The organism is Amycolatopsis sp. NPDC026612, assembly GCF_040638285.1.
Lineage (GTDB): Bacteria > Actinomycetota > Actinomycetes > Mycobacteriales > Pseudonocardiaceae > Amycolatopsis.
The window spans coordinates 221,470-335,087 of record NZ_JBEZYB010000002.1 but is presented as its reverse complement, the minus strand read 5'-3'; the positions used below and the strand labels follow the sequence as shown (position 1 = coordinate 335,087).

General features: G+C 70.4%; 101 protein-coding genes (2 of these 101 only partly in view). 45 read left to right on the top strand and 56 right to left on the bottom strand.

The window, feature by feature from the left end:
* The 3 genes in view from AB0F15_RS03905 to AB0F15_RS03895 are tightly spaced (each overlapping or abutting the next) and all read left to right on the top strand, a layout consistent with a single transcriptional unit that may run on beyond the window.
* A protein-coding gene (locus tag AB0F15_RS03905; protein ID WP_360264713.1) for an ABC transporter permease subunit crosses the window boundary here: on the top strand, nt 1-584 show its 3' portion. 85 nt of this gene lie to the left of the window's left edge; the window shows 584 of its 669 coding nt (coding positions 86-669); the start codon falls outside the window, past its left edge; the stop codon is at nt 582-584.
* On the top strand, nt 581-1,264 hold the full coding sequence (locus AB0F15_RS03900) for an ABC transporter permease subunit (RefSeq protein WP_360264710.1): 684 nt from the start codon (nt 581-583) through the stop codon (nt 1,262-1,264). The genes AB0F15_RS03905 and AB0F15_RS03900 overlap by 4 nt, the downstream gene beginning before the upstream one ends.
* Nucleotides 1,261-2,133, top strand: coding sequence for an ABC transporter substrate-binding protein (locus tag AB0F15_RS03895; RefSeq protein ID WP_360264707.1), 873 nt, complete (start codon nt 1,261-1,263; stop codon nt 2,131-2,133). Before AB0F15_RS03900 ends, AB0F15_RS03895 begins: the two co-directional genes overlap by 4 nt.
* On the opposite strand, the gene AB0F15_RS03890 is transcribed toward AB0F15_RS03895, so the two are convergent.
* The 8 genes from AB0F15_RS03890 to AB0F15_RS03855 all read right to left on the bottom strand — a co-directional run bounded on the left by AB0F15_RS03890 (nt 2,130) and on the right by AB0F15_RS03855 (nt 15,017).
* Nucleotides 2,130-2,735, bottom strand: coding sequence for a LysE family translocator (locus AB0F15_RS03890; protein ID WP_360264704.1), 606 nt, complete (start codon nt 2,733-2,735; stop codon nt 2,130-2,132). The two genes, AB0F15_RS03895 and AB0F15_RS03890, sit on opposite strands and share 4 nt — an antisense overlap.
* 93 nt (nt 2,736-2,828) lie before the next feature.
* Nucleotides 2,829-3,809, bottom strand: a complete 981-nt coding sequence (locus AB0F15_RS03885) for an LLM class flavin-dependent oxidoreductase (protein ID WP_360264701.1) — start codon at nt 3,807-3,809, stop codon at nt 2,829-2,831.
* Nucleotides 3,810-3,823: 14 nt separating this feature from the next.
* A complete protein-coding gene (locus tag AB0F15_RS03880; RefSeq protein WP_360264698.1) occupies nt 3,824-4,342 on the bottom strand; it encodes an N-acetyltransferase in 519 nt (172 codons plus the stop codon).
* A 153-nt stretch (nt 4,343-4,495) separates the two neighbouring features.
* Complete coding sequence (locus AB0F15_RS03875; RefSeq protein WP_360264695.1) at nt 4,496-8,227, bottom strand: multifunctional oxoglutarate decarboxylase/oxoglutarate dehydrogenase thiamine pyrophosphate-binding subunit/dihydrolipoyllysine-residue succinyltransferase subunit; 3,732 nt, start codon at nt 8,225-8,227, stop codon at nt 4,496-4,498.
* Between the two features lie 198 nt (nt 8,228-8,425).
* Nucleotides 8,426-9,031: a DUF4291 domain-containing protein gene (locus AB0F15_RS03870; RefSeq protein WP_360264692.1), complete on the bottom strand. Its 606-nt coding sequence runs from the start codon at nt 9,029-9,031 to the stop codon at nt 8,426-8,428.
* 182 nt (nt 9,032-9,213) lie between these two features.
* Nucleotides 9,214-12,972, bottom strand: coding sequence for an ABC transporter ATP-binding protein (locus AB0F15_RS03865; protein ID WP_360264689.1), 3,759 nt, complete (start codon nt 12,970-12,972; stop codon nt 9,214-9,216).
* 96 nt (nt 12,973-13,068) lie between these two features.
* Complete coding sequence (locus AB0F15_RS03860) at nt 13,069-13,956, bottom strand: ABC transporter permease subunit (protein ID WP_360264686.1); 888 nt, start codon at nt 13,954-13,956, stop codon at nt 13,069-13,071.
* Nucleotides 13,956-15,017 carry an ABC transporter ATP-binding protein gene (locus AB0F15_RS03855; RefSeq protein ID WP_360264683.1) on the bottom strand — a complete coding sequence of 354 codons (1,062 nt, stop codon included), beginning with the start codon at nt 15,015-15,017 and terminating at the stop codon, nt 13,956-13,958. Before AB0F15_RS03855 ends, AB0F15_RS03860 begins: the two co-directional genes overlap by 1 nt.
* 531 nt (nt 15,018-15,548) lie before the next feature.
* Between AB0F15_RS03855 and AB0F15_RS03850 the strand changes: the two genes are divergently transcribed.
* From AB0F15_RS03850 to AB0F15_RS03840, 3 genes are read left to right on the top strand one after another with little or no spacing between them, the layout of a single operon-like run.
* Nucleotides 15,549-16,226: a response regulator transcription factor gene (locus tag AB0F15_RS03850; RefSeq protein ID WP_360264681.1), complete on the top strand. Its 678-nt coding sequence runs from the start codon at nt 15,549-15,551 to the stop codon at nt 16,224-16,226.
* A complete protein-coding gene (locus AB0F15_RS03845; RefSeq protein WP_360264678.1) occupies nt 16,219-17,577 on the top strand; it encodes an ATP-binding protein in 1,359 nt (452 codons plus the stop codon). The genes AB0F15_RS03850 and AB0F15_RS03845 overlap by 8 nt, the downstream gene beginning before the upstream one ends.
* A 45-nt stretch (nt 17,578-17,622) precedes the next feature.
* Entirely contained in the window at nt 17,623-18,738 is a 1,116-nt protein-coding gene (locus AB0F15_RS03840; RefSeq protein WP_360264675.1) for an acyltransferase, read from the top strand.
* Between the two features lie 2 nt (nt 18,739-18,740).
* On the opposite strand, the gene ald is transcribed toward AB0F15_RS03840, so the two are convergent.
* On the bottom strand, nt 18,741-19,856 hold the full coding sequence (gene ald / locus AB0F15_RS03835; RefSeq protein WP_360264672.1) for an alanine dehydrogenase: 1,116 nt from the start codon (nt 19,854-19,856) through the stop codon (nt 18,741-18,743).
* 172 nt (nt 19,857-20,028) lie between these two features.
* Here ald and AB0F15_RS03830 point away from each other — a divergent pair, with 172 nt between their 5' ends.
* Nucleotides 20,029-20,964, top strand: a complete 936-nt coding sequence (locus tag AB0F15_RS03830; protein WP_360264669.1) for a zinc-binding dehydrogenase — start codon at nt 20,029-20,031, stop codon at nt 20,962-20,964.
* 61 nt (nt 20,965-21,025) lie between these two features.
* Here the strand turns inward: AB0F15_RS03830 and AB0F15_RS03825 are convergent, their stop codons facing one another.
* The 3 genes from AB0F15_RS03825 to rdmE all read right to left on the bottom strand — a co-directional run bounded on the left by AB0F15_RS03825 (nt 21,026) and on the right by rdmE (nt 25,299).
* Nucleotides 21,026-21,943 carry a zinc metalloprotease gene (locus AB0F15_RS03825; RefSeq protein ID WP_360264666.1) on the bottom strand — a complete coding sequence of 306 codons (918 nt, stop codon included), beginning with the start codon at nt 21,941-21,943 and terminating at the stop codon, nt 21,026-21,028.
* A gap of 164 nt (nt 21,944-22,107) precedes the next feature.
* Complete coding sequence (locus tag AB0F15_RS03820) at nt 22,108-23,664, bottom strand: helix-turn-helix domain-containing protein (protein ID WP_360264663.1); 1,557 nt, start codon at nt 23,662-23,664, stop codon at nt 22,108-22,110.
* A gap of 42 nt (nt 23,665-23,706) precedes the next feature.
* Nucleotides 23,707-25,299: an aklavinone 12-hydroxylase RdmE gene (gene rdmE, locus AB0F15_RS03815; RefSeq protein WP_360264660.1), complete on the bottom strand. Its 1,593-nt coding sequence runs from the start codon at nt 25,297-25,299 to the stop codon at nt 23,707-23,709.
* Between the two features lie 163 nt (nt 25,300-25,462).
* On the opposite strand from rdmE, the gene AB0F15_RS03810 reads away from it, so the two are divergent.
* Both AB0F15_RS03810 and AB0F15_RS03805 read left to right on the top strand, forming a co-directional pair.
* Complete coding sequence (locus AB0F15_RS03810; RefSeq protein ID WP_360264658.1) at nt 25,463-26,767, top strand: bifunctional o-acetylhomoserine/o-acetylserine sulfhydrylase; 1,305 nt, start codon at nt 25,463-25,465, stop codon at nt 26,765-26,767.
* The gene (locus tag AB0F15_RS03805; RefSeq protein ID WP_360264654.1) at nt 26,764-27,882 is read left to right on the top strand and encodes a homoserine O-acetyltransferase; all 1,119 of its coding nucleotides are present in this window, start codon (nt 26,764-26,766) and stop codon (nt 27,880-27,882) included. The genes AB0F15_RS03810 and AB0F15_RS03805 overlap by 4 nt, the downstream gene beginning before the upstream one ends.
* Nucleotides 27,883-27,952: 70 nt before the next feature.
* Here AB0F15_RS03805 and AB0F15_RS03800 read toward each other — a convergent pair whose 3' ends face one another.
* Together AB0F15_RS03800 and AB0F15_RS03795 are read right to left on the bottom strand one after the other, a co-directional pair.
* Nucleotides 27,953-28,459 carry a hypothetical protein gene (locus AB0F15_RS03800; protein WP_360264651.1) on the bottom strand — a complete coding sequence of 169 codons (507 nt, stop codon included), beginning with the start codon at nt 28,457-28,459 and terminating at the stop codon, nt 27,953-27,955.
* A 46-nt stretch (nt 28,460-28,505) separates the two neighbouring features.
* The gene (locus AB0F15_RS03795; protein ID WP_360264648.1) at nt 28,506-29,096 is read right to left on the bottom strand and encodes a TetR/AcrR family transcriptional regulator; all 591 of its coding nucleotides are present in this window, start codon (nt 29,094-29,096) and stop codon (nt 28,506-28,508) included.
* A 312-nt stretch (nt 29,097-29,408) separates the two neighbouring features.
* On the opposite strand from AB0F15_RS03795, the gene AB0F15_RS03790 reads away from it, so the two are divergent.
* The 4 genes from AB0F15_RS03790 to AB0F15_RS03775 all read left to right on the top strand — a co-directional run bounded on the left by AB0F15_RS03790 (nt 29,409) and on the right by AB0F15_RS03775 (nt 35,066).
* Nucleotides 29,409-30,179 carry an SGNH/GDSL hydrolase family protein gene (locus AB0F15_RS03790; protein WP_360264645.1) on the top strand — a complete coding sequence of 257 codons (771 nt, stop codon included), beginning with the start codon at nt 29,409-29,411 and terminating at the stop codon, nt 30,177-30,179.
* Between the two features lie 131 nt (nt 30,180-30,310).
* Entirely contained in the window at nt 30,311-31,924 is a 1,614-nt protein-coding gene (locus AB0F15_RS03785) for a carboxyl transferase domain-containing protein (RefSeq protein WP_360264642.1), read from the top strand.
* Nucleotides 31,925-31,929: 5 nt separating this feature from the next.
* Complete coding sequence (locus AB0F15_RS03780) at nt 31,930-33,915, top strand: biotin carboxylase N-terminal domain-containing protein (RefSeq protein ID WP_360264640.1); 1,986 nt, start codon at nt 31,930-31,932, stop codon at nt 33,913-33,915.
* Complete coding sequence (locus tag AB0F15_RS03775; protein ID WP_360264637.1) at nt 33,912-35,066, top strand: acyl-CoA dehydrogenase family protein; 1,155 nt, start codon at nt 33,912-33,914, stop codon at nt 35,064-35,066. Before AB0F15_RS03780 ends, AB0F15_RS03775 begins: the two co-directional genes overlap by 4 nt.
* Here the strand turns inward: AB0F15_RS03775 and AB0F15_RS03770 are convergent, their stop codons facing one another.
* Genes AB0F15_RS03770 through AB0F15_RS03760 form a run of 3 tightly spaced genes read right to left on the bottom strand, consistent with a single transcriptional unit; the run spans nt 35,067 to nt 37,236 of the window.
* Nucleotides 35,067-36,350 carry a hypothetical protein gene (locus tag AB0F15_RS03770; protein ID WP_360264635.1) on the bottom strand — a complete coding sequence of 428 codons (1,284 nt, stop codon included), beginning with the start codon at nt 36,348-36,350 and terminating at the stop codon, nt 35,067-35,069.
* The gene (locus AB0F15_RS03765; protein WP_360264632.1) at nt 36,347-36,682 is read right to left on the bottom strand and encodes a hypothetical protein; all 336 of its coding nucleotides are present in this window, start codon (nt 36,680-36,682) and stop codon (nt 36,347-36,349) included. The genes AB0F15_RS03770 and AB0F15_RS03765 overlap by 4 nt, the downstream gene beginning before the upstream one ends.
* A gap of 14 nt (nt 36,683-36,696) precedes the next feature.
* Complete coding sequence (locus AB0F15_RS03760; protein WP_360264629.1) at nt 36,697-37,236, bottom strand: YbaB/EbfC family nucleoid-associated protein; 540 nt, start codon at nt 37,234-37,236, stop codon at nt 36,697-36,699.
* A gap of 137 nt (nt 37,237-37,373) precedes the next feature.
* Between AB0F15_RS03760 and map the strand changes: the two genes are divergently transcribed.
* The 4 genes from map (at nt 37,374) to AB0F15_RS03740 (ending at nt 40,748) form a co-directional block, all read left to right on the top strand.
* Nucleotides 37,374-38,138 (top strand): type I methionyl aminopeptidase, encoded by a 765-nt coding sequence (gene map, locus AB0F15_RS03755; protein WP_360264627.1) that lies wholly within the window; start codon nt 37,374-37,376, stop codon nt 38,136-38,138.
* Nucleotides 38,139-38,147: 9 nt separating this feature from the next.
* Nucleotides 38,148-38,660 (top strand): GNAT family N-acetyltransferase, encoded by a 513-nt coding sequence (locus AB0F15_RS03750; protein ID WP_360264624.1) that lies wholly within the window; start codon nt 38,148-38,150, stop codon nt 38,658-38,660.
* 59 nt (nt 38,661-38,719) lie between these two features.
* On the top strand, nt 38,720-39,565 hold the full coding sequence (locus AB0F15_RS03745; protein WP_360264621.1) for an SDR family oxidoreductase: 846 nt from the start codon (nt 38,720-38,722) through the stop codon (nt 39,563-39,565).
* Between the two features lie 127 nt (nt 39,566-39,692).
* Nucleotides 39,693-40,748, top strand: a complete 1,056-nt coding sequence (locus tag AB0F15_RS03740; RefSeq protein WP_360264618.1) for an alpha/beta fold hydrolase — start codon at nt 39,693-39,695, stop codon at nt 40,746-40,748.
* Between the two features lie 13 nt (nt 40,749-40,761).
* Here the strand turns inward: AB0F15_RS03740 and AB0F15_RS03735 are convergent, their stop codons facing one another.
* The 4 genes from AB0F15_RS03735 to AB0F15_RS03720 form a co-directional block, all read right to left on the bottom strand.
* On the bottom strand, nt 40,762-41,199 hold the full coding sequence (locus AB0F15_RS03735) for a peptidase inhibitor family I36 protein (protein WP_360264615.1): 438 nt from the start codon (nt 41,197-41,199) through the stop codon (nt 40,762-40,764).
* A 268-nt stretch (nt 41,200-41,467) separates the two neighbouring features.
* Nucleotides 41,468-42,673 (bottom strand): acyl-CoA dehydrogenase family protein, encoded by a 1,206-nt coding sequence (locus tag AB0F15_RS03730; RefSeq protein ID WP_360264612.1) that lies wholly within the window; start codon nt 42,671-42,673, stop codon nt 41,468-41,470.
* A gap of 18 nt (nt 42,674-42,691) precedes the next feature.
* Nucleotides 42,692-43,987: an acyl-CoA dehydrogenase family protein gene (locus tag AB0F15_RS03725; RefSeq protein ID WP_360264773.1), complete on the bottom strand. Its 1,296-nt coding sequence runs from the start codon at nt 43,985-43,987 to the stop codon at nt 42,692-42,694.
* A 96-nt stretch (nt 43,988-44,083) separates the two neighbouring features.
* On the bottom strand, nt 44,084-44,884 hold the full coding sequence (locus AB0F15_RS03720; protein ID WP_360264610.1) for an SDR family NAD(P)-dependent oxidoreductase: 801 nt from the start codon (nt 44,882-44,884) through the stop codon (nt 44,084-44,086).
* A 100-nt stretch (nt 44,885-44,984) separates the two neighbouring features.
* Here AB0F15_RS03720 and AB0F15_RS03715 point away from each other — a divergent pair, with 100 nt between their 5' ends.
* The gene (locus tag AB0F15_RS03715; RefSeq protein ID WP_360264607.1) at nt 44,985-45,809 is read left to right on the top strand and encodes a helix-turn-helix transcriptional regulator; all 825 of its coding nucleotides are present in this window, start codon (nt 44,985-44,987) and stop codon (nt 45,807-45,809) included.
* Here AB0F15_RS03715 and AB0F15_RS03710 read toward each other — a convergent pair.
* Complete coding sequence (locus AB0F15_RS03710) at nt 45,804-47,009, bottom strand: low temperature requirement protein A (RefSeq protein ID WP_360264604.1); 1,206 nt, start codon at nt 47,007-47,009, stop codon at nt 45,804-45,806. The two genes, AB0F15_RS03715 and AB0F15_RS03710, sit on opposite strands and share 6 nt — an antisense overlap.
* 118 nt (nt 47,010-47,127) lie before the next feature.
* On the opposite strand from AB0F15_RS03710, the gene AB0F15_RS03705 reads away from it, so the two are divergent.
* The 4 genes from AB0F15_RS03705 to fxsT (AB0F15_RS03690) all read left to right on the top strand — a co-directional run bounded on the left by AB0F15_RS03705 (nt 47,128) and on the right by fxsT (AB0F15_RS03690) (nt 55,223).
* On the top strand, nt 47,128-48,039 hold the full coding sequence (locus AB0F15_RS03705) for a hypothetical protein (RefSeq protein WP_360264601.1): 912 nt from the start codon (nt 47,128-47,130) through the stop codon (nt 48,037-48,039).
* 114 nt (nt 48,040-48,153) lie between these two features.
* Nucleotides 48,154-49,644 (top strand): hypothetical protein, encoded by a 1,491-nt coding sequence (locus AB0F15_RS03700; RefSeq protein ID WP_360264599.1) that lies wholly within the window; start codon nt 48,154-48,156, stop codon nt 49,642-49,644.
* Complete coding sequence (locus AB0F15_RS03695; protein WP_360264596.1) at nt 49,628-50,719, top strand: AAA family ATPase; 1,092 nt, start codon at nt 49,628-49,630, stop codon at nt 50,717-50,719. Before AB0F15_RS03700 ends, AB0F15_RS03695 begins: the two co-directional genes overlap by 17 nt.
* Before the next feature lies 1 nt (nt 50,720).
* A complete protein-coding gene (gene fxsT, locus AB0F15_RS03690; RefSeq protein WP_360264593.1) occupies nt 50,721-55,223 on the top strand; it encodes an FxSxx-COOH system tetratricopeptide repeat protein in 4,503 nt (1,500 codons plus the stop codon).
* 24 nt (nt 55,224-55,247) lie between these two features.
* On the opposite strand, the gene AB0F15_RS03685 is transcribed toward fxsT (AB0F15_RS03690), so the two are convergent.
* The 3 genes from AB0F15_RS03685 to AB0F15_RS03675 all read right to left on the bottom strand — a co-directional run bounded on the left by AB0F15_RS03685 (nt 55,248) and on the right by AB0F15_RS03675 (nt 57,668).
* Entirely contained in the window at nt 55,248-57,086 is a 1,839-nt protein-coding gene (locus tag AB0F15_RS03685; protein WP_360264590.1) for an HEXXH motif domain-containing protein, read from the bottom strand.
* Between the two features lie 2 nt (nt 57,087-57,088).
* On the bottom strand, nt 57,089-57,286 hold the full coding sequence (locus tag AB0F15_RS03680; RefSeq protein WP_360264587.1) for a hypothetical protein: 198 nt from the start codon (nt 57,284-57,286) through the stop codon (nt 57,089-57,091).
* 151 nt (nt 57,287-57,437) lie between these two features.
* Entirely contained in the window at nt 57,438-57,668 is a 231-nt protein-coding gene (locus tag AB0F15_RS03675) for a hypothetical protein (protein ID WP_360264584.1), read from the bottom strand.
* A 78-nt stretch (nt 57,669-57,746) separates the two neighbouring features.
* Between AB0F15_RS03675 and AB0F15_RS03670 the strand changes: the two genes are divergently transcribed.
* Genes AB0F15_RS03670 through fxsT (AB0F15_RS03660) form a run of 3 tightly spaced genes read left to right on the top strand, consistent with a single transcriptional unit; the run spans nt 57,747 to nt 64,573 of the window.
* The gene (locus AB0F15_RS03670; RefSeq protein WP_360264581.1) at nt 57,747-59,276 is read left to right on the top strand and encodes a hypothetical protein; all 1,530 of its coding nucleotides are present in this window, start codon (nt 57,747-57,749) and stop codon (nt 59,274-59,276) included.
* The gene (locus AB0F15_RS03665) at nt 59,254-60,312 is read left to right on the top strand and encodes an AAA family ATPase (RefSeq protein WP_360264578.1); all 1,059 of its coding nucleotides are present in this window, start codon (nt 59,254-59,256) and stop codon (nt 60,310-60,312) included. Before AB0F15_RS03670 ends, AB0F15_RS03665 begins: the two co-directional genes overlap by 23 nt.
* Before the next feature lies 1 nt (nt 60,313).
* Nucleotides 60,314-64,573 carry an FxSxx-COOH system tetratricopeptide repeat protein gene (gene fxsT, locus AB0F15_RS03660; RefSeq protein ID WP_360264575.1) on the top strand — a complete coding sequence of 1,420 codons (4,260 nt, stop codon included), beginning with the start codon at nt 60,314-60,316 and terminating at the stop codon, nt 64,571-64,573.
* 5 nt (nt 64,574-64,578) lie between these two features.
* Here the strand turns inward: fxsT (AB0F15_RS03660) and AB0F15_RS03655 are convergent, their stop codons facing one another.
* The 3 genes from AB0F15_RS03655 to AB0F15_RS03645 form a co-directional block, all read right to left on the bottom strand.
* Nucleotides 64,579-66,357, bottom strand: coding sequence for an HEXXH motif domain-containing protein (locus tag AB0F15_RS03655; RefSeq protein WP_360264770.1), 1,779 nt, complete (start codon nt 66,355-66,357; stop codon nt 64,579-64,581).
* A 31-nt stretch (nt 66,358-66,388) separates the two neighbouring features.
* Complete coding sequence (locus AB0F15_RS03650; protein WP_360264572.1) at nt 66,389-66,727, bottom strand: hypothetical protein; 339 nt, start codon at nt 66,725-66,727, stop codon at nt 66,389-66,391.
* A 93-nt stretch (nt 66,728-66,820) separates the two neighbouring features.
* Nucleotides 66,821-68,002 (bottom strand): TetR/AcrR family transcriptional regulator, encoded by a 1,182-nt coding sequence (locus tag AB0F15_RS03645; protein ID WP_360264569.1) that lies wholly within the window; start codon nt 68,000-68,002, stop codon nt 66,821-66,823.
* Between the two features lie 149 nt (nt 68,003-68,151).
* Here AB0F15_RS03645 and AB0F15_RS03640 point away from each other — a divergent pair, with 149 nt between their 5' ends.
* Both AB0F15_RS03640 and AB0F15_RS03635 read left to right on the top strand, forming a co-directional pair.
* On the top strand, nt 68,152-69,363 hold the full coding sequence (locus tag AB0F15_RS03640) for an acetyl-CoA C-acetyltransferase (RefSeq protein ID WP_360264566.1): 1,212 nt from the start codon (nt 68,152-68,154) through the stop codon (nt 69,361-69,363).
* Between the two features lie 8 nt (nt 69,364-69,371).
* Complete coding sequence (locus AB0F15_RS03635; RefSeq protein ID WP_360264563.1) at nt 69,372-71,543, top strand: 3-hydroxyacyl-CoA dehydrogenase NAD-binding domain-containing protein; 2,172 nt, start codon at nt 69,372-69,374, stop codon at nt 71,541-71,543.
* Between the two features lie 60 nt (nt 71,544-71,603).
* On the opposite strand, the gene AB0F15_RS03630 is transcribed toward AB0F15_RS03635, so the two are convergent.
* The 3 genes from AB0F15_RS03630 to AB0F15_RS03620 all read right to left on the bottom strand — a co-directional run bounded on the left by AB0F15_RS03630 (nt 71,604) and on the right by AB0F15_RS03620 (nt 75,507).
* Nucleotides 71,604-73,652 (bottom strand): MMPL family transporter, encoded by a 2,049-nt coding sequence (locus AB0F15_RS03630; RefSeq protein ID WP_360264560.1) that lies wholly within the window; start codon nt 73,650-73,652, stop codon nt 71,604-71,606.
* A 114-nt stretch (nt 73,653-73,766) separates the two neighbouring features.
* The gene (locus tag AB0F15_RS03625; protein WP_360264557.1) at nt 73,767-74,432 is read right to left on the bottom strand and encodes a response regulator transcription factor; all 666 of its coding nucleotides are present in this window, start codon (nt 74,430-74,432) and stop codon (nt 73,767-73,769) included.
* A gap of 7 nt (nt 74,433-74,439) precedes the next feature.
* A complete protein-coding gene (locus tag AB0F15_RS03620) occupies nt 74,440-75,507 on the bottom strand; it encodes a sensor histidine kinase (protein WP_360264555.1) in 1,068 nt (355 codons plus the stop codon).
* Between the two features lie 87 nt (nt 75,508-75,594).
* Here AB0F15_RS03620 and AB0F15_RS03615 point away from each other — a divergent pair, with 87 nt between their 5' ends.
* Together AB0F15_RS03615 and AB0F15_RS03610 are read left to right on the top strand one after the other, a co-directional pair.
* Entirely contained in the window at nt 75,595-76,086 is a 492-nt protein-coding gene (locus AB0F15_RS03615; protein WP_360264552.1) for a DUF3761 domain-containing protein, read from the top strand.
* Nucleotides 76,087-76,172: 86 nt separating this feature from the next.
* Nucleotides 76,173-77,585, top strand: coding sequence for an MFS transporter (locus AB0F15_RS03610; protein ID WP_360264549.1), 1,413 nt, complete (start codon nt 76,173-76,175; stop codon nt 77,583-77,585).
* On the opposite strand, the gene AB0F15_RS03605 is transcribed toward AB0F15_RS03610, so the two are convergent.
* The 6 genes from AB0F15_RS03605 to AB0F15_RS03580 all read right to left on the bottom strand — a co-directional run bounded on the left by AB0F15_RS03605 (nt 77,582) and on the right by AB0F15_RS03580 (nt 83,197).
* Nucleotides 77,582-78,388, bottom strand: coding sequence for an SAM-dependent methyltransferase (locus AB0F15_RS03605; RefSeq protein ID WP_360264546.1), 807 nt, complete (start codon nt 78,386-78,388; stop codon nt 77,582-77,584). The genes AB0F15_RS03610 and AB0F15_RS03605 overlap by 4 nt on opposite strands.
* Before the next feature lie 69 nt (nt 78,389-78,457).
* The gene (locus tag AB0F15_RS03600) at nt 78,458-79,261 is read right to left on the bottom strand and encodes an SAM-dependent methyltransferase (protein WP_360264543.1); all 804 of its coding nucleotides are present in this window, start codon (nt 79,259-79,261) and stop codon (nt 78,458-78,460) included.
* 20 nt (nt 79,262-79,281) lie between these two features.
* Nucleotides 79,282-80,844: an acetolactate synthase large subunit gene (locus tag AB0F15_RS03595; RefSeq protein ID WP_360264540.1), complete on the bottom strand. Its 1,563-nt coding sequence runs from the start codon at nt 80,842-80,844 to the stop codon at nt 79,282-79,284.
* Nucleotides 80,841-82,226, bottom strand: coding sequence for an FAD-binding oxidoreductase (locus tag AB0F15_RS03590; RefSeq protein ID WP_360264537.1), 1,386 nt, complete (start codon nt 82,224-82,226; stop codon nt 80,841-80,843). Before AB0F15_RS03590 ends, AB0F15_RS03595 begins: the two co-directional genes overlap by 4 nt.
* Nucleotides 82,227-82,334: 108 nt before the next feature.
* The gene (locus tag AB0F15_RS03585; RefSeq protein WP_360264768.1) at nt 82,335-82,820 is read right to left on the bottom strand and encodes a roadblock/LC7 domain-containing protein; all 486 of its coding nucleotides are present in this window, start codon (nt 82,818-82,820) and stop codon (nt 82,335-82,337) included.
* Between the two features lie 5 nt (nt 82,821-82,825).
* Complete coding sequence (locus AB0F15_RS03580) at nt 82,826-83,197, bottom strand: hypothetical protein (RefSeq protein ID WP_360264535.1); 372 nt, start codon at nt 83,195-83,197, stop codon at nt 82,826-82,828.
* A 213-nt stretch (nt 83,198-83,410) separates the two neighbouring features.
* Here AB0F15_RS03580 and AB0F15_RS03575 point away from each other — a divergent pair, with 213 nt between their 5' ends.
* Nucleotides 83,411-84,232, top strand: coding sequence for an aldo/keto reductase (locus AB0F15_RS03575; protein ID WP_360264532.1), 822 nt, complete (start codon nt 83,411-83,413; stop codon nt 84,230-84,232).
* 42 nt (nt 84,233-84,274) lie between these two features.
* Here the strand turns inward: AB0F15_RS03575 and AB0F15_RS03570 are convergent, their stop codons facing one another.
* Both AB0F15_RS03570 and AB0F15_RS03565 read right to left on the bottom strand, forming a co-directional pair.
* Entirely contained in the window at nt 84,275-84,772 is a 498-nt protein-coding gene (locus AB0F15_RS03570; protein WP_360264529.1) for a DUF3830 family protein, read from the bottom strand.
* A 2-nt stretch (nt 84,773-84,774) separates the two neighbouring features.
* Entirely contained in the window at nt 84,775-86,031 is a 1,257-nt protein-coding gene (locus AB0F15_RS03565; protein WP_360264526.1) for an aminotransferase class III-fold pyridoxal phosphate-dependent enzyme, read from the bottom strand.
* A 90-nt stretch (nt 86,032-86,121) separates the two neighbouring features.
* Between AB0F15_RS03565 and AB0F15_RS03560 the strand changes: the two genes are divergently transcribed.
* Genes AB0F15_RS03560 through AB0F15_RS03550 form a run of 3 tightly spaced genes read left to right on the top strand, consistent with a single transcriptional unit; the run spans nt 86,122 to nt 89,165 of the window.
* On the top strand, nt 86,122-87,585 hold the full coding sequence (locus tag AB0F15_RS03560; protein ID WP_360264523.1) for an NAD-dependent succinate-semialdehyde dehydrogenase: 1,464 nt from the start codon (nt 86,122-86,124) through the stop codon (nt 87,583-87,585).
* Nucleotides 87,582-88,640: a tartrate dehydrogenase gene (locus tag AB0F15_RS03555; RefSeq protein ID WP_360264520.1), complete on the top strand. Its 1,059-nt coding sequence runs from the start codon at nt 87,582-87,584 to the stop codon at nt 88,638-88,640. The genes AB0F15_RS03560 and AB0F15_RS03555 overlap by 4 nt, the downstream gene beginning before the upstream one ends.
* A 60-nt stretch (nt 88,641-88,700) precedes the next feature.
* A complete protein-coding gene (locus AB0F15_RS03550) occupies nt 88,701-89,165 on the top strand; it encodes a DUF4262 domain-containing protein (protein ID WP_360264517.1) in 465 nt (154 codons plus the stop codon).
* A gap of 82 nt (nt 89,166-89,247) precedes the next feature.
* Here the strand turns inward: AB0F15_RS03550 and AB0F15_RS03545 are convergent, their stop codons facing one another.
* Genes AB0F15_RS03545 through AB0F15_RS03535 form a run of 3 tightly spaced genes read right to left on the bottom strand, consistent with a single transcriptional unit; the run spans nt 89,248 to nt 91,514 of the window.
* Nucleotides 89,248-89,967: a GntR family transcriptional regulator gene (locus AB0F15_RS03545; RefSeq protein ID WP_360264514.1), complete on the bottom strand. Its 720-nt coding sequence runs from the start codon at nt 89,965-89,967 to the stop codon at nt 89,248-89,250.
* Entirely contained in the window at nt 89,967-90,713 is a 747-nt protein-coding gene (locus AB0F15_RS03540) for a maleate cis-trans isomerase (protein ID WP_360264510.1), read from the bottom strand. Before AB0F15_RS03540 ends, AB0F15_RS03545 begins: the two co-directional genes overlap by 1 nt.
* A 60-nt stretch (nt 90,714-90,773) precedes the next feature.
* On the bottom strand, nt 90,774-91,514 hold the full coding sequence (locus tag AB0F15_RS03535) for an Asp/Glu/hydantoin racemase (RefSeq protein WP_360264508.1): 741 nt from the start codon (nt 91,512-91,514) through the stop codon (nt 90,774-90,776).
* Between the two features lie 104 nt (nt 91,515-91,618).
* Here AB0F15_RS03535 and AB0F15_RS03530 point away from each other — a divergent pair, with 104 nt between their 5' ends.
* From AB0F15_RS03530 to AB0F15_RS03520, 3 genes are read left to right on the top strand one after another with little or no spacing between them, the layout of a single operon-like run.
* Nucleotides 91,619-92,617: a D-2-hydroxyacid dehydrogenase gene (locus AB0F15_RS03530; RefSeq protein ID WP_360264505.1), complete on the top strand. Its 999-nt coding sequence runs from the start codon at nt 91,619-91,621 to the stop codon at nt 92,615-92,617.
* Nucleotides 92,614-93,996, top strand: a complete 1,383-nt coding sequence (locus tag AB0F15_RS03525; RefSeq protein WP_360264502.1) for an amidase — start codon at nt 92,614-92,616, stop codon at nt 93,994-93,996. Before AB0F15_RS03530 ends, AB0F15_RS03525 begins: the two co-directional genes overlap by 4 nt.
* A 58-nt stretch (nt 93,997-94,054) precedes the next feature.
* The gene (locus AB0F15_RS03520) at nt 94,055-94,312 is read left to right on the top strand and encodes a hypothetical protein (RefSeq protein WP_360264499.1); all 258 of its coding nucleotides are present in this window, start codon (nt 94,055-94,057) and stop codon (nt 94,310-94,312) included.
* 316 nt (nt 94,313-94,628) lie between these two features.
* Here the strand turns inward: AB0F15_RS03520 and AB0F15_RS03515 are convergent, their stop codons facing one another.
* The 7 genes from AB0F15_RS03515 to AB0F15_RS03485 form a co-directional block, all read right to left on the bottom strand.
* A complete protein-coding gene (locus tag AB0F15_RS03515) occupies nt 94,629-95,861 on the bottom strand; it encodes an MFS transporter (RefSeq protein WP_360264496.1) in 1,233 nt (410 codons plus the stop codon).
* Between the two features lie 126 nt (nt 95,862-95,987).
* The gene (gene pqqB / locus AB0F15_RS03510; protein WP_360264493.1) at nt 95,988-96,815 is read right to left on the bottom strand and encodes a pyrroloquinoline quinone biosynthesis protein PqqB; all 828 of its coding nucleotides are present in this window, start codon (nt 96,813-96,815) and stop codon (nt 95,988-95,990) included.
* Nucleotides 96,812-97,876 (bottom strand): pyrroloquinoline quinone biosynthesis protein PqqE, encoded by a 1,065-nt coding sequence (pqqE, locus tag AB0F15_RS03505; RefSeq protein WP_360264490.1) that lies wholly within the window; start codon nt 97,874-97,876, stop codon nt 96,812-96,814. The genes pqqB and pqqE overlap by 4 nt, the downstream gene beginning before the upstream one ends.
* Nucleotides 97,867-98,133, bottom strand: a complete 267-nt coding sequence (gene pqqD, locus AB0F15_RS03500; RefSeq protein ID WP_360264487.1) for a pyrroloquinoline quinone biosynthesis peptide chaperone PqqD — start codon at nt 98,131-98,133, stop codon at nt 97,867-97,869. Before pqqD ends, pqqE begins: the two co-directional genes overlap by 10 nt.
* Entirely contained in the window at nt 98,130-98,819 is a 690-nt protein-coding gene (gene pqqC / locus AB0F15_RS03495) for a pyrroloquinoline-quinone synthase PqqC (protein ID WP_360264484.1), read from the bottom strand. The genes pqqD and pqqC overlap by 4 nt, the downstream gene beginning before the upstream one ends.
* Nucleotides 98,820-98,822: 3 nt before the next feature.
* The gene (gene pqqA, locus AB0F15_RS03490) at nt 98,823-98,909 is read right to left on the bottom strand and encodes a pyrroloquinoline quinone precursor peptide PqqA (RefSeq protein WP_043776987.1); all 87 of its coding nucleotides are present in this window, start codon (nt 98,907-98,909) and stop codon (nt 98,823-98,825) included.
* Between the two features lie 117 nt (nt 98,910-99,026).
* Nucleotides 99,027-100,391 carry a wax ester/triacylglycerol synthase family O-acyltransferase gene (locus AB0F15_RS03485; protein ID WP_360264481.1) on the bottom strand — a complete coding sequence of 455 codons (1,365 nt, stop codon included), beginning with the start codon at nt 100,389-100,391 and terminating at the stop codon, nt 99,027-99,029.
* A 204-nt stretch (nt 100,392-100,595) separates the two neighbouring features.
* Between AB0F15_RS03485 and AB0F15_RS03480 the strand changes: the two genes are divergently transcribed.
* The 4 genes from AB0F15_RS03480 (at nt 100,596) to AB0F15_RS03465 (ending at nt 103,875) form a co-directional block, all read left to right on the top strand.
* On the top strand, nt 100,596-100,721 hold the full coding sequence (locus AB0F15_RS03480) for a hypothetical protein (RefSeq protein WP_360264478.1): 126 nt from the start codon (nt 100,596-100,598) through the stop codon (nt 100,719-100,721).
* A complete protein-coding gene (locus AB0F15_RS03475; RefSeq protein ID WP_360264475.1) occupies nt 100,712-102,334 on the top strand; it encodes a thiamine pyrophosphate-binding protein in 1,623 nt (540 codons plus the stop codon). The genes AB0F15_RS03480 and AB0F15_RS03475 overlap by 10 nt, the downstream gene beginning before the upstream one ends.
* Before the next feature lie 73 nt (nt 102,335-102,407).
* On the top strand, nt 102,408-103,193 hold the full coding sequence (locus tag AB0F15_RS03470; protein WP_360264472.1) for an SDR family oxidoreductase: 786 nt from the start codon (nt 102,408-102,410) through the stop codon (nt 103,191-103,193).
* A gap of 4 nt (nt 103,194-103,197) precedes the next feature.
* On the top strand, nt 103,198-103,875 hold the full coding sequence (locus AB0F15_RS03465; RefSeq protein WP_360264469.1) for a GntR family transcriptional regulator: 678 nt from the start codon (nt 103,198-103,200) through the stop codon (nt 103,873-103,875).
* Here AB0F15_RS03465 and AB0F15_RS03460 read toward each other — a convergent pair.
* Nucleotides 103,830-104,063, bottom strand: a complete 234-nt coding sequence (locus AB0F15_RS03460) for a hypothetical protein (protein WP_360264466.1) — start codon at nt 104,061-104,063, stop codon at nt 103,830-103,832. The two genes, AB0F15_RS03465 and AB0F15_RS03460, sit on opposite strands and share 46 nt — an antisense overlap.
* A 119-nt stretch (nt 104,064-104,182) precedes the next feature.
* Between AB0F15_RS03460 and AB0F15_RS03455 the strand changes: the two genes are divergently transcribed.
* The 3 genes from AB0F15_RS03455 to AB0F15_RS03445 all read left to right on the top strand — a co-directional run bounded on the left by AB0F15_RS03455 (nt 104,183) and on the right by AB0F15_RS03445 (nt 107,763).
* Nucleotides 104,183-105,169, top strand: coding sequence for a helix-turn-helix domain-containing protein (locus AB0F15_RS03455; RefSeq protein WP_360264463.1), 987 nt, complete (start codon nt 104,183-104,185; stop codon nt 105,167-105,169).
* Nucleotides 105,170-105,204: 35 nt separating this feature from the next.
* The gene (locus AB0F15_RS03450; protein WP_360264460.1) at nt 105,205-106,422 is read left to right on the top strand and encodes a CoA transferase; all 1,218 of its coding nucleotides are present in this window, start codon (nt 105,205-105,207) and stop codon (nt 106,420-106,422) included.
* A 72-nt stretch (nt 106,423-106,494) separates the two neighbouring features.
* On the top strand, nt 106,495-107,763 hold the full coding sequence (locus AB0F15_RS03445) for an aminotransferase class III-fold pyridoxal phosphate-dependent enzyme (RefSeq protein WP_360264457.1): 1,269 nt from the start codon (nt 106,495-106,497) through the stop codon (nt 107,761-107,763).
* 233 nt (nt 107,764-107,996) lie between these two features.
* On the opposite strand, the gene AB0F15_RS03440 is transcribed toward AB0F15_RS03445, so the two are convergent.
* The 6 genes from AB0F15_RS03440 to AB0F15_RS03415 all read right to left on the bottom strand — a co-directional run bounded on the left by AB0F15_RS03440 (nt 107,997) and on the right by AB0F15_RS03415 (nt 112,407).
* Nucleotides 107,997-108,413 carry a VOC family protein gene (locus AB0F15_RS03440; protein WP_360264765.1) on the bottom strand — a complete coding sequence of 139 codons (417 nt, stop codon included), beginning with the start codon at nt 108,411-108,413 and terminating at the stop codon, nt 107,997-107,999.
* Nucleotides 108,413-108,610 (bottom strand): hypothetical protein, encoded by a 198-nt coding sequence (locus AB0F15_RS03435; RefSeq protein ID WP_004561810.1) that lies wholly within the window; start codon nt 108,608-108,610, stop codon nt 108,413-108,415. The genes AB0F15_RS03440 and AB0F15_RS03435 overlap by 1 nt, the downstream gene beginning before the upstream one ends.
* Nucleotides 108,611-108,742: 132 nt before the next feature.
* On the bottom strand, nt 108,743-109,246 hold the full coding sequence (locus AB0F15_RS03430) for a GNAT family N-acetyltransferase (protein WP_360264454.1): 504 nt from the start codon (nt 109,244-109,246) through the stop codon (nt 108,743-108,745).
* A gap of 31 nt (nt 109,247-109,277) precedes the next feature.
* Nucleotides 109,278-110,063, bottom strand: a complete 786-nt coding sequence (locus tag AB0F15_RS03425; RefSeq protein ID WP_360264451.1) for an IclR family transcriptional regulator — start codon at nt 110,061-110,063, stop codon at nt 109,278-109,280.
* Between the two features lie 281 nt (nt 110,064-110,344).
* Entirely contained in the window at nt 110,345-111,901 is a 1,557-nt protein-coding gene (locus AB0F15_RS03420; RefSeq protein WP_360264448.1) for a PH domain-containing protein, read from the bottom strand.
* Entirely contained in the window at nt 111,898-112,407 is a 510-nt protein-coding gene (locus AB0F15_RS03415) for a PH domain-containing protein (protein ID WP_360264445.1), read from the bottom strand. The genes AB0F15_RS03420 and AB0F15_RS03415 overlap by 4 nt, the downstream gene beginning before the upstream one ends.
* Nucleotides 112,408-112,580: 173 nt before the next feature.
* On the opposite strand from AB0F15_RS03415, the gene AB0F15_RS03410 reads away from it, so the two are divergent.
* Nucleotides 112,581-113,498 carry a PAC2 family protein gene (locus AB0F15_RS03410; protein WP_360264442.1) on the top strand — a complete coding sequence of 306 codons (918 nt, stop codon included), beginning with the start codon at nt 112,581-112,583 and terminating at the stop codon, nt 113,496-113,498.
* On the top strand, nt 113,498-113,618 hold the beginning of the coding sequence (locus tag AB0F15_RS03405; protein ID WP_360264439.1) for a class I SAM-dependent methyltransferase. The gene runs 611 nt beyond the window's last position; 121 of the gene's 732 nt are visible here — the first part of the coding sequence; it begins with the start codon at nt 113,498-113,500; its stop codon lies beyond the right edge, outside the window. The genes AB0F15_RS03410 and AB0F15_RS03405 overlap by 1 nt, the downstream gene beginning before the upstream one ends.

The window sequence follows — 113,618 nt, the reverse complement described above, 5'->3', positions numbered from 1 at the left end:
ACCTCGCGCTGCTCCCGCTGGTCATCGGGATCGTCCTGGCGATCGCGGCGGGCTGGCTCGGCCACCGCTGGCGGCCCGCGCGACGGGTGCTGACGGTGCTGGCCAACCTGCTCTACACGATCCCGTCGCTCGCGCTGTTCGTCGTCATCCCCGGCCTGATCGGGTCGAAGATCCTCGACAGCGTCAACGTCGTCGTCGCGCTGACCGTCTACACCACGGCGCTGCTGGTCCGCCCGGTGCTCGACGCACTCGACGCGGTGCCGGGGCCGGTGGTCGCCGCCGCGACCGCCGTCGGGTACAAGCCGGTGCGCCGGTTCTTCGCCGTCGAGCTGCCGTTGTCCGTGCCGGTGCTGGCGGCCGGCGTGCGGGTCGCGGCGGTCAGCAACATCAGCCTGGTCAGCGTGGGCGCGCTGATCGGCACCGGCGGCCTCGGCGTGCTGTTCACCGACGGGTTCCAGCGCGAGTACTTCTCGCCGATCGTGGTCGGCATCGTGCTGACGCTGCTGCTCGCGCTCGTCGTCGACCTGGTCCTGGTGGGTTCGCGAAACCTGCTGACGCCGTGGGAACGGGTGAGTGCCGCGTGATCACCGATCTCGTCCACTGGTTCGGCGACCCGGCCCACTGGTCCGGGCCCGACGGCATCCCGCAGCGGCTGCTGGAACACCTCGGCTACACGGCGTTTTCGCTGGTGATCGCCCTGGTGATCGCCGTGCCGCTGGGTCTGTTCGTCGGCCACACCGGCCGCGGTGGCGTCGCGCTGGTGAGTGCAGGCAACGCCATCCGCGCGCTGCCGACGCTGGGGCTCGTCACGTTCCTGTTCCTGCTCTTCACCGAAAGCGTCACCTCGACGATCATCGGGCTCGTCGTGCTGGCCGTGCCGCCGATCCTGGCCGGCACGTACGCCGGGCTGCAGGCGACCGACCACGGCGTGGTCGACGCCGCCGAGGGGATCGGGATGACCGGCTGGCAGCGGTTGTGGCAGGTCGAGGTGCCGATCTCGCTGCCGCTCGTGCTCGGCGGCATCCGCAACGCCGTGCTGCAGCTCGTGGCGACCGCCGCGGTGGCCGCGTACGTCGGCCTCGGTGGCCTCGGCCGGTTCCTGCTCGACGGACTGGCCATTTTGGACTATTCCGAGGTCATCGCGGGCGCACTGCTGACGACGTTGCTGGCCGTCGTCCTGGACCTGCTCTTCGCGGCGCTGAACCGGGCCCTGGTGCCCCGGGGCGTCCGGCTCGCCGCGGCCGGGAAGAAGGGGGCGGCGTGAAGCGGCTGGTCGTTCTTGTGGTTCTGGTGCTGGCCGCCGGCTGCGGCAACCCGCTGGCCGGCGGCGGCGAAGGTGGCGCTTCGGGCGACATCATCATCGGGGCGTCCGACGTCGGCGAAAGCCTGCTCCTGGCCCAGATCTACGCCGGGGCGCTGCGGGCCGCGGGTGCGACGAACGTGACCGTGCGGCCGCCGGTCGGCAGCCGCGAGGTCGTCGTGAAGGCGCTGCAGGACAAGTCGCTGTCGGTCGTGCCGGACTACAGCGGGAACCTGTTGCGCTACTTCGACAAGAACACCACCGCGACGACGTCCCAGGACGTCTACGCGCAGCTTCGGCAGAAGGTCCCGCCGGGGTTCGAGGTGCTGGACCAGGCGCCGGCGGAGGACAAGGACCTGCTCGTCGTCGGCCCGCAGCTGGCGGCCACAGGCGTGAAGACGTTCTCGGACCTGGGGCAGCGCTGCCGCGAGCTGGTGTTCGGCGGGCCGGGCCAGTGGAGCAGCCGCTGGAAGGACAAGATCAAGTCGTTGTACGGCTGCGAGTTCAAGGAAATCCGGACGACCGACACGGGCGGGCCGGTGACGGTGGCGGCGCTGAAATCCGGTGACGTGCAGGTGGCGGACCTGTTCAGCACGTCGTCGACGATCGCCGCCAACGGGTTCGTGCCCCTGGTCGACGACAAGAACATGTTCCCGGCGCAGAACATCGTGCCGCTGGTGGCGCGGGGAACGCTGTCGCCTCCGGAAGCCGCGGCGCTGAACCGGGTGTCGGCGGCGCTGACGACCGAGCAGCTCACGCGGCTCAACGTCGAGTTCACCGAGGAGAAGCGCAACCCGCTGGACATCGCGGAAGACTTCCTCGCCCGGGCTTAGTGGTCGACGGCCAGCTTGACGCCGAGGCCGATGAAGATGCCCCCGGTGGCGACCTCGATCCGGCGCTGGTTCTTCTTCCGCCGGACCCACCCGCCGACGCGGCCGGCGAGCACGCCGACGGTGCCGTCGACGAGGAACTCGAACACGATCATGATCGCCCCGAGGACGGCGAACTGCAGCCAGACGTGGTCTTTCGCCGGGTCGATGAACTGCGGGAGGAACGCGATGGTGAAGGTGACCATCTTCGGGTTGAGCAGGTTGGTCAGCAGGCCGCTCAGGTAGGCGCGGTCGCTCTTTCGTTCGACCAGTGGCTTGCGGTTCCGGATGGCCTGCGCCCCGAGGTACACGAGGTAAGCGGCGCCGGCGATCCTCACGACGGTGAAGGCGACGGGCACGGCGGCGAAGAGCGCGGCCAGCCCGGCCGCCGCCACCGCGACGTGGATCGCCTCGCTCGTGGCGACCCCGGCGGTGGCGAGCAGGCCGGCCTTCGGGCCGCCGCGCATGCCGCAGCCGAGGATGAAGAGCAAGTCCGGCCCGGGCATGACCATCGCGATCGCGGTGGTGGCGAGGAAGGCCAGGAGGAGGTGCTGGTCGACCGGCATGGTTCGATCCTGACACGCCGGCCGCCCCGCACGAACTCCTTTTCCGCCCCCCGGGGGGGCCTCGAACAGGAACTCCTCTTCCGGGCCGGGGCCTCAGCCGCGCACGGCCGCCGCGACGCGGGCCGCGTCCTCGATGGCCTGCTCCGGCGGCTCCTCCGGCAGCGGCAGCAGCACCACCGAGCCGCTTCCCGCCTCGTGGAGAGCCCGGACCGCCGCCGCGCACTGGTCCAGGTCACCGCAGATGGCCAGCCGGTCGATCCACTCCGGCCGCAGGCTCGCTGCCAGCTCGTCCACCGTCGACGTCGAATCCAGCAGGGCCAGCAGCTCCCCGGCGAACGGCAGGCCCTCCACCTGCACCCGCGATCCGGGGGTCAGGGACTCCGCGACCGTCCGGCGCGCCCGCTCGCGGTCGCCGAGGGCCAGCCAGTTGTACGTCACCACCGCGTGGTGGGCCGGCGCGCCTTCCGCCGCGCGGCCCGGGGCGATGCCCGCCAGCGCCGTCCGGACGTACTCCGGCGGGGCCGGCTCGGCGAGGATCGTGCCGTCCGCCGCCGCGCCCGCCACCGCGAGGGACTTCGGGCGCCGGACGCCCGCCACCAGTGGGGGCGGCGACGACGGCGGGAACACCAGCTCGACGTCGTCCAGGTGGACGTGCCGGCCGTCCATCGAGACCCGCTCGCCCGCCAGCAGCCGCCGGACCGCCACCAGCGTCTCCTCCAGCGCCGCCAGCGGGGACGCCGGGTACGCCCCGATCTGCCGCATCCACGACGCGACGCCGTGCCCGAACCCGGCGATCAGCCGGTCCGGGTGCAGCTCGGCCAGCGCCGCGACCTCCATCGCCGCGATCGCCGGGTTGCGCGCCACCGCCGGCAGCACCCCGATGCCCACCTTGATCGTCGACGTCACCGCCAGCGCCGTCGCGACCGTGGCGACGCCGGCCGCCCAGAAGCAGTCCTCGACCAGCCACACCTCGTCGAGACCCGCGTCTTCGGCCTGGCGCGCGAGGTCGCGCAGCTTGGCCGGCGGCTGCTCCCGGTTGATCCGGACACCGACCGACGTCGTGGGTGCGTACATGCGCAGCCTCCTGTTCAGATCCGCGAGAACGCGGGCGCGTACTCGAACGCGCCCACCTGGGTGGGTGCGTAGGCGGCCAGCGTCCGGGCCTGGAAGTGCTTGCCCCACTTCGGGTCCGGTGAAGTGATCGACAGGGTCGCCGCTTCGGCGAACGCGAACCGGGAGTAGTAGGCGGGCCTGCCGACCAGGACGACCAGGCCGTAGCCGAGGGCGTCCGCCGCACCGAGGACGGCGTGCACCAACGCCGAGCCGACGCCGCCGGCCTGGTGCGCGGGCAGCACGCCGAGCGGGCCGAGCCCGACCGCGGCCGCGGTGTCGTCGCCGAGGCGGGCGCGGCTGCAGCACACGTGCCCGACGACGGCACCCTCGCGGACGGCGACCAGGGAGAGGGCGGTGATCAGGTCGCCTTCGGCACGGAGTTCGTCCACGAGCGGAGCCTCGACCGGGGTGACGCCCGCTTCGCGCCGGAACGCTTCGCTGTGGACGGCGTGGATCGCGGCCTGGTCGCCAGGTGTCTCGCGGCGGATCAGCATGATCGCCACCTTGCCGTGAACCGGCGGGGGAGGGCAATCGGGTTTGGGCTGCGCCCCCCGGTTTCCACGCTACCGGAGGGCACCGACAGTTCCGGGCCTGCGACGACGAAGGCCCCCGCACCGGAAGTGCGAGGGCCTTCGTCGGTCAAGCGATCAGTCGAACGCCTTCGAGATCAGCGCCTTCTGCTCGACCTCGTGCACCTTCGACGAGCCGGCCGACGGGGCCGCCATCGGGCGCCGCGAGACGACCTGCAGGCCCGAGAGCACCTCCGGGAACTTCCGGGGCAGGTTCAGGCCGAAGAACGGCCACCCACCCTGGTTCTCCGGCTCCTCCTGGACCCACGCGACCTGCGTCGCGTTCGTGTACCGCTCCAGCGCCGCCAGCAGCTTCTTCTTCGGCAGCGGGTAGTACTGCTCGATCCGCACGATCGCGACGTCGTCGACCTCGCGCTTCGTCCGCTCCGCCACGAGCTCCCAGTACAGCTTCCCGGAGGTCAGCAGCACCTTGCGGATCTTCGCCGGGTCCGGGGTGACGTCGTCGATGACGGACATGAAGCGGCTTTCGCCGATGAAGTCCTCGACACCCGACGTCGCGGCCTTGTTGCGCAGCATCGACTTCGGCGTGAAGACGACCAGCGGCCGCTGGATGCCGTCGAGGGCGTGGCGGCGCAGCAGGTGGAAGTAGTTCGCCGGGGTGGACGGCACCGCCACCGTCATCGAGCCCTCCGCGCACAGCGAGAGGAACCGCTCGATGCGGCCGGAGGTGTGGTCCGGGCCCTGGCCCTCGTGGCCGTGCGGCAGCAGCAGCACGACGTCCGAGCGCTGGCCCCACTTGGCCTCGCCCGAGGAGATGTACTCGTCGATGACGGTCTGCGCGCCGTTGACGAAGTCACCGAACTGCGCTTCCCACATCACCAGTGACTCGGGGTTGGCCACCGAGTAGCCGTACTCGAAGCCGACGGCCGCGTACTCCGACAGCGCGGAGTCGTAGATCATCACGCGGCCCTGGCCGTCGGCCAGGTTCTGCAGCGGCGAGTACTCCTGGCCGGTCTTGCGGTCGATGAACACCGAGTGCCGCTGGGTGAACGTGCCGCGGCGCGAGTCCTGGCCGGACAGCCGGACCAGACGGCCCTCCATCGCCAGCGACCCGAACGCCAGCAGCTCGCCGAAGGCCCAGTCGATGTCGCCTTCGCGGGACATCTTGTGGCGGCGCTCCATCACCGGCTTGACGCGCGGGTGCGGCGTGAAGCCCTCGGGGACCTCGACGAACGCGTCGCCGATGTGCTCGATGACCTGGCGGTCGACCGACGTCTTCACCTTGGCGGGGACCTGCTGCTCCTCCTCGACGGAGGGGCTGGCCTTCGCCGGGTGCTTCTCCAGCTCCCGGACCTCGTTGAAGACGTGCTCCAGCTGGCTCGAGAAGTCGCGCAACGCGGCCTCGGCCTCTTCGACGGAGATGTCCCCGCGGCCGATCAGCGACTCGGTGTAGGTCTTCCGCACCGAACGCTTGGTGTCGATGATGTCGTACATCGCCGGCTGCGTCATCGAAGGGTCGTCGCCCTCGTTGTGGCCGCGGCGGCGGTAGCAGATCAGGTCGATGACGACGTCCTTGTGGAACGCCTGCCGGTACTCGACGGCCAGCTTGGCCACCCAGTGCGCGGCCTCCGGGTCGTCGCCGTTGACGTGGAAGATCGGCGAGCCGATCATCTTCGCGACGTCGGTGGCGTACTGGCTGGAGCGCGAGTGCTCCGGCGCGGTGGTGAAGCCGACCTGGTTGTTGACGATGACGTGCACGGTGCCGCCGGTGCGGTACCCGCGCAGCAGCGACAGGTTCAGCGTCTCGGCGACGACGCCCTGGCCCGCGAAGGCCGCGTCGCCGTGCATCAGAACGGGCAGCACGGTGTAGCCCTCGCCGCCCTTGTCGAGGATGTCCTGCTTCGCGCGGACGATGCCCTCGAGCACCGGGTCCACGGTCTCCAGGTGCGACGGGTTCGCGGTCAGCGACACCTTCGTCTCGCCGTCGCCGAACATGCGGAAGTACTTGCCCTCGGCGCCGAGGTGGTACTTCACGTCACCGGAGCCGTGCGCCTGGCCCGGGTCGAGGTTGCCCTCGAACTCCTGGAAGATCTGGCTGATCGGCTTGCCGACGATGTTGGCCAGCACGTTCAGCCTGCCGCGGTGCGGCATGCCGATGACGACCTCGTCGAGCTCGTGCTCGGCGGCCTTGTCCAGCAGTGTGTCGAGCAGCGGGATCGCCGTCTCGCCGCCTTCGAGGCTGAACCGCTTCTGGCCGACGTACTTGGTCTGCAGGAACGTCTCGAACGCCTCGGCGGCGTTCAGCTTCGAGAGCACGTACTTCTGGACCGCGGGGTCCGGCTTCTCGTGCGGGATCTCGACGCGCTCCTGGATCCAGCGGCGCTCCTCGGGGTCGAGGATGTGGGTGTACTCGATGCCGACCGTGCGGCAGTACGAGTTGCGCAGCACGCCCAGGATGTCGCGCAGCTTCATCCGCTCCTGGCCGGCGAAGCCACCGACCGGGAACTCGCGGTCGAGGTCCCAGAGGGTGAGTCCGTGGGACAGGACGTCCAGGTCCGCGTGGCTGCGCTGGCGGTAGTTCAGCGGGTCGGTGTCGGCCATCAGGTGGCCGCGCATCCGGAACGCGTCGATCAGCTCGATCACGCGGGCGGTCTTGTCGACCGGGCCGTCCGGGATGTCGGCGACCCAGCGGATCGGCTCGTACGGCAGGCGCAGGCTGGTGAAGACGTCGTCGTAGAAGCCGTCCTCGCCGAGCAGCAGCTGGTGGATGCGCTTGAGGAACTCGCCCGACTCCGCGCCCTGGATGATGCGGTGGTCGTAGGTCGAGGTCAGCGTCATGATCTTGCTGATGCCGAGGTCGACCAGGGTCTTCTCGCTGGTGCCCTCGAAGGCGGCCGGGTACTGCATGGCGCCGACGCCGATGATGGCGCCCTGCCCGGCCTGCAGGCGCGGCACCGAGTGGTTGGTGCCGATGCCGCCCGGGTTGGTCAGCGAGATCGTGGTGCCGGAGAAGTCGTCGGCCGTGAGCTTGTTGTTGCGGGCCTTCTTGACGATCTCCTCGTAGGCCTGCCAGAACTGCAGGAACGACATGTCCTCGACGGACTTGACCGAGGCCACGACGAGGTTGCGCGACCCGTCCTTGCCCTTCATGTCGATCGCGAGCCCGAAATTGACGTGCTCCGGCGTGATCGCGAACGGCTTCCCGTCGATCTGCTGGTAGTGCCGGTTCATGTTCGGGAAGTCCTTCAGCGCCCGCACCATGGCGTAGCCGATGAGGTGCGTGAAGGAGATCTTGCCGCCGCGCGTGCGCTTGAGGTGGTTGTTGATGACGATGCGGTTGTCCGCCATCAGCTTCGCCGGGACCGCGCGCACGCTGGTCGCGGTGGGGACGCTCAGCGAGGCGTCCATGTTCTTGGCGATGGCCGCCGCGGCCCCGCGGAGCTGCTTCGACTCCGGCTCTTCCTTGGCCTGCGGCTTGGCGTCGGCCTTCGGCTCGGCCTTCGCGGCCGGCTTCGGCGCCACCTGCTTAGGAGCTGCCTGCTTCGGGGCCGCCTTGGCGGGGGCCGGCTGGGTCGCCGGCGCCGTCGACGACTGCTTGGCAGCCGACTCCGCGTTCTGGACTGCCTTGGCCGAGGGCCGGCTCGCCTGACCGTTGGTGGCGGGCTTGGCTTCGGCCTGCTGCCGGGCGGTGTCCGCCTTGGCCTGGGCGCTCTGCGTCGGCTTGAAGTCCGCGAAGAAGTCGTGCCATGCGGCATCGACTGAAGAAGGGTCGGCGAGGAACTGGTCGTACATCTCTTCGACCAGCCACTCGTTGGGGCCGAACTGTGACGCAGGGCTGCTGCTGGACACGGCTGGGACTCGCCTCTATCCGTCTCGATCTCGATCTTGAATCCGCTGATGCGCCTACCAGGCTAACCCCCTCGGTGACCGCGATGTGATGGAACCAGGCTGTGTGAGGCGTGGCGCACTAGGGGATCGGTCACTGACTCGATCAAGATGTGCTAAGGGAACCTTAAGCCCTGGACCCGGTACAGCGTTTCCGGCGCCTCAGCCCGTCGCGTCGATGGCCTCGGCGAGGTCCGCGGGAAGGTCGTACGGCGGCTCGTGGGGGACCAGTTTGACGGCCTTGTGCAGCTGGTCCGTCGCCAGCAGCCCGGCGATGTCCCGCATCACCGGCGTGACGTCGGTGATCGCGGTGATCCACTCGTCGACGTAGTGGTCGACGGCCTCGCCGCTCAGCCCGATCTGGATGGCGCGGAAGTTCAGCGCGGTGTGGTCGAGATCTCGCTCGGGGTCCCACTGGATGCGGACCGGGCTGGTCTTGAGCTGCTGCTTCCAGGCCGCTTCGTCCTGGTCACGGCGGGGTTTGCTGAGCGCGGCGTTGGCGAGGGCCCACTCGAAGCCGCCGCGCGTGATGTCGATGGCCAGGACCCGCTCCTGGCCCGGCTTGCTCCCGTAGCCGCAGCGGTAGGCCATCCACCGGAACGACGGCTTGATCCACGTCATCCGGTCCCGCTTGAAGGGCTCGACGAACGTCTGCCGCTCGAGCGCGGCGTCGGCGATGGCGGGCGGGTAGGCCTGGTAGACCCGGACGGTGGTCCCGGTCTGCGCCGCGCGGATCTGCCGGTCGGGGACCCGCTTCTCTTCGAACATGCCCGTCATGCTCCCAGCGCCGCGGCCGCCCGGCCACGGGCTTTCGTGCGCAAGGAGGCATCTCGCGTGACTGGGGCCGGAACCCGCGTGACTGGGGCCGGAACCCGCGTGACTGGGGCCGGAACCCGCGTGACTGGGGCCGGAACTCGCGAGTTACGGGCCCGATCACGCGAGTTGCGGGTTCAGCCGAGGGACCAGAGGCGGGCGTAGTGGCCGTCGGCCGCCAGGAGCTCTTCGTGGGTTCCGGTTTCCGCGATCCGGCCGTGGTCCAGGACCACGATGCGGTCCGCGCGGGCCGCCGTGGCGAGGCGGTGGGCGACCACGAACGTCGTGCGGCGGTGGGCCACGTGCTCCGTCGCGCGGAGGACCGCTGCCTCCGTGGACGGGTCCAGGGCCGCCGTCGCCTCGTCGAGCAGCAGCACGTCCGGGTCGACCAGCTCCGCCCGGGCCAGCGCCACCAGCTGCCGCTGGCCCGCCGACAGCGAGCGGCCGCGTTCGCCCACCGGCTGCAGGAAGCCCGACGGCAGGGCGGCGACGCCGTCGAGCGCGCCGACCGCGCGGACCGCCGCCTCGACCTCCGCGTCGGAAGCCGCCGGGCGCCCGTACCGGACGTTGTCGGCGACCGTGCCCGAGAACAGGTGCGCCTCCTGCGGCACCACCCCCATCCGGCGCCGCATCCCGGCCAGGTCGTACTCGCGGACGTCGGTGCCGTCGATCCGGACCTCCCCGCCGGTGACGTCGTAGAAGCGCGCCACCAGCTTCACCGCTGTCGACTTCCCGGCGCCGGTCGCGCCGACGAGCGCGATCGTCTCGCCCGCCGCGACGTCCAGCGAGAACTGCTCCAGCGCCTTGTTCTCGGTGCCGGCGTAGGCGAAGTCGACCTCCTTGAACGACACTTCGCCGCGCAGCCGCGGCGGCATCGCCACCGGGTGCTCGGCCGCCGGCACCGAAGTCGGCGTCCGCAGCAGGTCGCCGATCCGGTTCAGGCCGACGCTCGCCTGCTGGTAGCCGTCGAACACCGCCGACAGCTGCTGGATCGGCGAGAAGAACTGCTGCAGGTACAGCAGGAACGCGAGCAGCACGCCGGCCGACAGCGTGCCCGCCGAGACGCGGTTCGCGCCCGCCACCAGCACCGTCGTCGTCGCCAGGTCCGACATCAGCGCCACCAGCGGGAAGTACGTCGCCACGTACCGCTGGGCCCGCAGCCGCGAGCGCCGGTAGTCGTCGCTGCGCGAAGCGAACGCCTCCGCGGAGCGGTCTTCGCGCGTGTACGCCTGCGCGACCCGCAACCCGCTGACGTTCTCCTGCATGTCCGCGTTCACGACGCTGACCCGCTCGCGGGCCTCGTTGTACGCCTTCGACGCCGACCGCCGGAAGATCACCGTGGCCACCGCCAGCACCGGCATCATCGCCAGCGCGTACAGCGCCAGCCCGGCGTCGGTGACCAGCAGCGCGGCGGTGATCCCGGCCAGCGTCAGCGCGCTGACCACCGCGGTGGCGAGCCCGGTCTGCAGGAACGTCGACAGCGCGTCGACGTCCGTCGTCATCCGGGTCATGATCTTCCCGGACAGTTCCCGCTCGTAGTAGTCGAGCCCGAGCCGCTGCAGGTGCGCGTAGCTGCGGACGCGCAGCGCGTACAGGACTGTTTCGCCGACCCGCGAAGTCAGCCGCGTCTGCGCGAACACCACCAGCCAGTCGGCCGCGATCACCAGGGCGCCGATCCCGGCGGCGAGCCAGATCATCCACTCGACGCCCGCGCGGACACCGTGGTCGACGCCGAACTGGTACAGCCCCGGCAGCGCGATCGACGCCAGCGCGTCCGCCGCCACCAGCCCGATCACCAGGGTCAGCGGCCGGCGGACCGGGCGCAGCAGCCCGGCCAGCCGGAACTTCGGGTCGGGCGCGGTGACGTCCACGCCGGGCAGCAGCGGCTCGTCCACCGCGGGCGGGAGCTTGCGCACGCCCTCGATCAGCTCCGGCGTCGGCGGCACGTCCAGACCGCCGCCGCCGCCGACGCCTCCGCCGACGAACCCGCTGCTGTTCGGGTTGCCGCTGCGCATCCGCGCGGCTTCGGCCAGCGCGTCGACTTCGTCGCGGCTCTCGTCCCGCGGCCACAGCGCCGGGGTGACCCCGCCCGGGCCGCGGTCGAGACCCTCGCAGCGGTGTTTCTCTTCGACGTCGTCGCCCGGGCCCGCCACCAGCTCGCGGAACAGCGGGCAGCGCGCCATCAGCTCGGCCTCGGTGCCGACGTCGACGACCCGGCCTTCGTCCAGCACCGCGATCCGGTCGGCCAGGGCCAGGGTGGACCGCCGGTGCGCGATCAGCAGGGTGGTCCGGCCCGCGGTGACCGACCGCAGGGTGTCGTGGATCGCCGCCTCGGTGACGGTGTCGATGGCCGAGGTCGCGTCGTCGAGGAGCAGGATCCGCGGGTCGGTGATCAGGGCCCTGGCCAGCCCGAGCCGCTGCCGCTGCCCGCCCGATAGCGTCAGCCCGCGCTCGCCGACCAGCGTGTCGTAGCCCTCCGGCAGCGCGCGGATGAAGCCGTCGGCCTCCGCGGCTCTGGCCGCCGCGACGATCTCTTCCTCGCTCGCGTCCGGCCGGCCGTAGGCGATGTTGTCCCGGATCGACGAGGAGAACAGGAACGCCTCTTCGAACACCACGCCGATCGCCTGCCGCAGCTGCCGCAGCGGGACGTCCCGGATGTCGAGGCCGCCGACCCGCACCGCACCCGCGTGCACGTCGTAGAACCGGGGCAGCAGCAGCGAGATCGTGGACTTCCCGGAGCCCGCGGTGCCGACCAGCGCGAGGGTTTCGCCGGGGTTCGCGGTGACCGAAAGGCCGTCCAGCACCGGTTCGCTGCGGGTGTAGCCGAACCGGACGCCGTCCAGCTCGATGCCGAGCGGCCCGGCAGGCAGCGGCCGTGCGTCCGGGGCATCGGCGACCTCCGGCTGCGCGTCGATCAGCTCGTACACGCGCTCGGCGCCGGCGCGGGTCAGCTGGGCCTGCACGACCAGGCCGGACAGCATCCGGGCCGGCCCGATCAGCGTCGCGAGGTAGGTCGCAAAGGCGAGGAACGTGCCGAGGGTGATGGACCCGTTCAGCGCGAGGACACCACCGATGCCGAGCACGGCGACCTGGCCGGCGGCGGGCAGGGCGGCGGTGGTCGCCGTCGGGACCGCCGACAGCTTCGCCGCGCGAAGCCGCTCCCCGAACAACTTGCGCGCGGTTCCTTCCAGCTTCGAGACTTCCCGCGTCTCCTGGCCGAAGCCCTTGACCACCCGGACGCCGGTGACGGTCTCCTCCACCTGCTGCGCGACGTCCGCGGCGCGCTGCTGCGCCGACCACGTCGCCGGGAACAGGCGCTTGCGGCTGCGCGCCACGATGATGCCGACCGCGGGCGTGACGACCAGCGCGATCAGCGTCAGCACCGGGGACAGCCACAGCATCGCGACGAACGACAGCAGCGCGAAGACCACCGAGCCGAACGACAGCGGGACCTGCATCAGGATGCCGGTCACCAGCTGCAGGTCGGAGATCGCCCGCGAGGCCACCTGGCCGGTGCGCAGGGCGTCCTGCTTGCCGCCGTCCAGCCGCGAAACGGCGTTGAAGACGCGCTGCCGCAGATCGTGCTGGACGTCGAGGGCGAGCTTCCCGCCGAGGTAGCGGCGCGCGAACGCGGTGCCGAACGCGACCAGCTGCAGCGCCACCAGGAAAACGGCGATCCCCGGCAGCCCGCCCGTCTGCCCGGCCACCGCGTCGTCCACCGCCGTGCGCACCAGCAGGGGGGTCACGGCCTGCACGCCGACGCCGAACGCGGCGGCCAGCAGCGACAGCACGACGAGCACGCGGTGCTCCCACGCCGCGGCGGACAGCCGGCGGATCCAGCCGGGAGTCTCGGTGGGTGGGAGCTCTTGACGGGAGCGGGGCGGAGCGACGGTCACGTTGTGACAGTAAGCGCCACCACCGACAAAATATTTCCTCGAACACCAAGAAGGCCACCTCGAGCTGCTCGAGGTGGCCTTCGCGGACTGCCGGGACTACGTGATGTCGCGCTTCTGGTTGCCCGCCCAGCCGAGACCGAAGAAGACCATCGTCCACGCGAGGAAGATCAGCGCCGAAGCCCACCACGAGAGCACGCCGGGTGCGCCCGCCGTCAGCTGCAGCACCAGCTGCGAACCGGAATCCACGCTGCTCGGCAGGTCGAGCGAGTTGAACCCGAAGGCGTCCGCCGCGATGCCGCCGACGATCCCGTTCGCGGTGCCGTTCGGCAGGATCCCGCCGAGGATGCGGACGTCGCCCCAGCCCCAGAACGCGATCACCAGAACGTTCTCCAGGATCAGGAACCACACCATCAGCAGCACGACGGCCAGCGGAACGCTGCGCAGCACCGCGCCGAACCCGATGCCGAACAACGTCACCAGGACCGCGGCCAGCACCGTCCCGCCGAGCGCGGCCAGCCACTGGCCCGCCGACGGCCAGCGGCCCGCGTCGACCGACGCCATGACCGCGAGCGCCGAGACGCCGAAGCTGACCACGCCGTAGATGGCGCCCCACGCGGCGTACGTCAGCATCTTCGCCGTCAGCGCCGAAATCCGGTTCGGCGCGGTCAGGAAGGTTGTCGTGATCGTCTTGCTGCGGTACTCGCCGGCCAGCGCGAAGACACCGAACAACGCCGGCACGAGCTGCGCGATGTTGACGCCGTGCGCCAGCGCCAGCAGGCCCACCGGGATCTTGTCCGGGTCGAGGCCGATCATGTCACTGACCTGCCGGGCGTCCTTCGACCCCAGGAAGTCCGCGAAGTCGTTCGTGAGGCTGCCCCACGCGAAGGTCAGCCAGAACGCCACCAGGGCCAGCGGGATCAGCAGCACCCACCACGTGTTCAGCGAGAGCGTCTTGCGGAACTCCGCCTTGATCAGGTTGCCCATCACTGCTGCGGTCCTCCCCAGTACTGCTGCTGCTGTTGCTGCTGCGGGCCCGACGGCGGGCCCTGCGGGTAGTACTGCTGCTGCGGCGGGTAACCGGGCGGTGGGCCCTGCTGGTACGGCGGCTGCGGCGGCGGGTAGCCCGGCGCGCCCCCGGTGTACTGACCCTGCGTCAGCTGGAAGAACATCCGCTCCAGATCGGCGTGCTCCTCCTGCATCCCGTAGACCGCGATCCCGGCCTTCGCGGCCAGGTCACCGATCTGCTGGACGCTCGACCCGGCGACCGCGACCCGGCCGTCCGGCGTCGGCGACACCTGCTGGATCCCGTTCTCCTGCAACGCCTTCACCAGCGCCGCCGGATCCGCGGGCTGCACCAGCACCCGCGACTGCTGACCCTTGCGCAGCTGATCCAGCGGACCGTAGTACCGCGTGACGCCCTGGCTGATGATCACGACCTGATCGATCAGCTGCTCGACCTCGTTCAGCAGGTGGCTCGACACCAACACCGTCCGCCGCTGCTCCCGCGCGTAGGCGCGCAGGAAGTTGCGCAGCCAAAGGATCCCTTCGGGATCCAGGCCGTTCGTCGGCTCGTCGAGCACCAGCACCTGCGGGTCGCCCAGCAACGCCGTCGCCAGCGCCAGCCGCTGCCGCATGCCGAGCGAGAACCCGCCCGCCTTCCGGTCCGCGGCACTGCCCAGGCCCACCAGGCCCAGCACCTCGTCCGCGCGCTGGTCCGGCACGCCGATCGCCGCCGCGTACACCCGGAGGTGGTTGCGCGCCGTCCGGCCCGGGTGGAACCCCTCGTTCTCCAGGACCGAGCCCACCACCCGCGCCGGATTCCCCAGCTGCGAGTGCGGCCGCCCGTTGATCATCGCCGTCCCCGACGTGGGTGTCACCAACCCGAGCACCATGCGCAACGTCGTCGTCTTACCGGCGCCGTTCGGGCCGAGAAAGCCCGTCACCGACCCCGGTTCGACCGTGAAACTGAGGTTCTGCACGGCGTTCACCGCGCCGAACTGCTTGCTCAGGTTCTGCACCACAATCCGGCCACTGCCGTCGTGCATACCGTCCCCTAACGTTCCCCGCTGATGCGGCGTCATCCTGCCCTACCGGCGAGGCTCGCGCGCAAGGAACGCCCGAGAGCGACCTTCGTCACTTTCCGCTACCGCCGGTACCGCTCCCGGCGCCCTGACCAGAGGATTCATGAGCGCCGGTCAGATCAACCCGGTAAAGAATTCGTGTGACTTGCCGACCCGGTGCAGCGAACTCCGCCCCAGCCCTCTAAGCTAAGAGGCGGCGGCCCGCTCCCAGTGACCCCCAGGCTGGTTGAGCGGGTCGCCCTCGAATTCGCTTCGCTTCTTCTCACCTCGTATTACCCGGGGGCCGAGCCCCCGGACCCCCCACGGTGCCTCCTGCGCAGCTTCCAGCGGTGACGTGGTCGGTTTGTGCTTCTAGCGCTGGGTGAGGTGGGTTCCGCTTCCAGCGTTGGCGTGGTCGGTTTGTGCTTCTAGCGCTGGGTGAGGTGGGTTCCGCTTCCGGTGTTGGCGTGGTCGGTTCGGTGCGGCGTTGACTTGGGGTTGTGGGATCGTTGCGCGATGCGGATCTTGCTCGTTGAAGATGAACGGCGGCTGGCCGAGGCGCTGCGGGCCGGCCTTGTTGCCGAAGGCTATGCCGTTGATGTGGCCCACAACGGGCGGGATGCCGTCTGGCTCGCCGGGGAACACCCCTACTCCGCCATCGTTCTCGACATCATGTTGCCGGGCCTCAACGGCTACCGCGTCTGCCGGCGGCTGCGGGAGCAGGGGAACAGCACGCCCATCCTGATGCTCACCGCCAAGGATGGCGAGGACGACGAGATCGAGGCGCTCGACACCGGGGCCGACGACTTCCTGCCCAAGCCCTTTTCCTACGGTGTCCTGCTTTCGCGGCTGCGCGCGCTCATCCGGCGTGGTGGAGCCACCCGGGCGGGGGTCATCAAACTGGGGGACCTCGAGCTCGACCAGGCCGGCCGCACCTGCCGGCGCGGCACGGCCGACATCACGCTCACCGGCAAGGAATTCGCCCTGCTCGCCTACCTCATGCAACGGCCGGGGCAGGTCGTCACCAAAGCCGAACTGCTCGACAACCTCTGGGACTTCGCCGCCGGTGCGACCGCCAACCTGGTCGAGGTGCACGTCAGCGCGCTTCGGCGCAAGATCGACGTCCCGTTCGGTGCCGAGACCATCCGGACGGTCCGCGGAGCCGGTTACCACGTGGTGACGGCGGGTGCCTAGCTTCTGGCGCTCCACCCGCTTCCGCGTCGCGGTCACGGCCTTCGCGGCGTCCGCCGTGGCGCTCGGGGCGGTGTCGGTCTGGTTCGTCCTCCAAGCTCAGAGCCGCCTCGAGAACGCCGCCGCCCAGCTCGCCGACGCCCACGCCGACGCCATCGTCCAGCTGCTGAACACCGGCGCCCGGCCCGCCGACCTGACGCTGCTCGTGCGCGATTCGATCTACGAGGTCACCGACAAATCGGGCCACCGGCTCGTGTCCTGCCCGGTGCTGCGCGGAACGACCCTGGCCGCCTACGACACCGAGGTCACCCTGCGGCCGTACGAGATCGACCGGGCCGCCTTCGCGTCCGTCGGCTGCGCGCCCGAGCTGCGCGGACTCGACGACGACCTCACCGTGCACGTCGTCCACGACACCAGCGGCGACAGCAAGTACGACGTCTTCGCGGGCGCGCAGATCGACCCCGAAGGGCAGGCGGCGGCCGACTCCGTCCGCACCGTGCTCACGTTCGGTGTCCCGCTGGTCGCGCTGCTCATCGGCGTGATCGCGTGGCTCGCCGTCCGCCGGTCACTGCGCCCGGTCGAGGCCATTCGCGGCGAGGTCGCCGAGATCGGTGCCCACGACCTGAGCCGCCGGGTCCCGGCCCCGCGCACCGGCGACGAGATCGCGCGCCTCGCCGGAACCATGAACACCATGCTCGCGCGGCTCGACGAGGCCGTCACGCGGCAAAGCCGGTTCACCTCGGACGCGTCGCACGAGCTGCGCACCCCGCTCGCGTCGCTGCGGACCCAGCTCGAAGTGCTCCTGGCCCACCCCGACCGGCTCGACTGGCGCCGGTCCTGTGAGAACGCGCTGCTCGACGTCACCCGGCTGCAGGACCTCGTCGCCGACCTCGTGCTGCTCGGCAAGCTCGACCACGCCGGCGCCGGCCGGCCGGCCCCCGTCGCACTGTCCGAAGTGGTCGCCGCCGTCGTGGCCGGCCGGAGCGGGATCGACGTCGAGGTCACCGGGACGCCCGCGGTGCGGGGTCACCGGTCGCGGCTCGAACGGCTCGTCCGCAACCTCGTCGACAACGCGCAGCGGCACGCCGCCTCCCGCGTCGCCGTCACGGTGTCCGCAATGGACGGACAGGCGGTGCTGACGGTCGAAGACGACGGGCCGGGCATCCCCGACGCGGACCGGGAGCGGGTCTTCGACCGGTTCGTCCGGCTGGACGATGCCCGCGACCGCGACGAGGGCGGTTCGGGGCTGGGCCTGGCGATCGTCGCCGACATCGCCCGTGCCCACGGCGGCACGGCCGTGGTCGAGGGCGGGAGCCGGTTCGTCGTCCGGATCCCCGAGCTGAAGCCGTCTTAAGCCCGCTTCAGGCTCGGTTCAGCGGGCAAGATCGACGCTGCGGGCATGCAGATCTCCTGGCGGCCGCTCGACCACGCCGAATACCGCGCCTCCTCGTGGTTCCCCGGCCTGACCGGCCTGCGCGCGCTCGCCGCGCTGGCCGTCGTGTTCTTCCACTACGGCGGGCCGGCCGCCGACCCGCTGCAGGGCTGGATCGCCGTCCAGCTGTTCTTCGTGCTCTCCGGCTTCCTCATCACGACGCTGGCGCTGCGCGAAGAGGACCGCACCGGCCGGGTTTCGCTGCGCGGCTTCTCCGTCCGGCGCGCCTTCCGGATCATGCCGGTGTACTTCCTGCTGCTCGGCCTGACTTCGCTGGCCGTCACGCTCGCGGGGACGTACCAGAGCAGCAGGCTCGCCGACGCGATGCCGTTCTACCTGGTCTTCGGCAACGAACTCGTCGACTACAACACGCCGTACCCGACCTCCTGGTCGCTGGGGGTGGAGGAGAAGTTCTACCTCGTCTGGCCCGCGCTGCTCGTGCTGACGTCGTTCGCGAAGACCGGGAAGACCGCGCTGCGCCTGGTGATCGCCGGGAGCGTGGTGGCCGGTGTCCTGTTCGGAGCGTTGCCGCTCGCGCCTTCGCAGCAGTGGGCGAGTCTCAGCGTGCACTACTGCTCGCTGGTCGTCGGCTGCCTGCTCGCGCTGGCGCTGCACCACCCGCGCGGGTTCGCCGTGTTCCGGCCGCTGACCAGCCCGGCCGCGGCGGTCCTGGTGGCGCTCGGGTTCGGCGTGCTGCAGCTGTCGGTCAAACCGCTCGGGCAGCAGCTCGGCGGGCACTGGCAGTTCGTCGTCCCGGTCTACGCGGCGGGCTCGGCGCTGCTGCTCGTCGCGGTGGTGTCGGCGGGCCCGGTCCGGCGGCTGCTCTCGAGCCGCCCGCTGACGTACCTCGGTGACCGGTCGTACGCGCTCTACCTCGCCCAGACCGGCGCCGCGGGCGTGACGGGCCTGGTGTTCCCGACGGGGCTCGGCAAGGCCGTCGCGACGGCCGCCGTCGCGCTGCTCTTCGCGTGCGCGCTGCGGCGGTGGGTCGAGCTGCCCTCGATCGCCTTCGGGCGGCGTTTCCTCGAAAAGGGGGAGCGGGCTCCTGCCGCGGTGCGACAGGAACCCGCTCGGGGGAAATGAGGTCAGGCGAGGACGGTGTCCAGCGGCGTGTGCGGCAGGTCGTGGGCCACCGCGACCGGGCCGTTCGTCAGGGCGCCCGCGTGCGTGTTGAGGCCCTTCGCCAGTGCGGCGTCGGCCTGCAGCGCGGCCTTCCAGCCGTGCTCGGCGAGCTGGACCGCGTAGGGCAGCGTGACGTTCGTGAGGCCGTAGGTCGACGTCCGGGGCACCGCGCCCGGCATGTTCGCGACGCAGTAGAAGAGCGACTCGTGCACGGTGTAGGTCGGGTCGTCGTGCGTGGTGGGGCGCGAGTCGGCGAAGCAGCCGCCCTGGTCGATCGCGATGTCGACGAGCACGCTGCCCGGCTTCATCCGGGAGACGAGCTCGTTCGAGACCAGCTTCGGCGCCTTCGCGCCCGGGACGAGCACCGCGCCGATGACCAGGTCGGCCTGCAGCACGGACTCCTCGACCGACAGCCGGTTCGACGTCACCGTGCGGATGCGGCCGCCGAAGTCGTGGTCGATCTGGCGCAGGCGGTCGACGTTGGTGTCCAGGATCTCGACGTCCGAGCCGAGGCCCAGCGCGACGCGGGCGGCGTTGAGGCCCGCGACACCGCCGCCGATGACGACGACCCGCGCCGGGTGCACGCCGGGGATGCCGCCGGGCAGGACACCGCGCCCGCCGCTCGGCTTCATCAGGGAGAACGCGCCGACCTGCGGGGCCAGCCGGCCGGCGACCTCGGACATCGGGGCGAGCAGGGGGAGGGCGCCGGAGGCCGTCTGCACGGTCTCGTAGGCGATCGCGGTGGTGCCGGCGGCCAGCAGCGCGTCGGTTAGCGGGCGGTCGGCGGCGATGTGCAGGTAGGTGAACAGCACCTGGTCGGCGCGCAGCCGGGGGTACTCCTCGGCGATCGGCTCCTTGACCTTGAGGACGAGCTCGCCCTCGGCCCAGGTCTCCTCGGCGGTGGCGAGGACCTTCGCCCCGGCGGCGACGTACTCGTCGTCGGTGATGGACGAGCCGACGCCGGCGCCGGTCTCGACGAAGACGTCGTGCCCGCGGCCGACCAGCTCGTGCACCCCGGCCGGGGTCAGCGCGACCCGGTATTCGTGCTTCTTGATCTCACGGGGAACGGCGATACGCACGGTCGGCCTCCTGGGTCGGTCCGCGTCCGGGATCGGGGCGGTGTTGCCACTCACGGTGAACCACCCGGACGGCGGTGTCATCGTGCTAAGCGAACAGTTTCCGAGCATATTCGTAGTGCCGAGCGGACAGGGTCCTTGACTTCGACTTCACTTGAAGTTGCACCGTCGGAGGATGCGTGCGGTGTGGTTGAGAGAGTTCGGCGGGCCGGAAGTCCTGGTCCCGGGAGAAGCGCCCGACCCGGTCGCCGGACCGGGGCAGGTGCTGGTGGAGGTGGTGTTCGCGAACGTCACGTTCGTGGAGACGCAGATCCGGGCGGGCGCTCGCGGGCCGTTCCGGGCTTCGCTGCCGGTGATCCCGGGCAACGGCGTCGGCGGCGTGATCAGCGCGGTCGGTGCGGGGGTGGACCCGGGCCTGGCGGGACAGCGGGTGGTCACGTCGACCGGCGGGTCCGGCGGCTACGCCGAGCGCGTCGCGGTCGACGCGGCGGCGGTGTTCGCGGTGCCGTCCGAGCTCCCGCTCGACGCGGCGGTGGCGGTGCTCGCGGACGGCCGGACGGCCACCGGCCTGGTGCGGGCCACCGGGGTGCGTCCGGGCGACCGGGTCCTGGTGGAGGCGGCGGCGGGCGGGGTCGGCGGCCTGCTGGTGCAGCTGGCGAAGGCGGCGGGCGCGTCGGTGGCCGGTGCGGTGGGCGGCCCGGCGAAGGTGGCCCACGTGCCGGGGGCCGACCTGGTGGTCGACTACCTGCAGCCGGATTGGCCGTCGGCGGTGGGCGAGGTGGACGTCGTCTTCGACGGCGTGGGCGGGGCGATCGGCACGGCGGCGTTCGGGCTGGTGCGCCCGGGCGGCCGGATGGCGGTGTACGGGCTGGCCGGCGGGTCGTGGGCGGAAGTGTCCGAAGAGGACGCCGCGGCCCGTGGAGTTTCGCTGGTGCGGTCGATCGGGGGGCCGGAGGAGCTGCGGGCGTTCACGGAGTCGGCGCTGGCGGAGGCGGCGGCGGGCCGCCTGGTGCCGGTGATCGGGCAGCGCTTCCCGCTGGCGAAGGCGGCCGACGCCCACGCGGCGATCGAATCGCGCGCCACGGTGGGGAAGACGCTGCTGGTCGCCTGAAACGCGGCAAGGCCACCTCGAGCCGAGGTGGCCTTGCCGGGTTTCGCCGCGGGAGCGGACGTCAGGCGCGGTACGCCGTCCAGGAGCTCTGCATCCGCGAGGCCTGGCCCGCGGTGAACTCGTACATGCAGCTGTCGTAGCTGTAGTCCATGAAGTTGTGGACCGGGTCCTTGCCCGTCGAGGTGCAGGTGTCCTTGTTCGCCGGGCAACCGGACGTCGCCGTCGATTCGGCCGGGGTGTCCGACACGTAGTCGCCCGAACCGGAGCAGCCGCCCTGGAACGTGTGGTACAGCCCCATCCAGTGGCCGACCTCGTGGGTGGCCGTGTCGCCCTCGTTGTAGTTCGCCGCCGACCGGCCGGGCAGCGACTCGTCGAGGATGACGACGCCGTCCAGCTTCGGCTGCGAGCTGTAGTTCGACGGGAACGTCGCCCAGCCGAGCAGGTCGTCGCCGAGGCTGGCGGTGTAGATGTTCAGCGCGTTCTTGCTGCCCTTGCGCAGCGAGTTCTTCATGTTACGCTCGGCCGAGGTGCCGTCGGTGATGCCGTTGTACCAGGTGGAGTTGTTGGTGTAGTCGGTGCTCACGAGCGAGAAGCTGAAGCCGCTCGACGCGTAGGCGCTGTTCAGGACCGAGATCTGCTTGCTGATCGTCGACGCGGGGAGGTTGCCGGTCGAGCCGCTGGTGATCACGTGGAAGTAGACCGGGATCGACACGGCCGCCGCTTCCGCCGCACGCGCGGTGCGCTTGCCGGCGAGCTTGCTCTGCATGTCCGCTTCGATGCGGGCCGCCTCCGCCGGGGACACCGAGTCGGCGTGGCCGTCCTTGCTGCGGTCCGCGGCGTGGGCGGGGGTGAAGCAGTCGCCGCTCGGCGCCGCGACGGCGCTCCCGGCAGTGGTGCCCGGGGCGACGAGGGCGACCAGGGAGAGTGCGGACACCGCACCCAGCTTGACGGCGTGGGCGAACCGCTCCGAACTGCTCATGGAGAACTCCTCTTGCAACGACCCGGCTACCGCGGGTGGTGAAGAGAAAATGCGGCATACGATCTTCGGAATCCACCATCTTTCGGCTGGAAAAGACATTCCGAACGATCGGCGCGATCCATGCGGAGTAACGCATAAGCCCGAGGCTGGGCCGAATGGCCCAATCAGCTCCAGCGCACGGCGACCAGCTGGGTGAGCAGCGCCAGCCGGACGTCGGGGTCGTCGAGGTCCAGCGGCACCAGTTCGAGGAGCTTCCGCATCCGGTACCGCAGGGTGTTCGGGTGGATCCGCAGCTCCCGCGCCGCCGCCCGCGGGTCGCCGGGGTGCCGCAGCCACTCGTAGAGCGTCTCGACGTAGCCGGCCTTGCCCGTTTCGTCGTGCGCGCGCAGGGTGCTCAGCGGACCGAGGTCGGCGACCTTCGCCGCGGCCGCCGCCGTCGCGCCGCGGTGCAGCGTCAACGCCGTCCAGGCTTCGTCGAAGGCGATCACGCGCTCGTCGAGGATTTCGGCGCGCAGCAGGCCGAGTGCTTCGTCGGCCTGGGCACGCGACATCGAGAGGTCGCCGATCTCGCCGGGTGAGCCCGCCGCCGCTCGCGGGGCTCCACCGCGCCGGGACGCCGGTTGCGCCGCCAGCGCCTGCCGCAGCTCGGCCCAGCCGCCCGGGCCCGGCCGGTCCGGCACCACGGCGTAGAGCAGCCCGGCGAGCTCGGTCGCCACCGGACGGCTGCCGATGCCCTGGGAGATCCGTTCGAGCATGGCCAGCCGCAGGCCCTCGGCGTCGCGCCCGTCGCCGCCGGTGACCTCGATGACGACCACGCGGTGCGGCTCGTCGGACAGGTCCAGCTCGGCCATCGCCTTGCGCGCGTTCGCCCGGCCTTCGAGCACCGCGCGCAGCAACTCGGCCGACGCGCGGCGCTGCGCGTCGGTGTGCGCGCGCCGCCGCAGCAGGTGCAGCGCGACGACCGGGGCGGCGTCGGCGAACGCGGCCGCGCGCTCGTCGGACACCGGCCCGGCGACCACCGCCCACATCGACCCGAGCAGCTCGCCGCCCATCCGGATCGGCACGATCAGCCGCGGCAGCGTGCCGTCGCGCTGGGCCGGGACGAAGATCGTCTGCCGTCCACGGGACAGCTCGCGGAACACCCCGCGCGACCGGAACCGGGCGAGGACGTCGTCGGGGATGCGGCGGCCCATGATCGTGGCGACGCGTGCGGGGTCGGTCAGGTCCTGGCGGGCGGAGTAGGCGAGCACGCGCGAGTTGGTGTCCTCGATGGTCACCGGCGCGTCGACGACGCTCGCGACGGCGTCGGCGAGCCGGAACAGGTCGCCGGAACCGGGGTCGAGGTCGTCCGACTCGTCGGCGAAGGCGTCGAGGACGGTCCGCAGCAGCCAGACGAGCTGCGCCCACGACGTCGCCGCGTGCACCTGGATCAGCGCGATCCCGCTGGCTTTCGCGGCCCGTTTCACCGCCGGTTTCGCGGCCAGCGGCGGCTTGAGCAGCACGGCGGCGGCGCCCTGCCCGGCGCTCTGCTTCACCAGCTCGGCGGCGTCTTCGGGGCCGGTCGTGGCGACGCCGAGCACGAGGTCACCGGCGGACAGGGTGAGGGCACCGCCGGGTTCGGCGATGACGACGTCGGCGACCGCGGGGGAGTCTTCGGGCACCTGGAGCGCGTGGAGCAGCGTCGGCCCCACCCGGTCGACCACGCTGCGCACCGAAACCACGGGATCATTCTCGCCGAGGGACCGCTTCTCCGCCCGGGCGGCTCACCGGGGTGCGCCGGCCCGCGATCGGCGCGGACGGGACAGGACCGCGGTCAGGACCCGCCCCAGCTCGCCCGCCGGGTCTTCGGCCGGCTCCGGGGAGCGCCACGCGACGATGCCGTCCGGACGCACCAGCGCAGCGCCACCCGCCGACAGGCCGTACCGGGAGGCGAACGCGTCGCCGTCGATGGCGTGGCAGTCGAGGCGCACGCCCAGTTCGGCCGCGATGTCCGCCGCGGCAGGCTGCCACCGCGTGCGGTCGCCGGCGCACAGCAGCACCCAGGAGTGGCCCAGCAAGTCCACTGTGGACGCCATGATCGGCGCCCGGAAGCCGGGCCGCCCGGTCGGGGAGTGGACGTCCTCGACGCGCTCGCCGTCGTCCGGCTCCTCCGAGCGGACCGCCGTCGAGCGGTAGCGGAAGCCGAGGAGGATCGCGAGCTGGTCCTCGGCCTTCGTCAGCCCGGAGACGTCGAGATCGGGGTGCATGCGCTGCTTCATGTTGTGCAGCGACGTGTCGATGACCATCCGCGCGATCGGCTTCCGCTCGGCTTCGTAGGTGTCGAGCAGCGCCGGACCCGCTTCCCCGCGCAGCACCGCGGCGAGCTTCCACGCGAGGTCCGCGGCGTCGCCGACCGCCGTGTTGCCGCCCATCCCGCCGGTCGGCGGCGTCACCTTCGCCGCGTCGCCGATCAGGAAGACCCGCCCGGCGCGGAACCGGTCGGCGAGCCGCGCGGCGATCTCCCACGAACCGGTCCAGACGATCTCCGGTTCCAGCTCCGGCAGGTCGGTGGCGGCGCGGATCATCGCGACGAGCCGGTCGTGGGTGAAGTCGGCCGGGCTTTCGCCGCGGTCCGGGAAGTAGTCCGGCGCGAAGACGTACCGGTTCGGCCGGTCGGTGTTGACGAACCCGGCGGTGAAGTCCGGGTGCTGCAGGTAGAACAGGTCGGACCCGCCGGCCTGGACGCGGTCGCCGAGATCGGCGTCGAACACCACGCCGAGGCAGTGGCTCAGCGCGTCCATCCCGGTGGTCCCGATGCCGAGCCGCTGCCGGATCCCGCTGCGTCCGCCGTCGGCGGCGACGACGTAGTCCGCGCGCACCACCGTCTCCTCGCCGGTGTCGCGGTGGCGCAGCGTCGCCGTGACGCCGTCGTCGTCCGGCGCCAGGTCGGTCAGTTCGGTTCGGAACGCCACCCGCGCGCCCGCTTTCTCCGCGTGCGCCAGCAGGATCGGCTCCACGACGTCCTGGCCGGCCATGCCCGCGGGCAGCGTCGTCGCGGCCGAGACGTCGAACTCGCTGCCGTCCTGGACGAGCCGGTGCAGCACCCGGCCGGCCAGGCTGGTCGCGACGGTGATCCGCAGCCCCTGCGACGCCCGCGGGCTCGCCGCCAGCACCTCACGGTCGATTCCCGCCCAGTGGAACAACTCCATCGTCCGCCAGTTCTGCCCGGCGGCGCGCGAGTGGACCGACGTCCCCGCGTGCCGCTCGACGGCCAGCACGTCCACCCCCGCCTGCGCCAGGAACATCGACGCCGACAGTCCGCCCAGCCCCGCCCCGACGACCAGTACCTGCACCCGCTCCGCCACGACTACCTCCACGTCCGTGAATCTCTTTGGTTAAGTATCTTAGACACAGAGAGACTAAATAGCCAAGGGGAGTCGGCTCCCAGGAGGTGGGACGGGTTGGGTAGGCCGTTCGGCGCAAGTAGGTTCGTCCTGGCAGCCCCTTCACGAATCCCTTGAGCCGCAAGGAGAAAAACTGATGGCCGAGACTTCGGCGTGGTCCTTCGAGACCAAGCAGATCCACGCGGGCGCCGCGCCGGACCCGGCCACGGGGGCGCGGGCGACGCCGATCTACCAGACGACGTCGTACGTCTTCCGTGACAGCCAGCACGGCGCCGACCTGTTCAGCCTCGCCGAACCCGGCAACATCTACACGCGGATCATGAACCCGACCCAGGACGTGCTGGAGCAGCGGCTCGCGGCGCTGGAGGGCGGCGTCGCGGCGCTGGCGTTCGCGTCCGGCTCGGCCGCGACCACGGCGGCGATCCTGAACCTCGCCGGCGCGGGCGACCACTTCGTCTCGAGCCCGTCGCTCTACGGCGGCACCTACAACCTCTTCCACTACACGCTGCCGAAGCTCGGCGTCGAGGTCACCTTCATCGACGACCAGGACGACCTGGAGCAGTGGCGCGCCGCCGTCCGGCCGAACACCAAGCTGTTCTTCGCCGAGACGCTGGCCAACCCGGGCAGCAACGTCCTCGACATCCGGGGGGTCGCCGACGTCGCGCACGAGGCCGGCGTCCCCCTCGTCGTCGACAACACCGTGCCGACGCCGTACCTGGTGCGCCCGATCGAGCACGGCGCCGACATCGTCGTGCACTCCGCGACGAAGTACCTCGGCGGCCACGGGACCACGGTGGCCGGGGTGCTGGTCGACGGCGGCACGTTCGACTTCGGCAAGGACCCGGCGAAGTTCCCGGGCTTCAACGAGCCGGACCCGAGCTACCACGGCCTCAAGTACTGGGAGGCGCTCGGCCCTGGCGCGTACGCGGCGAAGGCGCGCGTGCAGATCCTGCGCGACACCGGCGCGGCGATCGCGCCGTTGAACAGCTTCCTGATCCTGCAGGGCATCGAGACGCTGTCGCTGCGCCTCGAGCGGCACGTGGCGAACGCGCAGGCGCTGGCCGCGTGGCTCGAGCAGCGCGACGAGGTCGAGAAGGTCTACTACGCCGGCCTCCCGTCGAGCCCGCACTACGCCAACGCGCAGAAGTACCTTCCACGCGGCGCGGGCGCGGTGCTGTCCTTCGACCTGCGCGGCGGCGTCGCGGCGGGCCGGAAGTTCGTCGACGGCACCGAGCTGCACAGCCAGCTGGTGAACATCGGCGACGTCCGCAGCCTGATCGTGCACCCGGCGTCGACCACCCACAGCCAGCTGACGCCCGAGGAGCAGCTCTCCAGCGGCGTCACGCCCGGGCTGGTCCGGCTCGCCGTCGGGCTGGAAGGCATCGAGGACCTCAAGGCGGACCTGGAGGCCGGCTTCCGGGCGGCCAAGGCCGACCTGTGACGGCTGCTTCCGGCACCGGCGCCTGGCGGATCGGTGATCCGCCGGGCCGCCGGAAGTTCGTCACCGGCCCCGGCGCGCTCGCGCTGGAGGCCGGTGGCGTGCTGCCCGGCTTCACCCTCGCGTACGAGACGTGGGGGACGCTCGACCCGGACGCGTCCAACGCGATCCTGGTCGAGCACGCGCTGACCGGCGACAGCCACGCGGCCGGACCGGCCGAGCCGGGGCACCCCGGCGCGGGCTGGTGGGACGGGCTGATCGGACCCGGGAAGGCCGTGGACACGAACGAGTTCTTCGTCGTGGTCCCGAACGTGCTGGGCGGCTGCCAGGGCTCGACCGGGCCGTCGTCGCTCGCGCCGGACGGGCGGCCGTGGGGCAGCCGGTTCCCGGTGGTGACGGTGCGGGACCAGGTCGCTTCGGAGGCGGTACTGGCGGACGCGCTCGGCATCGACCGCTGGGCGGCCGTCGTCGGCGGCTCGATGGGCGGGATGCGTGCGCTGGAGTGGGCGGTTTCGCTGCCCGCACGCGTGGCTTCACTGCTGGTGCTGGCGTCGACCGCGCGAGCGTCGGCCGAGCAGATCGCGTGGGCGTCGCCGCAGCTGCACGCGATCCGCAGCGACCCGTCCTTCCACGGCGGTGACTACTACTCGGCGCCTTCGGGGCCCGATGCCGGGCTCGGCATCGCCCGCCGGATCGCGCACGTCACCTACCGCAGTGAACCCGAGCTGGCCCAGCGGTTCGGCCGCTTTCCGCAGGACGGGGAAGATCCCCTGCGCGGCGGCCGGTTCGCCGTCGAGTCCTATTTGGACCATCACGCGGAGAAGCTGGCGCGCCGCTTCGACGCGAACAGCTACCTGGTGCTGACCGAGTCGATGAACACCCACGACGTCGGCCGCGGCCGCGGCGGCGTGGCGGCGGCGCTGGGCCGGGTGACGGCGCGGGCGGTGATCGGCGGCGTCGACAGCGACCGGCTCTACCCGCTGTACCAGTCGGCGGAGATCGTGGCCGGGATCCCCGGTGCGCCGGAGCCGTCGGTCGTGTCGTCGCCGTACGGCCACGATTCGTTCCTCATCGAAACCGGCCAGATCGCCGCCCTGGTGAAGCACCTGCTGGGTTAGGCCGCCAGCGCCCCAATGTGGCCTTGGGTGCGTTGAGCGCACCGAAGGCCACATTGGGGCGCTTGAGGCTCTAGTCCGAGACGGCTTCGGAAATCCAGGGCGCCACCGGCAGGTCGCGGTCGAGGCACTCCGCCGACAGCCGGATCGTCCAGCGCAGGGCCTGCAGGACGAGGCTGTCGACCTCGTCCGGTGCCGCGTTGGCCAGGGCGATCTCGACCTGCTCCTGCGCGGCTTCGGTGTTGCCGTGCACCTCCGCGAGCAGCGTCCGGACCGCGGTCCGGACCGGCGGGTCGGCCTGGTCGATCGAGACCTCTTCGCCGTCCTCGTCGAACACCTGAACCTTCACCGGGGCGCTGCCCCCGTCACCGAGGGTGGAGACCATCGCGCTGCACTCGCCGAAGAGCAGCAGCATCAGGGCCTTCGTCTCGTCCGCGCGGCCCTGCGGCTCGGCGGCCGACGGGGCGACCTCGCCCAGTGCTTCGGCGTCGTCACCGAGGCTCAGCGCGGTCAACGCGCGCTGAGCCTTCTCGACGAGCCGGCGCTCCTGCTCGCTCCAATCGGGGTCCACGTGCCCCATCAAACACCAGCGACGGCCCTTGTGGGGATACCTTGATCCGGGATGGTCATCCGGCCGCGCGGAGGGCACCCAGCGCGAGCCGGCAGAGCAGTTCGGCCAGCTCACCGTCACCGAGATGGCGGTTGTACGGGGTCGAGTTGATCAATCCGAACACGGCGTGTGCCGCCGACCGCGCCTGCCGTTCGCCCAGCTCCGGGACCGCTTCGCGGATCACGCGCACCCACACCTCGACGTACTGGCGCTGGAGCGCGCGCACCTGTTTGCGGTCGGTGTCGGTGAGGTTGGCGAGGTTGCGTTCCTGGACGGTGATCAGGGCGGGGTGCTCGAGCGCGAAGTCCACGTGGAACCGCACGAGCCCGCTCAGCGTGGCGTCGGGGTCACCCGGCCGGCTCGCCCGCGCCGTGCCGCCGTCGAGCAGGTAGCGGCTGATCGAGTTCAGCATTTCGCCGAGGATCGCGTCCTTGCTGCGGAAGTGCCGGTAGAGCGCCGGGCCGGAGATGCCGACCGCGGCGCCGATGTCGTCGATGCCGACGCCGTGGAAGCCGTGGTGGGCGAACAGCTCGGCGGCCGCGGACAGGATCTGTTCGCGCCTGTTCGCCTTCTCGCCGTTCACGAGAGGGGTCGGGTTGGCCGGCATCCGGCCATATTAGTGGGCCAGGTTAGCGAGCGCTAACGTCCCGTCCCTCCGGGTCTGTGGCCGGTTGCGGTGGCTTCGGGGTCCTTGCGCCGCACCGGACCTGCGGGTTCGGCGGAAGTGGTGGATTCACTCGAATGGCTGCAACTTGTCATTTTCCGGCTCCCTCCTTCCGATGTGGGCCGAGTGGGTACCTACCGTCACCTAGGGGTTCCTTGTGAGGCTTCCACCTGCTGTCCTATTTGGGTCGGCCCTGTCACAAAGGAGTGACCCATGGCTGTTCCCATCCGTAAGTTCCGGCGTTCCCTCCTACGGTTGAGCACGGCCCTGGGGGCCGTTGTCCTTGCTTCTCTCGGCGTCACCGGCCTCGCTCAAGCCGCCGGGACCGTCTATGCCGCGCTCGGCGACTCCTACTCCTCGGGGGTCGGAGCCGGCAGCTACGGCAGTTCCGGGAGCTGTTACCGCAGCTCCAAGGCCTATCCGCAGCTGTGGGTCAACGCCCACAGCGGAACCTCGTTCACGTTCCTCGCCTGCTCCGGCGCCCGCACCGGGGACGTGATCAACCAGGCGAACTCGATCCCCGCGGGGACGACGCTCGTCACGGTGACCGTCGGCGGGAACGACGCCGGCTTCGCCGACGTCATGCAGTCCTGCACCCTGGGCAGTGACTCCGACTGCGTCAGCCGGGTCAACACGGCGAAGACGTACATCAACACCACGCTGCCGTCCCTGCTGACCAACACCTACAACGCGATCAAGGCCAAGGCGCCCGGGGCTCGCCTCGTCGTCCTGTCCTACCCGCGCTTCTACACCGTGCCCGGCTCGTGCTGGGTGGGGCTGAGCGACACCAAGCGCTCGGCGATCAACTCGGGTGCCGACGCGCTCGCGTCGGTCGCCCAGCAGCGCGCCGCCTCGGGCGGGGCGACGTTCGTCGACGTCCGGTCGTCGTTCGCCGGGCACAACATCTGCTCGTCGGCCGACGACTACCTGCACAGCCTGACCTGGCCGGTGATCGAGTCGTACCACCCGACCGCGGCCGGCCAGTCCGGCGGCTACTACGCCCCGCTGCGGACGGCGATCGGCTGACTGCCGCTCGAGCTCGGGAAGGCCACCCCGGTCCGCCGGGGTGGCCTTTCCGCGGTCCGTGACTGGACACTCAGGTTAGCGGTCGCTAACATCGAGCCGGAGGTTAACGACCGCTAACTTCGAGGGAGCCCATGGACACGCCGGCACTGGGGACTACGGCTGCCCCGGACAGCGAGGCCTACGCCCGCAACGCGACGTCGCACGCGGAACTGGCCGAAGACCTCCGCAAACGGTTGGGGAGCGCCCGGCTCGGCGGCCCCGAGAAGGCGCGCACCCGGCACGTCGAGCGCGGCAAGCTGCTGCCGCGCGACCGCGTCGACACGCTGCTCGACCCGGGTTCGCCGTTCCTCGAGCTCTCGCCGCTGGCGGCGAACGGCCTCTACGACGACGAAGCGCCGTCCGCGGGCATCATCACCGGCGTCGGGCGGGTCTCGGGCCGGGAATGCGTGGTCGTCGCCAACGACGCCACCGTCAAGGGCGGCACGTACTACCCGATGACGGTGAAGAAGCACCTGCGCGCCCAGGAGGTCGCGCTGCACAACAACCTGCCGTGCGTCTACCTGGTGGACTCCGGCGGCGCGTTCCTGCCGAGGCAGGACGAGGTCTTCCCGGATCGTGAACACTTCGGCCGGATCTTCTACAACCAGGCGACCATGTCCGCGCGAGGCATCCCGCAGGTCGCCGCGGTGCTCGGCTCGTGCACCGCCGGCGGCGCGTACGTCCCGGCGATGAGCGACGAGGCCGTGATCGTCCGCAACCAGGGCACGATCTTCCTCGGCGGCCCGCCGCTGGTGAAGGCGGCGACCGGCGAGGTCGTCACGGCGGAGGAGCTCGGCGGCGGTGACGTCCACGCGCGCCAGTCTGGCGTCACGGACCACCTGGCCGACGACGACGCGCACGCGCTGCGGATCGTTCGCTCGATCGTGTCGACTTTGGGGCCGCGCGCGCCGCGGCCGTGGGACGTCCTCCCGACCGAAGCGCCCGCCGTCGACCCGGCCGAGCTGTACGGCGTCGTGCCGACCGACCCGCGCGTGCCCTACGACGTCCGCGAGGTGATCGCCCGGATCGTCGACGGCAGCCGCTTCGGCGAGTTCAAGAAGGAGTACGGCGCCACCCTGGTCACCGGGTTCGCCCGGATCCACGGCCACCCGGTCGGCATCATCGCGAACAACGGCGTGCTCTTCGCCGAGTCGGCGATGAAGGGCGCGCACTTCATCGAGCTGTGCGACAAGCGCTCGATCCCGCTGCTGTTCCTGCAGAACATCACCGGCTTCATGGTCGGGCGCGCGTACGAGGCGGGCGGCATCGCCAAGCACGGCGCGAAGATGGTCACCGCGGTGGCGTGCGCACGGGTGCCGAAGCTGACCGTCGTGATCGGCGGCTCGTTCGGCGCGGGCAACTACTCGATGTGCGGCCGGGCCTACTCGCCGCGGTTCCTCTGGATGTGGCCGAACGCGCGGATCTCCGTGATGGGCGGCGAGCAGGCGGCGTCGGTGCTCTCGACGGTCCGGCGCGACTCGATCGAGGCGCGCGGCGGCGAATGGTCCACAGAGGACGAAGCGGCGTTCAAGGACCCGATCCGGGAGCAGTACGAGGCGCAGGGCAGCCCGTACTACTCCACCGCGCGGCTGTGGGACGACGGCGTCATCGACCCGGCGGACACCCGCACGGTGCTCGGCCTCGCCCTCTCGGCCGCGGCGAACGCACCGCTGGCCGAAGTCAACTACGGCGTCTTCCGGATGTGAGGGGCATGTTCGACTCAGTTTTGGTCGCGAACCGGGGCGAGATCGCGGTCCGGGTCATCCGCACCCTGCGGGCCCTCGGCATCCGTGCGGTCGCCGTGTACAGCGACGCCGACGCCGAGGCCCGGCACGTCCGGGAGGCGCACACCGCCGTGCGCATCGGCCCGGCGGAGGCATCTCGCAGTTATCTTTCGATCCCGGCCATGGTGGACGCCGCCGTGTCGTCCGGGGCGCAGGCCGTGCACCCGGGGTACGGCTTCCTGGCGGAGAACGCCGAGTTCGCGCGGGCCTGCGAGGCCGCCGGGCTCGTGTTCATCGGGCCGCCGGCCGCGGCGATCGACGCCATGGGCGACAAGATCCGCGCCAAGGCGACGGTGTCGAAGGCCGGGGTCCCGGTCGTGCCCGGCGCGTCCGATGTGGACATTCCCGACGGTGGCTTCGGCGCGGCTGCCGTGAAGGTCGGCTATCCGCTGCTGCTCAAGCCGTCCGCCGGCGGGGGTGGCAAGGGCATGCGGCTGGTGCGCGCTCCCGGCGAGCTGGACGCCGCGATCGAGTCGGCGCGCCGCGAGGCCAAGGGCTCGTTCGGTGACGACACGCTGCTGATGGAGCGGTTCGTGACGACCCCGCGGCACATCGAGATCCAGGTGCTGGCCGACACGCACGGGAACGTCATCCACCTCGGCGAGCGCGAGTGCAGCCTGCAGCGACGGCACCAGAAGATCATCGAGGAAGCGCCGTCGGTGCTGCTCGATCCCGCGACTCGCGAAAAGATGGGTTCGGCGGCGGTCGAGGCCGCGCGCTCGGTGGGGTACGTCGGCGCGGGCACCGTCGAGTTCATCATGTCGGCCCACGACCCGGACGAGTTCTTCTTCATGGAGATGAACACCCGGCTGCAGGTCGAGCACCCGGTCACCGAGCTGGTCACCGGCCTCGACCTGGTCGAGTGGCAGGTCCGGGTGGCCGCGGGCGAACGGCTTTCCGTGGCGCAGCAGGACGTTTCCCTGAACGGCCACGCCGTCGAAGCGCGGGTCTACGCCGAAGACCCGGCGCGCGGCTTCATCCCTACCGGCGGCACGGTGCTGGCCGTGCACGAGCCGTCCGGCGACGGCGTCCGCGTCGACTCGTGGATGACGCCCGGGGCGGTGGTCGGCTCGAACTACGACCCGATGCTGGCCAAGGTCATCGCCTGGGGGCCGGACCGCGCGGCCGCGCTGCACCGGCTCGACCGGGCGCTGGCCGATACGGCGGTGCTCGGCATCGGCACGAACACCGCGTTCCTGCGCGGGCTGCTGGCCGACGCCGATGTCCGCGCCGGCCGGCTCGACACCGAGCTGGTCGACCGACGGTTGTCTGCGTTGGTCAGTTCCGACGTGCCCGCCGAGTTCTTCGTGGCGGCCGCCCTGGACCGGTTCCTGGAACTGCAGCCGTCCGGGCCCGTGGTGGATCCCTGGGACGTGCCGGACGGCTGGCGGATGGGTGGCTCCGGCGGGGTCACGTTCCGGCTGAAGTCCGGCGGCGCTCGGGCCGTGGTCCGCGTGCAGGGCACCCCCGCTGCCGCGACGGTGTTCGTCGACGGCGCCGAGCCGGTCCAGGTGTCGGCCCGCCGCGACGGCGACGTGCTCGAGATCCGGCACACCGGCGGCTTCCACCGCTACCGGCAGGCGTGCGGCCAGGGCCGCACGGTCTGGCTGGCGCGCGACGGCTTCAGCTTTCCCTTCGGGGAGCAGGAGTTCGTGCTTGCTTCGCGCGGCGAGGCCGCCGGCGCGGGCCCGGTCACCAGCCCGATGCCGGGCACGGTGCTCGTGGTGAAGGTTGCCGCGGGTGACGTGGTGAAGGCCGGGACGCCGTTGCTGGTGGTCGAAGCGATGAAGATGGAGCACACGGTCACCGCGCCGATCGACGGCGTGGTCGGCGAACTCCCCGTCCGGGCCGGCCAACAGGTCGCGCTGGACGAAACCCTTGCCGTAATCCGGCCCCACGAGGAGCAGCAGTGATCGACTTCCGCCTGGACGAGGAGTACGAGTCCCTCCGCAAGACCGTCGAGGACTTCGCGCACGCCGAGGTCGCGCCCGTGATCGGCGAACTGTACGAGAAGGAAGAGTTCCCGTACGCCATCGTCGCGAAGATGGGCGAGATGGGCCTGTTCGGCCTGCCGTTCCCGGAAGAGTTCGGCGGCATGGGCGGCGACTACTTCGCGCTCTGCCTGGCGCTGGAGGAGCTGGCCCGGGTCGACTCGTCGGTGGCGATCACGCTGGAGGCCGGGGTTTCCCTCGGCGCGATGCCGATCTTCCGCTTCGGGACGCAGGAGCAGAAGGAGAAGTGGCTGCCGTCGCTGTGCGAGGGCACGGCGCTGGGTGGGTTCGGCCTGACGGAGCCGGGCGGCGGCTCGGACGCGGGGGCGACGCGCACGCGTGCCTCCCAGGACGGCGACGAGTGGGTCATCAACGGCAGCAAGGCGTTCATCACGAACTCGGGCACGGACATCACCCGGCTGGTGACGGTGACGGCCGTGACGGACGTGATGGAGAACGGCCGCAAGGAGATCTCGGCGATCATCGTCCCGTCCGGCACGCCGGGGTTCGTGGTGGCGCCGAAGTACTCCAAAGTCGGCTGGAACTGCTCGGACACGCACGAGCTGTCCTTTTCGGACGTCCGGGTTCCGGTCGAGAACCTGGTCGGCGTGCGCGGCCGCGGGTACGCGCAGTTCTTGTCCATTCTGGACGAAGGCCGCGTCGCGATCGCCGCGTTGTCGGTGGGGCTCGCGCAGGGCTGCGTCGACGAGTGCCTGAAGTACGTGAAGGACCGCGTCGCGTTCGGCAAGCGGATCGGCGAGTACCAGGCGATCCAGTTCAAGATCGCCGACATGGAGGTCCGCACGCACACCGCGCGCCTGGCGTACTACCAGGCGGCGTCGAAGATGCTGCGCGGCGAGCCGTTCAAGAAGGAGGCGTCGATCGCCAAGCTGGTGGCGTCGAACGCGGCGATGGACAACGCCCGCGACGCGACGCAGATCTTCGGCGGCTACGGGTTCATGAACGAGTTCCCGGTGAGCCGCTTCTACCGCGACGCCAAGATCCTGGAAATCGGCGAGGGGACGAGCGAGGTCCAGAAGATGCTGATCTCCCGGCACCTCGGCGTCATCTGACTAGGGTTGCTGCTGCTTCTGGTCCTCCTCGGCCCAGGCGGCTTCCGCCTGCATCTGGATGTCGGTGAGACCTCGGTCGACCTGCACGATGTCCTTGCCGCCCCAGCCGACGAAGTTCTTCGAGCTCTTGGCGTCGGAGAGGGCCTTCAGCATCGGGTAGTAGTCCGGGTGCTTGGCCTTCAGCCAGTCGTCGACGAACTTCATCTTCTGGTAGCTGTCCCCGAACTTGGTCTTCAGCCAGTCCTCGTGCTTCTTGATCATCGGGAAGTCGTGCTCGCTGAGGTGCGACTGCGGCGACGGCGGCTTGGGCGCGGGCGGCGGGTCCACCGGCTTCGGCAGCGGGCGCGAAAAGTTGGGTGTGGTGCCGTCACCCGGGGGCCGCGTGCTCGGCGTGGCGCCCCCGGTGCCGGGGCCGTTGTGGGTGACCGCGGTACCCGGTGGCGGCGGCAGTGGCCGGGAGAAGTTCGGGACGGTGTTCCCGCTCGGGCGCGGTACGTTCGTCAGCTCGTGACCCGCGTTCGAGGCGCCGGGCTTCGGCTTGACCAGCTTCGACAGCTGGGTGAGCCGCGCCATCGTGCGCCCGGCGTAGGCGACGACCTTGGCGAGCTTGGCCGCCATCGCCGCCACCTGGATCGAGACCTGCACGACGATCTTGCTCACGCCGACGGCGATCGACGCGCCGAAGGTGAACGCGGCCATCGCCAGGGCGATCAGCATCGTGGAGATGATGTCGCCGAGGATCGTCGTGATGATGTCGCGCAGCAGCGCGCGGACCGCGGCGATCAGCGCCCCGGTGGTCTCGACCATGTAGCCGGCGACGTCGGACGCCTTCGCGTTCGCGTCGATCCAGCCCTTCCGGTCGTCGATCGACTTCTTGAAGCTGTCGTAGCCCTTGCCCTGCCACTGGGTGATCGTCGACTTGAGCGTGTCGTCGAGCTGGGTGCCGGTGTTGCGCAGCGCCTCGCCGATCTTGTGCAGCTCGTTGGCGACCTTCGTGACCTCGGACGGGTTGCCCGCGACCTGGTCCAGCGGCCACTTCAGGAACGAGACGTGCTCGATCAGCCAGCCCAGGCCCGCGGCGATCAGCTTCGAGAGCGGGTCCATCACGAACGCGACGGTGTCGAGCGTGGCGCTGATGAGGTTGATGCCCAGTTCGACGCTGACGGCCGCGAGGTCGCCGCCGTGCTCGGTCTGGACCTTGCCGATGGAGTCGCCCACCTGCTTCCAGCTGTCGAAGACGCCGGCCCCGGTGGTGGAGTTCGATGCCGTGATGGGAACGGTCACTTGCCCAGCTCCGTCTCGAAAGTGCGCAAACCCTGTGCGGTGTTGGAGTCGTGTGTCGCGTACGTGTCGGCGGCCTTCTTCACGTCGGCGGCGGACTTGCCGACGTCGCCGGCGAGCTTGGTGATCTCGCCGGTGATCACGGCCATGGTGATCCGCGAGGGCACGGCGAGGGCCTGGGCGAGCAGGATGCCGAACGCGGCGTTGTCGAACCCGTTGGCGGCCTGCATCCGGTTCGCGGCGTCCTGCACCGCCGGTTGCGTGGTGCCCGACAGGAACTGGCTGAACTTCTGCAGCTCGGCCGGGTCGACCGAGAAACCTTCTCCGGAAACCACGGTTCTCCTCCGTACTACCAGGGGTTGGTCTCGCCGTCGTCGTCTTCCGGCGCGGGCCGGGGACGACGGCGGGGCGGCCCGTGCTGCGGTGGCGGCGGGTTCGGCGGCGGGCGGTGGGAGGGCGGAGCCGGGCGGCCCTCGGCCTCCTGCTCCGGCAGGAACACGTCGCGCTTGTCCGGCGGCGGTCCCTCGTCCGGTTCGGGGGCCGGCAGGAACTCGTCCAGCAGCTCTCGGGCCGCCGAGCTCTCGCCCACCATGCCGCTGAACGCGTCGGCGACCTCGGCCGAGACTTTCTGCTGCGCCCGGCCGATCAGCTGGAGCACCAGGCCGGCCAGCGCTTGCGGGGGACGCTCGTACGCGCGGGGGCCGAACCGGAGGTCCTGCAGCACCCCGCTCGGGCCGACGGTCACCGAGACCGCGCCGTCCGGCGACCGCACGGTGGCGACCGCGGACCGGAGCTTTTCTTGCGCCGCCGCAGCCTTTGCCCGGATTTCTTCGAGTTCGACCGTGAACGCGGCCAACGGATCGCCGCCGGAAGGCATTGACTGGGTCAATTCGTCCTCGTCGCGAGAGAAGTCGTGAACGAGCGAAGTCAATCAGCGCTCGTTGAACTCCGGATGACGCCGACGGAGCCACCGGCTGAACGTGGCTCCCACTGGACAGCGATAACTATACCGGTATAGTTATCGGCATGGTCGAGATCAAAACGGAGTCCGAGCTGGCGATGATGCGCGAAGCCGGGCGAGTGGTGGCCCAGATGTTGGACGCCGTCAAGGAGGCCGCCGCCATCGGCGTCTCCCTGCGCGAGCTGGACGAAGTCGCCGCTCAGGTGATCGGCGAGGCCGGCGCCAAGCCGTCGTTCCTGCACTACCAGCCCCGGTCCGCGCCGACGCCCTACCCCAACGTCCTCTGCGCCAGCGTCAACGACGTCGTCGTGCACGGGATCCCGACGGCGTACCGCCTCCAGGACGGCGACCTGCTCAGCATCGACTGCGGCGCCATCCTCGACGGCTGGAACGGTGACGCCGCGATCAGCTTCGTCGTCGGCAACGCCGACCCGGCCGACCTCGCGCTGATCGAGGCGACCGAGCGGGCGCTGGCCGCGGGGATCGCCGCGGCCCAGCCGGGTGCGAAGCTCGGTGACATCTCGGCCGCGATCGGTGCCGCCGGACGCGCGCAGGGGCACGGCATGCTCGACGACCACGGCGGCCACGGCATCGGCCGGGCGATGCACGAAGACCCGCACCTGCCGAACGAAGGTCGCGCGGGGCGCGGAATGCGGCTCAAGCCGGGCCTCGCGCTGGCGATCGAGCCGATGCTCACCCGGGGCGGCGACGCCTACCGCTACGCCGACGACGACTGGTCGCTCCTGACCGTCGACGGCAGCCGGGCCGCGCACGTCGAGCACACCATCGCCATCACCGAAGACGGCCCGCGCGTGCTCACTGTGCGGTAGACAGGGGGAATGGACAACACCGTCATCCGGTCGGGTGATTCTGGGGACGCTGACACGCTGCTGCGCTTCTTCGACGAAGCCGTCGAATGGCTCATCGCCCGCGGCAGCTCGAAGCAGTGGGGAACCGAGCCGTGGAGCCGCGTCCCGAAGCGCATCGACGCGGTCAAGGGTATGGCCGCGGACCCGGGGCTGCGCATCGCGGTGGTCGACGGCGAGCCCGCCGGCGCGCTGATCGTCTCGGAGGACCACGACCAGCACGTGCCGGCGGTCGACGAGCGCGAGCTGTACATCCGGCTGCTGATCACGTCGCGGCGGTTCGCCGGCCGGCGCGTCGGTGGGCGCCTCGTCGAGTACGCCCTCGACGAGGCGCGGCGGCGCGGCATCGACCTCGTGCGCGTCGACTGCTGGGCCGGCGGCGACGGCGAGCTGCAGCGCTACTACGAGGGTCAAGGCTTCAAACCGACGGTCCGCTTCGACGTCGGCGAGTGGGCCGGGCAGGTGCTGGAGCAGCGCGTGGGGTAGCGGGACGCGGCGGCACGGGCGAAACTGTTGACGCGGTGCCAACAGACGAAGGAGTCGCCATGGCCGAGGAGCTCGCGGGCAAGGTCGTCGTCATCACCGGGGGTGGCCGGGGGATCGGCGCGGCGACCGCGTCGGCGCTGTCCCGCCGGCGCGCGAAGGTGGTGATCGGCGACCTCGACCTGGTCCAGGCCGAAAAGACCGCCGGTGAACTCGGCGCCGAGGCGCTGCCGCTGGACGTCACGGACGTCCGCGCGTTCACGGTCTTCCTCGACGAGGTCGAGCGCCGCCACGGCCGGATCGACGTGCTGATCAACAACGCCGGCATCATGCCGCTCGGCGAACTCGAGGCGGAGAGCGACGCGACGACCCGGCGTCAGCTGGAGATCAACCTGCACGCCGTCATCCACGGCACGCGCGAGGCGGTGCGGCGGATGCGGCCGCGGCGCAGCGGGCACATCGTCAACGTCGCCTCGTTCGCGGGCAAGGCCGGTTTCCCCGGCGCGGCGACCTACTGCGCCACCAAGCACGCCGTCGTCGGGCTGTCCGAGGCGGTGCACCTGGAGCTGCACGGCAGCGGCGTCCACGTCTCGTGCGTCATGCCGGGCATCGTGCGGACGGAGCTCGCGAGCGGCCTCGGCGAAGCGAAGATGTTCAGGTCCGTGCGGCCGGAAGATGTGGCCGACGCCATCGTATCCGCACTGCGCAAGCCTCGTTTCGACGTTTTCGTGCCCCGGTCGCTGGGCACTATGGGCAAGCTCACGCGGCTGCTGCCGCGGCGGGCGGGCGAGGCGCTCGCGCGGGCGTTGAAGGCGGATCGGCTTTTGGCTTCAGCGGCCCATTCCCCGGCCCGCGCGGCGTACGAAGCGCGGGCCGCGGAGAGCGCTCCCGGGGCGGCCCCGGAGTAACTCGGACGGCCTAGCGACTGTCCGAATTGGACGTGCTTGCCAGGTGCTTGCGGGTGTGGTGCTGTTGAGTCCGGTTGCCCGGCCCGGCAAGATTGCCTGCAGAATCCGCGTCCAGGAGGCACGAGAAATGGCTTCACCACCCGCACGGCTGGCCGCCGCGGCGTCGAACGTGGTCGGCAAGGTGCTGCACGGCGGCGTCGCCGACCTGCGCCCGATGCCGCGGGTGCTGATCGACCAGGGCCCCAACCGCTCGCTGTACCGGATGACGCACCGCGGCGGGACGGTGTCCGGGCCGCCCATCCTGCTGGTGCCGCCGCTGGCCGCGCCGGCGATCTGCTTCGACCTGCGCCGCGGCTGCAGCCTCATCGAGCACCTGGTGGAGGACGGCCGCAACACCTACCTCGTCGACTACGGCACGGTCGCGTTCTCCGACCGGCGCCTCGGCATCGAGCACTGGATCGACGAGGTGCTGCCGCGCGCGATCCGCAAGGTGAGCGCGGACGCCGGCGGGCAGCCGGTGCACCTCGTGTCGTGGTCGCTCGGCGGGATCTTCTCGCTGCTGGTGAACGCCGACCGGCCGGACCTCCCGATCGCGTCGATCACCGCGATCGGCTCACCGGTGGACTTCACGGCCATCCCGATCGTGGCGCCGTTCCGCCCGCTGGTCGACCTGACGAACGGCCACCTGCTGACCCCGATCTACCGCGTCTTCGGCGGTGCACCGTCCTATTTGGTCAGCCGCGTGTTCCGCGCGACGGGCATCAGCAAGGAGATCACCAAGCCGCTGGCGATCCTGTCCCACCTCGACGACCGTGACTACCTGGCGCAGATCGAGGCGGTCGACCACTTCATGAGCAACATGTACGCCTACCCGGGCCGCACGTTCGGCCAGCTGTACCACCGGCTGTTCCGCACGAACGACCTGGCGGAGGGCAAGGTGGACCTGAACGGCCGCATCATTTCGCTGTCGGCGGTGCGCGTGCCGACGTTGGTGGTGGCGGGCGAGAACGACACGATCGCCCCGAGGCCGTCGGTGGAGCGGGTGGTGGAGCTGCTGGAGAAGGCCCCGGAGGTCCGCTTCAAGACGGCTCCTGGCGGGCACCTGGGCGTCCTCACCGGCCGCAAGGCCCGCGGCACGACGTGGCGTTACCTGGACGAGTTCCTGGACGACCAGCTCCCTTGAGCGCACCGCGTTGTCACGGAAGGCCGACCAGGCAGCTGAAGATGTCGTTGACCTTCGTCGTGTTGTCCGGGTAATCCGCGTAGGTGCTGGAGAAGTCGGCGTACTCGGTGTGCGCGCGGACGGTCAGCATCGGCCCCAGGCACGGGACGTAGTACCGCTCGTGGAGCTGGAACGTCCGATTGGTGTTGTTGATCACCGAGCTCGCCGAGTTGTCCACGCTGCCCCCGTTGTCCCAGCGCGCCAGGGACAGCCGCAGGGTCGTTCCATCGTCGACGTAGCGTCCGCCGGAGAAGTTGCTGTTGCGGAACAGGCACACGCGGTCGACCGGGCAGGCGTTGTTGTCTGCGGACGCCGGCGGCGCCATCGTCGCCAGCGCTGCCGTGGCGAGCACGGGTACCGCCGCCGCGGTGAATGCGCGCCGGATCGTCCTGGAACGGTTCTTCATCGACATGAACGGCTCCTGCTTCTTCGAAAGGACGGCTCGGGGAAAGCATAAAGAGAGCCGCGGAAGAGGACAGCGATCATTCGGGTGGATCTGCGGTGGCCGGATGACGGTATTTATCCCGTGGTGCACTATCGGCCGATATTGTTCGAGTGCTACTGATGAAAGTTTCTTGTGAGTCGGCAATTTTGCCGGAACAACCCGCCGACGCGAAAGCCGCCCGGTCGCTGAGCCCCGAGAAGGGCGAGTGGCCGGGCGGCTTTCTGTTGCGTCACAACTACTTCAGCTCGGCCGAGGACTTCCCGAGGATCCGCCTCGCGACGATGAGCTGCTGAATCTGCTGCGTCCCCTCGAAGATGTCCAGAATCTTCGCGTCCCGTGCCCACTTTTCGAGCAGCGACTCCTCGCTGTAAGCCCCGGTCAGCTCGACGCACTTGAGCGCGATCTCCACCACCGACCGGCCCGCCTTGGCCTTCGCCATCGACGCCTGCAGTGAGTTCGGCCGGCGGTTGTCGGCCATCCACGCCGATTCCAGCGTCAGCAGGTAGGCCGATTCGTAGTCCGCTTCCAGGCGGAGGAACTCCGCCGCGGCCGCGTGCTGGCTGTTCGCCGGGCGGTCGTAGTCGATCGTGATCCCGGCTTCCGTGAGGATGCGACGCGTCTCTTCGAGAGCCGCGCGGGCCACGCCGATCGCCATCGCCGCCACCAGCGGCCGGGTGTTGTCGAACGTCTGCATGACGCCCGCGAAACCCTTTTTCGTGTCGATCTCCGGCGTGCCCAGCAGGTTTTCGCGAGGCACGCGGCAGTTCTCGAAGCGCAGCACCGCCGTGTCGGACGCGCGGATGCCGAGCTTGTGCTCGGTGCGCACCACCTCGAAGCCCGGCGTGCCCTTCTCGACCACGAACGACTTGATCGCCGCGCGGCCTTTCGACTTGTCCAGCGTCGCCCAGACGACCACCGCGTCCGCGCGCTCGCCCGACGTCACGAAGATCTTCTCGCCGTTGAGGACGTAGTGGTCGCCGTCGAGGCGGGCGGTCGTGCTGACCGCCGCCGAGTCCGAGCCGAAGCCCGGCTCGGTGATCGCCATCGCCGCCCACATGCCGGAAAAGCGTTCCAGCTGCTCGTCCGTGGCCACCGAGCTGATCGCCGCGTTGCCCAGGCCCTGCCGCGGCATCGACAGCAGCAGGCCGACGTCGCCCCAGCACATCTCGATCGTGCCGAGGACCACGTTCAGGTTGGCGCCGTTGCGGTTGCCCTTTTCGTTCTTGTCGGAACCGGACCGCCGCACGCCCGCCGCACCCGCGCCGCCTTCGCCGGAGGAGTTGAGGCCGTCGAGCAGGGCCGCGAACATGTCCAGCTCGGCCGGGTAGGTGTGCTCCGCGCGGTCGTACTTGCGCGAGATCGGCCGGAACACCTCGGCCGCGGCCTGGTACGCCTGGTTGATCAGCGCGCCGGCCTTCTTGGGGACTTCCAGGTTGATCATGACTTGCCTTTCCGAAGCCTAGAGAAGGACGGCGCCTTCCATGACGCCGATGGCGCGCAGGTCCCGGTACCAGCGCTCGACCGGGTGCTCCTTGACGAAGCCGTGCCCGCCGAGCAGCTGCACGCCCGCGCTGCCGATCTGCATGCCCTTGTCCACGGCCAGCTTCCGCGCCAGCGCGACCTCACGGGCGTAGGGCTTGCCCTGCTCGGCCCGCGCCGCGGCGCGCAGCGTGACCAGCCGCAGGCCCTCCAGCTCGATCGCGATGTCGGCCACGGAGAACGCGACCGCCTGCCGGTGGCTGATCGGCTCGCCGAACGCGGTCCGCTCGTTGACGTAGGGGACGACGTAGTCCAGGACGGCCTTCGCGGTCCCGGCGGCCAGCGCCGCCCAGCCGAGCCGCGAAAGCCGCACGACCTCCGCGAAGACGTCCGCCTTCCCGCCGCCGAGCAGCGCGCCCGCGGGCAGCGCCACCTGCTCCAGGTGCAGCTTGCCGGTCGCGGCGCTGCGCAGGCCCATCGCCGGCTCGGCCTCGATCGACACCCCGGCGCTCGACGATTCGACGAGGAACAGTGCCGGGCCGCGGCCTTCGAGGTCGGCCGACACGACGAACAGCTCCGCCTGCGCCGCGCGCGGGACCAGCGCCTTCACGCCGTCGAGCTGGTAGCCCTTCGGGGTGCGGCGCGCCTTCGTCGCCGGCTTGAACGGGTCGTACAGCGCTTTCTGTTCTTGCAGTGCCAGCGCCGCGGCCGGCACGTGCTCGCCGACGAACGCGGGCAAGTAGTCGGCCTGCTGCTGCTCGTCGCCCCAGCTGACCAGCGCGGTGCTCACCGCGGACGGCGCGAGCACGGCCACGGCCAGGCCGAGGTCGCCGTGCGCAAGCGCTTCCGCGACGAGCGCGTTGGTCACCACCGAGCGTTCCGTGCCGACGCCGCCGAGCTCCTCGGGGATGCCGACCAGGCTGATGCCCAGCTCGGCGGCCCGGCTCAGCAGGCCCTCGGGCGCCTCGAGCTTGGCGTCGGCGTCCGCGGCCGCCGGGCGCAGCTGCTCGGCGGCGAACTCCGTCACCGTTTCGACGATGAGCTGCTGGTCCTCGGTCGGCGTGAGGTCGAACAGCCCGGTGTCGGCGGACGGCGCGAGCCGGGCGGGCTTGCCCAGCTTCTGCACCGACTTGAACGACCGGGTCGCCGCGCCGGCGGCACGGAAGCCGTTGCGGGTCCCCGCGGTGACCAGGCCCTCGAGGGGCTTGCGCAGCCCGGCCCGCTCGACGACCTTGCTCCCGGCCAGCCGGGTCAGCGCGGACAGGCCCCAGCCCATCGCGTCCCGTTTCCTTGGCGCAGCCATGTGGCCCTCCATCCCGTTACCTACTCGCGAGTAGGTTAGCGTGGTGGCCGCGATCGCGCCAGTGCGGGTTCACCGGCGCGTGAGCCGGGCCGAAACTTCCCACAGTTCGCGGGCGAGTTCGTGGTCCGGGCGCTGTCGTTCGAGCCGGGGACGCCCACCCGAACGGTCGCCGGGACCGACGTAGGCGCCGCCCGGGACGTCCTCGGTCGCGGCGAACAGGATCGGCAGGGCCCCGTATTCGGCCTTCTTCTGCGCGATCACCGGATAGAGCGTCTTCACCAGTGCCGCGGACACCCGGCCGAAGTGCCGGTCCAGGCCCGTCCGGGCGACGCCGGGGTGGGCCGCGACGGCGCGCACGTCCCGGCCGGCCTCGGTGAGCCGCCGCTGGAGCTCCTGCGTGAACAGCAGGTTCGCCAGCTTCGACTGTCCGTACGCCCGCACGGGCGAGTAGCGGCGGTGCGCCCAGTTCAGGTCGTCGAGCTGGATCTTCCCCAGCCGCGAGAGCCCGGACGCCACGGTCACGATCCGGCCGGTGAGGTGCGGCAGCAGCAGGTTCGTCAGCAGGAACGGACCGAAGTGGTTGACGGCCATGTGCGTCTCGAAGCCGTCGGCGGTCTTCGCGTACGGCACGGCCATCACCCCGGCGTTGTTGATCAGGACGTCGAGGTCGCCCGACCAGCCGGCCGCGAACTCGCGCACCGAGGCCAGGTCGGCGAGGTCGAGCCGCCGGACTTCGGTGTCGCCCGGCGGGGGCGTGACGCGGGCGGGGTCGCGGACGGCGAGCACGACCCGGTCACCCCGGGCGGCGAGTTCGCGGGCGGTGATGGCGCCGAGGCCGCCGCCGGCCCCGGTGACGAGGTAAGTGGTCATGCGCTCAGCGTCGCCGCGCTCCGAAGGCCGCGGCAGAGCGCGCCGATCGGGGGATCGGCGGTCCCTGGCACCGGCCGGGCGGGCGCCGATAATCGACGGGGTGGACCGCACCGAGCTCGCCGACTTCCTGCGCCGCCGCCGAGAGGCCCTGCGCCCGGACGACGTCGGATTGCCGCCAGGGCAGCGTCGCCGCACGTCCGGACTGCGCCGTGAAGAAGTCGCGACGCTCTCGGGTATGTCGGCCGACTACTACACGCGGCTCGAGCAGCAGCGCGGGCCGCGGCCGTCGGAGCAGATGCTCGCCGCGATCGCCCGCGGACTGCGGCTCACCCTGGACGAGCGCGACCACCTGTTCCGGCTGGCCGGCCACACCGCGCCGACCCGCGTGTCACGCGCGGACCACGTCAGCCCGCCGCTGATGCGCGTGCTGGACCGGCTGCACGACACGCCCGCGCAGGTGATGTCGAACCTGGGCGAGACGCTCGTGCAGAACCGGCAGGCCGAGGCCCTGCTCGGCAACGAAACCGGCCACAGCGGCCCCGCGCGCAGCGCCGTCTACCGGTGGTTCACCGACCCGGCGGAGCAGCGGAGCTACCCGGCGTCCGACCGCCAGGGCCACGCCCGGTTCCTGGTGGCGAGCCTGCGGGCCACCAGCGCCACCGACCGCAGGGCCACCGACTTGGCGCGGCTGCTGACGGCGAAGAGCGCGGAGTTCGCGAAGCTGTGGGAAGCGCACGAAGTCGCGGTGCCGGCCGAGCGGCGCAAGACGATCGTGCACCCGAGCCTCGGCGAGATCGCGCTCGACTGCCAGCTGCTGTTCACCGACGACCACGCCCAGGTGCTGCTGGTCTTCACCGCGACACCCGGGACCGTGGACGCGGAGAAGCTGGAGCTCCTGTCGGTCGTCGGCCCGGAGCTGTCATGAGTGCTGGGCGTGGACGTTCCGGCGCCACTCGCCGAAGTGCAGCCGTTCGAAGGTGATGAGCCCGAGCACCATCGCGGCGACGATCAGCAGCAGCGCCGCGGCGGGCACGTGTTCCAGCACCGGCGTCGCCGCGACCAGCAGCACGCCGAGGACCAGCCGCTGGTGGTTCCAGCTGCCGAGGTTGCGCTTGCGCAGGGAGCTCAGCGCGATCAGGTAGAGCGCGAGACCGCCGGTCAGCGCCCAGATCGGCACACCGTGCAGTGCTTCGCCGGGGGTGTGGTGCTCGGTGTCGGCGATGGACAGGAAGGCCTTCTTGAGACCGAGGGCGACCAGCACGATCCCGGCGATCAGCGGCAGGTGCAGGAAGGTGTAGGAGTCGGTGGCCAGTTTCGCGCGTTCGACCCCGGTCGCGCGGGTCAGCCGGTGCTCGGACACCCGCGCGACGACGTCGAAGTACGTCCACCACATCCCCGCGGCCAGCGCCAGCCCGCACACGGCCGCCCCGGTGACCAGCCACGACATCGGCAGCGCCCCGATCCCGATGCCGATGGCGACGATCGACTCGCCGAGCGCGATGATCACGATGAGCCCGAACCGCTCGGCGAAGTGCGCGGGCGCTTCGAGCCGCCAGCCCTCCGGCCCGGCGAGGTAGACGTTGAGGTAATCGATTCCCAAGGCCACCACCCACAACCCCAGCTGCCAGGGCCCGCTCAGGAAGGCGGCGACGCCGAGCAGGACGACACTCGGCAGCAGCCCGACGAACATCTTCAGCAGCACCCGCCGCAGCCCCGAATCGTGTTTCGCGGCGCCCAGATAGGCAACGAGGTGCAGCAACCGCACGAGCGCATAGCAGGCAACGAACAGAGCGGGCGCGAACAGCCCGCCAGGGTGGTCGACGAAGGCTTCCGGGATGGTCAGCGACACCAGGAACATCACGGCCATGGCCCCGAACATGGCCAGCCGCGCGATCCCGTGGTCGACGTGGATGGTGTTCCCGAGCCAGGCGTAGGAGCACCAGCACCACCACAGGACGGCGAGCATGGCCAGCCCCTGCCCGACACCGACCGGGCTCAGGTGGTCGGCCATCAGCTGGGTGACCTGGGTGATGGCGTAGACGAAGACCAGGTCGAAGAAGAGTTCGATGGTCGAGACGCGGTGGTCCTCATCCGCGCTCACCAGGTGCAGGCGTGTCGTGGGCACGCCGAATTATGGACGAAAACATGTCAAGAGGCTGCGGCTTTGCCGTAACGCCCTGCGCGAACATGGCCGGGCGTGCATGGGTCTGGGACAATGAGCGACGGACGTGGGGAGGTGGGTCGTGCATTCCTATGCGGCCGCGCACCACAAGACGATCATGGCCGTCGACATCGCCGGCTACAACGACCCGAAGCGGACGACCGCGCATCGGCTGGTCATCCACGACGGGTTCTGGAAGCTCATGCGCGCGGCGTTCGCGGACACCGGGATCCCCTGGGACACGCTGTTCAGGGAGAACACCGGCGACGGCGTGATGATCCACCTGCCGGCCGAGGTGGCGAAGGCGGACCTGGTGGCCGAGCTGCCCGACCGGATGCTGGCCGAGCTGCGCCGCTACAACGAGGTGCACGCCGCCGAGGCCAACGTGTGTCTGCGGGTGGCGCTGCACGCGGGCGAGGTCTACCAGGGAAGCAACGGAACGATCAGCGACGCGAACAGCCACGCGTTCCGCCTGCTGGACGCGGCCGAGGTCAAGAAGGCGTTGAAGGAGTCGAAAGCCTTGCTGGCGCTGGTCGTGTCGGACACGTTCTACCGGGACGTCGTTCGCGCGGATCCGGCAGCGGACGCGCCCTCGTACCACCGGATTCCCATTGAGAACAAGGAAACGAAGACCGAAGCCTGGCTGCGGCTGCTGGGCGCCGTCACGAACGGGGTCCCGTTGTTCGCGCCCGCTTCGCCCGCGCCTTCGGACCTTCCGGCGCTCGTGGAAGCGCTGCTCGCGGTGCCGTGCGTGCGCAAGACGGAAAGCCGGCAACTGCTGCTCGAACTGTTCCCCCGCCGGGAAATCGCCGACCTCGTGCCGCACCACGCCGAAGATCGCCTGCAGGTGATCGCACTGGCGCGTACGTGCCTGCGCTTCGACGGGGGGTTGGCGGCCCTGCTCGCCGCGGTCCGAACCGTCGAACCGGAATCGCCGCAAGTGGTGGCGCTGGCCGCGATCATCGACCAGTGGCCCGAGCGGCCGACGCGGTGAAGTGGCCGGTCCCCCTTTCAGTGGTGTCGCGCGTGTCAGGTTTTTGTCCTTTTGCGATTACGCCGAACAGGTAAACTCGCGATCTTCGGTGCGCTTCTCGGGGTGGAGGTGAGGGTGAAGCAAGGGCATCCCGGCCTGGGTATCGCGGTCCGCAAGGCAGTGGTGGACGTGCTGGTGGTGGCCGGTTTCGCCGACGACAAATCCATTCGCACCCTGATGGTGAGCGAACTGAGGGAGGCCCTCGATCAGCCGTTCACCTTTTCGGACCAGTTGACCGGTCGTGATCAATTGATCGAGATCGTTTCCGCGTGCTGCCGCCTCGCGGGAGGGTTGAACGCACTGGCGGACGTGATCGAATTCCTGCGTCCCAGCAGCAAGGAGTGCGCGGAGGTGCGCGCACTCGTGACGTCGGTCCGGATGCACGAAGTCGTCCCGGAAGCCGAGCAGGAGAAACTTCGGGAACGATTGGCGGGTTTCGCGCCGCCGGGACTCGGCATGGCGGTGCGCCGAGCCGCCCGCTACGTCTCGCCGCCGCCTCGCTATGACGACGCGTCCTCGGCGTTTTCCGGGCTCGCCGACTTCAATGCCGGTCCTGGTGAGCTGCCTCCATTGTTGATCTTCGTCGAACTGATCGCCGCCGAATGCGACGAAGGCCTCGCGGCTGAATTGCGCGCTTGGTCCGACGGGCAGGTGCGGCGGCTTCGCCTTGGGGACGCCTTGGGTCAGCTGCGAGCGGAACTGGCGGCCGTCCGTCCGGCTCCGGGCCGGCTCCACCTCTTGATCGTCGTGCGCCCGGATCCCATCGAGGAAGACCTGTACGAGCTTTCCTGCTGGAGACAGGAAGATCCGGATGATCGGCTGCTATCGGGAGGAGACGCCGCGCTGGTCCGCGAAAGCGAGTTGGAGCGCCGCGTCGACGTGTTGATCGACGAAACCGAACAAGCTTGGTCGGAGGTGATCTCCGACGTGGTGGTCGAGTTCGTCTTGCCGCGTGCGCTCTTGAACCTGCCAGTACATTCCTGGGCGACCGAGCGTGCTTCCGGTGCGCCGAGGCCGCTGTACCTCGGCTATCAGACAGTCGTGCGGTCATTGGAACGGATGAGTGCGCCGCGCTGGCACCGCGTTTGGCGGCAGCGGTGGGAGTCGTGGGTCGACGATCCTTCGTTCGATCGGGTGTATTTCTGCCAGGCCGGGGACCGCCGCGATCCACTTCGGCTCGAAGCGATATTGAGCAACGAGCAATGGGCGATGACGGTGTTGGCCGAATCGCCGCCGGTCAGCGCGATCTCCGGGCAGGACGAGCTTTTGCCCGCGTTGCGGACCGGGGTCCCGGTCATCGTCTGGCACCCCACGGCTCCTTCGGAAGTGGTCCGTGAAGTGGTAGCCTGGTTAGCCGAAAGCAGTGGTGGATTGGGAGATTTGCCCGCACTGATAAGGGAGTCTCGGCTGGACGTGCTTCGGAATCCGCCGTCGTCGGGCGATGGTGGAGCACTCATGGACCTGGTGGTGCTGTGGGACGATCCGAATCGATTGCTTCCCATCGGCGAAACCGGGATCGTGGGGAACACCGAAGGAGGTGCCGATCAACGTGACCGAGCTTCCTGACAACCGCGTCGGCGGGCCATCCCACCCGGACAGCCCGCCCGATTGGTGGATCTATCGCGGGACTGGACGGCCGCTGCACGACGTCCGGCTGGCCGACCGCTTGCCGGATCCGCCGCCATGGCGCACCTTCCGGGGAGCCGCGCTCCCGGAGCGGGACGTCTTCCCGCCGGACGACGGCGAGATCGAGCGCAAGCTGGGGACCGAGCTCAGCTACTCCGCCCGCGATGTCGACCCGCACGAGGCGGAGATGGTCAACGCGGCTCTGTACCTGCGGCGGCCGTTGCTGGTGACGGGGCGTCCGGGAAGTGGCAAGTCGTCACTGGCCTACCGGATTTCGCGGGAACTCGGCCTGGGGCGGGTTCTCCGCTGGGCCGTCACTTCGCAGACCACGCTCAAGTCGGGGTTGTACGATTACGACGCGATCGGGCGGGTCCAGGCCGCCGCGGCGTGGAAGGAACTCGCCGGGGCAGGCTCGGGAGCGCACAGCGAGGTCCCGATCGGCGAATTCGTCCGGTTGGGTGAGCTGGGCACGGCTTTCCTGCCGCGACGGCTGCCACGCGTGCTCTTGGTCGATGAACTGGACAAGTCGGAGTCGGACTTGCCCCACGACCTGCTGGGCCTGTTCGAGGACGGCGAATTCGTGATCCCCGAGCTGGCCAGGGATGCACGCCGTTCGACGTCGGCCGAAGTGTTCACCGCGGATCCCGGCTGTACCGCCGAGATCCACCACGGCCGCGTCCGGTGTGCGGCGTTCCCGATCGTGGTGATCACCAGCAACGGCGAGCGGGAGTTCCCGCCTGCGTTCCTCCGGAGGTGCCTGCGGCTCGAGACTCGTGAGCCGGACGCCGGCCAGCTCGCGGCGATGGTCGCGGCACATGCCTTGGACCCGGAGGGCAGCCGGGCCGGGTTGATCGAAGACTTCATCGCGCGCAGCGCTGCCGTCGGGGGCCTGCCCGCGGACAAGCTGCTGGACGCGGTCTTCCTGGCTACCTCAGGGGCTTACCGGCCGGAGGACGGAGCGTGGCCGCGGCTCGTCGATTCCCTCTGGCGGCAGCTCAGCCAGCAGGTGCCGTGAGATGCCGGAGCGGCCGGATCCCACTGCGGGTGACCACGACCTGACGTGGACCGAACTCGGTGACGGCCTGTGGCTCACGGCGGCCATCGACGCGGCCCCGGTGCCGGCTGTGCGGCCGACCATGCCTCCGGAGCGGCCGGCCGCCCCGCTCCCGAAGCATCCGGAGAACCGGCGAGCGCCCCGGGAGCCGCCTCCGCGAGAGGCCGGCGAACGCCCGCTCGCACACACCGACGGTGAGAGCGAATCCGATCGTGAATCGCCGGTGGCCGACCGGGCTTCGTTCACCGCGGAACCTGCGGGAAACAGCGGTCCGCTGGCACCGCGGGCCGGAGGGCCCCCACCCGACGCGGACTTCACCGCCGCGACGGCGCCGGTTCTGCCCGGCGCCGCTGAGCTCGTCCGTGCCCTCCGCCCGTTCAAACGGAAAGTGTTCTCGAAGCAGGCGGACGACGTCGAGCTCGACGAAGACCGCACTGCGGAGGAAGCGGCGCAGACAGGGGCATGGCTGCCGGTCACCAGGCGGCGGCGTGGTCGCTGGCTTGACCTGACGCTCGTCGTCGACTCCTCCCCGTCGATGGCGTTGTGGACGCCGACGGTGAACGCGTTTGTCCGGCTTCTGGAACGTCTGGGAGCGTTCAGGTCCGTTCGGGTCCGGCTGCTGGAAACCGGCAAGACCGGGGCCTCGGAAGGGGGCGAGGTCCTCGGCCCGACCCTGCGCGGTGGCACGGCCGATGCCCCCACGCGCGGGGCGGGCGAGGTCATCGGCGCGTCGGATCGGAGCCTGCTGCTGGTCGTGACCGACGGGGTCAGCGACGCGTGGCACCGAGACCTTGTCTCGCCGATGCTCGCCCGGTGGGGACGGGCCATGCCGGTCGCGATCGTGCACCTGCTGCCGCAGCGCCTCTGGCTTCGTGGCGGGATGAGGATCCACCAGGCGGTGCTCACCCCGCCCGGGCCATTGCGGCCCAGCGGCACCTATGGCGTGCAGTCGGCCGATGTGCTCCTGGATCCTGCCGAGGCCGCCGAGCTCACCGTCGGTGCCGTCCCGGTGCCCGTGCTCGCACTGCAGAACCGGTGGCTCGGCTGGTGGGCCTCGATGGTCACCGGAGTGGGTGGTGTCGACCGCAAAGCCGCCGTAGTGCTCGCCCGCGACGAGCCGCGGCCGGGTGAACGTGGTACGGGTCAGCAGTCGGAACGATCCGCGCGGGAAAAAGTGAAGCATTTTCACAGTTTCGCTTCTCCGTCAGCGTTCCGGCTTGCGACGTTGCTGGCGGCGGTGCCGGTGGATGTTGGCGTTGCCCGGACCCTGCAGGCGGAGCTGATCCCGGGTTCCGGTCCCGATCATCTTGCCGAGGTCTTCACGAGCGGGCTGCTGAAGCGGGTCCGGGACGGAACCCCGTGGGACCGGGTGCACTGGGAGTTCTCCGACCACGTCCGTCAGTTGCTCCTGCGAGGCGCGCGACGCTCGGACACGGCCCACGCGGTGATCAGCGCGTCACGGCGGTTCGGTGACCGGAATCCGGTACTGGCGCGCCTGCAGGCCGCATTGGCGGCTCCGGACGCCACGCCTGACCCGTCACTGCCTGCGGCTACTTTGGCGGACATCGCCCTGGAGCGTGACCTTATGCGTGCGCTATCTGGGCCATATTTATCTCGTGCGGACCGGCTGGAGGGTAGAATTGCAGCTGTTGGTCAACACGGCGGTAACCCGACGACTACGATTCTTGGCCCACTCGGCCCATCATCCGCTACTCTGAGTGGTCAACCCGGCGATCGACCTACTACGCTCTCGGCGGTGAGAGATACTATGTCGCAGGAACTCGAGCCGGCGGGTTCCCCAAGCGAGCCTGCAAACACCGTGGTCCAGCTCGACACCGAAAATGTCGATATACCGCCACTTGTTACCGAACGGTCTGCGGCCGTACGGACTAAGATCGTTCGGGAGGTTGCCGATCTAACCCCCCGAAGCGAGCGCCGTTCCGGTGACGAGGCGCCACCCGTTTGGGGTGCAGTACCACCCAAAAATCCAAATTTCACCGGAAGGCGCGAACTGCTCGATCAATTGAGCGAACGCCTCGGAGCCGGGACAACGGCCGTCCTGCCTGCAGCATTGCACGGAATGGGAGGTATCGGCAAGACGCAGATGGCGGTGGAATATATCTACCGACATCTAAGTGATTATGACATCGTCTGGTGGGTCCAGGCCACCCAGACCACTCAGATCCGCAGGTCGCTCACCGAACTCGCCCAGCACCTGCGGCTGCCCGGCGCCGAAGAAGCCATCACCGCAGTCCCGGCGGTCCAGGAGGCCCTGCGGCTGGGTCGTCCCTACCGGCGCTGGTTACTGGTCTTCGACTCGGCCGAGGATCCGGCCATGGTACGGCCGTTCTTTCCGGTGGACGGACCGGGGCAGATCTTGGTGACCTCGCGCAACCCCAGTTGGGCTGGCATCGCGCGGCCGCTGGAAGTCGCCGTCTTCCAACGCGAAGAGAGCAAGAACCTGCTCGCCCTGCGTCGTTCCGAACTCGCCGACGCCGACGCCGACCTCATCGCCGAGAAGCTCGGCGACCTGCCGCTGGCCATCGAGCAGGCGGCCGCCTGGCTGGCCGAGACCGGCATGCCGGCGCGGGACTACCTGGCTCTGTTCGACGAGAAGGTCACCGAAATACTCGACACCGCCGCACCCAATGACTACGAGGTATCCGTCGCCGCGGCGTGGAACGTTTCGTTCGACGAGCTGAGCTCCCGTAGCCCGGCAGCGCACCAATTGCTCCAGGTCTGCGCTTTCTTCGCCCCCGAGCCCATCTCGCGCAGCCTGTTCACCGGGGTACGCGACGCTTCGATCGCTCCGGAACTCGACGCAGCGTTGCGCGACCCCATGCGACTGGGGCGTGCGATTCGTGACGTCAACCGGTACAGCCTGGCGAAGATCGACCACCGTAGCAACACCCTGTTGCTACACCGCTTGGTGCAACTCGTCCTGCGCGGGAGGATGAGCGACCAGCACCGACTGGAAATGCGCCACGGCGCGCATCTGCTGCTGGCGAAAATGGACCCCAACGATCCTGCTGCAACGGAGACTTGGTCGCGTTATCTGGAGATCCTCCCGCATATCTACGACGCCGAGCTGACCGATTGCGACGATCCGTGGGCCCGTCAGCTAGTAATCAACCTGTTCATGTTCCTTTATCACTGGGGTGACCACGAGGGTGCGCGTGCTCTCGCCGAGCGGGCGGTCAAGGCGTGGGCAAGTGATCGGGAGCAGCGGGTGGTCCGGGGCGAACAGCTGGCTGAAGACCCGCCGCTGTTGGAACTGGCTGCTTCCAAGCAGCTCGCGTTCCTCTACTGGGTGGTAGGACGGTACGACGACGCCACCAAGGTCGCCCAGGACACGCTGGATCGCTACACGGCAACGCTCGGGCCGGCCAGTGAAGAGACACTGGGCGCGCAGCTCACCTATGCGCTCATCCTCAAGGCGCGGGGTGACTTTTCCGAGGCGCGGCAGCGCAACTCGGAAATCTATGTCAATGCCCGTGGCCTGTTCGGCGAAGATGACCCTGCCACCCTGGGTGCGGCGCACGACTTCATCGTGGCGCTCCTGCTGACCGGGGAGTACGCGGAAGCGCGCGAACTTGCTGAAAAAACTTACTCCCGCCGTGTTGAAACCTTCGGCTTCGACAACGTCGAGACGATCGCCACGCAGGTACTGCTCGTTCTCGCTCGCCGCGAACTCGGACACTACTCCTGGGCCAAGATCGAGATCGAGCGAATCGCCGAGCGAGCCGAACAGCTTTTCGGTGGCGACAGCATCGGGACGTTGCGCCGCCGCTACTACCAGTCGGTGTCGTGCCGCAAGGACGGTGACCACGGCGCAGCGCTCGAACTTTCGAGCGAAGCACTGCGCAGGTTCCGCATCCGCTATGGCGACAGCCATCCGAACGCGATGGCCTGCGCGCTGGGGCATTCCATCGACCTCCGGCATGCGCGAAGGTTCGCGGAAGCCAAGGCGCTCGGCGAAGAGGTGTACAACCTTTACCGGGAGAACCTCGGGGAAAACCACCCGCACACGCTGTCGGCGCAGCTCGACCTCGGCGTGAGCCTGCGGCTCGGTGGCGATCCTGCGAGCGCGCGCGTGGTCGACGAAAAAGCGCGGACCGGGTTGAGCAAGAAGGTCGGTGAGGACCACCCGCATACAATCGTCTGTGGAATCAACCTCGCCAGTGACCTCTTCGCACTTGACCGAATAGAGGAGGCAGCCGCTCTCGACGCCGACCTCTTGGACCGGGCGCGCCGTGTCCTGGGCGAAGACCACCCGACCGCGCTGGCGGTGCAGCTCAACCGGTCGCTGGACCTGCGGGTCATAGGGCATACCGCTGAGGCGGATGCGCTGTATGAGGACGTGATGACGCGGTACCGAATGGTGCTCGGAGAAGAACACCCAGGCACGGAGTCGGCGTCGCGCGGCGTCCGGGCGGACTGCGACATCGATCCGATGCCGTTGTAGGGGAACTCCTCGCGGTTGGGTGGTTCAGTGGGTGAACCGCCCCACCCAGCCGGCGATCGCTTCCACTGACGGAGTCGTTCCCGGTTCGTCGCGCAGTAGACGATGCACCGCCCGGACCAATTCCGGGCGGTGCAGCAACGCCCGCGACGCCGGTCCGGTGCTCCGTGCCGATAGGGCGAGACCGAGGCCGACGAGCGCGGACGGGTCGTCCGGGTCCACGGACAGCAGGTGCCGGTACTCGGCTGCTGCATCCACCGGCCGCCCGGCCACGAAGTGGAGGTCTGCTTCCGTCGCCCCCGGGACCGAAGACGCGTCCTCAGCTAATCGAGCGGCGCCGCCCGGTCCGAGGCGAAGCCGGATCAGGTCCGTGCGAGCCTCCTGCCAATCCCCGTCTGGCACCGGGGTCGGCATCCGGGGCTCCGGCGGGCCGGCTACGGCGCATCGGGGCCGCGAGAGCCCGGTTCGCCAGTCCGCGGCCAGTTCGGCGACTGTACTGGGATCGGGACGCAAATGTCTGGTCCGCCAGGCTGCATAGTGGTCTTCTGCCGCGAAGCGGGTCCACCTGCGGGTGCCTGTGTCGACCGGTTCGGTCTGCCACGGCCGGAGTTGCGCGGCGACGCCGTCGAGGAACCGGCGGCCCGCTGGGGTCACGCTCTCGTCGACGCGCACCGTGGCGAGTGTGCGCCAGACCTGTTCGCGCCAAAGGGCGAATTCAAAGGCGGCGAGCTCGTTGTCCGGTTCGGCGGCGGCCAGCGCGCGCCAGAACGATGTCACGCCGGAGAAGGCGTAAATTCCGTGAAGTACTCCACCGATCGGCCGCGGATCGGAGCGCCACGGTGCGTACAGTCTTTCCCTCGGGTCGTCCGTGCTGAGCCGGACGAGGTGGAGCAGGCCACCGAGCCGGATGTGCTGGAATTCGTGGACGAGCGCGGCCGCGAGCGTGGCGGGATCCTCGCCGTAGGCGACGATCGCGCTGCCGAACGCCTCCCCGGTCGACGCGCTGGGCAGCCGGAACGGGACGGCCGGCGCCGGTACGATCGAATCCAGGCCGACCGGGAGGACCTCCGCGACGGCGGGTAGGTGCCGGACGAGCAGCCGCCACGCACCGTCGAGCACGGTTCGCCACGATTCGACCTCGACCGGGTGCAACGGCTCCGGCGGAATTGGCTCGTATAGCCCGCGATACGGATCCAGGTCGTCGAGCCGGATCGCGAGCCGCTGGTCACCGGACCACAGAACGGTCTTCCGGATCGGGGACCAGCCTGGTGCGTCTGTGGACGGGCATGCAGGCAGGCGGACCATTGAATGCCGATCGCGGATTTCGACGATGCCGTGTGAACTCCGGACGGTGGCCAGGGAAAACGGCGCTTCAGCCCGTAGGTGCGCCAGTCCGAGCGTCGGTAGCACGGCGTTGCCCCGCCACACCGGCAGCTCCGTCTCGAACGGAATTCTGGCACGAACGGCTGCTGCCGCCGCCAGGCAGTGCACGTATCCGAGATGCACCCAGAAGGGACAGACGCCGGCGACGTCGTGCTGGTAGAGCCGAGTCGTGTAGCCGGCCCAAGTTCCCGTGTACGGGTGGGAAAGAATCGCGTCGAGCTCATGAGGAGCAGCCCGTTCGACCCTGGCCAGCAGTTCCCAGGCCGTATCCGGTGACGGCAGCGGGGAGTACAGGTCTTCGGATTTTGTGACCACTTCGACCAGGCCACGCAGCAGCAGAAGCCGACGGCTTCGCTCAGCGGATCGCAGTTTGCGCAGCTGATCAGGGCTGCTTTGACTGCGCGCGATCGCGTCGAAGTCCGTCCACAGCAGCTGATGCCGGCCTAGTTCCGTGGCAGGATCCGGAGATTCCGACGACTCCACGATCAATCGACCCGTTTCGCGCCGCTGCCGCTACCGCTTGCGGTCACCGGGATATGGGTGACGCGTTCCACCGCATGTCGTAATGACCTCCGCATTTCGCCGCCTTCCAGCGTGCGCAGTCTGGTGAGCGAAACGCCGCTGAGATCGATGAGTTCCGATTCGATTCCTTCTTCTGCGCCGGAACGAGCTGCCTGCATCACGATTCCCTTCTCGCAGGGAGAACGGACCCCGTCGGCCCACTTCGCATTATCCCGCACTCTGGGTCGTTACGACAGGGACGTATGCAGTGCGCCGTTCGGGTGATGCGAAGTCGGCTGCTCGCGGGACCGGGTCGCACGTCCGCGGCACGCATCAGTGATCATGAATCGTATCGTCCTGTACACGACAATGCACTGGATTCCGCACCAGAAGGCGCGCAGTTGCGGTGCCCAGCGCACGCGACGGCCTGCCGACGATCGCACGCGACGGCTTGCCGGCGATGATCAACTGTCCGTCAATTTCTGTCGGCGCTGCACCGATTCGCGCATCTGACGGAATCCGCGAGCTTGGCAGTTCGGCGTCTCCGGCCCACACGTTGTCCATCTTTTGCCCACTCCTACGGCGGGGGTCGATGGGTAAAATCACCGTTCCCGGGCAGCCGGGCGGGAGGTGGTTCGTCAAGTGTCGGCCGGAGAACGAACTTACGGGCCGAGCCGTGAGCTGCACATCCCATCGACGGTTCGCGTCGCGGTCCGGGAGGCGATCGTCAATCTTCTCGCCAGCGCCGGGCTGGCCGCCGATCGACCGAGCCGGTCGCTCTTGGTGGACCTGATCCACGACAATCTCGGCTTCTCGTTGACCCTCTCCGAACACGCGATCGGACGGGATCAGCTGATCGACGTCGTCAACGCCTGTGCCAGAGCGGATGGCGGGATGCGCGCGCTCGACCAGGCTGTCCACATGCTGCGGCCCGGCTCCCCGGAAGCGGAGCATGTGCACCGGCTCGTGCGTGAACCGCGAATGCACGACCTGCTGCCGGATTCCGAATTGCGTTGGCTGCGTTCGACGCTGGCCGGAGTCGCCCCGCACAGGCTGGGCGCCCTCCTCCGACGGTCGGCGAGCCCTGCGGCATACCCCGCCGGCGAACCGGGTGACGCCTGGGAGGCGTTCTGTCTGCTGACCGAGCTCAACACGCCGGCGCACGGACTGCCGCCGGCGTTGACCTTCATCGAACTCGTCGCCGCGGAATGCCCGCGGCAGCTGGGTGATGAACTTCGAGAATGGAACACCTGGCAGGCACGGCGGGTCCAGGGTGAGGCTCGGTTGCACGAACTGCGTGCCGAACGCAAGCCCGGTGCCAGTGACGGACTGCGGTTGCACTTGGTGATCATGGTGGAAGTGGACGGCATCGACCCCGACCGGCACGTCGTTTCCCATTGGCGGCAGGAAGATCCACGGGAGTGGCCGCCTGCCCGCGGTGGGATGGCCACGGTCCAGAGCGTGGACCTTGAGCACCACGTCGACCGGCTGGTCGTCGACGCCGAGCGTGCTTGGGCGGAATACCGCGAGGAAGTGGCGCTCGAATTCATTCTGCCGCGGGCACTGGTCAACTTGCCGGTGCACCGGTGGTGCAAGGAACACGAGACAGGGGATCCCCGGCCGCTTTCCCTCGATTACCCGATCGTCATCCGCTCACTGGAACGGATGTTCTCCCGGCAGTGGCATCGCGCGTGGCGGATACGGTGGGAAGCAATGCTCGGCAACCCCTCCGCTGAACGGGTGTACTACTGCCGACCTCAAGACACTGCGAAGCGTCATCGGCTCGACGCCACCCTCAGCGACGGACGCTGGTTGGTGATGGTGCTCGCCGAACCGCCGCCGGCGCGGCCGCGACCGGGGGAGGACGAACTGGCGACGGGATTGCGGACAGGGATTCCGGCCCTGCTGTGGCACCCTCACGCGCCCGCCGAGGTGGTTCGTGAACTCGTTGCCTGGCTCATCGACGGTAGCGGACTCGGCGATCTCCCCGTGCGGACGCAGGATTCCCGGCGGGCGGCGTTTCGTGAGGTGACGATCCCCGTCGACCTGCGGATCGCCGGCGACCTGGTGATCCTGTGGGACGACCCGAGCAGACTGATCTTTCTGGACGATGACCCTTACCTGTCGGATGTGACTCGGGAGAATGCGGATGAACGGGGAAAAGCGTCCTGAACGGCCGGACTGGTGGATCTACCGCGGTACCGGCCGGCCGCTCGACGGTGCCACGCTCGCCGATCTGCTTCCACCCGCGCCCCCGTGGCGCGCGTTCGACGGTGGGCCGTTGCCGGACGAGGACGTCGTGCCTCCGGACGAGGGCGAGGCGACCCGGCGGCTGGGGTCGGAGCACCGGCTGATCACCAGGCACGTCGACTCGCACGAGATCGACATGGTCAACGCGGCGCTGTACCTACGGCGGCCGTTGCTGGTGACCGGCAGGCCCGGCAGTGGTAAGTCGAGCCTCGCGTACCGGGTCGCCCGCGAGCTCAGGCTGGGCCGAGTCCTCCGGTGGCCGATCACGTCCCACACCACACTGAGGGCCGGCCTGTACGCCTACGACGCGATCGGCCGGGCTCAGGCGGCCGCCGGTACTCGTTCGGCCGCACGGAACGGCGACCAGGAACCGCCGATCGGTGAGTATGTCCGCCTCGGTGACCTCGGGACGGTCTTCCTGCCCCGCAGGCTGCCTCGCGTGCTGCTCATCGACGAGCTGGACAAGAGCGAAGCCGATCTGCCGAACGACCTGCTCAGCCTGTTCGAGGACGGAGAGTTCGTGATTCCCGAACTTGCGCGGATGCGCAGCCGGACCCGTGAGGTCGAGGTCTTCACGGCCGATCCCGGCATGACGACGACGATCGTTGACGGCCGCGTCCGATGTGTGGCCTTCCCGTTCGTCGTGATCACCAGCAATGGTGACCGCGACTTCCCGCCGGCCTTCCTCCGCCGGTGCCTGCGGCTCGAAATCCAGGATCCGGACGTCGAGCAACTGGCGGCCATGGTGGCGGCACACGCACTCGATCCGGGCGATGCACACCGGTCCCGCATCATCGAGGAGTTCGTCAGCCGGAGCGAGGCGTTCGGGGGGCTGCCGATCGACAAACTCCTCGAAGCGATATACCTGGCTACTTCGGGGGCGTATCACGATGAAGGTGATTCTTGGCCGCGGTTGGTGGACGCGCTCTGGCGGCAGCTGAACTCGGTGGTGCCGTGAGATGGCCGAGGATCCGCGGGAAATCTTGGTCGGCGGCGAGCCGTTGTCGTGGAGCGAGGTCGCCGACGCGGTCTGGCTGGCGGCGCTCCGCCGGCCATCAGCGCAGCCGGACGACGAACCGGAACCACATTCCCCGACTCCGGCCCCGGCATCCGAGCTGCCGTCACCACCGGTGTGTGAGCCACACCCCGAGGAGAGTCCACGGCCGGCAACGGGGCCCGATCCGGTGGCCAGGCGGCAACGGCATCGCGTTGCCGGAGGTTTCACGCGGGACGTCCATGGGGTTGGTGATCAGGGTGCGCCGTCGAACGGCCGGGCCCCGAAGTCGGGAACCATGCCGGGCGGCCCGGATATCCTGCGGTCCCTCCGGCCGTTGAAGCAACTGCGTCCCTCGACGCGAGAAGACGACCTCCAGCTGGACGAGGAGTCGACTGCCGAGCGAGCCGTACAGGACGGCCTCTGGCTGCCCGTGCTGAAGCCCGCCCCGACGACTCGCGTCCTCGATCTGACGGTGGTGGTCGACGCGGGAGCGTCGATGGCTTTGTGGCAGTCGGAAGTCAGGGCGTTCCTGAAGCTGGTGCAACAGCTGGGAGCGTTTCGGACGGTCCGGATCCGGTACCTCGAAACGGAGGCCCGCGCGACTGACGGCTCTCTCTCACCGGTGCTGCGCGGCGGCACGCCGGACGCGCCGCAGCACAGTGCGGCCGAACTCCTCGGCTGGTACGGCGACCGGCTCATGCTGGTCCTCACCGACGGCGTCGGCGAAGCGTGGCGGCGAGATCTCGTGTCGCCGCTGCTCGCGCAGTGGAGCCGTGGCATGCCGGTCGCGGTGGTGCACCTGCTGCCCCAGTACATGTGGAAGAAGAGTGGTCTACTGCTGCACCGGGCTTTGCTCGCTTCGCCCGGCCCGTTCCGGCCGAACCGTCGTTACGGGTTCGAGCTGCCGGATGCCTGGATGACCATGGCGGATCCGGAAAAGGCGGTCACCGGCGCGGTGCCTGTCCCGGTCCTCGAACTGGAGGGCCGGTGGTTCAGCTGGTGGGTGCGGTTCGTTTCGCGCACGGTCAGCCAGGCGGTTCCGGGCACGGTCCTGCTCGCCCGCGACCAGCCGCTGCCCGAGCCGGTGGACGACGAGGCCGCCCTGCCCCTGTCGGCTGAGGAGCGGGTCCGGCGGTTCGTCGGTGCGGCCACACCGCCCGCGTTCCGCCTCGCAACTCTGTTGGCCGCGGTACCGGTCAGCCTGCCGATCGCACGGTTCGTCCGAGCGGAGCTCGTGCCCGAAGCCGGGACGGCACACCTCGCCGAAGTGTTCACCAGCGGGCTCCTTTCTGCGCCCGAAACGGGGAGCACTCTCGAAGACGACGCCGTTTTCGAGTTCCCGATCCCAGTTCGCGAGGCGCTGCTCGCGGCCGGACGACGGGCGGAGACCGTGCGAGTGGTCGCCGCGACCGGACAGCGGTTCGGCGAGCGGCACCCCGTGCTGCTGAAGATCGCCGACGCACTCGCCGACCCCGACCGCGCCGCGCTGCCCGATGATGCGGCGGACATTTCTCTCGAGCGAGTCGTCATGCGCGCGCTGTCGGGTCCGTATGCCTGGCGAGCCGAACGCCTGCAGGAGCGGGAACACGAGCTCGCCGCCGCAGAGGAGGGGCGGGACGTCGTTGCGGAGGACGACTCGGCCCCGACCGCCACGGCCGAGCCGGCCCTCGCCGCGGAGCAGCTGGTCGCGGACGTCCGCGAAGAAGCGGCCACCTCCCTGCGCCGCGTCCGACGGATCACCACCGACGCGCCGGTCGTTTGGGGCGCGGTTCCCGCGCGCAATCCGGAGTTCGTCGGCCGTCGCGAACTGCTCGACCGCCTCGCGGCCAGCCTGCGGTCGGCGGGCTGCGTGATCCTGCACGGGCCCGGTGGCCTCGGCAAGACCCAGATCGCGGTCGAGTACATCTACCGGCAGCTGCGCGACCACGATCTCGTCTGGTGGGTCAGTGCGCCTCAGGAGTCCCAGATCCGCGCCTCCCTGACGGAACTCGCCCGGCAGCTGCGGTTGCCAGGCGCCGAGGAGGCGCTCACCGCAGTGCCGGCGGTCTTGGCTGCGCTTCGTTCGGGTAAGCCCTATCGCCGCTGGCTGCTCGTCTTCGACGCGGCCGACCATCCTGAGTCACTCCTGCAGTTCCTGCCGGCCGACGGGCCGGGCCGGGCGTTGGTCACCGCACGGGACGCCGCTCCCGGCGGCTTTCCCGCGGAGCCGGTCGAGGTGGGCCGATTCGCCCGGGCGGAGAGCATCGAGCTGCTGCGCCACCGTGATCCTGCGGTTGTGGTTGCGGACGCCGATGCGCTCGCGCGAAAGCTGGGCGACCTGCCGATCGCGCTGGCACAGGCCGCGGCGTGGCGGGCCGAAACCGGCATTCCGGTCGCCGAGTACACCCGGCTGCTGGACGAAAAGATGGCCGAGATCCTCTCGGCGTCTCCACGGCCGTCGGACGACGAGATCTCCGCGACGGCCGCCTGGAACGTCTCTTTCGACGGCATCACGTCTCGCAACCCGGCCGCACACCAGCTACTTCAGGTCTGCGCGTTCTTCGCTGCCGAACCGATTTCCCGCAGCCTGTTCGCCGGGGTGCGGGGGGTGTCGATCGCTCCGGAGCTGGACACCGCGATGCGGGATCCCGACCTGCTGGACCGAGCCCTGAGGGACATCAACCGGTGCCGGCTGGCGAAGCTGGACCACCGTAGCGGCACCCTTCTCCTGCACCGGCTCGCGCAACTGGCGCTGCGGGCGCGGATGTCCGGGGAGACCCGCGCGGCGATGCGCCACGGTGCCGCCCTGCTGCTGGCCAACCTCGATCCGAACGACCCCGCGACCGCGTCGCTGTGGCCGCGCTACCAGCTGGTCCTGCCGCATCTGCGGCACGTCGGCCTGATCGACTGCGACGACCCTTGGGTCCGCCGGTTGCTGCTCAACCTGATGAAGTTCCTGTACTTCTCCGGTGACCATGCCGGTGCGCTGGCGCTGGCGGAAGAAGCCGCGACGGCCTGGACGGACCGGTACGGCGCCGAAGACGCTCAGACCTTGGCCGCGTCTGAGCAACTAGGGCGCACGCTGTGGGTGCTCGGCCGGTACGAGGAGTCGTCGAAGGTTTGCCGACAGACGTTGCACCTTTACCGGCAGACCACGGGGCCGGATTCGGAACAGGCCCTGCGAGCGGAGACTCTGGTGGCCGTCGGGCTGAAGGCCAGCGGTGACTTCTTCGCGGCACGGGATCTCAACCGGAAGACTTACGAAAACGCCCGGTCCCTGTTCGGCGCCGACGACCCATCCACCCTGGGCGCAGCGCACGACCTGGTCGTATCGCTGCTCCTGGCAGGAGAGTACGAACAGGCGCGCCGGCTCAGCGAGGACACCTACGAACGCCGATCCGAGGTACTCGGTTACGACAACTGGAAAACCATTCTCACGCTGAACATCATGATCATCTGCCGACGCGAACTCGGCGATTACTCGTGGGCCCGCATCGAGCAGGAGAAGGTCGTGGAGCGAGTACGCGACCTCTTCGGATCGGACACCGACGGCGTCGTCCGCCGCGACTATCACCTCGCGGTGGCACAGCGGAAGGACGGTTACCACGAGGCTGCGCTGAACCTGTCGGGCAGCGCATTGGAGCGCCTACGGCGGAAGTACGGGCCGGACAACCCCAACGCGTTGGCCTGTGGACTGGCCCATTCACTCGACCTGCGCAACGCGGGTGAGCCGGCGGCCTCGCTCGAGCTCGGCGAGCAGGTGCTGGAGCTCTACCGGGCCAACATGGGCGACCGGCACCCTCATACCCTGGTGGCCGATGCGGACGTCGGGGTGACCTTGCGCCTGCTCGGAGACCCGGCGGCCGCGCTGAGCCGGGACGAAGGGGTGCTGACGGGACTGCAGGAGCGGCTGGGCCCGGCTCACCCGCACATCCTGGCGTGCTCGATCAACATTGCGAACGACTGGTACGCGCTCGGCGACGTGCAGCGTTCCCTGCGGATGAACACCGAAACGCTCGCGCGGCTGCGGCGGACGTTGCCTGATAGCCATCCCATCACCCTGGCGGCCCGGCTCAACCGGGCTCTAGACCTCGAACGGCTCGGCCGCCTCCGGGAGGCCGTCAGCCAGCACCAGGAGGTTCTCGGCGCGATCGGTCGGGTTTTCCGGCGCGGACACCCCGCGGTTGCCGCCGCGGAAAACGCGGTTCGTGCGGAGTGCGACATCGACCCCATTCCGCTGTAACTCGGTCAGGACAGCCTTTTGCCCAGCCACGCGGCCAGCTCTTCGACAACGGGGGCGGCATCCATGGTGCGCAGATTCCGGTGCACCGCGCGGACGAGTTCGGGCGCGGTGAGCAAGGCCTGTTTGGCTGGGCCGCTGGTAAGTGACAAGCCCAGACCGATCCAGGCCGAAGCGTGATCCGGATCAGCTTCGAGTTCAGCGGCGTACGCGGTCCGGGCTTCGTCCATCCGATCTTGGACCCAAAGGTGATCGGCCTTCAGCACCTCTGGGACCAGGGACCACAACTGTGTCAGACGGGTCTCCCCGTCTTCGCCCAGCCGGATCCGGACCAGGTCGGAACGGGAGTTCGGCCAGCTGCCGTCCGAAGTGGTGTCGAGCCTGCTTCCCGGGGCCGCAAGCGGGCAGGGGAGGCCGTTCTGCCAGGCCCGAGCGAGGTCCGCGACCGCCTCGGGCTCGGGGCGGAGATGGCGGAGCCGCCAGCCGGCGTGGTGATCCACAGCCAGGGTTTCCGACCACCGCGCCGCTTCGCCCGGCGTCGGTTCGTCCTGCCACGGACCTAGGACAGTGGCCAGCTGGCCGAGAAAACGCCGTCCTGCCCCGGTCAGAGCCGGGTCTTCGCGAATCGCTTCGAGCGCGCACCAGCTCTGGGAGCGCCAGTGAGCGAACTCGAACGCGGCCAGCCGATCTTCCGGACACGCTCGGGAAAGCGCCCGCCAGAAGGCCGAGACGCCGAAGAAAGCGTAAATTCCGTGCACCAGTCCGCCGAGTGGCCGGGGGTCTTCCCGCCACGGCGCGTAGAGCCGCTCGGTGCGGTCGTCGTCGTGCAGTCGGACGAGCTGGAGCAAGGCACCGAGCCGGGCGTGCTGGAACTCGTGTACGAGTGCCGCGGCGAGTGTCGCGGGCTCGTCCGGGGCCGCGATGACCGCGCTGCCGAAGGCTTCGCCAGTCGATGCGCTGGGGAGCCGGAACGGAACGGCCGGTTCCGGCACGATCGATGTCAGGCCCCCGGGCAGGACCTCGGCGTACTCGGGCAGGTGTTCAACCACCAGGCGCCAAGCCTTGTTCAGCAGGTGGCGCCAGTTCTTCGAGTCGGTCTCCGCGAGCCGGGTCGGCGGGATCGGGTGGTACAGACCGCGATGCGGGTCCAGGTCGTCGAGTCGCAGTTCGAGGACGCGGCCGCCAGTTTCGAACCGGAAGGACCGGAGCGGGCTCCAGGCCGGATGTCCCGGGGCGACACGCGAATTTTCACCGCGAATCGTGAAGGCTCCCGCTTCTCCCTGCACTTCTGTGGTCGTGAAGCCGCGGCCTTCGGCCAGCCGGGCCGCTCCGAGCGTCGGCAGCACGACGGTGCCGTTCCAGACCGGCACCTGGATGGTGAAATCCAGGCCTGCGCGGATCGCCGCTGTAGCAGCGAGCGCGTGCAAGTAACCGTAGTGCACCCAAAACGGGCATTCTCCGGTCAAGTCCTGCTCGATCAACCGGGTGGTGTACCCGGCCCAGCTTCCGGTGTACGGGTGGGCCAGGACTCGCTCGAGCGCGTGGGGATCGGCTTGCTGGGCGCGAACCAACAGATCCCAGGCCGTTTCGGAACCGGTAAGCGGTCCGGTCAGCCGCGCGTCGGCTTCCGCTCGCTCCACCAAGCCGTACAGCAGGAGCAGGCGGCGGCTTCGATCAGCGGCGCGCAGGAACCCCACGGCGTCGATCCCGCCTCTGCCTGCGGCCAGCTCGTCGAAGGTGTTCCAGCCGATCGAATGCACATCCGGGTCGACCGGGATGTGGTCCATCGTGCGCACGGAGAACCTTTCGGAGCGGTGATCAGTCGACGCGCTTGGCGCCGCCATCGCTGCCGCTTGCGGTCACCGGGATGTGGGCGGTTCGGTCCACAGCGTGGCGAATCGACCGGCGAAGTACAACGGGGTTGAGTTTGCGTAGTTCGGCCAGGGAGATCGCGCTCAGGTCGAGGAGTTCGGATTTGATCCCGGGTTGCCCATAGCCTTCCGGCGATCGCATGCCGATATTTCCTCTTTCATACTTCGAATCAACTTGGGCGGAGACATAAGTTACCACGCCATGGCGCTGCTCCATTTGGGTGACCGGCCTCTTGGGTATATGTGCTGGTAGCAGGCTTTCTTGACCCACACTGATGTGGATCACTTGTTCGAACTTTTGATGGAGGGCGGAGATTGTCGTATTCCGAGGCGGGAAGGTTATCGCTTTCCTGTGTCCATGCACCCTGGTTGCCTGAAGCTAGTCAGTGACGCTGAGGGCCGTGTGCAGCAGTGTTGTTAGCTCTGCTGCGAAGTGTGGTCGGCTTGCCACGCGGCGCGTCCGGGCCAGGTCGTTGGCGATGGTCAGCGCCGCGTGCACCGTGATCTTCGCTTCGCGCGCCGGCAGCTCCGGGCGCACCGTCGACAGCAGGGTCACCCACTGGGCCACGTAGTCGCGCTGCACCCGCAGCAGGTCCACCTTGTCGCGGTCCGGCATCGTCACGCGATCCGCCGAGAACGACACCAGCAGTTCCGGGGTGTGCAGGATCGTGTGCACGTACGACGCCGCCAGGCGACGCAGGGCCGAGCGCTCGTCCGATGTCTGCAGCGCGAGCTCGGCCGCCAACGCCAGTCGATCCGCCGCTCGGTGGCCGATCGCCACCATCAAGGCCGCCTTGCTCGGGAAGTGGCGGTAGACGCTCGGGCCTGCGATGCCCGCCGCCGCTCCGATGTCCTCCATGCTCACGTCGTGGAAACCGCGCTGGGCGAACAGGGCCGTTGCCGCCGCCAGGACCTGCTCGCGGCGGGAGGGGGTGCCGAGGCTCACGGCCGCAGGCGGGGGTGGCGAAGACGGCGACGGCAGTGTGGCGTTCAGCACATCCAGGGCCAGTTCGACCAGTAACTGAGCGAAGCGTCGGCGAGCCACCGACGTGTGGTGCACCGACACGCTGCCGAACACCGACAGCGCTGCCCAGCACAGGAGCTCGGCATCCTCCGAAGACAGTTCGGGACGGCGGACCTGTAGGGCCTTCGCCCACGCCGCCAGCGCCGACGCCGACCGGCGGGCGATCTCGCGCTGGTCCTCCTTCGGCAGGTGACGGCCCTCCCAGCGCCACAACGCCGCGATCTCGCGGCGCTCGACCGCCTGTGTCGCGAGCCGGCCCAAAAGGGACTTCAGCTGGTCAGGCGGGGAAACCGAGTCCGACAGCGCCTCCGCCGTCGCCGCCTCGATGTCCTCGAAGCCGCTCAGGACCACGTACGCCAGGATCGCCTGCTTGTCCGCGAAGTGCCGGTACAACGCCGGCCCGGTGACGCCCGCCGCGTCCGCGATGTCCTTGATCGCCACTCCGGGGAAGCCGCGGGCGCGGAACAGCTCCGCCGCCACCGCGGCCAGCTGGGCCTTGCGGTCGCGGGGGCGCGTGGGGCGTACGACGTCGGTCATGGTGAGTCGACGATAGCGGGTCACGGCACACCTGCAACCCATTGACACCATGGGGTTATCCGGCGATATGTTAATGGTCATTAGCCCTACTGGCCGGTATAGTCGGCCACGGCACGACGTCGTCCCATCCGCTCGCGAGGAGTTGTTCAGTGAGTAGCGAGGCCTACATCTACGAGGCGATCCGCACGCCTCGCGGCAAGAACAAGGGCGGTGCCCTGCACGGCACCAAGCCGGTCGACCTGGTGGTCGGCCTGATCAACGAACTCAAGGTCCGCCACCCGAACCTCGACCCCGCCGTGATCGACGACATCGTGCTCGGCGTCGTCTCCCCGGTCGGCGAGCAGGGCGCGGTCATCGCGCGCACCGCCGCGCTGAACGCCGGCCTGCCGGACACCGTCGCGGGCGTGCAGCTCAACCGCTTCTGCGCCTCCGGCCTGGAAGCCACCAACACCGCCGCGCAGAAGGTCCGCTCCGGCTGGGACAACCTGATCATCGCCGGCGGCGTCGAGTCGATGTCGCGGGTGCCGATGGGCTCCGACGGCGGCGCGCTGTTCATGGACCCGGCCACCGCGTACGACAACTACATCGTCCCGCAGGGCACCGGCGCCGACCTGATCGCGACCATCGAGGGCTTCTCGCGGGAGGACGTCGACCGCTGGGCCGTCCGTTCGCAGGACCGCGCCGAAGCGGCCTGGTCCGGTGGCTACTTCGCCAAGTCGGTCGTCCCGGTCAAGGACATCAACGGCGTCACCGTCCTCGACCACGACGAGCACCGCCGTCCCGGCTCCACCGTCGAGGGTCTCGGCAAGCTCAAGCCCGCCTTCGCCGGCATCGGCGAGCTGGGCGGCTTCGACGCCGTCGCGCTGCAGAAGTACCACTCGGTCGAGCGCATCAACCACGTCCACACCGGCGGCAACTCCTCCGGCATCGTCGACGGCGCCGCGCTGGTGCTGGTCGGTTCCGAGCAGATCGGCAAGACCTTCGGGCTGACCCCGCGCGCCCGGATCGTGGCGACCGCGTCGATCGGCTCCGAGCCTACGATCATGCTCACCGGCCCCACGCCGGCCACCGAAAAGGTGCTGAAGACCGCGGGCCTCAAGCCCGAGGACATCGACCTGTGGGAGCTCAACGAGGCGTTCGCCTCCGTCGTGCTCAAGTGGATCAAGGACCTGCACCTCGACGAGGAGAAGGTCAACGTCAACGGCGGCGCGATCGCGATGGGCCACCCGCTCGGCGCCACCGGCGCGATGCTGGTCGGCACCGTGGTCGACGAGCTCGAACGCCGCCAGGCGCGCCGCGCCCTGGTGACCCTGTGCATCGGCGGCGGCATGGGCGTCGCCACCATCATCGAGCGGGTGTGAGGACCACAATGGCCGAGAGCAAGACCATCCGCTGGGAGCAGGACTCCGACGGAATCGTCACGCTGACCCTGGACGACCCGAACCAGTCGGCGAACACGATGAACGCCGCCTTCCGTGAGTCGCTGGGCGTCACGGTCGACCGCCTGGAAGCCGAGAAGGACTCCATCACCGGCGTCGTCATCACGTCCGCGAAGAAGACCTTCTTCGCGGGTGGCGACCTCAACGACCTCATCCAGGCGAAGCCCGAGCACGCGGCCGAGCTGACCGAGGGCAGCTCCCTGATGAAGGGGCAGATGCGCCGCATCGAGCAGCTCGGCAAGCCGGTCGTCGCGGCCATCAACGGCGCCGCGCTCGGCGGTGGCCTCGAGATCGCGCTGGCGACGCACCACCGCATCGCCGCCGACGTCAAGGGCAGCCAGATCGGCCTGCCCGAGGTGACGCTGGGCCTGCTGCCCGGCGGCGGTGGCGTGGTCCGCACCGTGCGCCTGCTGGGCATCCAGAGCGCGCTGCTGAACGTGCTGCTGCAAGGCCAGCGGCACCGCCCGGCCAAGGCGCTCGAACTCGGCCTGGTGCACGAGCTCGTCGGCACCGTCGAGGAGCTCGTCCCCGCCGCGAAGGCGTGGATCAAGGCCAACCCCGAGGGTGGCGTCCAGCCGTTCGACGTCAAGGGCTACAAGATCCCCGGCGGTACCCCGTCGAACCCGAGCTTCGCGGCCAACCTGCCGGCGTTCCCGGCGAACCTGCGCAAGCAGATCAAGGGCGCGAACATGCCGGCGCCGCGGGCGATCCTGGCCGCCGCGATCGAGGGCGCCCAGGTCGACGTCGACACCGCGCTCCAGATCGAGACGCGCTACTTCATCAGCCTCGCCACCGGCCAGGTGTCGAAGAACATGACGAAGGCGTTCTTCTTCGACCTGCAGACCATCAACTCCGGCGGCTCGCGGCCGGACGGCTTCGAGAAGTACACGGCCAAGAAGGTCGGCGTGCTCGGTGCCGGGATGATGGGTGCCGCGATCGCGTACGTGTCGGCGAAGGCAGGCATCGACGTCGTGCTCAAGGACGTCTCGCTCGAGGCGGCCGAGAAGGGCAAGGGCTACGCGGCCAAGATCGAGGAGAAGGCTCTCTCGCGCGGCAAGACCACGCAGGAGAAGTCGGACGCGCTGCTGGCGAAGATCAAGCCGACCGCCGACCCGGCCGACTTCGCGGGCGTCGACTTCGTCATCGAGGCCGTCTTCGAGAGCGTCGAGCTGAAGCACAAGGTGTTCGGCGAGATCGAAGGCATCGTCAACGCCGACGCGGTGCTGGGCTCCAACACCTCGACCCTGCCGATCACCACCCTCGCCGAGGGCGTGCAGCGGACCGAGGACTTCATCGGGATCCACTTCTTCTCCCCGGTGGACAAGATGCCGCTGGTCGAGATCATCTGCGGCGAGAAGACGTCGCCGGCGACGCTGGCCAAGGTCTTCGACTACACGCTGCAGATCAAGAAGACCCCGATCGTCGTCAACGACAGCCGCGGTTTCTTCACCTCGCGGGTGATCGGCACGTTCATCAACGAGGCTGTCGCCGCGCTGGGCGAGGGTGTCGAGCCGGCGTCGATCGAGCAGGCCGGAGCGCAGGCCGGTTACCCGGCGCCGCCGCTGCAGCTGATGGACGAGCTGACGCTGACCCTGCCGCGCAAGATCCGCAAGGAGACCCGCGAAGCCGTCGAGGCCGCGGGTGGCACGTGGAAGTCGCACGCGTCCGAGGCCGTGATCGACCGGATGGTCGAGGAGTTCGACCGCAAGGGCCGCTCGACCGGCGCCGGTTTCTACGAGTACGGCTCGGATGGCAAGCGCACCGGCCTGTGGCCGGGCCTGCGCGACGCGTTCAAGTCCGGCACGGCCGAGGTGCCGTTCGAGGACCTCAAGGAGCGGATGCTGTTCGCCGAGGCGCTCGAGACGGTCAAGTGCTTCGACGAAGGCGTGCTGACGTCGGTGGCCGACGCCAACATCGGCTCGATCTTCGGCATCGGCTTCCCGGCGTGGACCGGTGGTGTCATCCAGTACATCAACCAGTACGGGGGTGGCCTGCAGGGCTTCGTCGACCGGGCCCGCGAGCTGGCCGCCCGCTACGGCGACCACTTCGAGCCGCCGGCTTCGCTGGTCGAGAAGGCCGCCAAGGGCGAGATCTACGAATAAGCAGTGACGTCGAGGGCCACCTTGAGGAAGTTCGACTTCCCCAAGGTGGCCTTCACGGTTTTACGAGGCGGGTTCCAGTGCCAGGTGCGGGACACGACGGTCCAGCCACCGCGGCAGCCACCAAGCCCGGGCCCCGAGCAGGCGCATGATCGCCGGGACGACCAGGCAGCGGATCACCAGCGCGTCGAGCAGGACCGCGACCGCCAGGCCGAGGCCGAACTGGGCCAGCATCCGGGACGGGTCGAGCAGGAACGCGCCGAACACCAGCACCATGATCGCGCCGGCCGCGGTGATCACGCTGCCCGTTGCGGCGAGGCCTTCGCGGACCGCCAGCTGCGCGTTGCCGGTGCGCCGCCACTCCTCGTGCATCCGGGACACCAGGAACACCTCGTAGTCCATCGACAGCCCGAAGACGATCGCGAAGATCATCACCGGCACGAACGCCTCGATCGGGCCGGGCTGCGCGCCGAACCAGCCGTCGCCGAACACCAGCGTCATGACGCCGAGCGAGGCGCCGATGCTCAGCAGGTTCAGCAGCGCCGCCTTGAGCGGGATCAGCACCGACCGGAACACCACCATCAGCAGCAACGCCGACAGCCCGACGACGACCAGCACGAACAGCGGCAGCCGGTCCGCGACGGCGCCGGCGAAGTCCGTGGCGGCCGCGACCGAGCCGCCGACGAGGTAGTGGCCCGGCAGCGTCGGCAGGACGTCGGCCCGCAGCCGGGTCACCAGCTCGGCGGTCGCCGTGTCCTGGGGTGACGTCGTCGGAAAGACCAGGACGGTCCGGTCCATCGGCGGCAGCGCGCGGGCGATCCCCGGCGTCGACGCGAGCCGCTGCTGCAGGGCGGCGGGGTCACCGTCCTCGGCCACCACGGCGAGCGGGCCGGTGAAGCCCGGGCCGAACCCCTCGGCCAGCAGGTCGTAGGCCTGCCGCGTGGTGGAACCGGCCGGGTCGGTGCTCGCGTCGGCGAACCCGAGGCGCATCCCCGCGGCCGGAATGGACAGTCCGATGAGGACGGTCAAGCCGATCGCGAGCGGGGCCGGCGGACGTCGCTGGACGCCGTCGGCGAGCCGTCGCCACACCTTGCCGTGCTCCTTCCGAAGAGCATGCCGGCGGATCCCGCGTTCGAGCCGCTTGCCGAACAGCGACAGCAGCGCGGGCAGGAGCGTGACGGACGCGAGCATCGTCATCAGGACGGTGAGCGCGACAGCCAGCGCCACTCCGCGCAGCCCGCCGAGCCCGAGCGCCAGGAGGCCGAGCAGCGCGATGATCACGGTCGTCCCGGCGAACAGCACCGAGCGGCCGGCCGTGTCGAGCGCCCGCCGCGCGGCCGCGTCGCGCTCGTGACCGGCGAGGATTTCGGTGCGGTAGCGGGAAAAGATCAGCAACGCGTAGTCGACACCGACGCCGAACCCGACCAGCATCATCAGCGGCGAGGTGTAGCTCGCGATGTCGACGAAGTGCGAGACGACCGTGATCACGCCCAGCGTGCTGCCGACGGCGAACACCGCGGTGAGCACCGGCAGCCCGGCCGCGAGCAGCGAGCGGAACAGGAACACGAGGATGACCAGCGCGGCGAGCAGCCCGACGCCTTCCGCGGGACCGCCGCCCCCGGAGATCCGCTCGATCGGGTCCCCGGCGAGGCCGACCTCGACGGGCCCGGCCCGCTTCGCGGTGTCGGCGAACTTCACGATGTCGTCGTAGGGGAGATCGGCCGAAGCCGCGTCGAAGGTGACGGTGGCGTAGCCGATCCGTCTGTCGGGCGAGAGCGTCTCGGTCACCGACCGCACGTGCGGCAGCGACCGGACTTCGCCCAGCATGGTGTCGATCGGCGCGCGGTGGGCGGCGAGCCCGTTGTCGGCCTTCAGCACGATCTGCGCGCTCGCGCCCGATTGGGCGGTGTGGTCGAGCAGGTCCACGACCTGCTGGGATTCGGTGCCCGGCAACGAGTTGTCGTCGTGGAACGCACTGCCGGCGAGCCGGGAGGTGAACGTGACGCCGATGAGGACCAGTGCCCAGAGCGCGACGGCGAGCCACCGGTGGCGCTGCGCCCAGCCGGCCAGCCGCGCCAGGCTTCCCCCGGTGGTGCGAGTGATGGTGTCCATGGTGGACAAGGATTCGCGAGCGGGGCCCTACCGCGCGTCGCGCAGCGGAGGACACTTGACGTCCTCCCGGTGGTGTCCCTTAAGGCCGTTCCCGTACACCGGGGGGAGTACAGGTCAGGGAGCCAGCCACCGCGGTGTCACCGCGCCGGACTCGTAGGCGAGGACGACCAGCTGCGCGCGGTCGTGCGTGCCGGTCTTGGTCATGATGCGGCTGACGTGCGTCTTCGCCGTGGCCGGGCTGAGGGTGAGCTCGCGCGCGATCTCGTCGTTCGACAGTCCCGCCGCGACCAGGGTCAGCACCTCGCGTTCGCGGCCGGTCAGCCGGTCGAGCGCCGGGGACGGCACCGGGCGGGTGACGCGCGCGGCGAATTCGGCGATCAGCCGCCGGGTGATCGACGGCGCCAGCAGCGCGTCGCCGCGGGCGACCACGCGGACGGCGTGGATCAGCTCCTCGGGTTCGGTGTCCTTGACCAGGAATCCGCTCGCGCCCGCCCGCAGCGCGCCGTAGACGTCTTCGTCGAGGTCGAACGTCGTGAGGATGACGACCTTGGTGTGCACGCCCGGGTCTTCGAGGAGGTGGCGGGTGGCGGCGAGGCCGTCGAGCACCGGCATCCGGATGTCCATCAGCACGACGTCCGGGTGGTGCTCGTGCGCGGCTTGCAGCGCCTCGCGCCCGTCCGCGGCCTCGGCCACCACGGCGATGTCGTCCTCGCCGTCCAAAATGGACCGGAAGCCGGCGCGGACGAGCCGCTGGTCGTCGACGAGCAGGACCCGGATCATCGGCCCATCATCGCACCGGCAGCCGGGCCCGCACCCGGAAGCCGCCGTTCTCGCCCGGCGACGCGGTCACTTCGCCGCCGAGCGCCCGCGCGCGTTCGGTCATGCCCCGGATCCCGTTGCCCGCGGGGGCCGCGCCGCCGCGGCCGTCGTCGTCGACAGCCACGGTCAGCTCCTCGGCGCCGTAGCCGAGCCGGACGACGACGGTCTTCGCGCCGGCGTGCCTGGCGACGTTCGTCAGCGCCTCCTGCACCACCCGGAACGCCGCGTGCTCGACGTCCGGCGGCAGGTCCCTGGCGACGCCGTCGACCTCGGTGCGCACGGTCAGCCCGGACGCGCCGACCGACTCGGCCAGCTCCGCGATCCCCCGGAGACCCGGCCCGCCGGCTCGGCGGAGCATGCCGAGCGTCGCGCGCAACTCCTGGAGTGCGGTCTTGCTCGCGTCCTTGATCGCCGCGAGCGCTTCCTCGGCCTGTCCCGGGTCACGGCGGTGCAGTGCGGCACCGGCCTGGACGTTGATCAGCGCGAGGTGGTGGCCGAGGACGTCGTGCAGCTCGCGGGCGATGCGCAGCCGCTCATCGGTGGCCCGCGCCCGGGCCTCGGCCTCCTTGGTGCGCTCGGCCTCCGCGCGGTAGTGCGCGACGGCGCCGCCGGCGACCAGCGCGACGAACCAGCCGGTCATCAGGAAGAACGCGAAGTTGTCGACGTGCCGCCCGGTCCGCGAGCTGATCTCGCCTGCCGTGACGCCGGCCATCGCCGCGACGACGAGCAGCGCGGCCCCGCGGATCCGCCCGGCCGCGGCGGCGTTGTAGAGCGCGTAGGCGAAGGCGAGCAGGACGAGCCCGTCGGGATCGGTGAGGGGGTAGTAGAGCGCGCAGCAGCCGAGCGCGAACCCGGCGACGCCCAGCGGGTACCGGCGCCGGAAGAAGAGCGCGGCGCAGCAGAGGACGGTGAGCACCCAGCCGAGCGCGGCGTGGTGGGCGGGTTTGGCGCCGTCGTTGAGCACGGCGAAGAGCGAGCCGGCGAGCACCGCGACGACGACCGCGAGCTCGGCCGCGTACCGCCGTAGCCAGGACATACGCCGAGTCTAAGCGGGAGGGGCTTGTAACAAAGGCTTTCGGCGCACCGACTACGCGGCACTGGTTCGTGGCGTGAAGGAGTCTCGGTGAACAAGAAACTGGCGTGGGTCTTCGCGGCGGGTCTGCTGGTCGCGGGCTGTGGCGCCGGCGCGGTACCGCCGCAGCACCCCGGGAACCTCGGTGTGCTGGACGCTCCGGCGTCGACCACTTCGACGTCCGCGTATTCCGTTCCGGTCACGACCGAAGTGCCGGCCACGACGTCCGAAGCGCCCGCCGTCACCAGCGTGCCGGCGACGACTCCGCAGGCCGTCGCGCCGAAGGTGACGCCGCCGCCGAAGGTGACGGCCCCGAAGACGACGGCGCCGAAGCCGGTGGCGCCGAGGACCACCGCGCAGGCCGCGCCCGCGCCCACCGAATGCGGCGCCGACTACTACCGCAACTCCGACGGCAACTGCGTCCACCGGCCCAGCGACAACCCCTCCGGCGCGACCGCCATCTGCAAGGACGGCAGCTACAGCTACAGCCAGCACCGCTCCGGCACCTGCTCCGGCCACGGCGGGGTCCGCACCTGGCTGTGACGAAACCGCCACTCGCGCGGAAATCCGGCACCCCCTAGGTACAGTGCATGAAGTTGCATGATGCGTACTAAGTACACACTGGGGGTGTGGTGGTGTCCCGTTCCGCGCCGTCCGGTCGCTCGATCGTCGTGGTGCTGGCCTCGTGCGGGCTCGTCGCGTCGTTCATGCAGACGCTGGTCGTGCCGCTGATCCCGGTGTTCCCGCGGCTGCTGCACGCTTCGGCGGCCGACGCGTCCTGGGTGGTCACCGTGACGCTGCTGGCCGCGTCCGTCATCACCCCGGTCAGCGGACGGCTCGGTGACCTCTACGGCAAGCGGCGGATGATCCTCGTCAGCCTCGCGCTGCTCATCGCCGGTTCGGTGGTGTCCGCGACGACGAGCGCGCTCGCGTTCCAGATCGTCGGCCGCGGGCTGCAGGGCTGCGCGATGGGCGTGATCCCGCTCGGCATCAGCATCATGCGCGACGAACTGCCGCCCGAACGCGTCGGCGGTGCCATCTCGCTGATGAGCGCGACGCTCGGGGTCGGCGGGGCCATCGGCCTGCCGGTCGCGGCCGTGGTCGCCGAGAACGCCGACTGGCACGCGCTCTTCTGGACCGCCGCCGGGCTCGGGCTGGCGTGCGCGCTGCTGATCATGACCGTGGTGCCCGAGTCGTCGGTGCGCACCCCCGCGCCGTTCGACTACTTCGGCGCGTTCGGCCTGGCCGCCGGGCTGCTCTGCCTGCTGCTGCCGGTGGTCAAGGGCGGCACGTGGGGCTGGGCCAGCGCGCCGACGCTCGGGCTGGCCGCGGCCGCCGTCGTCATCCTGCTCGTGTGGGGCGCCTACCAGCTGCGCCGCCGCGATCCGCTGGTCGACCTGCGGGTGTCCGCCCGCCGCCCGGTGCTGTTCACGAACTTCGCGTCGATCATGGTCGGCTTCGCGTTGTACGCCATGGCGTTGTCGTTCCCGCAGCTGCTGCAGGCCCCGGCGTCGACCGGCTACGGGCTGGGCCAGACGATGGTCGAGTCCGGCCTCACGCTGGCCCCGAACGGCCTGGTGATGATGCTGCTTTCGCCGGTTTCGGCGCGGCTCATCGCCCGGTTCGGCCCCCGCCCGACGCTGATGAGCGGCGCGCTGGTGATCGCCGCCGGGTACGCGTTCGCGATCGTGCTGATGGACAACGCACTCGAGCTGATCACGGCGTCGGTGATCATCGGCGCCGGCGTCGGCATCGCGTACGCGGCGATGCCCGCGCTGATCATGGGCTCGGTGCCGGTCACCGAAACGGCGTCGGCGAACGGCCTGAACTCGCTGATGCGCTCGGTCGGCACGGCGATCTCCAGCGCCGTGATGGCGGCGATGCTGGCCCAGCTGACGATCAGCGTCGGCGGGCTGCCGGTGCCGTCGCTGGCCGGCTTCCGCGCGACGTTCGCGGTGGCGGCGGGCGCCGCACTCGCGGGTGCGCTGCTGGCGGCGCTGGTCCCGAAGCGGCGGACCGCGCCGGAGCTGGTCGCCGTCTAGTTCTTGCGCGCCACCAGCGCCAGGCCGCCGCACTCCGCGGGGTTGGCGGGCATCTCCTCGGGGTCGTCAGGCCGCCACTCCGGGATGAAGACGATGCCGGGGTCGACGATCTCGAAGCCGTCCACCAGCGCCCGGAGCTCGTCGGCCGAGCGCGGCGTCACCGGGTTCGCGCTCTTCTGGTACATCGCGACGGCGCGGGCCGTTCCGTCGCTCTGCTGCTCGTAGGTGGCGGACGACAGGGCGAGGTAGCTGCCGGGCGAGAGCGCGTCGCGGTAGGCGGCGATCAGCCGGGCCGGGTCGCGGGAGTCCGGGATGAAGTGCACGAACAGCGCCATCACCACCATCACCGGCTGGTCCAGGTCGAGCATCATCTCGGTGACGTCGTGTTCGAGGACGTCGTCGGGGAACTCGGCGTCGGCGTGCACCATCACCGCGTTCTCGTTGTCCTCCAGCACGATCTCGCTGTGCGCCACGGCGACCGGCTCGTTGTCGACGTAGACGACCCGCGCGGCCGGGTCGACCGCCTGGGCCACCTCGTGCACGTGCCCGACGGTCGGCATGCCGGAGCCGATGTCGAGGAACTGCCGGATGCCCTGGTCCATCCCGAAGCGGATGGCCCGGCGCAGCCACTGCCGGTTGAGCCGCGCCCGCTCACGCGCGTTCGGCTGCGCGGCCAGCACCTGCTCGGCGAACATCCGGTCGACGGCGTAGTTGAGCTGCCCGCCGAGGATGTAGTCGTACACGCGCGCGGCGTTGGGCTTGTCGAGGTCGATGCCCCGCCGCGCGTACTCGTCTTCGCTCATCCGCCGCTCCCGGAGTCAGGTGTGCCGCGAGAATAGCCGGAGCCGCCGGGTGCCCCGCCGCTCCGGGGCCTAGTTCTTGCGGGCGACCAGTGCCAGCTGACTCGCCTGCTCCGGGTGCTCGCCGACGTCGGCGGGGTCGTCCGGGCGCCACAGCGGGGTGAACACGATCCCCGGCGGCACGATCTCGAGGCCGTCCACCAAGGCGCGCAGTTCTTCGCGCGACCGCGGGACGACGTGGGTACCGCTCTTCTGGTAGAGCTCGGCCGCCCGGCGCACCTCTTCGCCCTGTCCCTCGAACGTGCCCGACGACAGCGCCAGGTAGCTGCCCGGGACGAGCGCGTCGAGGTAGCCGGCGACCAGCCCGGCGGGGTTGCGCTCGTCCGGGACGAAGTGCACGAACGCCGCCATCACCACCATCACCGGCTTGCCGAAGTCCAGCAGCCGCTCGGTCGTGGGGTGCTCGAGGACGGTGTCCGGGAACTCGGCGTCCGCCTGCACCATCTCCGCGTTGTCGTTGTCCTTCAACACGATTTCGCTGTGCGCGACGGCGACGGGCTCGTTGTCGACGTAGACCACCCGGCACTCCGGGGCGATCGACTGGACGATCTCGTGCACGTGCCCGACGGTCGGCATGCCGGAGCCGATGTCCAGGAACTGGCGGATCCCCTGCTCGGCGCCGAAGCGCACGGCGCGGCGCAGCCACCGCCGGTTGAGCACGGCCAGCTCCTTCGACTCCGGCCGCACCTCGAGGATCCGCTCGGCGAACTCCCGGTCGATGGCGTAGTTGAGCTTGCCGCCGATCAGGTAGTCGTACACACGCGCCGCGTTGGGTTTGTCGAAGTCGATTCCGCGCTGCGCGTGGTCTCCGGTCATCCGGTGAGAATAGTCCGGTTTCACAGCAGCGGCGGCACCACGGCGTCGATGAGGTGCGGGCCGGGTTCGGCGAAGGCCCGCTGCAGCTGCTCGGCGAGTTCCTCGGCGGTGGTCGCGCGCGTCGCGGGCACGCCGAGGCCCTCCGCGATCTTCACGAAGTCCATGTCGGGCCGCGAAAGGTCGAGCAGGTCGTTGGCCTTCGGGCCGCCCGACGCCGCGCCGACGCGCTGCAGCTCCAGCCGCAGGATCGCGTACGCGCGGTTGTTGAGCAGCACCGTCGTGACGTTCAGGTTCTCCCGAGCCTGCGTCCACAGCGCCGAGATCGTGTACAGCGCGCTGCCGTCGGACTGCAGGTTCAGCACCGGCCGGTCCGGCGCCGCGACGGCCGCCCCGGTCGCCACCGGCATGCCGTACCCGATCGCGCCACCGGTCAGCGTCAGGACGTCGTGGCGCGGCGCGCCGGCGGTCGCGGCCGGCAGCATCAGGCCGGACGTGTTGGCCTCGTCGGCGATGATCGCGTTTTCCGGCAACAGCGCCCCGATGACGTCGACCCAGTTCTGCGGGGTCAGCGGCCCGCTCGGCAGCGCGGGCCGGGACGCCTCCGCCAGCACGGGCTCGACGTCCGCGGCGACCAGGCCGGCGACCTCGTTCAGCGCGCGCGTGACGTCCTGCCCGACCGCCGCAAGCGTGTGCACCTGGGCGCCTTCGGGCACGAGGTCGCTCGCCTTGCCCGGGTAGGCGAAGAACGACACCGGCGCCTTCGTGCCCGCGACGACGACGTGCTTGATCCCGTCGAGCTGGTAGGCGACCTGCTCGGCGAGGTAGCCGAGCCGCTCGATCGACGGCAGCCCGGCACCGCGCTCCAGCCGCGCCGGGAACGTCTCGACGAACACCTTCGCGCCGGTCGCGGCGGCGATCCGGCCGGCGGCGCGCAGACCTTCTTCGCGGCACGCGCTCCCGCCGACGAGCAACGCCACCGGTTCCCCGGTGCCGAACACCGCGGCGACGTCCTTGACGGTCGTGGCGTCCACGGCCTGCGGCACTCGCGGCGGGATCGGCGCACAGGGTTCGCCGCCCTCGCCCCACGAAGCGTCGGCCGGCAGGATCAGCGTGGCGACGCGGCCGGGCGCGTCCTGCGCGGCGGCGACCGCGGCGGCGGCGTCCGCCCCGACGTCCTTGGTGTGCTCCGAGCGGCGCACCCAGCCTTCCAGCGAGCCCGCGACGGCCTCGATGTCCGACTCCAGCGGCGCGTCGTACTGCTTGTGGTAGGTCGCGTGGTCGCCGACGACGTTCACGATCGGCGTGTGCGCGCGGCGCGCGTTGTGCAGGTTCGCCAGGCCGTTGCCCAGGCCCGGGCCGAGGTGCAGCAGCGTCGCGGCGGGCTTGTCCGCGATCCGCGCGTACCCGTCGGCCGCCCCGGTGACGACACCTTCGAACAACGCGAGCACGCCCCGCATCTCCGGAACGGTGTCGAGCGCGGCGACGAAGTGCATCTCCGACGTCCCGGGGTTGGCGAAGCACACGTCGACGCCGGCGTCGACCAGCGTGCGGATCAGGGACTGGGCGCCGTTCAACTCACTCATGCTGTTCCTTCGGGAAAGAGAACGCCGGGGTTGAGGATCCCGGCGGGGTCGAAGCTCTGCTTGATCCGGCGCATCAGCTCGATCTTCGCCGGGTCTTCGAGGTCCTGGTGGTAGCCGGCCTTGGTGCGGCCGAGGCCGTGTTCGCCGGAGATCGCGCCGCCGAGTTCCATGGCGTACGCGAAGATGTCGGTGAGCAGCTGCTTCCGCTTGGCCACGTCCTTGCAGAAGATGCCGAAGTGCACGTTGCCGTCGCCGGCGTGGCCGCAGCCGATCGCGCCGCCGCCCGCGGCCATGGCCAGCTCCCGCGCCTTCGCGATGAACTGCGGCATCGCGGTGCGCGGCACGACGACGTCGATCACGTCGTCGGCACCGGCCGCCTTCGCGGTCCAGAAAGCCTTTTCGCGCGCTTCGATGAGCTTGCGCGCGGCATTGCCTTCGAGGACGTACACGTCGGTCGCGCCGAGCTCGCCGAGCAGCGTCCCGACCGTCTCGATGTCCTCTTCGAGGCGACCTGCCTCGCGGTTCTCCAGCGCCACCACGAGGTACGCCTCGCTGGTCTCGCGGACCTTGTCCGGCACGCCCAGCTCGAGCTTCTCGTTGTAGACGATCGCCGCCATCGTCAGGTTGTCGATGTACTCGAGGATGTGCGGCGCGAGCCCGCTGGAGAGGATCTCCGGCACGGCGGCCATCACCTGGCCGAAGTCGCCGAAGGGAGCGAGGACCGTGGCGCCGTGGGCCAGCCGCGGGTACAGCTTGACGGTGATTTCGGTGGCCAGCGCGAGGGTGCCCTCGGACCCGATGATCAGCTGCGTGAGGTCGTAGCCGGTGGAGATCTTCGAGGTCTTGCCGCCGGTGCGGATGATCTCGCCGGTCGGCAGCACGGCCTGCAGGCCGAGCACGTTGTTGCGGGTGACGCCGTACTTGACCGCGCGCATCCCGCCGGCGTTGGTCCCGACGTTCCCGCCGACGCTCGCGCTGAGCTCACCGGGGTAGACGGTGTAGCCGAGCCCGGCTTCGGCGGTCTTGGCGTCGAGTTCGGCGAGGGTCACGCCGGGCTGGACGACGGCGACGTGGTTCCCGGTGTCGACCTCCAGGACTGCGTTCATCCGCTCGAAGGAGATCAGCAGGCCGTCTTCCGCCGGCCGGGCGGCTCCGGAAAGCCCGCTGCCGGACCCGCGCGCGGTCACGGGGATGTTGTGCTCCGAAGCGGCTTTCAGCAGCTCCGCGACTTCTTCGGCCGTGGACGGCTTCGCGACATAGGCCGGCTTCTGCGGCTCCGCCGTCAGTGCTTCGTCGTGCGCGTAGTCCTCCGAGATCGCCTCGCCGGTGAGCAGGTTCTTGTCCCCGACGATCTCGGCCAGCTGTGCTGCCACGTCACCCATCGGCAGTCTCTCCTCCGCGCCGTCGCTGTGGTTACCGCAGCGTAGTACGTACCGGCGGTACGCCGCCATGAAGGATTTTCATGTTTTGCGGCGGAGGAGATCCGGGGCTCAGTTTGCCGAGGTCAGAGCGTCCTGAAGGAGGGTCAGCGCCTGCCTGGCGACGACGTTGAACAGGCCCATGGTCGTGTCCGGGCGGGCGAACACCACCAGCAGGATGGACCCCTGCACGGGAAAGACGCAGACGTGGCCGAGGGAACCCTGGAACATCGCTCCCCGGGCCTCGCCGAGGCCGGCTTGCCCGACGAACCTCGTGGCGAGCCCGACGGACGCGGCGGCCATGGCCGCGACGCTGTCGTCTTCGATCTCCTGCGTGTCGCTGGCCAGCAGCAGGCCGTCCCGGCTGGCCACCAGGAGCCCGGTGATGTTGACCCGGTCGACCTCGTCGCGGATCTCCTGCAGCGCCTTGGCCGCGGCCAAGGCGTCGGGATGGGCCGGGCGGGCTTCCCGGGTCCCTTGCTGGGGCGGGAAACCCTGGGTTCCACCCTGCTTGCGCGTGGGCAGCGGTACCGGGCTCCGGGGTGCTTCGGCCGGCATCCGGGTCACACGACCAGCTCGGCTTCGATGTTCCTGAGGTAGTGCCGGGCCAGCGCTAGGTTGGCGCGTTCCCGGTCCAGCACGAGGTACAGGAACAGGGCGGAGTCGGACTTGGTCGGCCGCAGCAGGCGGATGAGGTGGTACTGGCGGCCCAGGGTGATGAGGATGTCCTCGATCTCGTCGTTGAGCCGGAGCGCGGAGATCACCCGGAGCTTGGAGCGGACGACCTCGGTGTTGCCCGCGGCCGCGGTGTCCAGGTCCAGCCAGTCGCCACCGCCCAGCGTCCCGAGGGCCATCCCGCTCTCGTAGTCGACCAGGGCGGCGCCCACCGCGCCGGAGATGGAAAGGGCTTCCTTCAACGCCGTTTCGATGTTCATTCGGCTCGCCTTCTCGTCGTCCCCATGAGCGGACCCAGTGGTCAGGTTCGATCACCCTAAGGTTGGCCGATGCGTCCGGATATCCCCGAACGGCGTAATCGAGCTGGTCTGTTCGCGCTATCACCCGGCCCGGCGCCACGGAGAGTAGGCGTTCCGGATTTAGCTCAGGCTAAATCCCTGGTGGGTGACGGCGACGGCGGCGAAGCTTCCCCCATGACCTCGACGTACACCTTCGAAGACGGCCTTTCCGTGCACCGCCTGGGTTTCGGCGCCATGCGGCTCACGGAGTGGGACCACGTCAAGGACGGCGCCAAGGCGGTCGCGCGCCGTGCGGCCGAGCTCGGCGTGACGTTCTTCGACACCGCCGACGCCTACGACCTGGGCCTCAACGAAGAACTGCTCGCCGACGCACTCCACCCGTACCCGGGGCTGCTCATCGCGACGAAGTGCGGGCACGCCCGCCCGAGCCGGGGCGAGTGGGTGCCGCTCGGCCGGCCCGAATACCTCCGGCAGCAGGCGGAACTCTCGTTGCGGCGCCTGCGCGTCGAGCGCCTCGACCTGCTGCAGCTGCACCGGCTCGACCCGCAGGTGCCGCTCGCCGACCAGATCGGCGCGCTCGCCCGGCTGCGGCACGAGGGCAAGGTCGCCCGGATCGGGTTGTCCGAGGTCAGCGTGGCGCAGCTGACCGAGGCGCGGGCCATCGCGCCGATCGCGAGCGTCCAGAACCGCTACAACCTGACCGATCGCGCGTCCGAAGACGTCCTCGGCTACTGCGAGCGCGAGGGCATCGCGTTCGTCCCGTGGCTGCCCATCGCGCGGGGTGAGCATGCGACGGCGGGCGGCGTGCTCGGCAAGATCGCGGCCGGCACGGGCGCGACACCCGCTCAGGTGTCCCTCGCCTGGCTGCTGCGCCGCTCGCCGGTCGTGATCCCGATTCCGGGGACGTCGTCGATCGCGCACCTGGAGGAAAACTGCGCTGCCGCCGATGTCACACTCTCCGACGGCGATTTCGAGCGGCTGAACGCGCTGGGCTGAACCGCGGTCCGGTCGCGGGGAATCCGCGGCCGGACCGGCGCTTCAGGCGCGTGCGAACGAGAGCGTCTCGCCCTCGACCCCCCGCAGCCACAGGTCCTGTGCGGCCGCCGCCATCTCGGCCAGGCCTTCCTCGATGGTGGCGAACACGTTGCCGGGCACCCAGCCCGCGTCGCCGTTGATCAGCAGGTTGTTGCGCCCGTAGAAGATGGCCAGGTCGGTGGCGCCCTGGTCGCTGTGCGCTTCGCTGTCTTCGTCGTAGCCGTACGCCGGATTGCCGATTTCCCAGGCCTCGAAGCCGAAGTAGAGGACGTCGCCGGGGATCGGCGTGATCGTCGGGTTCTCCCGCCCCGGCTTCGGCTCCGCGAACGGCGGCACGAGCGTGTAGACCTCGTTGCGCGCGTACTTCGCGTGGTAGGCGGAACCGCTCTGCGGCAACGCGTCCCAGACCGCTTTGCACGTCCGGGGCGCCTCGCTGTCCAGCAGCCGGGCCCGGCAGGAGACGCCCCGCTTGTCGAGGGTGATCGTGATGTACCGGGCCATGCTCAGCTCCCCGTGACCGACGTGACGACGTCTCCCCAGAGGCGCAGCGCGTCGTCGACCTGCTCGGCGGTGACGACCAGCGGCGGCACCATCCGGACGACGTTCATGTACGGCCCGCAGGTGAGCAGCAGCAGCCCGCTCTTCGCCGCCGCCTGCTGGGCGGCCTGCGCGGTGGCTGTGTCGGGTTCGCCGTCGGCGGTGGTGAACTCCGAGCCGACGAGCAGCCCGAGCCCGCGCACCTCGCCGATCGACGGCGTCTTGTCCGCGATCACCCGCGCGCCTTCGAGCAGCTGGCGGCCGCGCTCGGCGGCGTTCTCCACCAGGTTCTCCCGCTGGATGACTTCCAGGGTCGCGATCGCGGCCGCGCACGAAACGGCGTTGCCGCCGTACGTGCCGCCCTGCGAACCGGGGAACGCCTTCGCCATCAGCTCTTCCGAAGCGGCGATACCGGACAGCGGGAAGCCGCTCGCCAGGCCCTTCGCGATGAGGACGACGTCCGGCGAGACGGCGAAGTGGTCGTGGCCCCAGAACTTGCCGGTGCGGCCGAAGCCGGTCTGGATTTCGTCGACGACGAGCAGGATGCCGTGCCGGTCGGCGCGCTCGCGCAGCCCGGCCAGGAACTCGGTGTTCGCCGGGACGTACCCGCCCTCGCCGAGCACGGGTTCGACGAACATCGCGGCGGTCTCGTTCGGCGCGCAGACCGTCTGGAACAGGTAGTCCAGCTCGCGCAGCGCGAACCTCGTGGCCGTCTGCTCGTCCCAGCCGTAGTGGTAGGCGTAGGGAAACGGCGCGACGTGCACGCCCGCCATCAGCGGGCCGATACCGGCGCTGAACCGCGTCCCGGACGTCGTCATGCTCGCGGCGGCGACCGTCCGGCCGTGGAAGCCGCCCTGGAAGACGATGACGTTCGGGCGCTTCGTCGCCTGCCGCGAAAGGCGCAACGCCGCTTCGACGGCTTCGCTGCCCGAGTTCGCGTAGAACAGCGAGTCGAGCCCGTTCGGCAGGACCTCGCCGAGGCGCTCGGTCAGCTCGAGGAGCGGCTTGTGCATGACCGTCGTGTACTGCCCGTGGACGAGCTTGCCGATCTGCTCCTGCGCGGCCCGCACGACGTGGGGGTGGCAGTGCCCGGTGCTCGTGACGCCGATGCCGGCGGTGAAGTCGAGGTGGCGTTTGCCGTCGACGTCGTAGAGGTAAACCCCTTCACCGTGGTCGACCACGACGGGCGTTGCCTGCTTGAGCAGCGGAGAGAGCTGGGCCACAGCGTGCTCCTCGGTCGGTCTGAACAGGTTGTCGATTGTTGACAATATCCATAGCATGGCTCTGGGGACAACACGTGAGGAGCAGTCGGGATGAGCACGAACACCGAGTCCGGCGTCGTCGACGCGGTCGGCAAGGAACTGTTCATCGGCGGCAAGTGGGTCGCCGCCCAGGCGGGGAAGACGTTCCCGGTGGCCGACCCGGCCACCGGCAAGGAGCTGTGCCAGGTCGCCGACGCCTCCCCGGCGGACGGCGTCACCGCGCTGGACGCCGCCGTCGCCGCGCAGGCCGGCTTCGCGAAGATGGCGCCGCGCGAACGCGGCGAGATCCTGCGCCGCGCGTTCGAGCTGCTGATGCGGCGCCAGGACGAGCTCGCCCTGCTGATGACGCTGGAGATGGGCAAGCCGCTCGCCGAGTCGAAGGGCGAGATCGCCTACGCCGCCGAGTTCTTCCGCTGGTTCGCCGAGGAGGCCGTCCGCATCGACGGCGGCTACGCGACCGCGCCGAACGGCTCGGGCCGGTTCCTCATCACCAAGCAGCCGGTCGGGCCGACGCTGCTGATCACGCCGTGGAACTTCCCGATGGCAATGGGCACCCGCAAGATCGGCCCGGCGATCGCCGCGGGTTGCACGATGGTGATCAAGCCCGCCGCGCAGACGCCGCTGTCGATGCTCGCGCTGGCCGGCATCCTTGCCGAAGCCGGCCTGCCCGAAGGGGTGCTCAACGTCGTCACCACCAGCGATTCCGGCGGCGTGATGGAGCCGCTGATCCGCGACGGCCGGGCCCGCAAGCTCTCCTTCACCGGCTCGACCGGGGTCGGCCGCAAGCTGCTGGAGCAGTGCGCCGACAAGATCCTGCGGACGTCGATGGAGCTGGGCGGCAACGCGCCGTTCGTGGTCTTCGAGGACGCGGACATGGACGCGGCCATCGAAGGCGCGATGCAGGCGAAGATGCGCAACATCGGCGAGGCGTGCACCGCGGCGAACCGGTTCTACGTGCAGCGCGGCGTCGTCGAGGAGTTCTCGAGGCGGTTGACCGAGCGCATGGAGGCGCTGCCGATGGGCCGCGGCACCGAGCAGGACGTCGTGGTCGGCCCGCTGATCGACGAGAAGGCCGTCGAGAAGGTGACGGAGCTGGTCAAGGACGCCACCGACCGCGGCGCTCGGATCCTCACCGGCGGGTCGGCCGTCGACGGCCCGGGGCACTTCTACCCAGCCACCGTGCTCACCGACGTCCCGCAGGAGGCGCGGCTGACGCACGAGGAGATCTTCGGGCCGGTCGCCCCGATCACGCCGTTCGACACCGAGGAAGAGGCGGTCGCCAAGGCGAACGACACCGAGTTCGGGCTGGTTTCCTACCTCTTCACCAGTGACCTCAAGCGCGCGCTGCGCGTCTCCGAGGCCCTCGAAGCCGGCATGATCGGGCTCAACCAGGGCATCGTCTCGAACCCGGCGGCGCCGTTCGGCGGGATCAAGCAGTCCGGGCTCGGCCGCGAGGGCGGCTCGGTCGGCATCGACGAGTTCCTGGAGACCAAGTACATCGCGGTCGCCCTGTGACGGCCTACCGCTTGGCGAGCATCCCGGGCGACGGGATCGGCGTTGACGTCACGGTCGAGGCCCGCAAGGTCCTCGACCGGGCGGCCGCTCTCTTCGGTTTTTCCTTGGAGTGGACGGAATTCGACTGGAGCTGCGAGCGGTACGCCCGGCTCGGGTCGATGATGCCGGACGACGGGGCCGCGCAGCTGTCGGCGTTCGACGGGATCCTGCTCGGCGCGGTCGGCTTCCCCGGCGTCCCGGACCACGTTTCCCTGTGGGGCCTGCTGATTCCGCTGCGGCGCGCGTTCCAGCAGTACGTCAACCTGCGCCCGGTGCGGCTGCTGCCGGGCACGACGTCGGTGCTGGCCGGGCGGAAGGCGGAGGAGCTGGAGCTGGTCATCGTCCGCGAGAACTCCGAAGGGGAGTACTCCGCGATCGGTGGGCGGCACAACGCCGGGCGGCCCGACGAATTCGTGCTGCAGGAATCGGTTTTCACACGCGTCGGCGTCTCGCGGATCATCCGGTACGCGTTCGAACTGGCCCGGACGCGGTCTTCCCGCGTCTGTTCGGCGACGAAGTCCAACGGACTGATCCACTCGATGCCGTTCTGGGACGAGATCTTCGCCGAGGTCGCGGCGGAGTACCCGGACGTCCACAGTGAACAGATGCACGTGGACGCGCTGGCCGCGCGGATGGTGCAGGCGCCGGACCGGCTCGACGTCGTGGTGGCGTCGAACCTCTTCGGCGACATCCTCAGCGACCTCGCGGCCGCGATCACCGGCGGCCTCGGCATGGCTCCGTCCGGCAACATCAACCCATCGGGTGAACTCCCGTCGATGTTCGAGGCGGTCCACGGGAGCGCTCCGGACATCGCCGGACAGGGCATCGCCAACCCCGTGGCGCAGATCCTGGCGGCCGCGATGCTGGTCGACCACCTCGGCGAAACCGTTGCCGCGCAAGCGATCCGCGCCGCGGTGGACCGGGTGCTCGACGAGGGCGGGGTACGCACGCCCGACCTCGGCGGCACGGATACCACAGAACGGCTCGGCACGGCGGTGGCCGAAGCGCTGGGCTGAGTTTTTGTCGGTGCCCTCCGGCACGGTGGTCCCGAGCCCACCGAGGGGGAGGAGAGACCGATGTGCCGTCAGTGCGAAGACCCGGACAGATCGGGGTACGTGGAGCGGTTGCGCGAAGGCGTGGCCGACCGGGGCTGGCTCGTGCAGGGAGTCGGGGCGACCGGGCCGTACCCGCCGTGGGCCTACACGATCGGCCTGAGCGGGTACGGCCTGCCGGAGCTGGTCGTGACCGGCCTGCCGGTCCTCGCGGCCGGTGACCTGCTCAACGACCTGGCCGCCCACTCCCTGCACGGCTCGCCACCTTCGGCGGGCGAACGCCTCCCGCTGCGGGACGGCCGGCTGATCGAGGTCGTCGCGCTCACCGAGCCGTCGGCGCACCTGCTGTTCGCGGTCGCGTTGTACGGCCCGGAAATCCAGGCGCTGCAACTGGTCCACGCGGACACCCAGGGCCGCTTCCCGTGGTCACCCGACTTCCGCGACGGCCGCGGCGGCCAGCCCGTCCTGGGAGCCCGCCATGCCCACTGACCTCCCGCTGCCCCCGCAATCACCCGAGTTCCGTCTCCAATCACGCGAGTCCCGTGCCCAATCACGCGAGTCCCGCCTTCGGTCACGCGTTTCCCGGCACCGGTGGGGCGTGCCCGTCCTTGAGGCTCGTCCCCGGCGCGAGCCGCTGCACGGCGTCCTCCATGTGGGCCTCGAGCAGCGTCAACGCCGTGTCTTCGTCGCCGTCGCGCAGCGCCTGGATCAGCTTCGTGTGCTCCTCCACGCGTTCCTCGACCCGCTGGTACGTGCTCTGCAGCGCGGTCAGGCACATCCGCGTCTCGATGAGCAGGGTCCGGGCCATCCGCACGAGCCGCTTGCTGCCGGAGGCGTTGATGAGCGCCTCGTGGAACTTCAGGTCCGCGGTGGAGAGCGCGCCGGGGTCGTCCTCACTCGCGGCGGTCGCCATCTCCGCGACGGTCTGTTCGAGCAGGTCCGCGATCCGGTCGCGGTCTCCGCCGCGCAACGCGCGCAGCATGGCCGCGCGCTCGATCGCGGACCGCGCGGCGTAGATGTCGTAGACGTCGCCCGGCTCGAGGTCGATCACGAACAGTCCGCGGTGCCGTTCGCTGCGCAGCAGCCCTTCGGACACCAGGTGCTGCATGGCTTCCCGGAGCGGCCCCCGTGACACCTGGAACCGCGCGGCCAGCTCGGTCTCGCCGAGCTGGGTCCCGGGCGGGAGGGCGCCGGTCATGATCGCGTCGCGCAGCTGGCGCGCGATGACGGCGGCCGTCGACTCGCGGCTCACCGGTTCGATCTCGGGCAGCATGCCCGGTGGCAGGGCCATCAGGCGCTCACGTCCGGCAGGTGCCGGAAGAGCGCGCCGAGCGAGCGGACGAGCCGATGCTGCCCGGTCAGGCGCAGGCCCTCCCAGACCGTGACCTGGTTGGCGGTCAGCACGGGCTTGCCGAGCGCGGCCTCGACGCCGTTGATCTCGCTGAGCGTGCGCATGGCGGTGTCCGGCACGAGGACCGCTTCGGCGTCCGGGTGGTCGTGGCTCACGGCGAGGGCGGCGACGGCCTCCGGGCTCAGCGCGCCGACCTCGGCGGCCGTGACGATGTCGGCGCTGGCCATCGAGACGACCTCGATGCCGCCGGTCTTGAGGAAGTCGGCGAACAGCCGGGCGATGTCGTCCGGGTAGCTGGCGGCGACGGCGACCCGCTTGACGTCCAGGGCACGCGCCGCGTGCACGAACGCGAAGGAGGTGCTGGAGGCCGGGACGCCGGCGACGGCGGCGAGGTGGTCGGCCTGGTCGCGCGCGCCGTCCCAGCCGTAGACGAAGCTGCCGCTGGTGCAGGCCCAGATGACCGCGGCGGGCTCGTGCTTCTCGAGGAGAGCGGCACCGTCGGCGAGCCGGGCCTCGCTGCCGAGGTCCAGCAGCTCGGCCACCGCGTGCTTGTCGGTGCCGTAGATGTGCTCGACCGCCAGCCGGATGTCGCCCTCGTCGACGGCCGCGCCGCCGAGCAGCTGCTCGGCCAACGGGTAGTCGTCTTCGGCCGCGTGGTCGGGGTAGATGAAACCGATGGTGGTCACGGAACCTCCGGAGGGGACGCAAATTGTCGACAATCCTAGAGGGGTGGTCAAGGAAAACCTTCACGACACGTCACGAAGCCACCGTCCGGGTCCGACGATGGGGAGGTTCATCCGGCGCAGGCACGCCCACATGGTCAGCTGGTTGGCGGTGAGCACCGGCTTGCCGAGCGCGGTTTCCAGGGGTTCGATCAGGTCGTAGGTGGGGAGGTTGGTGCAGCTGACGAAGATCGCTTCGGCGTCGCCGTGGTCGGCGGCGAGGATGCGCTCGGCGATCGTCCGGTAGCTGACCTTCCAGATGCCGCCGCCCAGGCCGAGGTGGTCGCTGGCCACGGTCTCGACGTCCAGTTCGGTGAGGAAGCCGTGCAGGGCGTGGGTGAGGTCGGCGTCGTACGGCGTGAGCACCGAGACGCGGTGGAGGTCGAGCTGGTGCAGCACTTCGGCCAGCGCGCCCGAGGTGGTGACGGCGTCCGGCGCGCCGGCGTCGCAGATCGCCTTGGTCAGCGAGCGCTCGTAGCCGACGCCGTTGACGAAGCTCCCCGACGTGCAGAGGTAGGCGACGACTTCGGGCTCGACGTGCAGCACGTCGCGGGTGGCGCTGGCGAGGTGGTGGCTGTCGCTGACGAGGCGGGCCATCTCCATGCTGACCGGCACCGGCTCGTACGGCGTCCGGGCGAGGTGGAGCGACACCTCCATCGGCACCCAGCGCCAGAGCTCGCGCTCCAGCGCGAGGTCGAACGGGGCGATGACGCCGATGCCGCGTTGCGCCAGCGGGCCGTCGAACGCCAGGAAGTCGAAATCCAAGGCTCAGCCTCCGGAATACGTCTGCACGAGATGACACGTCCGGTGCTCCGGGGGTCGTTCCTCGGATTGTTGACAATCATACGAGCGACTTTTACCGTGTCAACGTGATCGCCTCGGAACACCGGGAACCTCCCGTCCTGGCCGTGCTCTGCGGCGAGTCCCGGCCGCCGGACATGCGTGCTGTCGAATCCGGGGCGGTCGTGCGTTACACGGACGCGGTGGGTCTGGCCGAAGCGTTGTCCGGCGCGGACGCCCTCTTCGTCTACGACTTCCTCTCCACGGCGGTGCCCGGCGCCTGGCACGCGGCCGACCGGCTGCGCTGGCTGCACATCGCCAGTGCGGGGGTCGACCCCGTGCTGTTCCCCGGGCTGCGCGAGAGCGATGTCGTCCTGACGAATTCGCGAGGCGTCTTCGACGACGCCATCGCCGAGTACGTGCTGGGCGTCGTGCTCGCCTTCGCGAAGGACTTCGCGCGCTCGCACGACCTGCAGCGTGAGGGCCGCTGGCTGCACCGGGAGAGCGAGCGGATCGCCGGACGCGAGGTCGTGGTCGTCGGGACCGGGCCGATCGGCCGGGCGGTCGCGCGGCTGCTGCGCGCGGCCGGGATGCGAGTGAGCGGCGCCGGACGCCGTGAGCGCACCGGCGACCCGGACTTCGGCGTGGTGCACGAGTCCGCGCGGCTCACCGAGTTCCTGCCGCACGCCGACTACGTCGTCGCCGTCGCGCCGCTGACCGAGCACACCAAGGGCATGTTCGACGCACGCGCGTTCGCCGCGATGAAGCCGTCGGCACGGTTCGTCAACGTGGGCCGGGGTGAGCTGGTCGTCACCTCCGACCTGGTTGCGGCGCTCGAAAGCAAGACCATCGCCGGGGCCGCGCTCGACGTGTTCGACACCGAGCCGTTGCCGGCCGAAAGCCCGCTGTGGACGCTGCCGGACGTGCTGATCTCCCCGCACATGTCCGGGGACTTCGTCGGCTGGCGGACCACGCTGGTCGAGGTGTTCGCCGAAAACTTCCGCCGGTGGTGCGCTGGGGAGCCGCTGCGCAATGTCGTCGACAAGACGCTCGGCTACGTGCCGTCGGGGAACCAGGGAGCGGGATGAACGACAGGATGCTGACCGCGAGCGAACTCGTCGCCGCCTACGCGACCGGTGAGCTTTCGCCGATCGAGGCGACGCAGAACGCGCTACAGGCCATCGAAGCCCGGGACGGCGAGTGCAACGCCTACTGCCTCGTCGACGCCGATCGCGCGCTGGAGCAGGCCAAGGCGTCCGAGATCCGCTGGCGGGACGGCAACCCGATCGGCTGGCTCGACGGCGTGCCCGCGTCGATCAAGGACATGTTCCTCACCCAGGGCTGGCCGACCGTCCGCGGCTCGAAGAGCATCGATCCGGACCAGCCGTGGGACGTCGACAGCCCGGTCGCCGCCCGGATGCGCGAGGCCGGCCTGGTCCTGCTCGGCAAGACGACCACGCCCGAGATCGGGTGGAAGGGCGTCACCGACAGCCCGCTGCAGGGCATCACGCGCAACCCGGCGGACCCGTCGAAGACGGCGGGCGGGTCGAGCGGCGGCAGCGCTGCGGCTGTCGCGGCCGGGATGGGTGAACTGTCGGTCGGCACCGACGGCGGCGGCTCGGTGCGGATCCCGGCGTCGTTCTGCGGCATCGTCGGGCTGAAGCCGACTCACGGCCGGATCCCGCTCTACCCGGCGAGCCCGTTCGGTCCGCTCTCGCACGCCGGCCCGATGGCGCGGTCGGTCGACGACATCGCGCTGCTGCTGGACGTGCTGTCGTTGCCCGACCACCGCGATCCGGCCGCGCTGGCGCCGCCCGTGGCGTCGTTCCGCGAGGCGGTCCGGCGGGACGTGCGCGGCCTGATCGCCGCGTTTTCGCCGACGCTCGGCTACGTCGACGTCGACCCCGAGGTGGCCACGATCGTCGCGGCCGCGGTGCGCGCGCTGGGCGACGCGGGTCTGCACATCGAGGAGACCGACCCGGGGTTCGCCGACCCGAAGCCGTCGTTCGACATCCTGTGGTCTTCGGGTGCGGCGAAGCTGCTCGACTCGTTCCCGCCGGGTTCCGAGGAGCGGACGGACCCCGGCCTGCGCAAGGTCTGGGACGCGGGCAAGAGGTGGTCGGCGAGCGACTACCTCGACGCGACCGCCGAGCGGGCCGCGCTGGGCATCCGGATGGGCGAGTTCCACACGCGCTACGACGTGCTGATCACCCCGACCCTCCCGATCGCGGCGTTCGAGGCCGGGCACGACGTCCCGCCGGGCAGCGGGCTGAGCGAGTGGCCGGAGTGGACGCCGTTCACGTACCCGTTCAACATGACCCAGCAGCCGGCGATCAGCGTCCCGGCCGGCCGCACGTCGGCGGGGCTGCCGGTCGGCCTGCAGATCGTCGGGCCGCGGCACTCGGACGACCTCGTCCTGGCCGTGGCGAAGCTGCTGGAGGAAGTGCGGCCCTGGGCGGCGGCCTGACCACACGTGAGGGTGAACCCCGGACCGGAGCGGGGAAAGCTGTGCCACTGTCGGCCGGATGAACGCTCAAGGCTGGCGCTACGAACGAGCCATCCCGACCGTCGACGTCACCGGGCAGCCGACGCGGGTGATCGTCGGCCTGATCGAGCAGGGCGACCGGCTGGCCGCCGCCCTCCGGGTCGACGACGGCAAGGCGGCCCTGGTCCCGCTGGAGACCGGCGGCGAGCTGCTGAAGGCCCTGCGCGAGACGCTGGAGAACTGGTGGCGCATCGACGGCCACCGCGACCTGACGTCCGGGCCCCGAGTGGGCCGCTAGCGGGCGCGACTTGAGGTCTGGGCACGGGTTGGTCGTCGGACGGCGGGGCGCGAGCTGGGTCCGGGCCCCGGGTGGGTTGCCGGTCGGCCACGGCCTGGCGTGTAGCTCCGGGCGGGTCGTCGGCCTGGCGTGTAGCCCCGGTGGGTCGCCGCCGGAGGCGACCTGGCGTCTGGCGCCCAGCTGGGTCGCTGGCCCGGGGCAAAATGTCGGCTGGCCCTCGGGTGGGTCGCCGGCCGGGCGACCGAAGTCTGGGGCCGCTCGGGCCATTGGCGGGGGCCCGACCTGGTGTCCAACCCGGCGTGGACCGCGGCCGGAGCTAGCTCGGCGCGTCCGGGCGGGAGGGGGTGCGGCGGACCAGCCCTCTTATCTGCGAGCTGCACAACACGAGCGCCGTCGCGAGGATGACCAATGCCGCGCCGCCGATGAGTGTTGGGGTGCGGCCGGTGTGTTCGGCCAGGGGGCCTGCGCTGATCTGGCCGAGCGGCATCGCCACGAATGAGCCGAGCATGTCGTACGAGTAGACGCGGGCGAGCTTGTCCGGCGGGATGTTCTCCTGCAGCGACACGTCCCACGCCACCGAGAACTGCTCGAGCGCGATGCCGGACAGGACCATGGCGGCCAGCAGCGGCAGCAGGTACGGCGTCTCGGCGAGGGCCAGCATCGGCAGCGCAGCCGCCATGACCACCGCGACGCTGATGAAGAGCATCCGCCGTGGTTGCCAGTGGGCGGCGAGGACGCCGCCGAGCAGTGAGCCTGCGGTCTGCGCGGCCAGTGCGAACCCCCAGCCGGTGCGGCCGAAGGTGTCGTCGGCGACCAGGGGGCCGATCACCAGCAGCGCTCCGGCGGTCGCCGCGTTGACGATCATGAACTGCAGCACCACCAGCCACACCCACGCCCGGGCGCGGAACTCCCGCCAGCCTTCGGCGAGCTCGGTGAGCGGACGGCTGCCGGGCACCCGTTCCCCGCGTGGCAGCCGGATCCGCCGGTACGCCAGTGCGGCGGCGAGGAAGAGCAGCGCGTTCCCGGCGAGTGCCCACCCGGAGCCGGCGAAGGCGACGACAACGCCGGCCAGTCCGGCTCCGGCGATGCGGCCGGTGTTGGCGAGCAGCCGGACCAGGGCGTTCGCCTGGGTGAGCAGCGAGCCGGGCACGGTCGACGGCGTGAGCGCGGCGGCCGCGGGCAGCGAGATGGCCGAGACAGCGCCGTTGACGAACCCGAGCCCGGCCAGCAGCGGGATCGACGCGAATCCACAGAGGACACTCGCGGCCACGGCGGCCTGGGTGAGGGCGGCGGCGGTTTCGGTGCCCTGCAGGATGACGGACCGGGGGAGCCGGTCGGCCAGCATCCCGCCGAACAGCAGCAGGAGCACGTTGGCGAGCGAACGAGCCCCGACGACGATCCCGAGGTCGACGGCGGACCCGGTGAGATCGACGACGGCGAAGGCGAGCGCAAAGGGTGCGACGGCGTTCCCGAATTGGGCCAGGCTCCGGCCGGTGACGAGCGCGCGGAACGGAGCTTCCCGCAGCGGGGCGAGGAGTGACGTGCTCACGGGCGCGGCCCCGGCCCGAGACGACGTGGCCGGCGGCCGAGGGGAGCCTGAGCGCGGTGCGCGCCGCTCATCGGCGCGCGGTAGCCGGGAGGCACATGGCTTCAGCCAACCACCGCTGTCAACGGCTTAAAGCACGTACCTCGTGCCGTCCGAAGGCAGCGAAGCACCCGTGGCCAGCACGGCGGCGTGCTCGGGCGACGCCGGGTCCAGGACCGGGTTCGTGTTGTTGACGTGCGTGAACGCCCAGGGCCGTCCGACCACCCGCGGCAGGATCGCCGTGATCGGCAGGTGGCCCATCGCGAGCTGGTCCGGGCCGCCCACCCCGGCCATCTCGTCCGGCGCGTAGAACGTGCCGTCCAGCAAGACGAGCGAAGCGTCCGCGACGAACTCGTCGAACCCGGCAGGCCAGCTCCGCAGGCACGGCGCGTACACCAGCACACCGCCGGTCGCCGGGTCCGAGATGCGGTAGGCGACCACCCACGGTCCGACGGAACCGGCCGTGGCGTACTTCGGCCGCTTGTCGCTCACCGGTAGCACGTCGACCCGCAACCCCGGAACGTCCACAACGGACGACCACGTCCAGCCGCCGTAGCAGTCCACGATGGTGCGGAACGGTGACAGCGCGGACAGCGCCGCCGCTGGCGCCCACACCGGGAGGCCGCCCGACTCACGCAGCATCAGCAGGCCCAGTGAATGGTCGAGTTCGGCGTCGGTCAGCAGCACCCCGCGCAGCGGGATCTCGCGCGGCCCCGGGCCCGCCCGCAGTTCCGGTGTCCCGAGGATCTGCGCCCGGATGTCCGGGGAGCAGTTGAGCAGGTACCAGCCGGTGCCGTCCGCGCTGATCGCGACGCAGTCCTGCGAGCGCGGCGCGAGCCCGGACGTGCAGAGCCGGCACGCGCAGTTCCACTGTGGACAGCCGCCGCCCGCCGCGGTGCCGAGCAGGATCACCTTCACCGGCGCATGACCAGGTCGGCCACCGGAGGACGGGACAGGATCAGATCGACCGCGCCGCGTCCAGGCGAGCGCGAGCACACCGGGTCCGTGGCCGCGGCGTCGCCGGTGAGCAGGAACGCCTGGCAGCGGCAGCCGCCGAAGTCGAGCCCGCGGCGGTCGCACGTGCGGCACGGCTCGGTCATCCAGTCCTCGCCGCGGTAGGCGTTGAACGACGACGAGTCGTACCAGATCTCGGCCAGCGGCGTGTCCCGGACCGAGGACAGCGAAAGCGTCGAGATCGCCGACGCCGCCGGGCACGGCAGCACCGTCCCGTCCGGCGCGACGGTCAGCTGCCGCGCACCCCAGCCGTACATGCACGGCTTCGGGTACGGCTCGTGGTAGTCGGCGACGACGTAGACGATCTCCATCGTGCCCCGCAGGCGCGCGGTCGCCGCGCGCACCACCGGCTCTGCGGCCGCGAGCTGCGCGGGAGTCGGCATCAGCGCGTCCCGGTTGCGCAGCGCCCAGCCGTAGTACTGCGTGTTCGCCAGCTCCAGCCGGTCCGCGCCCATCCGCTCGGCCAGCTCGATGATGCCGGCCAGCTGGTCGTGGTTGCGCCGGTGCAGCACGACGTTCAGCGACAGCGGCAGCCCGGACGCCTTCACCAGCGCCGCCGCAAACAGCTTCCGGTCGTGCGCCTTCGCGCCGGCCAGCAGGTCGGCCCGCTCCGAGGTCGCACCCTGTGCCGACAGCTGGACGTGCGCCAGACCGCGCTCGACGAGGTCGTCGAGCCGCGAAGCCGTCAGGCCGAGCCCGGAAGTGACCAGGTTGACGTAGCAGCCGAGCCCGCTCGCGTGCGACACCAGGGAAGGCAAGTCCGGCCGCAGCAACGGTTCCCCGCCGGACATGTGCACCTGCAGGACACCGAGCTCACGCGCCTGCGAAAACACCGATAGCCAGTCCTCAGTGGACATCTCAGCAGAGCGAGAAGTCAGTTCCACCGGGTTCGAGCAATAAGGACAGTGCAGCGGACAGCGGTGGGTCAGCTCGGCCAGCAGGCCCAGCGGCGGGCTCACGTCCACGCGACCACCCGCCGTTCACCCAGCCGGGACAGCACGGAAAGGACGTCCTGGGCGACCACGCCGGAGTACCGCCCGGAAAGCGCCGTCGTGATTTCGGTGACGGACCGGGCGCCGTCGCAGAGCTCGAGCACCGCGGCCGCGGTGGCGTTCGGCACCAGGACGCCCTCGGGGAACAGCAGCACGTGCGTCTCCCTCACGTGGTCGAAGGACAGCCGCACGCCGCGGCGCAGCTGCGGAACCGAATCGGCGGTGATCACGCGGCTGCCCGTTCGATCGCGTCGAGCATCGACCACAGCACGTCGCACTTGAAGGCCAGCGCGGCGATCGCCCGGTCCTGCTGTTCGCGCGTCACGCAGTGGCGGACCACGATGTCGAGGGTGTCCTTGCCCTCGCCGGCGACCTTGTCGATCCGGTTGGTGAAGTAGGCGAGGTCGTCGCGAGCGATCCACCCATAATGCGCGAGCATGTCCGCGACCCGTTGCTGCATCAGGTGCCCGGCGAACATCTCGGTCAGTCCCGACGCGACGGCCTCCCACCAGGGTTTCGTCCGAGCGAACGTCACGTAGGCGTCCACCGCGAACCGGACGCCGGGAGCGACGTGCCGTTCGTCGAGGACTTCCTCGCGGTCCAGGCCGACCGCCGTGCACAGCCGCAGCCAGCGTTCGATCCCGCCGGTTCCGGCGCTGACGCCGTCGTGGTAGACGATCCGGTCGAGCCACTGGCGGCGGATCTCCGGCAGCGGGCAGTTGCTGATGATCGCCGCGTCCTTCTGCGGCAGCACGCACTGGTAGTACCAGCGGTTCGCCGCCCAGATCCGCAGCGCGCGCTCGTCGAGTTCGCCCGCGTGCAGCCGGCGGTGGAAGGGGTGCGTGCCCCAGTACCGGCCGGAAAGACCGCGCAGAGCGTCGATGAATGCGCTTTCCGCGAGTGGCTCGACCGGCATCCGTCAGTCCGCCATGCGGGCCGCGTAGGCGGTGACCTCCATCGGGGTTTCGTACTCGACGAAGTCGGGGGTCGTCCACTCCTCGGTCATGTCCTGCTCCTCTTTCCGGGGGCTGATCGTCGCCACCCTAAGAGCGCGCGCAGCGGTCTGACCAGCCAGTTCGGAAAGATTCCTTCCGATGGGGGAGCCGACGTGTCGGTGAGCGGGCTACCTTACCGCAGCTTCGAGTTCCACCAAGGCCGTGTCGAGGTGGGACAGGATCCGCTGCAGGTGCGGGACGCTGCGGCGGCACCCCGTGACGCCGAAGTCGAGGTGGTCGCCGTTGCTGGTCAGCGTGATGTTCACGGCCTGGCCGTCGAGCAGCACCGACGCCGGGTAGATGCCGTCGAGCTGGGCACCGTTCCAGTACATCTGCTTGCGCGGGCCGGGCACGTTCGAGATCACCAGGTTGAACGGCGGCCGCGTGTTCTTGACGAGGCCCGGGATCTGCGAAACGCCGAGCTGGGCGACATTCACCGCCGAGAGCAGCAGCGTCTGCACCGGCGTCAGCTCGGAGAACAGCCGCTTGCCGTTGCGCATCGACTGGTGGATCGCGACGAGCCGCTTGCCCGCGTCCGGCAGGTCGGTGGCCAGGTTGCACAGCAGCGCGCCGATGTTGTTGCCCGCCGCCTCGCCGGGGTCGTTCTGGCGGCGCAGCGACACCGGCACCATCGCGATGAGCGGCGCGTCCGGCAGCGCGCGCTGTTCGATGAGGTAGTCCCGCAGCGCGCCCGCGCACATCGCGAGCACGACGTCGTTGCGCGAGACCCCGGCCGCCGTCGCCACCTGGCGGACGCGGTCCAGCGGCCACTTCTGCGCCGCGAACCGCCGCGCGCCGCCGATCGGCACGTTGAGCATCGTCTTCGGCGCCTGCCCCGGCAGCGTCAGGGTGTGCTCGCCGAACGCCTCCCGCGCCACCTTCATCGCGGCGGGCGCCAGGCTCGCGAGCTGGTTGGCCGTCTTGCTCGCGGTCTGCAGGAACGACCGCGGGCGCTTCACGCGTTCTTCGCCGGGCTTGCGCCGGCTGCCCCACCACGGCGGGCAATCCATGTCCGCGGGATCGTCCGACAGCGTGCCCTGCAGCTGGCGCAGCGCCGAAACGCCGTCCATCAGCGCGTGGTGGACCTTGGTGTAGACGGCGAACCGGCCGTCGTCGAGCCCCTCGATGAGGTGGGTCTCCCAGAGCGGCCGGTGCCGGTCGAGCAGGGTGCTGTGCCAGCGTGACGTCAGCTCGAGCAGTTCGCGGACGCGGCCCGGCTGCGGCAGCGCCGAGTGCCGGAAGTGGTAGTCGAGCTCGAGCTCGGTGTCGTTCGCCCAAGCCACGTGCCCCATCGTGGTGACCGGCCGGGCCGGGCGGCGCCGGAACACCGAGCGCATGTTGTCCGATTCGAGGAGGTTGGCCCGGACATCGCGGAGGTAGTCGTCGCCGGCGCCTTCGGGTTTCTTGAACAGCTGCAGACCGCCCACGTGCATCGGATGCTCGCGCGTTTCGACGAGGAGGAACATCGAATCGGTCACGGGCATCAGCGCCATGGGACATCACCTTCCGAGCTCGGCACGCCGACTCTACGCGCTCGGCGGCCGCCGGTGGATCACGTTCTACCCTGGCGAGGGTGACCACCCGCGGCGCCGGGGAAACGTCCTTGCCGCCGATGGCCGAGTGCGTCGTGACCGGTTCCGCTGACCATCGAGCTGCCCGTCGGCCTGCTGCTTCCACCGCGAGGGCCCGGCCTGGCGATGGACCTCACCGAGCTCGACGTCCGCCGGTTCGCCGCCGGTGCGGCGAGGGCCGAGCTCACCATCGTCCGGGGGCCGATTGCCAGATCGTTCAACGATCTGGCAGTATCCGCGCCGTGGCTGTGAGTGGTGCTCGGGAGCTGGTGGACGCGCTGGAAGCGCTCGGAACGGAGATCGTCTTCGGCCTCCCGGGAGTGCACAACCTGCCGTTGTGGGAGGCGCTCGGCGAAACCGGCATCAAGCTCGTCGGGGTCCGCCACGAACAGACCGCCGGATACGCCGCCGACGGGTACGCCCGCGCCACCGGCAAGCTCGGCGTCGCGCTGGTCACCACCGGCCCGGGCGCGGCGAACACCCTCGGCGCGGTCGGCGAGGCCATGGCGTCCGCGGCCCCGGTGCTGATCATCGCCACCGACATCCCTTCGACGCTGCGGCGGCCCGGTGTCGTCCGCGGCGCGCTGCACGAGACCTCCGACCAGCAGGCCATGTTCGCGCCGGTGACCAAGGGCGGCTTCACCGTGCGGGCCGCCGACCAGATCGGCACCACGGTGCACCGCGCCGCCCGGCTCGCGCTGCAGCCGCAGAGCGGTCCGGTCTACCTCGGCGTGCCCACCGACTACCTGCGCGAATCGGTGCCGCACCGCCGTCCGCCCGCGCCGCACCGCAAGCCCGACGTCGACGTCCCCGACCTCGCGCGGGCCGAGTCGATGCTGTCGGACGCGCGGCACCCGCTGATCTGGGCCGGTGGCGGCGCGCTGCGCTCGGGGGCGGGCGACGCGATCGGTGCCCTCGCGGAGAAGCTCGCCGCGCCGGTGATCACCACGTTCGCCGCCCGCGGGCTGCTCCCGCTCGACCACCCGTGCCTGGCGCCGAACCCGGTGCACACACCGGAGGTCGGCGAGCTGTGGGACGAAGCCGACGTCGTGCTCGCCATCGGCACCGACTTCGACGGCCTCATGACGCAGAACTGGCGGATGCCGACCCCGCCGAAGCTCATCGCGGTCAACGTCGACGCCGACGACGCCGCCAAGAACTACCGGCCCGATCTCACGCTGGTCGGTGACGCGCGCTCGATCGTCGAACGGCTGCTGCCGAAGCAGCGGGCCGGGCTCGACGACATCACCCTGCGGCTGGCCGGCATCGGCCGCCGGGTGCGGCAGCGGATCCGCGACGAGGAACCGCAGGCCTACGACTTCCTGTCTACTTTGGACGAGGTGCTGCCGTCGGACGCGGTGCTGGTCTCCGACATGTGCGTGGCCGGCTACTGGGTCGGCGGCTTCCACCGGGTCCGGGCGCCGCGCAAGCTCGCCTACCCGATGGGCTGGGGCACCCTCGGCTACGGCTTCCCGGCGTCGCTCGGCGCGGCCGCGGCCGGCACCGGGCGCGCGATCTGCATCACCGGCGACGGCGGATTCCTTTACGCCTGCGGCGATCTGGCGACGCTCGCGCAAGAGCAGCTGCCGGTCACGGTCGTCCTGGTCGACGACGGCGGGTACGGGATGCTGCGCTACGACCAGGACCGCGAGGGCCTGCCGCACCGCGGGGTCGACTGGGACAGCCCGGACTTCGTCGGCCTGGCCCGGTCGTTCGGGGTGCACGCCGACCGCGTTTCCGGCTTCGGCCGCGCGTTCCGGCGGCTGCTCGGCGAGTTCGTCGAGTCGGACGAGCCGAACGTGCTGGTCGTGAAGGCCAAGCTGAAGCCGCCGCTCAACACCTCGCCGCGGTGGTACCGCACATGAGGATCGGCGTCGACTCGCCGCGGAGTCCGTTGGGCGAAGAGCAGACAGCACGACTGAGAGCGGGGCAGTGAGCATGGGTCGGTTGGCCGGCAAGGTTGCGGTGGTCTTCGGCGGCGCACGGGGCATCGGTCTCGCCACGGTGAAGGAATTCCTCGCCGAGGGTGCGACGGTCTTCGCTTCCGACATCCGCGAGCCCGCGGAACCCCTCGACGGCTACCACCATTCCATAGTGGACGCCACCGACGAGGACGCCGTGGCGGCGTTCGTGGACGGTGTCATCGCCGAAGCCGGCCGCATCGACGTGCTGTTCAACAACGTCGGCAGCCACCTCGGCAAGCCACTCGCCGACACCACGCTGGCCGAGTTCGACCAGATCTTCGCGCTCAACGTCCGCGCCGCCTTCCTCGGCACCCGCGCCGTGCTGCCGCACATGATCGGGCAGCGGGCGGGCAGCATCATCACGACGTCGTCGAACGGCGGCGTGATGGGCCGCCCGGGCGACCCGGTGTACAACGCCACCAAGCACGCGCTGGTCGGGCTGACCAAGTCGATCGCCGTCGCCCACGCGCACCAGGGCATCCGGGCCAACACGGTGAACCCGGGCGCGATCGACACCGACATGCTGCGCAGCACCCTCGCGTCGCCGGAGGAGTTCGAGACCAAGCAGCACCAGCTGGTCGCCAGCACGCCCGCGGCCCGTGTCGGCGAGGCGTGGGAAGTCGCCAAAGCGGTGGTGTTCCTGGCGAGCGACGAGTCGCGGTTCGTCAACGGGGTCGTGCTGCCGATCGACGGCGCGAAGGCCGCGGGCGCCATGCCGGGGCACCGCTACAGCCTTGATTTCGAGCTCGGCGTCAGGTAGCGCCGTGACCGTCGATGCGTCGGGGCTGGAGAGCGCACGGCACCTGCTCGAGCGCAGCGGCACGGCCGAGCGGGTCGCGGCGATCCTGCGTCAGCACATCACCGACGGCGTCTTCGCCCCCGGTGAACGGCTGTCCGAGCCGGTGCTCAGCTCGGCACTCGGTGTTTCGCGCAACACGCTGCGCGAGTCGTTCCAGCTGCTCGCCCACGAGCGGCTGGCGGTGCACGAGCTGAACCGCGGCGTCTTCGTGCGCGAACTGACCACAGAGGACCTCCAGGACCTCTACGTCGTGCGCCGCGCCACCGAATGCGGTGCGCTGCGCCGCGCGGCCGAGTTGTCCACAGTGGATCTCTCGGTGGTGGAGCAAGCGCTTCGCGACGGCCGGGCGGCGGCGGAGGCCGGCAACTGGCGGTCGGTCGGCACCGCCAGCATCCACTTCCACCAGGCTCTCGCGGACCTCGCCGGCAGCGAGCGGCTGTCCGCGACGATGCGCCAGGTGCTCGCCGAAACACGGCTGTTCTTCGTGCTCAACGAGAACACGCGGGAGTTCTACGAGCCGTTCCTTGGCTGCCACGAGCGGATCCTGCGCGATCTGCGCCGTGGCCGGTTCGACGCCGCGGAGGCCGCCCTCGACAGCTACCTGCGCGACGCCGAAGCGCGGTTGCTGGAGCTCAGCTCGTAGGAGAACGTCACCGTGAACGCGTACGGCCGGTGGTAGGCGGCGGGCCGGTACGTCCCGCCGGGGCCGGCCGACCAGCTGTGCCAGATCAGGGTGCGGAAGACCGAGCACACCGCGTAGCCGTCCGCGGGGTAGCCGTCGGCGGGCCGGGCCGCGGCCGGCGGTGCCGACGCGAGCACCACGGCGGCCACGGCGGCTATGGTCGTCGCGCGTCCTGGGAACACGTCACCACTCAACCCCGGTGAAGCGGCTCACCGGAAAGGATTCGAGCCGGTTCAAATCCACCGCCGCGGCTGCTACGGTCGGTGACGTGTTCACGCTGCGAGTCGACGCCGAGACGGTGGCCAGGACACGGTTTTCCCCGTCCCTCGCGGCGGAGTCCCTGGCCTGGCTGAAGCTCGCGGCCGAGTCCGGGCGGCACCCGGTGTTCGGTGATCCGGGCGCGCTCGCCCGCGCGTCGCTCGCCCACCCGGACGTCGCGCTGCTCCTGGACCTGCTGCCGCAGACCGGCGAGGTGTACACCCCCGACCTGCTCACGCCGCAGCCCGGCACCTCGTCCCGGCCCGCCGACCTGCTCGACGAGCAGATCGCGCTGATCGAGGCGACCACGCAGGACGACGTCGAGGAGCAGGTGCTCTCGTACACGCAGTTCCACTGGCGCCGTCCGCTGCCGGTCACGGCCCGCCGGGTCGTGGAGTCGGGCGCGATGCCCCGGCGCCTGGCGAACGGGCTCGCCCGGTTCTGGCGGGACGCGCTGGCCGAGGACTGGGCCACCCTGCAGGCGGTCGTCGAACGGGACATCACCCACCGCGCGAAGGGCATCGCCGCCCGCGGCGTCGGTGCGGTGCTCGGTGAACTCCACCCCACCATCGGCTGGACGGGTGACGCGATCACCCTCGCCAAGCCGTTCGACGGCGAGGCCGACATCTCCGGCCGGGAGCTGGTGCTCGCCCCCGGCGTGCTCAGCTGGCCCGGCACCAGCGTCCAGATCGACGTCCCCGGCCAGGTCGTCCTCTGCTACCCCGCCCACGGGGTCGGCGCGGGCGCCGGCCACCGGCCGGGCCGGATCGCGCCCGTCGTCGGCGCCGCCCGGGCGTCACTGCTGGGCGAGCTGGAAACCCCGCGCTCGACCGCGGAGCTGGCCGGCCGGACGGGGTACGCCGCGGGGACCGTCTCCTACCACCTGAGCGCGCTGCACCGCGCCGGCCTGGTCAGCAGGGTCCGGGACGGGCGTTACGTGCTGTACCAGCGGACCGCGCAGGCCGTCGTCCTGCTGGAAGGCGCCGGACCCGGGTAGAAAGGGCGGACGCCGAGCCTGACGAGGAGCCGTTGATGTCCCCTGCCGCCGCTGGGTTCCGTCCGCTGGACGGGATCAAGGTCGTCGATCTCTCCCGCATCCTGGCCGGGCCGTACTGCACCCAGTACCTCGGCGAGATGGGCGCGGACGTGGTGAAGGTCGAGCCGCCGGGGCACGGCGACGACACCCGCGGCTGGGGACCGCCGTTCGTCGGCGCGAGCGACGAAGCCGTCTACTACCTGGCGGCGAACCGGAACAAGCGCGGGATCGTGCTCGACCTCAAGAGCGACCGCGGGCGTGCTGCACTGCGACGGCTGGTCGCGGACGCGGACGTGCTGGTCGAGAACTTCCGCCCCGGGACGCTCGAGAAGTGGGGGATCGGGTACGCCGTGCTGTCTTCGCTCAACCCCCGGTTGATCCACGTGTCGATCACCGGGTTCGGGCAGACCGGCCCGTACCGCGACCGCGCGGGGTACGACCTGGTGGCGCAGGCCCTCGGCGGTGTGATGTCGCTGACCGGCGAGCCCGGCGGCGCACCGGCGAAGGTGGGGCTGCCGGTGGCCGACCTGAACGCGGGGACGTGGGCGATCATCGGCGTGCTGATGGCGCTGCAGGCCCGGCACACGACCGGCCGCGGCCAGTACCTCGACGTGTCCCTTTTGGACAGTCAGCTGGCCTGGCACGTCTACGCCGCGGGCGCGCACTTCTACGACACGCCGCGGCCACGCCGGATGGGCACGGCGCACCCGAGCATCGTCCCCTACCAGGGGTACCACGTCGCCGGCGGCTGGCTGATCATCGCCGTCGGCAGCGAGAAGCTGTGGCACGCGTTCTGCGGGGTGCTCGGCCTGGACATCGCCGCCGACCCGCGGTTCGCCTCCAACGCCGTGCGCGCGGCGCACCGTGACTCGCTCAACGCGCTTCTGGAGCCGGTGCTGCTGACCCGCACGGCGGCGGAGTGGATGACGGCGTTCGACGCGGCGGGCATCCCGGCGGCACCCGTCAACGAGATCGACGACGTCTACGCGGACCCCTGGGCGGCCGCGCGCGACCAGGTGGTGCGGCTGCCGCACCCGACGGTGGGGACGTACGTCGGCACCGGGTTCCCGGTGAAGGCGTCGGACACCCCGGCCCGGCCGACGTCCGCCCCGCCGACCTTGGGCCAGCACACCGCGGAGGTGCTCGCCGAGCTCGGGTACCCGCCGGAGGAGATCGCCGGATTCCTGGACCGACCGGCCAGTCCGGAGTCGTGAACTGTGCACGATGGAGTGTTCGCGCTCGACGCTTCGCCCTGGTAGGGATGGGGACAGGACTGAGGAGGACCGATGTCAGCACAGCACGCCCTGTGGCACCCGTTCGCCGACATGGGCGCGGTCGACGGCGACCGGATGGTCATCACGCGCGGCGAGGGCTCGTACGTCTGGGACGACGCGGGCCGCCGGTACTTCGACGCGACCGCGTCGCTCTGGTACGCGAACTTCGGCCACGGCCGCCCGGAGATCACCGAAGCCGTCGCGAACCAGCTGCGGACGCTCGACTCGTGGAACCTGTTCGGCTACAACGCGAACCGGCCGGCGATCGAGCTGGCGGACCGCGTGGCCGAGCTGGCGCCGGAGCCGGGGTCGAAGGTGTTCTTCGGCTCGGGCGGCGGTGACGTCATCGACACCGCGGTGAAGCTCGCGCGGGCGTACTTCGCGCAGACCGGGCGGCCGGAGAAGGTGCACGTGATCGGCCGGGCGCAGGGTTACCACGGCACGCACGGCTTCGGCACGGCCGTCGGCGGCATCCCGGCGAACGTGGCGGGCGTCGGCCCGCAGCCGCCGGAGTTTTCCCACGTCCCGTACGACAACGCCGCGGCGCTCGAAGCGGAGATCCAGCGGGTCGGCGCCGGCCGGGTGGCGGCCTTCTTCTGCGAGCCGGTGATCGGCGCGGGCGGGGTCCTGCTGCCGCCGGAGGGGTACCTCGAGGAGGTGGCGGCGATCTGCCACCGTCACGACGTGCTGTTCGTGGCGGACTGCGTGATCGCGGCCTGGGGCCGGCTCGGCACGTGGTTCGGCATCGACCGCTGGGCGGTCCGGCCGGACCTGATCACCACGGCGAAGGGCATCACGGGCGGCACGATCCCGCTGGGTGCGCTGATCGTGGCCCCGCGGGTGGCGGAGCCGTTCTTCACGGGCGCGCCGGGAGCCCCGATCTTCCGCCACGGACCGACGTACGCGGGCCACCCGGTGGCGTGCGCGGCAGGCTTGGCCACCTTGGACATCTACGAGCGCGACGGACTGATCCCCCGAGGCCACGAGCTGGAGAAACCCCTGGCCGGCGCGGTATCGGGGGTCGCCGGGCACCCACTGGTGGCGGAGGTCCGCGCGGGGCTGGGCTTCCTCGCGGCGGTGGAGCTGACGGCGGAGGTCCTGGAGGCCGACCCGGGAGCACCGGTGAAGCTGCAGCGCGCCTGCCGCGACGAGGGTGTGATCGTGCGGAACCTGGGGCGGGGTGTCGCGGTGTCACCACCGTTGGTGGCGGCGGAACCGGAGCTGGACCTGCTCGCGGCGGCCTTGCCGAAGGCTTTGGACCGCCTGGCGGCCCAGGTTTGACGTCGCTGCCGGCTCGGCGGCTCGGCGGCGGGCTGGCAGCTCGCCGACGGGGCCGGCCGCCCGAGCAGGAACGTTGCGAATGACTCATCCGGGACGTCGGAGGTCCCGTGAGCGAAGCCGGGTCTGGCGTGATCCAGGGCGGAACTCGCGTGATCGGGGCCGGAACTCACGTGACTGGGCCCCGATCTCACCTCACGAAGCCACCGCCGACCCCCGGCCCGCCCGGCCACACCTCAAGAGATGCAGAACTCGTTGCCCTCCGGGTCCGCCATCGTCACCCAGCTGTGCGGCCCCTGCCGCCCCCGCCACAGGTACGTCGCGCCGCGGGACTTCAGCTTCTCCAGTGTTGCCTCGACGTTGTCCGCGCCCACCCACACGTCCACGTGGATGCGGTTCTTCACCGTCTTCGCCTCGGGGACCTCCTGGAAGAGGATCCGCCGTGGTGGTCCCTCGGGTGGCGAGTCCGGGTGGCGGATCCCCGCTCCCGTTCTCCAGACCAGCGCCCCGCGGTAGGTCCGGGTCTCCTCCTCCTTCGCGTACCCCTTCGCGATCATCTCGCGGATGAAGTCCTCGTCCGTCGGTTCCACGGACCAGCCGAGCGTCTCGGCCCACCAGTCGGCGAGCACGTGCGGGTCGGCCGAATCCACCACTACCTGGAAGTCATACGCCATACCGGCACGTTAACGACCGAGTCCGACATTTTCCGCAGCATCGGGTCCTCGGGCACGACCGTGAAGCGCCACTTGTCCACGCCTCCGCCCATGATTTCGGCGTACCGGCGTGCACCGTCGGCGTTGGCGAACCGTACCTGCTGGCCGTTCGTCAGGTGGGTGATCTTGACCGCCACGACAACCTCCCGAGTATGTGGGCCGGCCCGCGGAGCTTCCCCCTCCGGGACCGGCAGCCACAGTAGAACACATGTTCGACCGCGCGCGCCACTCTCTCCCCCAGCCAGGGGAGAGCGGGACGAAACCGCAGGTCAAAGAGGTCGTGTCATGGCGACACGCGGCCAGGTGTCCAGGCCGCGGGCGGCCTCCGCGCGGCGGATCGAGCGCAGGCCGGTGCCCATTTCCGCCGCCGGCACGACCCGGAACCCCAGTCGCTCGTAGTAGGGCGCGTTCCAGGGCACGGCCGCGAACGTCGTCAACGTCAGCGCCTTCAGCCCCCGCGAAGCGGCCCACTCGGCGAGCGTCTCGATCAGCGCGCTGCCCAGCCCGCGCCGCGCGTGGCCGGGCCGGACCGAGACCTGCTCGATGTGCGCGCACCCGTCGACGAGTGCCGCGACGAGGTACGCCACCGGCCGGTCGCCGGAGTCGACGCTCACCCACGCGCGGCCGGCTTCCTGGTACGTCGCCAGTTCCGCCACCGAGCCGGGGTCGTCGTCGGCGATCGCGGCCATGCCGACCTCGCGGAAGAGGCTGCCGGCGTCGAGTTCGACGTCGATGAGCGCGGGCAGGTCGTCGGGACGCGCGAGCCGGATCACCCGGGCAGTTCTACGCGCTCCCGCGGGAGTCTCAAAGCGAATAAGACGAAATCGTCCGCTGAATGCGGACCGCGTACTCCTGCAGGGCGGTGATCGCGGTGTGCCGGGCCTCTTCGGTGATCCGCGCGGCCGGCCCGGCCATGCTGAGCACGGTCGGCCGCCGCCCGTAGGTGGGCACGGGCACCGAACAGGCCCAGACCCCTTCGTCGAGTTCACCCGAGCTGACCGAATAGCGGTTTTCCAGCGCGCGTTTCAGCTCGTCGCGCACGGCGGTGCCGCGCTGTTCGATGATCGACGGCAACCGCCGGTCGCGTTCGATCTCCGGCAGCAGCGCGAGCAGCATCTTGCCGGACGCCCCGACGCCGAGCGGCAGCGAATGCCCCGGCTCGAACGTGAACCGCATCGCCCGGTCGCACTCGACGCGGTCCGCGCACACGGCGGCGTCGCCGAACTGCTGGAACAGCATCACCGTCTCGCCGAGTTCGAGGGCGGCCGCTTCCATGGCCGGCTTCGCCAGCTGCACGAGGTCGTTCGCCAGCTGCGCGGCCCGCGCCAGCGGCATCACCTGGCTGGTCAGGTGGTAGTGCCCGGCCCGGCCCTCCTCGAGCAGCTGCAGCTCCTTGAGCAGGGCCACGTAGCGGTAGGTCGTCGCCACCGGGGTGCCGATCGTCGCGGCGAGCTCGGCGACACTGGCCTCCCACCGGCGCTCCGAAAAGGCCAGCAGCAACTGGAGGACCTTGCGGGAACTGCTGGCACCGGGGGTGCGGCGCGGGGAAGTGGTGGCGGAACCGTCGACGGTACTGACGGCAGGCGTCATCGTGACCTCTCGGTGAGACAAAAACGACCTTCGCTATCACACGGGGTGAATAAATTAGCACGTAGTGTGAAAGAAAGGCCAGCAATCCCGGTGGCCGGCGGCCGGGCATTTGAATATCCACCGAAACGTGCCGATCTGCTGTTTGGTGTAGTACAACCAGCCGCGCGCGGTCCCTCTGCCGTGGATTCGGTCGCCGCACCGGGTTTTCCGCGATGATCCGTGGACGGCACGCCGAAGATTTTCCGGAACATTCTGCCGCTACGAGCGGCGCCGGTGCGGCGTCAACCGCGGTCCCGGTCACCGGTGAGGAACGGCGTCAGCAGCCCGGGCAGGGCGCGGTCGGCGAGCGCCAGCCCGTCGGCCTCGCCGACGTCGAGCACCCGGTACTTGCCCTTGCCCGCGGCGACCGGCGCGATCAGCGTGATCAGGCCGGCCCGGCGCTGGAAGTACGAGCGCTCGACGACGATCCCGGTCATCCCGTCGCACCGGACCGCCGCCGTGCCGCGGTCGAGCGAACCCGACCGCGTCACCAGGTAGCGGCCGGCGAGCGCGTGGCCGAGGCCGCGGTAGCGGTCCCAGCCGACGAGCGCGGCGAACGGCACCAGCACGAGCGCGACCTGCCACGGCCAGTCCGGCAGCGCGCCGAGCCACGCCAGGCCGTAGAGCGCCGCGGCGAGCAGCAGCACGCCGGTGACGGCCCGGGAAAGCCGCCGGTACAGCGCCCGGCGCGGGTGCCGCACCAGCGGCGTCGCGGCCGGGTCCTCGCCGAGCACCTCCGCGACGACCTCGTGCGCGCGAGCCAGCGGAGCGGGCGGCAGCAGCAGGCCGCCGCCCTTGTCCGCGCTCTTGCCCTCCCGCAGGCCACCCGCGATGGCGACGCAGCGGGCACCGCCGGCCAGCCGCAGCGGCAGCGGCTCCCGGATTTCGGCGCCGCGCAGGCGGTCCTCCTCGATCGACACCGACCGCGTCGTGATCAGCCCGCGCCGGATGTGCAAGGTGCCCGCGGGCTCGCGGGTGAGCCGGAAGTTCCAGAACGACAGCACGTACCCGCCGATCGACAGCAGCGAGACGAGCACCAGCAGCGCGGCGGCGGCCACGACCAGGCTCAGCCACACCGGGGTGTCGGCGAAGTGCCCGACGACCGTCTGGACCAGGGAGAACTGGATCGGGTCGAAGTGCAGTTCGTGCGCGAAGTGGTAGACCGTGCCGACGACCGCGCCGACCACCGCCAGCCCGGACAGCGTGAACGGCGCGTACCGCAGCCAGCGCTTGTCGACCGCGGCGATCAGCTGCTCCGGCGGCGCGGCGGCCTCCGTCGCCACCGCCTCGGCCTTCCGGTGCAGCAGGAGCCGCCGCAGCCGCTGGGCCTCGGCGGTGGTGACGGCGTCGAGGACGAGCTCGTCCTTGCCCGGTCCCTTGCCGTGCGAGTGCCGCCCGGTGCCGATCCGCGCGGCGGCCAGCGAGAACAGCCGGTGCTTCGGCTCGGAGGTGACGTCGACCGTGCGGATCCGGTCGCGCGGGATGGCCCGCTGCTTGCGCAGCAGCAGCCCGGTGTGCCACTCGACCTGCGACGCGGTGATCCGGTAGCGCGAGGTCAGCACGTGCGAGACCCCGGTGAACACGGCGATGGCGGTGAAGACCAGGCCGGCCCACTGCCACGGCTCGCCACGGCCGAACAGCAGTGCGCCCAGCAGCACCGGCAGCGACTTCACCACGTCCAGCACGGGCCGGATGAGCAGCATGCGCCGGTCGAGGTGGTGCCACGGCGCGTCCTGGGTGCCTTCGGCGGGCGGGGCCACGACCGTTTCGGCGCTTTCGACCGCTTCGGCGGGGGTCACGTCGCGTCTCCGCGCACGGCCTGGGTCGTCTTCGTCAGCTCGTCGGCCAGCGCGAGCGCGCGGTCGTGCGCCAGGCCCGAGATGCGCAGCGGGCCCGCCGCGGACGCCGTCGTCACGGTGATCTTCGCCAGCCCGAACAGCTGCTCGAAGGGGTCACGCTCGATGTCGACGGTCTGGATCCGCGAGACCGGCGCGATCCGCCACTCCTGCTTCAGCCAGCCGGCCTGCGTGTAGACGGCCTCGTCGGTGACCTCCCAGCGGTGCACGCGGTAGCGCCACTGGGGCATCACGATCAGGTGGAGCGGGCCCAGCACGCCGGACAGCACCAGCGTCACGGTCAGGAACGACGGCGCATCGTCGCTGGTCACGACGATGAGCGTCTGCACGCCGATCAGGACGATCCAGAGAATCGATGCGGTCACCGTCCAGTAGCCGATGGCCCGGCGGCTGACCCGGTGCGCCGGCGGCCGCAGCCGCAACGCCGTGTTCGTGGTGTGTTCGCTCACGGCTCAAGCGTGCCCGATCGGCGACTTGCGTGCCCAGGACATGTGTCACGATGCCGATCCGGTCCGGCGTCGATCGCGTGCCGTTACGATCGGCAACACCGTCGGAGGAATGGAAACGCCGTCGGGGTGTGTTGTGCTTGACGGACTGATGCGTCAGCGAGCTGGAGGATCCAGTGGGACTCGATCCCGACGACCTGTACGAAGTGGACTCGGACGTCCCCGACCTGACCGGGGTGGTGCTGCTGCACTACTTCGACGGGTTCATGGACGCCGGCTCGGCGGGCCGTCTGCTGGCCGAGCACCTGCTGAACGGCGAGCACCGGGTCGTCGCCCGCTTCGACGTCGACCGGCTCATCGACTACCGCTCGCGCCGGCCGACGATGACCTTCGCGATCGACCACTGGGAGGACTACGACGCGCCCGAGCTGGTCGTGCACCTGCTGCACGACACCGACGGCACGCCGTTCCTGCTGCTGTCCGGCCCGGAGCCGGACCACGACTGGGAGCGGTTCTGCGCGGCGGTCCGGAACCTGGTCGAGCGCTGGGGCGTCCGGCTGACCGCCGGGTTCCACGGCATCCCGATGGGGGCGCCGCACACCCGTCCGCTCGGCGTCACCGCGCACGCCACCCGCCAGGACCTGATCGGCGACAACCAGCCGCTGCCGAACCGGCTGCAGGTGCCGGGCAGCCTCGCCGCGCTGCTGGAGTACCGGCTCGGCGAGTGGGGCCACGACGCCGCCGGGTTCGCCGCGCACGTGCCGCACTACCTCGCGCAGTCGACGTACCCGGCCGCGTCGCTGATCGTGCTCGAAGCGCTGAGCCGGGCCACCGGGCTGAGCCTCGCCGAGGGTGAGCTGCGCTCGGCCGCGGACCTCGCCGACGCCGAGATCAACCGGCGGGTCGCCGAGTCCGACGAGATCGCCGACGTCGTCCGCGCCCTGGAGCGGCAGTACGACACGTTCGTCGAGGCGGCCGACCGGAGCAGCCTCCTCGCGGAGTCGGTCGAGCACATGCCGACGGCGGAGGAGCTGGGCTCGCAGTTCGAGCGGTTCCTCGCGGAGCAGAACGGCGGCGACGGACCCGAGCGCTGATGGCGCGCTACGACGAGATCGGCGTCGGCTACGCGCGGGGGCGGCGGACCGACCCGCGCTGGCTCGCGCCGGTGCTCGACGCGCTGGGATCCGCGGGGTCGGTGCTCGACGTCGGTTCCG

What these genes read in the sequence shown, in the direction of transcription:
- AB0F15_RS03890 (WP_360264704.1), bottom strand. Translation starts at nt 2,735, where the DNA reads ATGCCGGTCGACCAGCACCTCCTCCTGGCCTTCCTCGCCACCACCGCG.
- AB0F15_RS03885 (WP_360264701.1), bottom strand. Translation starts at nt 3,809, where the DNA reads ATGTACGCACCCACGACGTCGGTCGGTGTCCGGATCAACCGGGAGCAG.
- AB0F15_RS03880 (WP_360264698.1), bottom strand. Translation starts at nt 4,342, where the DNA reads ATGCTGATCCGCCGCGAGACACCTGGCGACCAGGCCGCGATCCACGCC.
- AB0F15_RS03870 (WP_360264692.1), bottom strand. Translation starts at nt 9,031, where the DNA reads ATGTTCGAAGAGAAGCGGGTCCCCGACCGGCAGATCCGCGCGGCGCAG.
- AB0F15_RS03860 (WP_360264686.1), bottom strand. Translation starts at nt 13,956, where the DNA reads ATGGGCAACCTGATCAAGGCGGAGTTCCGCAAGACGCTCTCGCTGAAC.
- AB0F15_RS03855 (WP_360264683.1), bottom strand. Translation starts at nt 15,017, where the DNA reads ATGCACGACGGCAGTGGCCGGATTGTGGTGCAGAACCTGAGCAAGCAG.
- AB0F15_RS03850 (WP_360264681.1), top strand. Translation starts at nt 15,549, where the DNA reads ATGCGGATCTTGCTCGTTGAAGATGAACGGCGGCTGGCCGAGGCGCTG.
- AB0F15_RS03840 (WP_360264675.1), top strand. Translation starts at nt 17,623, where the DNA reads ATGCAGATCTCCTGGCGGCCGCTCGACCACGCCGAATACCGCGCCTCC.
- AB0F15_RS03830 (WP_360264669.1), top strand. Translation starts at nt 20,029, where the DNA reads ATGCGTGCGGTGTGGTTGAGAGAGTTCGGCGGGCCGGAAGTCCTGGTC.
- AB0F15_RS03825 (WP_360264666.1), bottom strand. Translation starts at nt 21,943, where the DNA reads ATGAGCAGTTCGGAGCGGTTCGCCCACGCCGTCAAGCTGGGTGCGGTG.
- AB0F15_RS03810 (WP_360264658.1), top strand. Translation starts at nt 25,463, where the DNA reads ATGGCCGAGACTTCGGCGTGGTCCTTCGAGACCAAGCAGATCCACGCG.
- AB0F15_RS03800 (WP_360264651.1), bottom strand. Translation starts at nt 28,459, where the DNA reads ATGGGGCACGTGGACCCCGATTGGAGCGAGCAGGAGCGCCGGCTCGTC.
- AB0F15_RS03795 (WP_360264648.1), bottom strand. Translation starts at nt 29,096, where the DNA reads ATGCCGGCCAACCCGACCCCTCTCGTGAACGGCGAGAAGGCGAACAGG.
- AB0F15_RS03785 (WP_360264642.1), top strand. Translation starts at nt 30,311, where the DNA reads ATGGACACGCCGGCACTGGGGACTACGGCTGCCCCGGACAGCGAGGCC.
- AB0F15_RS03780 (WP_360264640.1), top strand. Translation starts at nt 31,930, where the DNA reads ATGTTCGACTCAGTTTTGGTCGCGAACCGGGGCGAGATCGCGGTCCGG.
- map (WP_360264627.1), top strand. Translation starts at nt 37,374, where the DNA reads ATGGTCGAGATCAAAACGGAGTCCGAGCTGGCGATGATGCGCGAAGCC.
- AB0F15_RS03750 (WP_360264624.1), top strand. Translation starts at nt 38,148, where the DNA reads ATGGACAACACCGTCATCCGGTCGGGTGATTCTGGGGACGCTGACACG.
- AB0F15_RS03745 (WP_360264621.1), top strand. Translation starts at nt 38,720, where the DNA reads ATGGCCGAGGAGCTCGCGGGCAAGGTCGTCGTCATCACCGGGGGTGGC.
- AB0F15_RS03740 (WP_360264618.1), top strand. Translation starts at nt 39,693, where the DNA reads ATGGCTTCACCACCCGCACGGCTGGCCGCCGCGGCGTCGAACGTGGTC.
- AB0F15_RS03735 (WP_360264615.1), bottom strand. Translation starts at nt 41,199, where the DNA reads ATGTCGATGAAGAACCGTTCCAGGACGATCCGGCGCGCATTCACCGCG.
- AB0F15_RS03730 (WP_360264612.1), bottom strand. Translation starts at nt 42,673, where the DNA reads ATGATCAACCTGGAAGTCCCCAAGAAGGCCGGCGCGCTGATCAACCAG.
- AB0F15_RS03725 (WP_360264773.1), bottom strand. Translation starts at nt 43,987, where the DNA reads ATGGGCTGGGGCCTGTCCGCGCTGACCCGGCTGGCCGGGAGCAAGGTC.
- AB0F15_RS03720 (WP_360264610.1), bottom strand. Translation starts at nt 44,884, where the DNA reads ATGACCACTTACCTCGTCACCGGGGCCGGCGGCGGCCTCGGCGCCATC.
- fxsT (WP_360264593.1), top strand. Translation starts at nt 50,721, where the DNA reads ATGCCGGAGCGGCCGGATCCCACTGCGGGTGACCACGACCTGACGTGG.
- AB0F15_RS03675 (WP_360264584.1), bottom strand. Translation starts at nt 57,668, where the DNA reads ATGGACAACGTGTGGGCCGGAGACGCCGAACTGCCAAGCTCGCGGATT.
- AB0F15_RS03665 (WP_360264578.1), top strand. Translation starts at nt 59,254, where the DNA reads ATGAACGGGGAAAAGCGTCCTGAACGGCCGGACTGGTGGATCTACCGC.
- fxsT (WP_360264575.1), top strand. Translation starts at nt 60,314, where the DNA reads ATGGCCGAGGATCCGCGGGAAATCTTGGTCGGCGGCGAGCCGTTGTCG.
- AB0F15_RS03655 (WP_360264770.1), bottom strand. Translation starts at nt 66,357, where the DNA reads ATGGACCACATCCCGGTCGACCCGGATGTGCATTCGATCGGCTGGAAC.
- AB0F15_RS03645 (WP_360264569.1), bottom strand. Translation starts at nt 68,002, where the DNA reads ATGACCGACGTCGTACGCCCCACGCGCCCCCGCGACCGCAAGGCCCAG.
- AB0F15_RS03635 (WP_360264563.1), top strand. Translation starts at nt 69,372, where the DNA reads ATGGCCGAGAGCAAGACCATCCGCTGGGAGCAGGACTCCGACGGAATC.
- AB0F15_RS03630 (WP_360264560.1), bottom strand. Translation starts at nt 73,652, where the DNA reads ATGGACACCATCACTCGCACCACCGGGGGAAGCCTGGCGCGGCTGGCC.
- AB0F15_RS03625 (WP_360264557.1), bottom strand. Translation starts at nt 74,432, where the DNA reads ATGATCCGGGTCCTGCTCGTCGACGACCAGCGGCTCGTCCGCGCCGGC.
- AB0F15_RS03620 (WP_360264555.1), bottom strand. Translation starts at nt 75,507, where the DNA reads ATGTCCTGGCTACGGCGGTACGCGGCCGAGCTCGCGGTCGTCGTCGCG.
- AB0F15_RS03605 (WP_360264546.1), bottom strand. Translation starts at nt 78,388, where the DNA reads ATGAGCGAAGACGAGTACGCGCGGCGGGGCATCGACCTCGACAAGCCC.
- AB0F15_RS03600 (WP_360264543.1), bottom strand. Translation starts at nt 79,261, where the DNA reads ATGACCGGAGACCACGCGCAGCGCGGAATCGACTTCGACAAACCCAAC.
- AB0F15_RS03595 (WP_360264540.1), bottom strand. Translation starts at nt 80,844, where the DNA reads ATGAGTGAGTTGAACGGCGCCCAGTCCCTGATCCGCACGCTGGTCGAC.
- AB0F15_RS03590 (WP_360264537.1), bottom strand. Translation starts at nt 82,226, where the DNA reads ATGGGTGACGTGGCAGCACAGCTGGCCGAGATCGTCGGGGACAAGAAC.
- AB0F15_RS03585 (WP_360264768.1), bottom strand. Translation starts at nt 82,820, where the DNA reads ATGCCGGCCGAAGCACCCCGGAGCCCGGTACCGCTGCCCACGCGCAAG.
- AB0F15_RS03580 (WP_360264535.1), bottom strand. Translation starts at nt 83,197, where the DNA reads ATGAACATCGAAACGGCGTTGAAGGAAGCCCTTTCCATCTCCGGCGCG.
- AB0F15_RS03575 (WP_360264532.1), top strand. Translation starts at nt 83,411, where the DNA reads ATGACCTCGACGTACACCTTCGAAGACGGCCTTTCCGTGCACCGCCTG.
- AB0F15_RS03570 (WP_360264529.1), bottom strand. Translation starts at nt 84,772, where the DNA reads ATGGCCCGGTACATCACGATCACCCTCGACAAGCGGGGCGTCTCCTGC.
- AB0F15_RS03560 (WP_360264523.1), top strand. Translation starts at nt 86,122, where the DNA reads ATGAGCACGAACACCGAGTCCGGCGTCGTCGACGCGGTCGGCAAGGAA.
- AB0F15_RS03550 (WP_360264517.1), top strand. Translation starts at nt 88,701, where the DNA reads ATGTGCCGTCAGTGCGAAGACCCGGACAGATCGGGGTACGTGGAGCGG.
- AB0F15_RS03545 (WP_360264514.1), bottom strand. Translation starts at nt 89,967, where the DNA reads ATGGCCCTGCCACCGGGCATGCTGCCCGAGATCGAACCGGTGAGCCGC.
- AB0F15_RS03525 (WP_360264502.1), top strand. Translation starts at nt 92,614, where the DNA reads ATGAACGACAGGATGCTGACCGCGAGCGAACTCGTCGCCGCCTACGCG.
- AB0F15_RS03520 (WP_360264499.1), top strand. Translation starts at nt 94,055, where the DNA reads ATGAACGCTCAAGGCTGGCGCTACGAACGAGCCATCCCGACCGTCGAC.
- pqqC (WP_360264484.1), bottom strand. Translation starts at nt 98,819, where the DNA reads ATGCCGGTCGAGCCACTCGCGGAAAGCGCATTCATCGACGCTCTGCGC.
- pqqA (WP_043776987.1), bottom strand. Translation starts at nt 98,909, where the DNA reads ATGACCGAGGAGTGGACGACCCCCGACTTCGTCGAGTACGAAACCCCG.
- AB0F15_RS03485 (WP_360264481.1), bottom strand. Translation starts at nt 100,391, where the DNA reads ATGGCGCTGATGCCCGTGACCGATTCGATGTTCCTCCTCGTCGAAACG.
- AB0F15_RS03480 (WP_360264478.1), top strand. Translation starts at nt 100,596, where the DNA reads ATGGACCTCACCGAGCTCGACGTCCGCCGGTTCGCCGCCGGTGCGGCG.
- AB0F15_RS03470 (WP_360264472.1), top strand. Translation starts at nt 102,408, where the DNA reads ATGGGTCGGTTGGCCGGCAAGGTTGCGGTGGTCTTCGGCGGCGCACGG.
- AB0F15_RS03450 (WP_360264460.1), top strand. Translation starts at nt 105,205, where the DNA reads ATGTCCCCTGCCGCCGCTGGGTTCCGTCCGCTGGACGGGATCAAGGTC.
- AB0F15_RS03445 (WP_360264457.1), top strand. Translation starts at nt 106,495, where the DNA reads ATGTCAGCACAGCACGCCCTGTGGCACCCGTTCGCCGACATGGGCGCG.
- AB0F15_RS03425 (WP_360264451.1), bottom strand. Translation starts at nt 110,063, where the DNA reads ATGACGCCTGCCGTCAGTACCGTCGACGGTTCCGCCACCACTTCCCCG.